Annotated in this window: 108 protein-coding genes and 1 riboswitch (1 of these 109 running past the window's edge); of the genes, 92 read left to right on the top strand and 16 right to left on the bottom strand. The window is 39.0% G+C overall.

Translation table 11 applies throughout. The features are described 5' to 3' along the window. From I588_RS19840 to I588_RS19905, 14 genes are all read left to right on the top strand, one after another. Nucleotides 1–1,278 (top strand): CapA family protein (locus I588_RS19840; protein ID WP_016250084.1); only part of this gene is annotated, 1,278 nt, incomplete at its 5' end. Between the two features lie 14 nt (nt 1,279–1,292). Then, nucleotides 1,293–3,104 carry a hypothetical protein gene (locus I588_RS19845; protein ID WP_016250085.1) on the top strand — a complete coding sequence of 604 codons (1,812 nt, stop codon included), beginning with the start codon at nt 1,293–1,295 and terminating at the stop codon, nt 3,102–3,104. Between the two features lie 81 nt (nt 3,105–3,185). Further along, complete coding sequence (locus tag I588_RS19850; RefSeq protein WP_248628234.1) at nt 3,186–5,390, top strand: Mur ligase family protein; 2,205 nt, start codon at nt 3,186–3,188, stop codon at nt 5,388–5,390. Further along, on the top strand, nt 5,383–6,840 hold the full coding sequence (locus I588_RS19855) for a D-alanyl-D-alanine carboxypeptidase family protein (RefSeq protein WP_010759105.1): 1,458 nt from the start codon (nt 5,383–5,385) through the stop codon (nt 6,838–6,840). Before I588_RS19850 ends, I588_RS19855 begins: the two co-directional genes overlap by 8 nt. Nucleotides 6,841–6,913: 73 nt before the next feature. Then, nucleotides 6,914–9,121, top strand: coding sequence for a Mur ligase family protein (locus tag I588_RS19860; protein WP_034694316.1), 2,208 nt, complete (start codon nt 6,914–6,916; stop codon nt 9,119–9,121). Next, on the top strand, nt 9,122–10,600 hold the full coding sequence (locus I588_RS19865; protein ID WP_010759103.1) for a D-alanyl-D-alanine carboxypeptidase family protein: 1,479 nt from the start codon (nt 9,122–9,124) through the stop codon (nt 10,598–10,600). Between the two features lie 31 nt (nt 10,601–10,631). Then, nucleotides 10,632–11,648 (top strand): D-alanine--D-alanine ligase family protein, encoded by a 1,017-nt coding sequence (locus I588_RS19870; protein WP_016250087.1) that lies wholly within the window; start codon nt 10,632–10,634, stop codon nt 11,646–11,648. A gap of 136 nt (nt 11,649–11,784) precedes the next feature. Beyond that, the gene (locus I588_RS19875; protein WP_010759100.1) at nt 11,785–13,215 is read left to right on the top strand and encodes a hypothetical protein; all 1,431 of its coding nucleotides are present in this window, start codon (nt 11,785–11,787) and stop codon (nt 13,213–13,215) included. A 126-nt stretch (nt 13,216–13,341) separates the two neighbouring features. Then, entirely contained in the window at nt 13,342–14,403 is a 1,062-nt protein-coding gene (locus tag I588_RS28080) for a CatB-related O-acetyltransferase (RefSeq protein WP_016250088.1), read from the top strand. Between the two features lie 33 nt (nt 14,404–14,436). After that, a complete protein-coding gene (locus tag I588_RS19885; protein ID WP_010759098.1) occupies nt 14,437–15,666 on the top strand; it encodes a hypothetical protein in 1,230 nt (409 codons plus the stop codon). A gap of 512 nt (nt 15,667–16,178) precedes the next feature. Continuing rightward, nucleotides 16,179–16,853 carry a hypothetical protein gene (locus tag I588_RS19890; RefSeq protein WP_010759097.1) on the top strand — a complete coding sequence of 225 codons (675 nt, stop codon included), beginning with the start codon at nt 16,179–16,181 and terminating at the stop codon, nt 16,851–16,853. 2 nt (nt 16,854–16,855) lie between these two features. Continuing rightward, nucleotides 16,856–18,457 carry a S8 family peptidase gene (locus I588_RS19895; RefSeq protein WP_010759096.1) on the top strand — a complete coding sequence of 534 codons (1,602 nt, stop codon included), beginning with the start codon at nt 16,856–16,858 and terminating at the stop codon, nt 18,455–18,457. Continuing rightward, a complete protein-coding gene (locus I588_RS19900) occupies nt 18,450–18,794 on the top strand; it encodes a hypothetical protein (protein WP_010759095.1) in 345 nt (114 codons plus the stop codon). The genes I588_RS19895 and I588_RS19900 overlap by 8 nt, the downstream gene beginning before the upstream one ends. Before the next feature lie 249 nt (nt 18,795–19,043). Next, nucleotides 19,044–19,472 carry an ankyrin repeat domain-containing protein gene (locus tag I588_RS19905; protein WP_010759094.1) on the top strand — a complete coding sequence of 143 codons (429 nt, stop codon included), beginning with the start codon at nt 19,044–19,046 and terminating at the stop codon, nt 19,470–19,472. A 258-nt stretch (nt 19,473–19,730) separates the two neighbouring features. Here the strand turns inward: I588_RS19905 and I588_RS19910 are convergent, their stop codons facing one another. After that, nucleotides 19,731–20,615 (bottom strand): LysR family transcriptional regulator, encoded by an 885-nt coding sequence (locus I588_RS19910; RefSeq protein WP_010759093.1) that lies wholly within the window; start codon nt 20,613–20,615, stop codon nt 19,731–19,733. Between the two features lie 251 nt (nt 20,616–20,866). On the opposite strand from I588_RS19910, the gene I588_RS19915 reads away from it, so the two are divergent. After that, nucleotides 20,867–22,609, top strand: a complete 1,743-nt coding sequence (locus I588_RS19915) for an ABC transporter ATP-binding protein (protein WP_010759092.1) — start codon at nt 20,867–20,869, stop codon at nt 22,607–22,609. A gap of 2 nt (nt 22,610–22,611) precedes the next feature. Continuing rightward, the gene (locus I588_RS19920) at nt 22,612–24,486 is read left to right on the top strand and encodes an ABC transporter ATP-binding protein (RefSeq protein WP_010759091.1); all 1,875 of its coding nucleotides are present in this window, start codon (nt 22,612–22,614) and stop codon (nt 24,484–24,486) included. Nucleotides 24,487–24,742: 256 nt separating this feature from the next. Here the strand turns inward: I588_RS19920 and I588_RS19925 are convergent, their stop codons facing one another. After that, the gene (locus I588_RS19925) at nt 24,743–24,943 is read right to left on the bottom strand and encodes a hypothetical protein (protein ID WP_010759090.1); all 201 of its coding nucleotides are present in this window, start codon (nt 24,941–24,943) and stop codon (nt 24,743–24,745) included. 303 nt (nt 24,944–25,246) lie between these two features. On the opposite strand from I588_RS19925, the gene I588_RS19930 reads away from it, so the two are divergent. The 31 genes from I588_RS19930 to I588_RS20080 all read left to right on the top strand — a co-directional run bounded on the left by I588_RS19930 (nt 25,247) and on the right by I588_RS20080 (nt 57,116). Beyond that, entirely contained in the window at nt 25,247–25,978 is a 732-nt protein-coding gene (locus tag I588_RS19930) for a DUF1266 domain-containing protein (protein ID WP_010759089.1), read from the top strand. Between the two features lie 313 nt (nt 25,979–26,291). Further along, nucleotides 26,292–26,666, top strand: coding sequence for a hypothetical protein (locus I588_RS19935; protein WP_010759088.1), 375 nt, complete (start codon nt 26,292–26,294; stop codon nt 26,664–26,666). A 56-nt stretch (nt 26,667–26,722) separates the two neighbouring features. Next, entirely contained in the window at nt 26,723–27,286 is a 564-nt protein-coding gene (locus I588_RS19940; protein WP_010759087.1) for a DUF2716 domain-containing protein, read from the top strand. Between the two features lie 284 nt (nt 27,287–27,570). Further along, the gene (locus I588_RS19945; protein WP_010759086.1) at nt 27,571–29,022 is read left to right on the top strand and encodes a M81 family metallopeptidase; all 1,452 of its coding nucleotides are present in this window, start codon (nt 27,571–27,573) and stop codon (nt 29,020–29,022) included. A gap of 19 nt (nt 29,023–29,041) precedes the next feature. Then, complete coding sequence (locus I588_RS19950) at nt 29,042–30,415, top strand: M24 family metallopeptidase (protein WP_010759085.1); 1,374 nt, start codon at nt 29,042–29,044, stop codon at nt 30,413–30,415. Between the two features lie 120 nt (nt 30,416–30,535). Then, nucleotides 30,536–31,324, top strand: a complete 789-nt coding sequence (locus tag I588_RS19955) for a MurR/RpiR family transcriptional regulator (protein ID WP_010759084.1) — start codon at nt 30,536–30,538, stop codon at nt 31,322–31,324. Nucleotides 31,325–31,433: 109 nt separating this feature from the next. Beyond that, nucleotides 31,434–32,885 (top strand): glycoside hydrolase family 1 protein, encoded by a 1,452-nt coding sequence (locus I588_RS19960; protein WP_010759083.1) that lies wholly within the window; start codon nt 31,434–31,436, stop codon nt 32,883–32,885. A gap of 62 nt (nt 32,886–32,947) precedes the next feature. Then, complete coding sequence (locus I588_RS19965; RefSeq protein ID WP_010759082.1) at nt 32,948–33,391, top strand: PTS sugar transporter subunit IIA; 444 nt, start codon at nt 32,948–32,950, stop codon at nt 33,389–33,391. Between the two features lie 12 nt (nt 33,392–33,403). Then, entirely contained in the window at nt 33,404–34,234 is an 831-nt protein-coding gene (locus I588_RS19970) for a PRD domain-containing protein (RefSeq protein ID WP_010759081.1), read from the top strand. 152 nt (nt 34,235–34,386) lie between these two features. Next, nucleotides 34,387–35,811, top strand: a complete 1,425-nt coding sequence (locus tag I588_RS19975; protein ID WP_010759080.1) for a PTS transporter subunit EIIC — start codon at nt 34,387–34,389, stop codon at nt 35,809–35,811. Between the two features lie 733 nt (nt 35,812–36,544). Next, nucleotides 36,545–37,453: a hypothetical protein gene (locus I588_RS19980; RefSeq protein ID WP_010759079.1), complete on the top strand. Its 909-nt coding sequence runs from the start codon at nt 36,545–36,547 to the stop codon at nt 37,451–37,453. 21 nt (nt 37,454–37,474) lie between these two features. Continuing rightward, the gene (locus I588_RS19985; protein WP_010759078.1) at nt 37,475–38,620 is read left to right on the top strand and encodes a hypothetical protein; all 1,146 of its coding nucleotides are present in this window, start codon (nt 37,475–37,477) and stop codon (nt 38,618–38,620) included. Between the two features lie 54 nt (nt 38,621–38,674). Then, nucleotides 38,675–39,130, top strand: coding sequence for a signal peptidase I (gene lepB / locus I588_RS19990; RefSeq protein ID WP_010759077.1), 456 nt, complete (start codon nt 38,675–38,677; stop codon nt 39,128–39,130). A gap of 2 nt (nt 39,131–39,132) precedes the next feature. Beyond that, a complete protein-coding gene (locus tag I588_RS19995) occupies nt 39,133–39,447 on the top strand; it encodes a hypothetical protein (protein WP_010759076.1) in 315 nt (104 codons plus the stop codon). Further along, nucleotides 39,437–40,510, top strand: a complete 1,074-nt coding sequence (locus I588_RS20000) for a glucosaminidase domain-containing protein (protein ID WP_010759075.1) — start codon at nt 39,437–39,439, stop codon at nt 40,508–40,510. The genes I588_RS19995 and I588_RS20000 overlap by 11 nt, the downstream gene beginning before the upstream one ends. 13 nt (nt 40,511–40,523) lie before the next feature. Further along, on the top strand, nt 40,524–41,459 hold the full coding sequence (locus I588_RS20005; RefSeq protein ID WP_010759074.1) for a signal peptidase I: 936 nt from the start codon (nt 40,524–40,526) through the stop codon (nt 41,457–41,459). A 59-nt stretch (nt 41,460–41,518) separates the two neighbouring features. Beyond that, nucleotides 41,519–42,835: a hypothetical protein gene (locus I588_RS20010; RefSeq protein ID WP_010759073.1), complete on the top strand. Its 1,317-nt coding sequence runs from the start codon at nt 41,519–41,521 to the stop codon at nt 42,833–42,835. Between the two features lie 41 nt (nt 42,836–42,876). Further along, complete coding sequence (locus I588_RS20015; protein WP_010759072.1) at nt 42,877–43,602, top strand: LPXTG cell wall anchor domain-containing protein; 726 nt, start codon at nt 42,877–42,879, stop codon at nt 43,600–43,602. Beyond that, complete coding sequence (locus tag I588_RS20020; RefSeq protein WP_010759071.1) at nt 43,599–44,444, top strand: hypothetical protein; 846 nt, start codon at nt 43,599–43,601, stop codon at nt 44,442–44,444. Before I588_RS20015 ends, I588_RS20020 begins: the two co-directional genes overlap by 4 nt. A gap of 11 nt (nt 44,445–44,455) precedes the next feature. Beyond that, on the top strand, nt 44,456–45,100 hold the full coding sequence (locus tag I588_RS20025) for a TasA family protein (protein ID WP_010759070.1): 645 nt from the start codon (nt 44,456–44,458) through the stop codon (nt 45,098–45,100). Between the two features lie 311 nt (nt 45,101–45,411). Beyond that, nucleotides 45,412–46,161 carry a recombinase family protein gene (locus tag I588_RS20030; protein ID WP_010759069.1) on the top strand — a complete coding sequence of 250 codons (750 nt, stop codon included), beginning with the start codon at nt 45,412–45,414 and terminating at the stop codon, nt 46,159–46,161. A gap of 5 nt (nt 46,162–46,166) precedes the next feature. After that, the gene (locus I588_RS20035) at nt 46,167–46,880 is read left to right on the top strand and encodes a helix-turn-helix domain-containing protein (protein WP_034694306.1); all 714 of its coding nucleotides are present in this window, start codon (nt 46,167–46,169) and stop codon (nt 46,878–46,880) included. 148 nt (nt 46,881–47,028) lie between these two features. Then, entirely contained in the window at nt 47,029–49,701 is a 2,673-nt protein-coding gene (locus I588_RS20040; protein ID WP_010759067.1) for a pectate lyase-like adhesive domain-containing protein, read from the top strand. 198 nt (nt 49,702–49,899) lie between these two features. Next, nucleotides 49,900–50,715: a leucine-rich repeat domain-containing protein gene (locus I588_RS20045; protein WP_010759066.1), complete on the top strand. Its 816-nt coding sequence runs from the start codon at nt 49,900–49,902 to the stop codon at nt 50,713–50,715. A gap of 702 nt (nt 50,716–51,417) precedes the next feature. Then, nucleotides 51,418–52,356: a sugar phosphate isomerase/epimerase family protein gene (locus I588_RS20050; RefSeq protein WP_010759065.1), complete on the top strand. Its 939-nt coding sequence runs from the start codon at nt 51,418–51,420 to the stop codon at nt 52,354–52,356. A gap of 17 nt (nt 52,357–52,373) precedes the next feature. Then, on the top strand, nt 52,374–53,744 hold the full coding sequence (locus I588_RS20055) for a PTS transporter subunit EIIC (RefSeq protein ID WP_010759064.1): 1,371 nt from the start codon (nt 52,374–52,376) through the stop codon (nt 53,742–53,744). A 15-nt stretch (nt 53,745–53,759) separates the two neighbouring features. Next, nucleotides 53,760–54,221: a PTS sugar transporter subunit IIA gene (locus tag I588_RS20060; RefSeq protein WP_010759063.1), complete on the top strand. Its 462-nt coding sequence runs from the start codon at nt 53,760–53,762 to the stop codon at nt 54,219–54,221. Between the two features lie 32 nt (nt 54,222–54,253). After that, nucleotides 54,254–54,907 carry a ribulose-phosphate 3-epimerase gene (rpe, locus tag I588_RS20065; protein ID WP_010759062.1) on the top strand — a complete coding sequence of 218 codons (654 nt, stop codon included), beginning with the start codon at nt 54,254–54,256 and terminating at the stop codon, nt 54,905–54,907. Beyond that, on the top strand, nt 54,904–55,344 hold the full coding sequence (gene rpiB / locus I588_RS20070; protein ID WP_010759061.1) for a ribose 5-phosphate isomerase B: 441 nt from the start codon (nt 54,904–54,906) through the stop codon (nt 55,342–55,344). The genes rpe and rpiB overlap by 4 nt, the downstream gene beginning before the upstream one ends. 175 nt (nt 55,345–55,519) lie before the next feature. Beyond that, nucleotides 55,520–56,260, top strand: coding sequence for a DeoR/GlpR family DNA-binding transcription regulator (locus I588_RS20075; protein WP_010759059.1), 741 nt, complete (start codon nt 55,520–55,522; stop codon nt 56,258–56,260). A 268-nt stretch (nt 56,261–56,528) separates the two neighbouring features. Next, nucleotides 56,529–57,116: a YcxB family protein gene (locus I588_RS20080; protein ID WP_010759058.1), complete on the top strand. Its 588-nt coding sequence runs from the start codon at nt 56,529–56,531 to the stop codon at nt 57,114–57,116. Nucleotides 57,117–57,131: 15 nt separating this feature from the next. Here I588_RS20080 and I588_RS20085 read toward each other — a convergent pair whose 3' ends face one another. Beyond that, nucleotides 57,132–57,389 (bottom strand): hypothetical protein, encoded by a 258-nt coding sequence (locus I588_RS20085; protein WP_010759057.1) that lies wholly within the window; start codon nt 57,387–57,389, stop codon nt 57,132–57,134. 284 nt (nt 57,390–57,673) lie between these two features. Between I588_RS20085 and I588_RS20090 the strand changes: the two genes are divergently transcribed. Both I588_RS20090 and I588_RS20095 read left to right on the top strand, forming a co-directional pair. Continuing rightward, entirely contained in the window at nt 57,674–58,549 is an 876-nt protein-coding gene (locus I588_RS20090) for an AraC family transcriptional regulator (protein ID WP_010759056.1), read from the top strand. Beyond that, nucleotides 58,542–58,955: a DUF3788 family protein gene (locus I588_RS20095; protein ID WP_010759055.1), complete on the top strand. Its 414-nt coding sequence runs from the start codon at nt 58,542–58,544 to the stop codon at nt 58,953–58,955. The genes I588_RS20090 and I588_RS20095 overlap by 8 nt, the downstream gene beginning before the upstream one ends. A gap of 179 nt (nt 58,956–59,134) precedes the next feature. Here the strand turns inward: I588_RS20095 and I588_RS20100 are convergent, their stop codons facing one another. After that, complete coding sequence (locus tag I588_RS20100) at nt 59,135–60,028, bottom strand: LysR family transcriptional regulator (RefSeq protein WP_010759054.1); 894 nt, start codon at nt 60,026–60,028, stop codon at nt 59,135–59,137. Between the two features lie 243 nt (nt 60,029–60,271). Here I588_RS20100 and I588_RS20105 point away from each other — a divergent pair, with 243 nt between their 5' ends. The 23 genes from I588_RS20105 (at nt 60,272) to I588_RS20220 (ending at nt 84,650) form a co-directional block, all read left to right on the top strand. After that, on the top strand, nt 60,272–61,447 hold the full coding sequence (locus I588_RS20105) for a Gfo/Idh/MocA family protein (RefSeq protein WP_010759053.1): 1,176 nt from the start codon (nt 60,272–60,274) through the stop codon (nt 61,445–61,447). Between the two features lie 20 nt (nt 61,448–61,467). Then, nucleotides 61,468–62,214 (top strand): type I 3-dehydroquinate dehydratase, encoded by a 747-nt coding sequence (gene aroD / locus I588_RS20110; RefSeq protein WP_010759052.1) that lies wholly within the window; start codon nt 61,468–61,470, stop codon nt 62,212–62,214. A 284-nt stretch (nt 62,215–62,498) separates the two neighbouring features. Beyond that, nucleotides 62,499–63,530, top strand: coding sequence for an N-acetyl-gamma-glutamyl-phosphate reductase (argC, locus tag I588_RS20115; RefSeq protein WP_010759051.1), 1,032 nt, complete (start codon nt 62,499–62,501; stop codon nt 63,528–63,530). A gap of 18 nt (nt 63,531–63,548) precedes the next feature. Beyond that, a complete protein-coding gene (gene argJ / locus I588_RS20120; RefSeq protein WP_010759050.1) occupies nt 63,549–64,742 on the top strand; it encodes a bifunctional ornithine acetyltransferase/N-acetylglutamate synthase in 1,194 nt (397 codons plus the stop codon). A 13-nt stretch (nt 64,743–64,755) separates the two neighbouring features. Next, nucleotides 64,756–65,505 carry an acetylglutamate kinase gene (gene argB, locus I588_RS20125; RefSeq protein ID WP_010759049.1) on the top strand — a complete coding sequence of 250 codons (750 nt, stop codon included), beginning with the start codon at nt 64,756–64,758 and terminating at the stop codon, nt 65,503–65,505. Then, complete coding sequence (gene argD / locus I588_RS20130) at nt 65,502–66,650, top strand: acetylornithine transaminase (protein ID WP_010759048.1); 1,149 nt, start codon at nt 65,502–65,504, stop codon at nt 66,648–66,650. The genes argB and argD overlap by 4 nt, the downstream gene beginning before the upstream one ends. A gap of 179 nt (nt 66,651–66,829) precedes the next feature. Next, nucleotides 66,830–67,432: a protein adenylyltransferase Fic gene (gene fic, locus I588_RS20135; RefSeq protein ID WP_010759047.1), complete on the top strand. Its 603-nt coding sequence runs from the start codon at nt 66,830–66,832 to the stop codon at nt 67,430–67,432. 409 nt (nt 67,433–67,841) lie between these two features. After that, nucleotides 67,842–68,423, top strand: coding sequence for a class I SAM-dependent methyltransferase (locus I588_RS20145; protein WP_281169993.1), 582 nt, complete (start codon nt 67,842–67,844; stop codon nt 68,421–68,423). A 108-nt stretch (nt 68,424–68,531) separates the two neighbouring features. Beyond that, nucleotides 68,532–69,305, top strand: coding sequence for a hypothetical protein (locus I588_RS20150; RefSeq protein WP_010759045.1), 774 nt, complete (start codon nt 68,532–68,534; stop codon nt 69,303–69,305). Nucleotides 69,306–69,617: 312 nt separating this feature from the next. Further along, complete coding sequence (locus I588_RS20155; RefSeq protein ID WP_010759044.1) at nt 69,618–70,316, top strand: CBS domain-containing protein; 699 nt, start codon at nt 69,618–69,620, stop codon at nt 70,314–70,316. Nucleotides 70,317–70,320: 4 nt separating this feature from the next. Continuing rightward, on the top strand, nt 70,321–70,785 hold the full coding sequence (lspA, locus tag I588_RS20160) for a signal peptidase II (RefSeq protein WP_010759043.1): 465 nt from the start codon (nt 70,321–70,323) through the stop codon (nt 70,783–70,785). Further along, the gene (locus tag I588_RS20165; RefSeq protein ID WP_010759042.1) at nt 70,775–71,683 is read left to right on the top strand and encodes an RluA family pseudouridine synthase; all 909 of its coding nucleotides are present in this window, start codon (nt 70,775–70,777) and stop codon (nt 71,681–71,683) included. The genes lspA and I588_RS20165 overlap by 11 nt, the downstream gene beginning before the upstream one ends. Nucleotides 71,684–71,896: 213 nt before the next feature. Continuing rightward, nucleotides 71,897–72,439, top strand: a complete 543-nt coding sequence (gene pyrR, locus I588_RS20170; protein WP_010759041.1) for a bifunctional pyr operon transcriptional regulator/uracil phosphoribosyltransferase PyrR — start codon at nt 71,897–71,899, stop codon at nt 72,437–72,439. Between the two features lie 6 nt (nt 72,440–72,445). After that, the gene (locus I588_RS20175; protein WP_010759040.1) at nt 72,446–73,717 is read left to right on the top strand and encodes a solute carrier family 23 protein; all 1,272 of its coding nucleotides are present in this window, start codon (nt 72,446–72,448) and stop codon (nt 73,715–73,717) included. A gap of 12 nt (nt 73,718–73,729) precedes the next feature. After that, nucleotides 73,730–74,656: an aspartate carbamoyltransferase catalytic subunit gene (locus I588_RS20180; protein WP_010759039.1), complete on the top strand. Its 927-nt coding sequence runs from the start codon at nt 73,730–73,732 to the stop codon at nt 74,654–74,656. A gap of 187 nt (nt 74,657–74,843) precedes the next feature. Continuing rightward, nucleotides 74,844–76,124 carry a dihydroorotase gene (locus tag I588_RS20185; RefSeq protein ID WP_010759038.1) on the top strand — a complete coding sequence of 427 codons (1,281 nt, stop codon included), beginning with the start codon at nt 74,844–74,846 and terminating at the stop codon, nt 76,122–76,124. Between the two features lie 4 nt (nt 76,125–76,128). Further along, a complete protein-coding gene (locus I588_RS20190; RefSeq protein ID WP_010759037.1) occupies nt 76,129–77,208 on the top strand; it encodes a carbamoyl phosphate synthase small subunit in 1,080 nt (359 codons plus the stop codon). Further along, a complete protein-coding gene (gene carB, locus I588_RS20195; protein ID WP_010759036.1) occupies nt 77,209–80,391 on the top strand; it encodes a carbamoyl-phosphate synthase large subunit in 3,183 nt (1,060 codons plus the stop codon). A gap of 91 nt (nt 80,392–80,482) precedes the next feature. Then, entirely contained in the window at nt 80,483–81,253 is a 771-nt protein-coding gene (locus I588_RS20200; RefSeq protein WP_010759035.1) for a dihydroorotate dehydrogenase electron transfer subunit, read from the top strand. Beyond that, a complete protein-coding gene (locus tag I588_RS20205; RefSeq protein ID WP_010759034.1) occupies nt 81,253–82,176 on the top strand; it encodes a dihydroorotate dehydrogenase in 924 nt (307 codons plus the stop codon). The genes I588_RS20200 and I588_RS20205 overlap by 1 nt, the downstream gene beginning before the upstream one ends. Further along, a complete protein-coding gene (gene pyrF, locus I588_RS20210) occupies nt 82,176–82,892 on the top strand; it encodes an orotidine-5'-phosphate decarboxylase (RefSeq protein WP_010759033.1) in 717 nt (238 codons plus the stop codon). Before I588_RS20205 ends, pyrF begins: the two co-directional genes overlap by 1 nt. Further along, complete coding sequence (gene pyrE / locus I588_RS20215; RefSeq protein ID WP_010759032.1) at nt 82,889–83,521, top strand: orotate phosphoribosyltransferase; 633 nt, start codon at nt 82,889–82,891, stop codon at nt 83,519–83,521. Before pyrF ends, pyrE begins: the two co-directional genes overlap by 4 nt. Nucleotides 83,522–83,633: 112 nt before the next feature. Then, nucleotides 83,634–84,650 (top strand): AI-2E family transporter, encoded by a 1,017-nt coding sequence (locus I588_RS20220; protein ID WP_010759031.1) that lies wholly within the window; start codon nt 83,634–83,636, stop codon nt 84,648–84,650. Here the strand turns inward: I588_RS20220 and efbA are convergent. Both efbA and I588_RS20230 read right to left on the bottom strand, forming a co-directional pair. Next, complete coding sequence (gene efbA / locus I588_RS20225; protein WP_010759030.1) at nt 84,647–86,350, bottom strand: fibronectin-binding protein EfbA; 1,704 nt, start codon at nt 86,348–86,350, stop codon at nt 84,647–84,649. The genes I588_RS20220 and efbA overlap by 4 nt on opposite strands. 80 nt (nt 86,351–86,430) lie before the next feature. Further along, nucleotides 86,431–88,098: a phosphoenolpyruvate carboxykinase (ATP) gene (locus tag I588_RS20230; protein WP_010759029.1), complete on the bottom strand. Its 1,668-nt coding sequence runs from the start codon at nt 88,096–88,098 to the stop codon at nt 86,431–86,433. A 160-nt stretch (nt 88,099–88,258) separates the two neighbouring features. Here I588_RS20230 and I588_RS20235 point away from each other — a divergent pair, with 160 nt between their 5' ends. From I588_RS20235 to I588_RS20300, 14 genes are all read left to right on the top strand, one after another. Next, nucleotides 88,259–88,834, top strand: coding sequence for a hypothetical protein (locus I588_RS20235; protein ID WP_010759028.1), 576 nt, complete (start codon nt 88,259–88,261; stop codon nt 88,832–88,834). A gap of 353 nt (nt 88,835–89,187) precedes the next feature. Continuing rightward, nucleotides 89,188–90,201 (top strand): tryptophan ABC transporter substrate-binding protein, encoded by a 1,014-nt coding sequence (gene trpX, locus I588_RS20240; protein WP_010759027.1) that lies wholly within the window; start codon nt 89,188–89,190, stop codon nt 90,199–90,201. Between the two features lie 3 nt (nt 90,202–90,204). Continuing rightward, nucleotides 90,205–91,083, top strand: a complete 879-nt coding sequence (locus tag I588_RS20245; RefSeq protein ID WP_010759026.1) for an ABC transporter permease — start codon at nt 90,205–90,207, stop codon at nt 91,081–91,083. A gap of 4 nt (nt 91,084–91,087) precedes the next feature. Further along, a complete protein-coding gene (locus tag I588_RS20250) occupies nt 91,088–91,870 on the top strand; it encodes an ABC transporter ATP-binding protein (protein ID WP_010759025.1) in 783 nt (260 codons plus the stop codon). Nucleotides 91,871–92,221: 351 nt separating this feature from the next. Further along, complete coding sequence (aroC, locus tag I588_RS20255) at nt 92,222–93,388, top strand: chorismate synthase (RefSeq protein WP_010759024.1); 1,167 nt, start codon at nt 92,222–92,224, stop codon at nt 93,386–93,388. A 14-nt stretch (nt 93,389–93,402) separates the two neighbouring features. After that, nucleotides 93,403–94,485 (top strand): prephenate dehydrogenase, encoded by a 1,083-nt coding sequence (locus I588_RS20260; protein WP_010759023.1) that lies wholly within the window; start codon nt 93,403–93,405, stop codon nt 94,483–94,485. Nucleotides 94,486–94,489: 4 nt separating this feature from the next. Next, nucleotides 94,490–95,773, top strand: coding sequence for a 3-phosphoshikimate 1-carboxyvinyltransferase (aroA, locus tag I588_RS20265; RefSeq protein ID WP_010759022.1), 1,284 nt, complete (start codon nt 94,490–94,492; stop codon nt 95,771–95,773). A gap of 2 nt (nt 95,774–95,775) precedes the next feature. After that, a complete protein-coding gene (locus I588_RS20270) occupies nt 95,776–96,276 on the top strand; it encodes a shikimate kinase (protein ID WP_010759021.1) in 501 nt (166 codons plus the stop codon). After that, a complete protein-coding gene (gene pheA, locus I588_RS20275) occupies nt 96,276–97,115 on the top strand; it encodes a prephenate dehydratase (RefSeq protein ID WP_010759020.1) in 840 nt (279 codons plus the stop codon). The genes I588_RS20270 and pheA overlap by 1 nt, the downstream gene beginning before the upstream one ends. Before the next feature lie 99 nt (nt 97,116–97,214). Then, the gene (locus I588_RS20280) at nt 97,215–98,387 is read left to right on the top strand and encodes an LCP family protein (RefSeq protein WP_010759019.1); all 1,173 of its coding nucleotides are present in this window, start codon (nt 97,215–97,217) and stop codon (nt 98,385–98,387) included. Between the two features lie 80 nt (nt 98,388–98,467). After that, the gene (locus tag I588_RS20285; RefSeq protein ID WP_010759018.1) at nt 98,468–99,316 is read left to right on the top strand and encodes a DegV family protein; all 849 of its coding nucleotides are present in this window, start codon (nt 98,468–98,470) and stop codon (nt 99,314–99,316) included. A gap of 117 nt (nt 99,317–99,433) precedes the next feature. Next, the gene (locus I588_RS20290; protein WP_010759017.1) at nt 99,434–99,913 is read left to right on the top strand and encodes a DUF6530 family protein; all 480 of its coding nucleotides are present in this window, start codon (nt 99,434–99,436) and stop codon (nt 99,911–99,913) included. 18 nt (nt 99,914–99,931) lie between these two features. Continuing rightward, nucleotides 99,932–102,175 carry an AAA family ATPase gene (locus I588_RS20295; RefSeq protein WP_010759016.1) on the top strand — a complete coding sequence of 748 codons (2,244 nt, stop codon included), beginning with the start codon at nt 99,932–99,934 and terminating at the stop codon, nt 102,173–102,175. Between the two features lie 83 nt (nt 102,176–102,258). Beyond that, complete coding sequence (locus tag I588_RS20300; RefSeq protein WP_010759015.1) at nt 102,259–102,771, top strand: type 1 glutamine amidotransferase domain-containing protein; 513 nt, start codon at nt 102,259–102,261, stop codon at nt 102,769–102,771. Between the two features lie 160 nt (nt 102,772–102,931). On the opposite strand, the gene I588_RS20305 is transcribed toward I588_RS20300, so the two are convergent. Genes I588_RS20305 through I588_RS20315 form a run of 3 tightly spaced genes read right to left on the bottom strand, consistent with a single transcriptional unit; the run spans nt 102,932 to nt 104,764 of the window. Then, on the bottom strand, nt 102,932–103,471 hold the full coding sequence (locus I588_RS20305; RefSeq protein WP_010759014.1) for a TIGR01440 family protein: 540 nt from the start codon (nt 103,469–103,471) through the stop codon (nt 102,932–102,934). Between the two features lie 16 nt (nt 103,472–103,487). Next, nucleotides 103,488–103,982, bottom strand: a complete 495-nt coding sequence (locus I588_RS20310) for an ECF transporter S component (protein ID WP_010759013.1) — start codon at nt 103,980–103,982, stop codon at nt 103,488–103,490. After that, on the bottom strand, nt 103,979–104,764 hold the full coding sequence (locus I588_RS20315) for a bifunctional hydroxymethylpyrimidine kinase/phosphomethylpyrimidine kinase (protein WP_010759012.1): 786 nt from the start codon (nt 104,762–104,764) through the stop codon (nt 103,979–103,981). Before I588_RS20315 ends, I588_RS20310 begins: the two co-directional genes overlap by 4 nt. A gap of 153 nt (nt 104,765–104,917) precedes the next feature. Here I588_RS20315 and I588_RS20320 point away from each other — a divergent pair, with 153 nt between their 5' ends. Next, a complete protein-coding gene (locus tag I588_RS20320) occupies nt 104,918–105,541 on the top strand; it encodes an NAD(P)H-binding protein (protein WP_010759011.1) in 624 nt (207 codons plus the stop codon). Nucleotides 105,542–105,578: 37 nt separating this feature from the next. Here I588_RS20320 and I588_RS20325 read toward each other — a convergent pair whose 3' ends face one another. Further along, nucleotides 105,579–106,034: a pyridoxamine 5'-phosphate oxidase family protein gene (locus tag I588_RS20325; protein ID WP_010759010.1), complete on the bottom strand. Its 456-nt coding sequence runs from the start codon at nt 106,032–106,034 to the stop codon at nt 105,579–105,581. After that, the gene (locus I588_RS20330; protein WP_010759009.1) at nt 106,034–106,633 is read right to left on the bottom strand and encodes an ECF transporter S component; all 600 of its coding nucleotides are present in this window, start codon (nt 106,631–106,633) and stop codon (nt 106,034–106,036) included. Before I588_RS20330 ends, I588_RS20325 begins: the two co-directional genes overlap by 1 nt. A 112-nt stretch (nt 106,634–106,745) precedes the next feature. Next, nucleotides 106,746–106,862, bottom strand: a riboswitch (FMN riboswitch). Nucleotides 106,863–107,027: 165 nt separating this feature from the next. On the opposite strand from I588_RS20330, the gene I588_RS20335 reads away from it, so the two are divergent. The 4 genes from I588_RS20335 to I588_RS20350 all read left to right on the top strand — a co-directional run bounded on the left by I588_RS20335 (nt 107,028) and on the right by I588_RS20350 (nt 109,252). Continuing rightward, nucleotides 107,028–107,651 carry an EMC3/TMCO1 family protein gene (locus I588_RS20335; RefSeq protein WP_139244016.1) on the top strand — a complete coding sequence of 208 codons (624 nt, stop codon included), beginning with the start codon at nt 107,028–107,030 and terminating at the stop codon, nt 107,649–107,651. Further along, on the top strand, nt 107,539–108,117 hold the full coding sequence (locus I588_RS20340; RefSeq protein ID WP_010759008.1) for a GrpB family protein: 579 nt from the start codon (nt 107,539–107,541) through the stop codon (nt 108,115–108,117). The genes I588_RS20335 and I588_RS20340 overlap by 113 nt, the downstream gene beginning before the upstream one ends. A gap of 243 nt (nt 108,118–108,360) precedes the next feature. Next, nucleotides 108,361–108,726, top strand: coding sequence for a DUF6483 family protein (locus I588_RS20345; protein ID WP_010759007.1), 366 nt, complete (start codon nt 108,361–108,363; stop codon nt 108,724–108,726). 25 nt (nt 108,727–108,751) lie between these two features. Then, nucleotides 108,752–109,252 (top strand): hypothetical protein, encoded by a 501-nt coding sequence (locus I588_RS20350; protein WP_010759006.1) that lies wholly within the window; start codon nt 108,752–108,754, stop codon nt 109,250–109,252. 707 nt (nt 109,253–109,959) lie between these two features. Here I588_RS20350 and I588_RS20355 read toward each other — a convergent pair. From I588_RS20355 to I588_RS20375, 5 genes are all read right to left on the bottom strand, one after another. Next, nucleotides 109,960–111,315: a hypothetical protein gene (locus I588_RS20355; RefSeq protein WP_010759005.1), complete on the bottom strand. Its 1,356-nt coding sequence runs from the start codon at nt 111,313–111,315 to the stop codon at nt 109,960–109,962. Then, nucleotides 111,308–111,880, bottom strand: coding sequence for an RNA polymerase sigma factor (locus tag I588_RS20360; protein ID WP_010759004.1), 573 nt, complete (start codon nt 111,878–111,880; stop codon nt 111,308–111,310). Before I588_RS20360 ends, I588_RS20355 begins: the two co-directional genes overlap by 8 nt. 120 nt (nt 111,881–112,000) lie before the next feature. Further along, nucleotides 112,001–112,633 (bottom strand): pentapeptide repeat-containing protein, encoded by a 633-nt coding sequence (locus I588_RS20365; protein WP_010759003.1) that lies wholly within the window; start codon nt 112,631–112,633, stop codon nt 112,001–112,003. Between the two features lie 337 nt (nt 112,634–112,970). Further along, a complete protein-coding gene (locus I588_RS20370; protein WP_010759002.1) occupies nt 112,971–113,402 on the bottom strand; it encodes a VOC family protein in 432 nt (143 codons plus the stop codon). A 16-nt stretch (nt 113,403–113,418) separates the two neighbouring features. Then, on the bottom strand, nt 113,419–114,129 hold the full coding sequence (locus tag I588_RS20375; protein ID WP_010759001.1) for a DUF2087 domain-containing protein: 711 nt from the start codon (nt 114,127–114,129) through the stop codon (nt 113,419–113,421). A gap of 147 nt (nt 114,130–114,276) precedes the next feature. Between I588_RS20375 and I588_RS20380 the strand changes: the two genes are divergently transcribed. Next, on the top strand, nt 114,277–115,343 hold the 5' portion of the coding sequence (locus I588_RS20380; RefSeq protein WP_010759000.1) for a cryptochrome/photolyase family protein. Its footprint extends 364 nt past the window's final position; the window shows 1,067 of its 1,431 coding nt (coding positions 1–1,067); the start codon lies at nt 114,277–114,279; the stop codon falls past the right edge of the window.

A 115,343-nucleotide genomic window follows, 5' to 3' on the forward strand; every position in this document is an offset into this window, starting at 1 on the left:
TTCACGGTAACGGAAAAGTCCTTTAAAGGAGAATTGTTAAAAGGAGCCTCTACCTTTTTCCAAGAAAAAAGAGCTGATTTTGGCTTGTTCTGGAATAAGAAAAATGGCTTTTTGATTGATGGAAATCAACTGTTGATAGTGCTAGATGCAGAAAATGAATTTGAACTAAATGAACAGTTTTATTGCTTATTAAATGACCAAGAAGAAACAAAGCATAAAGCAAATCAGGGGAAGGTATTTTCTAAGTCCAATGTCTCAGTCGCTATTGTTGGCGATACGTATATGGGTGAATGGTATGCCGCTCATCGAAAACGATTGGGACGCTGGGATCCAATCATAGATGAAGGGTATGACTATTCTTTTCGAGAAGTTGAATCGATGATAAACAATGCCGATTTTACGATCGCAAACCTAGAAGCAGTCTTAGTAAATGATCCTTCAGATTCTCCGTTAAAAAGAATAAAGAAATTTGTATTGGGAGGAGATAAAGAAGAGACAACAGCTGTATTGAAAAGACAGGGCATTGATTTAGTCACCTTAGCTACGAACCACATTGGCGATTTTGGGCAAGCGGGTGTTCAACAAACGGTTCAATCCTTGAAGGAAAAAAAGATCGCCTATATTGGCTCGGGTGAAACGGTTGAAGAAGCGAGTCAACCTTTCCGCTTGAAAACAAGGTCGCAGGAAGTCTTTATCTTTAATGCCTATTGGTACAAACGGTATCAATATCGCAGTACGAATACTTATGCTATTGGTGAAAATTTGGGTGCAGCGTGCATCTCTACTCACTTTTGCGAGAAAATCAAAGCCTTCAAAGCTGAGCATCCAAATGCCAAAATCGTTGTTATTGCCCATTGGGGAGTTGATTTCCGACCAATTCTTAACTATCAGAGAGCTAATGCGAAGCGTTTGGCTGATGCAGGAGCTGATTTGATTCTCGGACATGGTCCCCATGCCCTTCAGGCTGTGGGAAAGATTGATGCAACAGATATCTTTTATAGCCTTGGGAATTTTGTGTTTAACAGTGATGGTGAATACAAGGCACATCCGAAAGCTCTGCCTTATGGAGGCATTGTAACCTTGAACTTCAAAGGGAAATCCTTATATGCCGCCATGAAATTCATTGAAACCAATAATTTAAAAACTCAGTGGATTCCTAAAGAAGTCACCAGTGAGGAGTTCCAAGAAATCGTTCAGGCATTTGAGAAAGAGAAATTCCAAGAAAATGGCTGGGAAGTCAATGAATCAGAAAAAGAAATCACAAAGAAACTTTGGTAGGAAGGATTAAGCGGATGGAAACTTGGGCAGTAGTATGTGGTGCAGTTCGCGAAGAATTAGATCTTCGTTTAGCGATGAATAAGCTATTGGAATTACGGGAATCAGGAATCCTTGCAGGGATTATTATTAGTACTTGGGAGCAGGAATTTAATCGTTTTCCAGAATTACGAGCGCAATTAGAGCAAAATGAGGTAATAATCATTGAACAGCGACCATTAGAATCGCGAGTAACGATTGGTAGAACCAATTCGATTAATTATATGCGGCAGGCGCTGCAGTTTCAAGCAGCGTTAGATATTCTTCCTGAGGATTGCTTTGTTCTTAAAGCGAGAACGGATCGGTCGTTGCATCAAATTCTTCAGATTGAGCCGCATTTATTTGAAGAGCCGCAAAAGGTTGGCTTCTCAGCGGGAATGGTGCAACGATCCATGCCTCATATTTTTGAGTACAAGGTAACGGTTTTTAACGCCAGAATCCAACGAATCTTCAACTTTAGTGATTTTGTCTTTTGGGGGTATATAGGAGATGTTCGAAAGTTTATCAATTTCAATATTGCGGAAATGACCTTTAACCGTGATTTAGTTGCGAATACTCAATGGTTTCTTTATCCCTTTTCTGAGAATTTTCCGGTTATTCGAGATTATTTTAGAATGATTAACTTTCGCCCTTTAATTAATGGGATGAAAGAGTACTTTGAAGGGGAAGACTACGAAGAAACTTTTCCAGCGTTCTTCTATCGGGTATATGGTAGTTATCTGTTGATTCTTTCCTATTATTTTGAACTAGTGGATATGCGAAGAGATTTAGAATCGACTACCTATAAGTTCAAAGATGGGTTAGAGAATACGACCTACCATTTTTTGGAGTTGTTTAAAGGAGCAAAAGAAAAAGGTCTCGTACATTCCTCTTTAGGCTGTGTTTTACTGAACAATAAAGTGATCGAACAGGTGTTGAATCCGGTGGCTTGTACTGGAAATAGTTCGGATGAAATCTTTCATCAATTTGTACAACAAGAGACGCTGTTTCAAACGATTCAGGAAAATGAATATGAAGAATTAGCTGACTTTGAAAAGAAAAAGGGTTGGGGAATCCAACGTCATTGGTTAAGAAGAAACAATTGGCACGGTAAGCTAGAACAACAAATGCCGGACTACGACGAGAATGTATTGACGTATGTGTTCAATGGCTTAACCAAAAAGGAAAGCCAGCAACTGTTGGAAGAATTGAAAATGGTCGATCGAACAGATTTCTATTTGTATAGCTATTGGCTGAGTGTTGAAAAGCTCGGCTGGGAAGCGGTGGAACAAATGGTGATTCCACTTGCCCGAACGCAAAATCAAGAAGCGGTTTTAATGGTTTGTCGTGTACTGCGTGGGAACAAGATAAAGGATGCCAAAGTGATCGAGAGTCTTAGGCACCTGATTCGAGTAACCTATGGTGTAAGAAAACAGCGTGGCACGCTTAATATTAAAACCTGTCAGTTGATGATTGATTTACTCATGTATGAGCAACCAACAGAGGATAAACCTGGCTTTTACAGGAATACGGAGCTTTCTTTCATTTTGACTAACTATCTTGAAAAAGAGGAAGCTGAACGTATAAGAAAAGAAGCATTTACTAAAGCAGAGTTGGTGGCTTTTTTATATGAACTTTCCGATAGTTATCGAAAGAAAGGGCGCGGAACTCGAGCCTTAAGGTTATTGGAGTTAGCTACTGAATTGGACTTTGACAAAGAAGCGATGGAAAAAATGCTGCAGAGATATGTTAGTCGAAAGGCTGATAAAAACGCACTGCTAACCAGAAAGACACTAACATTGTTTTCGTAAATCTGAACCACATAGGACTAAAACGAGAGGGGAGTACGATTCTTTCATTTTTGAAATAATCGGATAAAATGCATGAAACAAATGGAAAAACTGTTATTTCAGCCAGCTAGACTAACCTTTACCCAAGAGAAAATAACCAGCAGAAGACCCAGTGGGACGAGGCTTTCACCTTGGGGAACGATTCATTTATTAACTTATTTAGTTATTTTGATTGATATAGAATCTGGTAAGCTTTCGCCTAATCAAGAAATTCGTTTTCCTGCAGAGGCTGAAAAAGAATATGGCGCGTTGCGTTCTACTCAAGGACGGATAGGTGAAGTACGTTTATTGCGAGATGTACTGAATCAAGCAGTGTCATTAAATGCACCAGACTGTATTGTGGCATTGTTTGAAGTTTATGGTGGAGAAAAGGGGCTTTTGCGCAGAATTAATCGTTATTGGAATGTCTCGAATTATTCCCGACAGATTCCAACCGGAAGAAAGAAAGACCCACAACGAAGCAATCTGTATGATTATTATAAAATTGGCAGCTATTTTTTGGATTTAAAAGAAGAAACGTTATCTCTTCTTGCAAATAAGGATCATGAGATTAACGGGAAAGTATACAAAGCTCAGTCTTCCTTCGACGGGAAGGGAGAGATTATTGCTAGTATTTTCTGGGGCACGAATCAAAGTGATTGTTTGATTTTTTACAAAAAAGAGGATCTAGTAACTTGTTCCTTGGTAATTAATGGGGAAAATGTAACGCATACTTCTGAGCTAGCCTTGAATCCATCGAATGAATTGGTTGAATCAGAGGTGAAGGTAAAGGATACAGGTACGTTTAAGGAATGTCTGGAGGCTAATTTCGAAGGGTACTTTTTAAATGAAGCGATCGCTGAAAATATTATTATAGATCATACCGTCTGCGATCAAAGCTCGATTGTGCGAGACAATTGGAAAAATGTCGCCTTCATTGCTTTTTCAGCAGAAAGCTACAAGGCGATGCTTTCAAAGAGCAAACGTGGCTTTCATGGCAATGAGTTGATTTCTAAATATAAGATCGAAGAAAATATCTCGGTGATTATTACTGACGAACCGATCCCGCACCTGAAGGATAAGATTCTGCAATTTATTGTCCCAAACAGCTTTACCTTCGCTTATGAATATGCTGCTTATCAAATGGAAACTTATCAAGGAAAATTTTGTGCGATTACAGGAAGTGCTGGGAAATCCTCTACGCGATTGATGCTGGCTCATTTACTCAGTGAAGCAGGAAAATCCTTTGGTAATTTTGGCAATGCCAATCTGCATTATTCTACCTTTAGTTTGTCCTTGGAAATTAGTAATCAATATGACTTTATACTCTTTGAAGCAGCTGTAGGAGCAATGAATCGCTTAGGATATGGCAATAATGCTTATATGTGGCAGTTGGATGTGGCTATCGTCAGCTCATTTGGCAGTGCCCATGCCATCAGTGGGATTGAAGGAAACTTGCGAGTGAAGAAACACCTTTTTCATGGGGTGAAAGAGAACGGTTATGTAGTACTCAATAAAGATATTGAAGCGCCTTATTTGGAAGTCTTCGTCCAAAAAGCCGAGTCTTTAAGCTTGAATATTTTATACAGCAGCTTGACGGATACAACCGCTGATTGCTATTTATTGGAAAAGAACGTATTGAAAGATAAAACAGAGGTCCGAGTGGCTTTTCGCGGAAGAGAAATCAGCTTCGCTTTATCAACGGATAGTGACGGCCAAATTCAAAATGCCATGAATTCTTTGTTGGCTATGGATGTGATGGGCCACAAGGTGGAAGATCACCTGCATTTATTTGAAACCTACCAGAGCTTTGAGCGAATACTGCGACCACTTGAATTAACCTTTGACTCCAATAAGGTAACGGTGATTGATGATACCCACAATAGCTCCGTTGAATCAATGATCAATGGCATTGAATTTTTTGCGGATAAAAAAACTTTTTATAAAGGAAAGAAATTATTGGTGTTGGGGGAGATTGCGGACTTAGGAAATGACGCCATCATGCATCACCAGCGACTCATTCCTTACATTAACAAAGCCCAACCAGATCATGTCATTCTATATGGCGAACCGTTCAAAGAATTATCTTTAGAGGTTGAGCAGGTAACGATATGCGAGACCAAAGAAGAGGCGGCTCAAAAGGTGATCGAAGAAAGCACGGAGGATTCGCTGGTCTTTGTCAAAGGCTCGCACGGTATTGGGTTCCACGATGTCATTGAAGTGTTAAAGAAACAAGCGGAAGGCAGTCAGGAGGTCAAGAATGGTTAATCAGGAGTGGACAGAAACAGAAAATATAGTTCCAAATTTGTTGAAAAATTCTTGGTGGACCGCGGGTATCCAGGAGTGGGAAGCAAGCTATGGAGAGGTAGAACTGACAGAAGATGGTTCTGGATTCATGAATCTATCGATGGATAGCTCGACCTCTTGTCAAGTAAATCAGCGAGTAGCTTTAAAACCCAAACATCGCTATTTCGTCATGTTCGATGTAAAGGTTACGCGCTACGTAAAGGGCTTGTTTGGGGTTCATTTCAATGGGAAATTCGAGGCAGGCAGTCCTTCAATGGGGCTGAGACGATTATCCAATGGCTACGAAACCATTACCGGTGTGTTGAAAACACCTGAAGCGTGGCGTCCGCAGTTAGTTTTTGCCGGAAGTATTCATCGTGCAGACGGAGCAGGAACGATTCGCCGTCTATCCCTGTTTGATTTAACTGAATTATATGGTGAAGGAAACGAACCGGAAGCCGATGAGTTTTACCAACTGCTGCCTAATAGACAGGACGAAAGTGGCTTGCATTTGTCCGTCCGAGAATCTTTTTCGACGTTAAGCTGTCAGCTGTACAAGCACCACTTCCAGAGTCCGGTCACAGATGAAGAAGCTTCAGCTATTTTTTTAGCAGAAATGCGAAAGAAAACACAGCTTTTAGGAATGGATAATACCACGTTAAAGAACATCAATGGTTTCTATGCGAAAGGACAGCTGACCACCTCAAGAGATTTGATAAAACTGGGACTACATGCGACTGGCTATGGAAATCTGCTTTCTATTTGGGGAAAGCAAGAACATACGGCAGCGATCTACGGCAGGAATGTACGGAAGGTCTCTCTCAAGTCAGCGATGACTGACGAAGCAGAAACTTCTTATACGATCCTAGGTGGAAAATTTGATGGTGTAGGGAATAAGACTCTTAATTCCCTAGCATTGTTAGCTGATAAGGAAGGCGAATTATATCTAGCTTCTGTAATGGGCGCATCCAGCGAGAAGGGACTGGCTGATCGTCATGAAGCGATAAAAGAATTGATCGACGCGGCGAAAAAGAAAAAAAAGACAGCCGCTTTACAATCTCCAGAAGGGTTCAAAGCAAAATCCGGGAGTATTCTTTTAATGCCTAAAGGGAATCCTCACTATTACACGTGTTCGCCACCCAAGTGCACGTATAGTGTTCATGAGACGGAACCTATTCCACCTGCTTCGCTAACTAAATTGATCAATGCCTTGGTGGTTTTGGATCATGTACAGAATTTGTATGAAACCTTTGAAGTTACGTCGTTTGATCTCTTGGGAGAAAGTGGTCCGAAGCTGGGTGAAGGAGATATCCTCAGTCACTTAGACGCGCTCCACTTTTTACTCTTGTCCAGTTCAAATACGGCTGCGAAGGCATTTTCTAGAGTTGTTGGACATAAAATTGTCCAATCGAGAGGGCGGATCACTCTCTAAACGAAATGATAAACACACAAACGCTTTTTAGATGAAGGAGCACGAGCAGCTAATGAGTTCAAGGTGTAACAAAATGCCGATGTTTAGACCAACCAACTTAACATTTACGAAAAACCAACTAACTAGCAAAAGGATAGACGGAAACCGTTGTGCTATTTTTGGGACCATGCATTTACTCTTGTATTATCAGATTTTAACGGATCTTCAAAACGAGGTTCTATCCCCAGAGCAGACGCTTCGTTTTTCTTCTGAAGCGGCTAAGGAATACGGAGCGATGCGTTCAACCAAGGGACAAGCGGGAGAAGTTCGATTGGTAACGGATGTGCTGAATCAAGCAATTTCTTTTAATGCACCAGATTGTATCGTAGCATTGTTTGAAGTGTATGGCGGTTGGGAAAACACGCAAAGAAAACTGAACCAGCTGGCAAGAACCTTAGGGATATCCAATCATTCAAGGGTTTCTCCCACTGGCAGGAAAGAAACAATTCAACTCAGTAATGTCTACGATTATTATAAAATTGGCGTGGCTTTTTTGAGTTTGGAGCGGAGAATGCATGCTTACGTGAAAAACAGAAGGCATACAATTCATGGGATTAGGTATGAGCCGCAAGGCGTGAACGAGGGAGAATGCATTGTTTCCAGTATTTATTGGGGGACAGACAGAAATAACTGCTTGCTCTTTTTAGATAAGGGTGAGGAGCTGGAAGGTTCATTAGTAATCAATGGGGAGACTCAGCAGAAAACCACTCAGCTGGCTCTAGGAATGGCTGAGGTAAAAGCTTATGAACCGCTGTTGGAAGCTAGCCAAGCAGCGTCATATGTAGACTGGCTGACCCAACGATTTGATGGGTATTTTCTAAATGAACAAATAGCCGCTGGGCTAGAGGTCGAGCATGTTTCGATGGATGAAAGCTATATTCGAAACAGTCATTGGGAGAAAGTCGCATTCATCGCTTTATCGGCTTCAAACTTTCGCTCGTTGGTTCCCAGTTCGAAGCGAACCTTTCATATGAATGAACAAGTGAAAAAGTCTCCACTGCTTGAGGCCATGTCTGTGATTATTACCGATAAACCGATCGAAGAATTAAAGGAGAAAATCCCTCAATACATTGTTCCTGACAGTCTGCTTTTTGCCTATCAGTATGCTTCTTATATGTCTGAAGCTTATCAAGGGAAATTTATCCCGATTACCGGCAGTGCCGGCAAGTCCTCCACTCGGTTGATGTTAAGTCATTTGTTAGAAAATACGGGGAAGATATTCGAGAATTATGGGAATGTGAATCTACATTATCCCACATTCGGATTGAGCTTAGAGATTAATTCTACCTATGACTTTGCTTTGTTTGAAGCAGCTGGGGCCACGATGAATGCTTTGTCTTATGGTAATAATGCCTATATTTGGCAAGCAAAGGTAGCGATCATTACCTCCTTTGGAACCGCTCATGCAGCTGATGGTATTGACCGTAATCTATTCGTGAAGAAGCAGCTTTTCTTTGGCGTGAAGGAAGGCGGATATGCCGTAATCAATGGAGATATCGAAGAAAACTATTTAACTCCTATCCTAGATATGGCAAAATCGCTCAATTTGACGATTCTTTTGTACAGCTTGAAACAGGAAAACGTGGCTTGCTTTGTTGAGGAAAAGAACGTTCTAAAAGACCGAACAGAGATCAGGCTTTCTTTAATGAACAAAGAAATCAGCTTTTCACTCAAGACGGATAGTGATGGGCAGATTCAAAATGCGATGGCGGCTTTGTTGGCGATAGAATGTCTTGGCTACCCAGCAGAGAAATATGCCGAAAAACTTTTTAATTTCCAAAGCTTTGATCGGATATTAAGACCGCTTGAACTCAAACTGGAGAATAAAAAGGTGACTGTGGTGGATGATACCCATAACAGTTCAATTGAGTCTGCCATTAACGGTATTCACTATTTTACAAAGAAGAAGCAGTTTTACAGTGGCACCTCACTGCTGGTACTAGGAGAAACAGCTGGATTAGGGGCTCAAACACAGGAGCAGCATCGACGACTAGAACCAGCGATCAATGCGTCTTCAGCGGACAAAATTATTTTTTATGGCGAGCCCTTCAAAGGCTTGGAAATTAAGAATGATCAGGTTGTACAATGTGAGACAAAAGATCAGGTGGTTCAGGAGATTAAGCAAGCGTTGACAGAAGATTCCTATGTGTTTGTCAAAGGCTCCCATGGTATCGGTTTTTACGAAGTGATCGATCAGCTGAAGCAAGAGGCTAATTTTATAAAAAAAGAGGAGTGTGAGTAGGTGGAGAATTTGGAAGGTCCACTAGATAATCAACAGACGAGTTCGGCCGTTTACGATTCGAACACGATTCCCAATCAGTTAAACAATTCATGGTGGACCAGTGGATTAGACAATTGGTCTGTCAATGCTGGTCAAGTCGCTATTGAAGAGGATGAACAGGGTTATCTTAATTTAACAATGGATACAACGACGTCCTCTCAAATCAAGCAAGTCGTATATTTGAAACCCAATCATTGTTACTTTGTAATGTTTGATGTTCAGGTTACACGGTATGTTAAAGGACTATTTGGCATACATTTTAATGGTAGGTTCACTTCAGGGAATTCAGATATGGGGCTGCGACGTCTGTCAAAAGGATATGAAACAATCACTGGTGTTTTAAAGACACCAAAAACTTGGGCTCACCCACAATTACTCTTCGTCGGAAGTATCCATGGAGCTGATGGTTCGGGAAGTATTCGACGGTTATCCTTGTTTGATTTGACTGATTTGTATGGTCAAAACAATGAACCGAATGCCAGTGAATTTTATCAAATAGTACCCCAGTCCTTAGATGAACAAGGGGGGCATCTATCTTTGAGAGAAGTCTTTACTAAGATAACGAAACGGATAGAAGAACCTTTGGCAACAGACGAAGAGGCACGGCAAGTGTTTTTAGATGAAATGCGGAAGAAAACCCAGATCTTGGGTATGGAGAATACGCAGCTAAAAAACGTAAATGGCTTCCATTTGAACGGCCATTTGTCTACTTCAAGAGACTTATTGAAGCTGTTGTTGCACGCAACGGGCTATAAAAAGTTATTAGCTATTTGGGGAAAGAAGGAACATAAAGCTTTTGTTCAAGGGAAAAAACCTCGAGAGATAGAAGTCACTGCGACGGTTCAAGACGAAGAATTGGAAAAGACCTATACGCTTTTAGGTGGAAAATCGGGGGCGCTTGCGACTAACGTTTTAAATTCGGTTGCATTGGTAGGAGATAAAAATGGGCGGATCTATTTAGCCGCTGTAATGGGGGCATCTGGGAAGACAGGTAAGACCGATCGTTACGAGGCAATGAAGTTGTTAGTAGATACAGCAAAACAGCGGGAAATAAATCCCGAGTACCAACCGACCAAACCTTATAAAGCCCGAGCTGGAAGTGTCATCGCTTTTCCAATGGGTGACCCGCATTTTTATACGTATTCTCCACCGAAATCATTATATAGTGTCAATGAAACGGAAAGTATTCCTCCTGCTTCGGTGACAAAATTGATCAATGCATTAGTTGTTCTTGATAATATCCACAACTTGCATGAGACTTTTGAAATCAAGCAAAGTGATATTTTGGGAGGCAGTGGTCCAGTCCTTTACGAGGGAGACATCATCAGCTTTTGGGATGCGTTTCACTTTTTATTTCTGCCAAGTGCCAATACTATTGCAAAGGCATTTTCTAGAGTGATCGGACATAAAATTATCCAAGCAAGAGGATATATTGAATAAAATATTGTATAGGAATAGGAGATAAGTGGGTATGAAGGTTGTTGTTTTAGCGGGTGGAAAGAGCAATGAACGTGAGGTTTCAATGACTTCAGGAAGTAAAATTGCCAATGCATTAATTTCAAGAGGCCATCAAGTCCTACTGATGGATTTATTGGAAGGTCTCTCAGATTGTGCGGATTTTGATACAGCTTATGAAAAATATCAGACGGATCACTATGACTATCAGGTTTCTAAGAAAGTTCCCAATTTTGAAGATTGTCCAAATAAAGAAATCGGAGATCATGTCTTAGAAATCTGCGGAGGTGCCGATATTACGTTCTTCGCTCTACATGGTGGTATTGGCGAAAACGGGAAGCTTCAGGCAATTTTTGATATCTATGGAATCAAGTATACTGGATCAGACTATCAAAGCAGTCTTTTGGCAATGGATAAACTAATTGCAAAAGAATTAATGCGATTCCATGAGATTCCGACGGCAGATTGGTCGGTGGTGTATGATGCAGAAAAGACTGATTCTATTCAGCTTCCAGCTGTAGTAAAACCCATTGATAGTGGTTCTAGCATTGGAGTTTCAATCGTTGAAGATGAACAAGCATTAAAAACAGCGATTGAAGAAGCAATCAAGTATTCGAATAATTCCAAGATTCTAATTGAAGAGAAAATTGTTGGACGAGAATTTTCAGTGGGTGTGTTAGGGGAACAAGTCCTGCCAGCTATTGAATTAATTCCTAAATCTGGGTTTTATGATTATCAAAATAAATATCAAAAAGGGCTGACAGAAGAAATTGTACCTGCAAAGATAGAGGATTATTTAGCAGAACAAATGGGACAATTGGCTTTGAAGACCCATAAAATGTTGGACTTATCTGTATGTTCCAGAACGGACTTCATTATTGATAAGTACAACAATTTGTTTGTAATTGAAGTCAATTCATTGCCAGGTATGACGCCAAACAGCTTGCTTCCACAAGAGGCGGAGGCGGTGGGCATCGAGTTTGAAGAATTATGCGAGACGATTGTTCAGGAGTCGCTGAAAAAATATGAGTAGGTAGATTTCGAATCATTGTAACTGTTCAAGTTACAGTAATAGTTAATCTGATTTCTTTTTCGTATATATTGTTTGTCCATCTGATGCAGAAGTATTTATGGTTGTTACTCATGTATTGAATTTGGAGGAGACCAAAATGAAAAAGGTAGGATTGTTGTTAGTTGGTTTATTGGCAATCGGATTATATGCAACGAATCAAGTGGTCGCAGAGAAAGATGAACATAATCAAGCAGCCGAATTTGTAGCAGCTGAAGAAAGTGATGGAGAAGCATCAGCTGAGCTGCAGGAAGGTAAACAGCAGCGAAGTGTCACACAAGCAGCCGATGTTCGTACGATTGATTTTCGGAAATTCCATATTGAAGTCACTGATGGTGCAGCAGATTCTGTTTCAGTACCTATTTCTAATTCAAAATTTACAGTCGGTTACGTTCATGATAACCGCGAAATAACCATTCATGAAGGCCTGACGAACGAAAAAGGTCAGATTCTTAACTTGCCGCCTAAAGATATTCCTTTCGGAGCAACGGCATTAAGAATACGTTTTACTTTAGGGAATGATAGTCGAGGCTATGTTCAAAATTACGACAAGAAACCCTATCGCTTCGTCTTTACTTTAGGCTTTAATGCGGCTAGTACAACCAATATTATCAATTTTACGAATACTAAAACTAGGTTTGGTAATACAGATGAAGAATCGTGGTTCTATAATTTCCAAGCATCGAGAATTAATCATTATTTCGATGAAGCCGTTCAAGAATACAGTCATGCGGTAGCGTTGGCGAATGAATTGCTTCCAGATACAGAACCGTTTGAGGTTGCACCAATCAACATTAATTTTCAGAAGGGGCAATATGTTGATAAAGGTAATGGCTTTAACCGGAATGGACATGATGGCAGTAAAATTGCGGATATTGTAATGGGTGATCGATCAAGTAAAACTTTTTCTACTCAATATTTGATGCATAATGTCATGCATGAGTGGACGCACTGGAATCTGTATCGTTATGCGAATGCACCAGGTGGATCGTATGTTAGTCATTATTCCTACAATGTAAACCCTAAGATTAGTTTCAAAGAAGGGTGGCCACTGATGATTGGAGATTTGTTTGCGCTAAATTATGATATGACAAAAGAAGATATACGTGTTCAGACGGATAAGTATAACGGTGTTAATCGACTTTTCGGAAAGTCCACCAACTATACAGTGAAACAGGTTTTATATGACTTAGTTGACACTGGTTCGAATGATGAAGAATTTAGCCTTTCCCAACGATACTTAGATGGAGAGATGTCAGATTTAGATATTCGTCGATTGAATCTTGGAATGCTTCATACCGTGATGGCTGAATCAAAAACAATTACTCTCCAAGAACTATTAACTGCAATAGAAAAGAAATATGTGCTTACCAAATCGGATAAAGAGAAGTTCGCGAAGTTGCTTGAAATCAATGGCTTATCAAGAGAAGGTGCATTTACGTTAGATAATGATGGAAATCCTTTGACTTCACCGCTTCAGGCAGTTGAGCCGTTAGCGAATGTTGAGGAAGATTGGGATGAGATGGAGTAAGAAGAAGCTACCAATCTTCTTCTTACTAGTTCAAAATTGGGAGAAATTTCAAGTATAAAAATCGATTTTACAAGTGAGTATGAGTGTTAGATTAATTGTAAAAATAAAATGAATGAGGAATGTACGATGCTAAAAGAGTATTTTCATCGCATCAATAACGGATATTTTAAGATGACCAGCAATGATCAATTGATTTCCAGTCAATTTCAGTTCCATTCATCTGGAATGATTTCAGGTTATAATAGTAATTTCAACGAGCATCATTGGGGGATAGAAGGGGATAAGCTCATCATATTTGATAGGAAGAATAACCCTTCCACAATTATCACTAATGTAGTAGTTGAAAACGGAAAGCTGGTAATGACTGGTAACTTTTACAATACTAAGGTTGTACAGAAGTTTGTAGAGCAACCGAACCTTGTTCCCAGAAAATTCCTGAAAACCCTAGTAGCTACAGAAAAGCTACTCGATTATTTCACAGAATCTAGGATTACTTTTGAGCGTTGGACAACAGGAAGACGATTCAAACCAGGGGATCGAATACTTGTGTCAAGTACACTCAATTTGGAGCCATATACTAGTTTTGATGTAGGGAACAAGCTCTGTGATATGGGAAGCTATACGTATTCGACGTCGAGTCTGCCAACTTACAGTAAAATAGGTCGTTACTGCAGCATCGCTCCGAATGTAACTATGATGGGATTTCAACATCCGACTGATCGGTTTACTACTTCGCATATTGTTTACGAAAGACATTATCCAGCGAAAAACGGTTATAAAGATTTAGGTGAACAAGCGAAGTTCAGACCTGCTCCAACAAAGCAAGGACCGCCTTCACTTGTTATTGGACATGATGTTTGGATCGGTGCAGACGTAACGATAAAGCAGGGGGTCAAGATAGGAAATGGGGCAGTGATTGCTTCACATGCTGTTGTAACCAAAGATGTCCCTGACTATGCAATAGTTGGTGGGGTACCAGCTAAGGTAATAAGATATCGATTTGACGAAATAACTATTCAACGATTACAAAAAAGTCAGTGGTGGGATTACAATGTTTTGGCTTTACCACTCTCAGGGAATGCAACACCTGCAGAATTTTTGGCTGCTTTTGAAGCATACAAAGGATTGTTGCCTAAGTTGGGAAATAAAAAGATAACCTTGGATGACTTGTTGAATAACTTAATATGATTTATTAATATTGTTTTACGAGGGGATGTATCTATGAAAAGAATAATTATGTTTGTTGGATTATTCATCTCTTTGTTTTCTTTCTCCACAGTTAGTTTTGCGATGGGAAATAATGAGATACAAATCGACAGTTTTAAACTTCATGTCCGCAAGGATGCTTCCTCACCAGCTGTTCCGATTAAAAACGCAAAAGTGAATATTTATGGAAGAAATACGACAACGAATGTAGGTTTTCTTTTAGGAACAGAAATTAGTGGTGAAAATGGAGAGGTTGAAAATTTATATTATCAAGCCTCGCAAGAATTTGATCAAATCAGTTTTCAGTATTTTTTTGGAAATGATGAAAGAGGATACATTATTCGTTTAACAGATATGAAATACAATGCGAACCATACAAGAAATATTCCTAATAATCGAAGGATTAATACAACAAGAGTCACATCAATCAGTGGTGAAAATGGAACAGCAGAATTTTATGTGGAGTTGACGAAGCTCAGTAATATCTATGATGACATTTATCGTGATCAGGAAAAAGCATTAGATGCAGCCTCTCCCTATATTGAAAACCGGCATGTTGAATTAAAGGAAATTGATTTAATTTATGATGCAGATTTGATTCAATCTGGGAATTCCTTCAATAGAAATGGAAAGGGTTCTATTACTAGGCCTGTAATTTGTATTAATACAATGACTGGTCAACAATGGGAATGGGACAAAACTAGTGCAGTTGCTCATGAATGGGCTCATTGGAATATGTATAGGGTTAATGAATTGCCAGGGAAATCCTATGAGTCGCATTCTTCATACAATATAACTCCTGAAACAAGTTATAAAGAAGGATGGGCACTTTTTCAAAGACATCGATACACTTGTGGCTTAGAAAATGAATTTATAAATGATACTCAAGTTCAAAGCGATCCTAATTTATTTGGTATCTCTACAAATTTCACTGTTAAGGGAGCTCTATATGATGTCTATGATGATAACTATGGACAATATGCAGGACTTGAAGACGATCCATTCGATATTTACACTCTTTTCGTCGATGGAGATCATACCCTAGAAGAAAGAGATTTGATTTCTGAAGGGATTTTGTACACGTTAATGGTTGACAGTCAGGCGAAAACCTTTGAGGAATTCTATCAATATCTATATACCAATTATGTTGATACGCATCCTGACGAAACAATGAAGCAAAATTTGATTCGTTCAATGGCGACTAACGGATTTGATGGAAATGGAAACTTTATTATTCGAAAATAAAAATTTTTAAATTCAATAGAATTTAAAAGGTAAAAGATTAGGTCTGTTTTTGCTCCTGCTTGTTTATAAATTTATGGTGAAAAGATGCCACCAAATTAACATACCTCCTGTTAGCCTTACATCATAAGCAGCAGGAGGTTTTTGAATTATGGATAGAATTGTCACCTTGAACTGAAATAGTTAAACCCTGTACATTAAAAAGTAGAAACGATCGATGTGCACTTGTTAAGGCCTTAGAGACTTTGAGCTAGAATATTTCAAATCAAATAAAAAATTTAGCTTCTTTATTAAGTACGGGCCAAAGTTGAAATTGCTTAGATATTTCGATTGATAAAAACTATAAATTATCTTGCACGTACATTATTATGTACAATCTATTACTGTGAAAATTGATTACAAACTGGGATTATGCTCCAAAGATGTCCTTTTTTTGCCTAAAAAGCGAACGTATATTCGTATATAATGTAATTAATAAGTGATCACTTGTTAATAAATTATAGGAGAATAAGCGTATGAAAATGAATCAAGTATCATCAGTATGGGATGAAGGTAATGCTAAGAGCATCAATGATAATTTTGAGGTAATTCAAGATAGAGAAGCCAAAATTGTTTCCGATATCCTATCAAAAAATGAAGACAGCAGCAAGCCGCAAATTAATGGTGTGAAACGTCCAGGAGGATCTGATTTCCGATACCTCAATAATTGTGGTATCAATTTTACCGCAAATACCAATGGCGCATTATATCGTACCTGGATTTATGCAGGTACGACAGCCGAAATGGGCGTTGGACTGGCAGTTCATCCAAATCCTAGTAAACCGGCAGAGGAAGAAGTGTGTTATAAGATCTTTTCGTTAAGACATGGCTGGAACCACGTGGAGTTGAATTTCCCCGTAGAAAAAGGAAAACGTTATACGTTGTTTAAACGAAGCGTGGAAAAAGACATTACTACTTTAGCAACTTTGATGACAGGTTGGAATACTCATCCGGATATCATGAATAACGGTCTCAAGTTTCATTGCGGTGCTGCACTAGTTGGCGGAACAATGACAAATTACAATGCCTTTTTCGAAATTGAATTGATTACCACTTTAGCTCAGCTATTCAGTTTGAGGGATGAAAAACTTTATGTAGGGAATACCCCTCCGCCAGAAGCTAGATACTGGTTTAAACCTTTGGAGGGATGAGCATGTATAAAGCATTAAGTAATACTTCAACAGGAGTAAAAGATTTTACACTCCTTGGTTTAAAAGAAAATGAAAATCTTTTAAAAGAGAGGAACATAACGCAAGGAAGCTTCACTCCTTCTAAGGCTACAGGTTCGAATTTCGCTGAGGTAATTAATTTATCGAAAACACGAATTAGAACTGAGGCATTGATCGAAGTGAAATCGCCGTTTGTTATCACTGCTCATTCTGATGAGTATCAGGTGGCAGCTGGACTGTTTGGAGCAGACGGATATCTAGGCTATAGTCAAGGATATAAGGATTGGGCCAAATCAATTGTTGTAAATAATCCTGCAGTTACATCTGTTCTTATTTGTATTAAGAAACTAACCAATGAGCCGATTACTAAGAAAGATTTTTTAGATAGCCAAACTAAGTTAGAGTTAGGGGCAACTTCAACAGAGTATAACCTTTCTATTGCTGATGATCCCAAGTACACTAATTTCAAATTTGTTGGAACATCCCATAAAGAATCTAATAAGGCAAGGGACTATTCATGGGAACTGATAGATCATGATTTGGAACAAACAACGCTAACCTATGCTCAAGCAAAGTTAAGGATAGATGACTATTGGGATAGAGGGATTACAGGAAAGGGAATTAAGATTGGAATTGTCGATAATGGAGTTTCCACCCACGATGCCTTGCCAATTGCTGGGGGTATTGCTTGTCAGGACTTGGGAGATCCCTATTATGTTAGCGAATGGTTTCATGGCACACATTGTTCAGGTATAGCTTTAGGAAGAAATCTGAAAAATGGTCAACCACCAGGAGTAGCTCCTGATGCGGAGATGCATGTTATCAGAATGTCTTATAATACTGCAAGGTACAAAACATTATCTATCATTGAGTCGATTGATTATGCAATTGAACATGGTATTGATATTTTATCGATGTCTGTAGGAATTCATGAAGATAGTTCTTGGGATTCAACGGATAAAACTAAGGTAACAGTTGGGTGTCCTAAGCATTTAAGAATCCCATTAAGAAATGCTTTTATTAAGGCACACGAGCACGGTGTAATTGTGGTAGTCGCAGGCGGGAATAATAATAACGGAAGCGGCGAAGAAGAAGAATTCATTGGGATCTTACAAAAAATGCCGAAAGCATTATCCATTGCTAATTTAAATTGCTTTGATCAGCGATTTGGTTCTTCAAGTGTGGGTCGCTGGATCGATGCTGCTAGTTATGGTACTTCAATTATGTCTGCGGCAGACAAACGTAATGATGTTGAAAATTCTTACGTTTTAGGAACTGGAACCTCAATGGCGACACCAAGTGTTTCTGGGATTATAGCTTTATATAAACAACTTTTTCCAAGATTAAGTGGGGAAGAACTTGTTAATAAAGTACTTGAAAACTGTGTGCAAGTCCCTAAATTAACCGCCCTTCAACAAGGTAAAGGTGTGCCACAACCGCCTGAAGAGCTTTATGAGTTACCAGTTAAAGCTGAGACTACTGGCAAGTTCCGTATTTATTCTAATTTTTGTTGGCAATATGCAGAATCCTTTTTCAAAGACGAAGCAGGTAAATGGAAAAAGATGGAGGTGAGAATGAATGGCTAATAGTTTAAATTTAACCGTAGTAAACGATATAACAGATATCGCTCAAGGTGATACTGCAAGTACCTTAGTATTAGAATTGCTAGATGAGAAAAAATTACGAATTCGATACCTGGATAAGCATCAAGCAACTGTCTATTTGGTAAATGATGGAGTAGTGAAGTACGAGCAGAAGTGTAAGATTTTTGATAGCCGCTTGGAAATCAATATTTCCGAAGTGTTAAAACCGTTGGACTATATCATTGAGGTTCATGTCGAAGTGGATGGGTTTAAATATATCTTTCCATCTGATGTCAATTACAAGCTGCGAATCAATGCATCGAATGTCGTAGAGGTGTAAGTATAAGCAACCGATTTTTTGCATAAGCGAAGTCGGTTGCTTGTTTTGGTTAATAGTACATTGATGAATAATCCCATACTCGTTGTCTGACATTATTGAAAAGACTTGAAATTTAGAGCCACCATTATCTTTTAAAGTCTACAGCCTCACTAATCTTTCTATTTTCTACTCTAGAATTACTGATATAATAGTAAAAAGTCGGAAAATCCACTGATAATCAGTCGAACAAACGTAAAGTGAGGAATAATCATGGGCTTATTTGATAAATTTAAAAAGAAAGCAACATCAAGACCAGCTACTGAACCTACCTCTGAACCTAAAAAGCAGAAACAAGCTGTTTCTTCAAGTAATAAACGAAAAACCTTACCTAAAAACTTTGACGATATGCTAAAAAATGAAAATATTGACATATTAAAGGCAGTGTTTGATAAATGTGAGTTGGATGCCTATGGTGGATATTATAAGCAAACTGCCTTGGCTTATACTGGTATACCGGATGAACTCACTTGTTGGTTGGTAGATCAAGGAGCGGATATTAACGCAAAGGATAGTTATGGAAATACACCTTTGCATCGGCAAAGTTCTGCTTGGCATAGCAATATACAATTGCTTATTGATCTGGGTGCTGATATAAAGGCAGTTAACAATCAGGGGGAAACGCCATTAAACAGTGCATAAAGAATGTATTAACTGGACTGAAAATGAGTTGTTAAAGTTACCATTGTCTAAAAGTGGTGTATTAGCCCATGTTCTAATCGGATTTCCATGAATTTTACACCATACAAGATAACATAGTAATAGTGAAATACCTAGACTAAGAAACCAAAGTGATGCAACACGTGCATGGATTTATAGTAAAGAAAAACAGAAAATTGAAGTCTAATAAAGCGGGTTTAGAGATTTTTATTTATCTCTAAACCCGCTTCATTTTTCCCATTAGCCTTGTTCATTAAAACTTTTTTTAGCAATTTCGATAAAGCTTTTTAATACATGATTGTCCTTTAAATTTTTGTAATAGAGACCAAATGATATAGGCGAGAGCCCTCTCACAGGGATATATTTCAAATCAGGTTCTCTAACAAATCCATTATCAGGAAATAATAAAAACCCGAATCCCGCTTTTGCAAGTGCAAAACTGCTCTCGACCCCAGCTCCTATAGTCACATCAGCCATCTCCTTTGACAAGGCTAGTTCACTTTGGTATTTGAAGATTGGCTGAGGAATGCTATGGGGTTCGCACAGTATTGTTTTCCCCGTTAATTCTGTCTGATCTAGAATTTTCTTTTCTGCAAACTCATGCTCCTCATTACAAATACATACTAAAGGACAGGAAACTAAATGAATATATTCTCCCTGTATACTATTTTTTAACGTATCTTTATAGCCAAACATAACTTGTAAACTCTCGTCATCCAATAAATTTGCCATATGTTTAAAGGGCATAAACTTAATTGATGCTTGTACTTTAGGAATGCTTTTGAGAAGTTCTTTTAGCAATATGGCAGTTAAGTCAACTTCAATTTGATTATGGCATCCAATTCCAAGAGAAATGGTCCGCTCGTCATCGGTTTCTTTAATCCTTCGCTTGATATTGTTGAAACTTCCGAGTATATTTTTTGCCTCTTCAATTAATTGTGTTCCTGCCTTGGTGAGTTGAACATCTCTGCTCGTTCGTAAAAAAAGTTTTACCCCTAATTCAGATTCTAAATTTTTAATTTGATTGCTGATTGCCGGTTGTGTTAATTGTATTCGTTCTGATGCTTTCGTGAAATTTAGATATTCAGCTACTGCTAAAAAACATTCTAGTTGAAAGGTATTCATATATCCCCCATTTATTCAAATGATTTATGTCTATCTATAAATTTTCTTTATTGATTATAGCATTTTTCTATTTCACATTCCATCAGAAAGTGATTATGATGAGGAAGTGAGTCTAATTGATTTCTGTCCTAATAACAAATTTTTTATTGTAATTAAGCTCGCAAGGATTCTTCTATCTGCGAAATAGTTCAATAAGAAAGTTGATGGGATTTGAAGTTTACAGATATACACACCTTTCAAGGAGGAATAGAATGAAAGCAATATTAAGTCAATTAAAGGAATACAAAAAAGATACAGTGCTCTGCCTAATCTGTGCTGCTCTTGAGGTGGTAATGGAGGTGTCAATTCCGATTATTGCCGCAATCATAATTGATCAAGGATTTGGTGAAAAGAATATTAACATTGTTTATAGCTATGGTGCTTTAATGGTCATCATTGCATTTTTAGGATTGTTTTTCGGCATACAAGCGGGACGATATGCTTCTAGTTCAGCAGCCGGTCTATCCTATAATTTACGAGAGGAAATTTACAAAAGAATTCAGACATTTGCCTTTTCTAATATTGATAAGTTTAGCACCGCGGGTCTGGTTACCAGAATGACAACCGATATAACCAATATTCAAAATGCTTTTATTGGTGGAATCCGACTAATAATCCGGTCACCATTAATGCTGATAGCTGGAATGGCGTTAAGTTTTTACATAAATCCAAAGATTGGATTTATCTTCTTAATCGGAATTTTATTCCTCTTCATTATTCTGTCCATAATTGTAAAAATTACCATTCCCACCTTTAGAAAAGTTTTTGCGGAATACGATGAAATCAATGCGAATGTTCAAGAAAACATTTCAGGCATTCGAGTTGTAAAGGCATATGTTCGTGAAGATTTTGAAAAAGAGAAGTTTTCTAAAGGAGTGACCATGCTCTTTAAGCTTTCCAAAAAAGCTGAAAGCTTACTTGCTTTAAATAATCCCTGTATGATGCTAGTTATTTATGCATGTATTATAGCGGTCTCGTGGTTTGGAGCGAACTATATAGTAGAGGGTGTAATGACAACTGGACAACTTTCTTCATTATTCACTTATATATCAATGATTATGACCTCCCTCATGATGCTTAGCATGGTTGTAGTAATGAGTTCTATGGCAACGGCAAGTATAAATCGAGTATCTTCCGTATTAAATGAAACCCCTGATATAAAAAATCCAGAAAACCCTGTGTATGCTATTGAAAATGGTCAAATTGATTTCACTAATGTTAGTTTTTCCTACAAAAATGATAGCGAGAAGTATGTTCTTAATACTATCAATATGCAAATTAAGTCAGGAGAAACCGTTGGTATTATTGGCGCGACAGGTAGTGGGAAAACGAGTCTTATTAATTTGATCAGTCGGTTATATGACGTTAGTAAAGGTACAGTAAAAGTTGGCGGTATAGATGTTAGAGACTATGACTTAGAAAGTCTTCGTAATCAAGTTTCGGTAGTCTTGCAAAAAAATGTTCTTTTTTCAGGCACAATTTTAGAGAATTTACGTTGGGGAAAAGAAGACAGCACATTAGAGGAATGTAAACAAGCAGCTAAGATTGCCTGTGCTGATGAATTTATTAACCAACTCAAAGATGGATACAATAGCTATATAGAACGTGGTGGCGCTAATTTTTCTGGTGGGCAACGTCAGCGACTGTGTATCGCTCGTGCTCTCTTGAAGAATCCGAAGGTGATAATATTTGATGATTCAACCAGCGCTGTAGATACAGCAACCGATGCGAAAATTAGAAATGAGTTGAAAAATGGCATTCCCAATACGACTAAAATTATCATTGCTCAAAGAATTACAAGTATACAAGATGCAGACCGAGTAGCAATTATGGACAAAGGACAAATCGTTGCGTTCGATAAGCCAGAATCATTACTCAAGTACAATGATATCTATAAAGAACTATACGATGCACAAATGAATAGCGGTGACTTCGATGAAATGGAGGTTAAATAGCAATGAGTAAAAAGAATAACATGCAAACAGCGAAAAATTTACTACGTGTCCTAAAATACATGATCAAGAATTACAAATTACTATTTTCGATCACAGTATTATGTATAATCTCATCTGCAGTTATTTCAATGTATGGAATGCTTTTCGTCCGAGATTTAATTGATATATATATCACCCCTTTACTTCAAGGGACACAAAATAGTTTTCAACCTCTCTTAGGAGCGCTAGTTAAACTGTCTTGTATCTTTGTATTGGGAATTCTTACAAATTATGCATACAATCTCATAACGGTAAGAATAAGTCAGGGAGCGATGAAAAAATTACGGAATGATCTGTTTGATAAAATGGAAAGTTTGCCGATTGAGTATTTTGATACCCATCCTCATGGGGATATAATGTCTGTTTACACCAATGACATAGATACATTACGACAATTAATGGGCCAAAGTATCCCTCAAATGATTAACGTAGTAGTTACAATAGTTGCAACTTTCATTTCTATGATGCTAATAAATATCCAATTAACAATTTTTACTTTGTTGATAGCGTTAATCATGGTTGTGGTGACTTCCATACTATCAAAAAAATCGAGTATTTATTTTAACAAGCAGCAAGAAAATATTGGTGCTCTCGATGGCTATATTGAAGAAATGCTCGATGGACAAAAAGTGGTTAAAATATTCAATCACGAAAATCAAGCGATCAATGACTTTCGAGAATACAATCACAGTTTAAGAGACAGTACAACTAAAGCAAATACCTTTGCCAATATCATGATGCCTATAAATGGAAATATCGGGAATTTAAGTTATATCATATGTATTATTGTGGGTGCGCTTTTGACTTTTTCCGGTTCACAAATTCTTACTATTGGTGATGTTATAGCGTTTATTGGTTTAAACAAGAGCTTTACACAGCCATTTATGCAAATTAGTCAACAAATGAATGCCATAATTATGGCAGCAGCTGGGTCGGTTCGTGTATTTGAGTTGATTGATGAAACACCAGAAATCGATAATGGATATGTCGAATTGGTTCCTGCTCAAATGGATTCTAAAGGTAATCTTGTAGAGAGTAATGAAAAAACAGGTGATTGGTTGTGGAAACATTATCATAAAGCGACTGATAGCATTACTTACACGGAGCTTAAAGGAAATATTGAATTTGAACACGTCGACTTTGGATATACTAAAACAAAGAAGATTTTACACGATATCAATTTGTACGCTAAACCAGGACAAAAACTTGCCTTTGTTGGTGCAACAGGTGCAGGTAAAACAACGATTACCAATTTGATTAATCGCTTCTACGATATACAGGGCGGAAAATTGAGATACGATGGCATAAACATTGAAAAAATAAAGAAATCAGCTCTGAGAAAAAGAATAGGTGTGGTACTTCAGGATACAAATCTTTTCACTGGAACAGTTTTAGATAATATCCGTTACGGTAATCCAGATGCCACAGACAAAGATTGTATTGAGGCCGCAAAGTTAGCCAACGCTGATGATTTTATTAATCTCTTACCTGAAGGATATAACACGATTCTTAAAAACAACGGTAGTAGTTTAAGTCAGGGACAAAGACAGCTTTTATCCATTGCGCGAGCTGCCGCTGCGAATGCACCCGTATTAATATTAGATGAAGCAACATCATCAATTGACTCACGAACTGAAAAAGCAATTCAAAGTGGTATGGATGCCCTAATGAAAGGAAGAACAACCTTTGTTATTGCTCACAGATTATCGACCATTAAAAATTCTGATTGTATTATGGTTATGGATAAAGGAAGAATTATCGAACGTGGAACGCATGAGGATTTAATCAATACCAAAGGACAGTACTATCGACTTTATACAGGTAACTTTGCTGAGTAAGTATTCCTAGAATAGTACCTTGTTGTAAGAAACAGGTGTAATGTTCAACTATACTATAAGCACACTTGAGTTTTGCAGACTCAAGTGTGCTTTTGTCAACTTTTAGATCCTCTATGGTTTGTGAAAATGACAAGCAACTGGTGTTACAGAAACTGTTTGGCGAGGACGGTGGAACGGTAGACAAACGGGCTTGTTTAATTTGATCTAAACCATATTTGCGTGAATAAGTAATCGTTAATATGATTTCGTATGACTACTATTTTTTATCGTTGTTAAAATCTTCAATATACGTCTCTACATAACCACATTCAGGACAAATTGCCACCTTAGAATTCCCTACTGACTGCACCTTATTCTTCTCAACGATTTTTACAATAATTTCATAGCCGCCACCATTAACCTTGCGAGCAAAATTATTCTCAATCATTTCTACATTACATCTGATGCATTTTCTCATAATGAAGCCCTCCTTGTTGGTATTAAAAGCAACTTTTGAACAATGCTAACTCTGATTAATTAAAGTATAGCATGATGAAGGGGAAGAGGAATAGTATTGAAAAATTAATACTCATCGTTACTCTATCATCTGCAGTCTGAAGCCAATACAATGACTATCGACTTCTATTTTTATCTCGAGACTCTATCCTATTTATGGTAAGATTATTTTTAACAGCCAATATAAATATCTAGCTTTTATCTGGTTTTAGTATGTCTAAAACCAATGATTTATCAGTGAAATAAAGTGAATGGAGGAGCGTTTTTGTTTAAAATTATTAAGGAATACATCATCGATCCGTTTAAAGAGGGCAGAGAAGAAGCTAAGCAGGAAGCTGAACAAGAAAAACAAGAGCAGGGTCAAAGAACCAGCGATGTTATAGCTGATCTAACTTATCCAGAAATGTTTGCTGCAAGTCTTGCGGCACCTTTTCGTGCAACAGTTTTTTTAGACTGGTTTAGTTTGTTCAAAAAGGAAGAGAATGATTCCGAGGAGCAACCGATTTTACATTTACTTTGTTTTGGAGCTATTGCTGATTTGAAGAAAGAAGATATTCGGAGCTTGAAAGTGCAACAAGAAACAAGTTTTACTATTACGTCTGGAGAAGAAGCATTAATTGTCGCCAAAGCTAATTTACAGGCTGCCGGTATTCAGTTATCTTCACTCCAAGCTGTCAGTGATTCTTCTGAAAATCTCCCCCAGCAGTTGAATCTTACGGCCTTGGAAATTGGCATAGCAGCAACTGTTTTAGTTTCTGCGGTGGATACTAATCTGCTTCAAAAAGATCAAGTGTTAGCAATTTTTGAAGAACTAATACCAAAAGTTCAAGGGAAATTCGAGAGCTGGGAAGACTATGGTACTCAGCTGTTGGACCAAGAAGCAATAGTGAAGTTTAATACTGGATTTAGTAGAAAACAACTTGAGAAAACGATGGAAAATCTCCTTTGTAAAAGCGATAGTCCTTGGCAATTTGTAAAATGGAATCTAAATTCATAGTAAATTATTATAATAAAAAAATGTCGTGGATGGTTTACCAGCCTTCGAAAGTTAGATGAAATCTAACCTTTGGAGCAATCGGTTTATCATCCTCGACTTTTTTGTAAGTGTACACTATTGCTGCGTATTCAACACACGTAACCTGTTCCATTTTTACAACAGGATTTTTTCTTAACTGTACAATTACATATGAAAAGACTGATATAATAGAAAAAATTGCTATCTTCAATGATAGTTAGACGAGTAGAAAAAGTATTAAAATCAATACCAAAAGAGTGGCAACTGCTGAAAAACAAAGGGAGTGATCAAACTGTTGGAGAATGACTTTACCTACAAACCTGCCGAAAAAGAATATCAAACTGAGCAAAAGGGCGTAGAAATCAGCATAGACGAATCGCTCATGGATCAGGAAACTGCTGCGTATGCAGTAAAAGTTCTAAATGCCTATTCTGAGAGATTAAGTCTTATTTGTGACGTGCTGTTAGAGGATGAGGGATTTACTATTTTTTTCGGAGATGTCAGTAAGAATAATATGCCGCAAAAGCTTCGCGAGCCTTCAATTCGAATTCTCGGTAAGAACGAAGGAATAATTAGTTATTGCAATCATGAGTACGACGACACTCACATTATTGATATTGAATTTTCTGGTGTTTTGGAAGATTTTACTAACGTTAGTATTGATGGATAGCAAAGAGGTTTATAAAGTAATATGCAAATCCCAAATTTTTTTAAAAGAAGGTTATCATGAAAAATCAGCAAGAATGGGATATCCTCTCAGATCAAATAGCAGATGAACTTTGGGAGATTGTTTACCAACGGTTTTCTTTCGATCCAGACTATGATGCAAAAGATTCTCGCTATACATTAACAGAGCCTTACGATCTTTACAGTTGTGAAGGGGTATTTGCTATAGCTGATTCTGATCCTAACTGGCGAAAAACGATTCAGAACATTTTTTGTACTTGCTTGAAAGATCAGGAATATATGTATGTCTTAGATTGGCAGCATACCTGTTACAAATATTTTCCGCAGGTAAAAACGCGTAAAGCCAAACCAACATTTATTGAGGATAAAAACTATTCCCATGGCGGATACTATGCGTACTTTCCAGAATTTTACCCCGATGGAGATTATTTTTTGTTCTTTTCTAAGGATTTATCCTGGGGGTATCTGACTGATCCATGGCGAAAGGAAATTTTCGTGTATGGGGAGCAGCTAAGAAAAGAAATCCAAAAGAAAGCTCAGTATCTTGGATTGGTGTTGATTGAGGCTAGTGAGGGGAATATGGATGAGAAAGAAAATATATAAATTTTTTTCAGAATTTTAATTAGCAAAAAGGAAGTGCTACGCTAACTTTCATGACAATGATTTCATAAATCATATTAAAATATCCTTTCATTTGCAAAAACTGCCGATGTATCTTGTAGATACGTGGGCTTTTTTTGTATAGGGATTTCGTTTAACAAAGACAGTAAATTATCCAATATCTTCGTCAATGTCCAGTTGGGTACAAATGGTTCAAAATATGAAGCATTTTAAAACTATGAACACTGTATACTTTGATAAAGGAATGCGACGAAGGATTGGAGAGGATGAAGGTGAAGGTTTTTGTATCAAAATTTGTACTAGAAGCAAATGAAAATATTCCTATGAAAAGTGATTTGGAAACGATGGATATTTGTTATGGTAGCGAATGTGTGAAAAGGATGCAAATTAGTGATCGATGTTTGAAAAGAGGAGTCAAGGCTATCCCGGGAATTTATGCGGATGGAGCTTCTAGCGGTGTAATGAAAAAGCAAGCTTTTATGTATATTGAGGATAAGATGATTTCAACCCTCAAGCAGCACTTACATGAAATAGACGGAATTTATCTGCATTTTCACGGGGCAAGCAAGGTAGAAGGAATTGGGTCAGGAGATCATTATCTGTTAATGAAGATTCGAGAAATTGTAGGACCTTATCTACCAATTGCAATTACTTGTGATCCTCATGGCAATTTGAATCAAGAGTATGTCGAGAATGCCACAATTATTAGAAGCTATCGAGAATCACCTCATACGGATATGAAGAAAACTATTGAGCTAGTTTTTGATAAGTTGATTGATCTGTTGAAAAATCGACGCTCAATTACACCAATATACCGCAAGCTTCCGTTGATTTTAGGTGGCGAGCAGAGTGTATCCAGTGACGAACCTGTCAGCAGCATTAATCAATACCTAGACGAGATTGAAAAAGATCCTCGTATCTTAAGTGTATCGTGGCATGTTGGCTATATCAGACATGATACACCAAATGCCGGCTGTGGTATTGTAGCCATTCCTAGTGATAATAAGTATCGCGAATATGCCGAAGCAGTGGTCGATGATTTGCAGGAATTCATTTGGACGAGAAGACATGAGTTTCGTTACACAGGAATCACTAAAGAACCTGAACAAGCCCTAGAAATGGTAGTCAAGTGTTCTGATAAACCAGTATTTTTGACTGATTCGGGAGACAATGTAACTTCAGGTGCTATGGGAGCCAATACATCCGTTTTGCAGCAAGTTCTAAATCTTGAAGATTCTAGGGGAAAAAGCTTTCTCTTTGCAGCCATACACGATAAGGAAGCCTTCAAAAGACTTGACCAGGTAACAATAGGAGAAACTGTCGAACTATCCTTAGGAATGGAAATTGATGAGCTATCCTCCAATGTTGATTTAAAAGTAAAAATTAAAGATAAAGGTAGACAGACTGGAACTAAAATATTTGGCGAAGTGGGTGATTTTGGTGGTTGTATTCTAGTTTCAGTGATTGATAAAGCAATTGATATTATTGTGACGGATACCAACCATCCCTTTGTGGAGCAACATCAATTTGAAGCAGCTGGTGCTAATTGGAACGACTATGACATCATTATAGTAAAAATTGGCTATGCTTTTCCTGAATTGAAAGAACATGGCAAGCTATGTGTGATGTCCTTAACCAAAGGAGCAACCCTGCAGGACACTTCTGCTTTACCTTTCAAATTGATCATGCGTCCGATGTTTCCTATTGATAACATTTAGAAAGAGAGTAGAAAATAGAATGATTAGATTAAAAGAAGTTTTACCACCAGAATTTGATAAAGACCTTACTCCAATTTTGTTAACGGATGAGACCATGGAGGAACGCAAAAACAAGCTATTAGCAAAAATGAAGCAACATAATTATGATACATTAATTATTTATGCAGATTTGGAACATGGCAGCAACTTTGAATATTTGGTTGGTTTTATTCCTCGATTTGAAGAGGCTTTATTGGTACTACACGCGAATGGTGAGGCTTTTGCTGTATTAGGCAATGAAAACTTAAATAAAGCAGGTAAAGCGAGAATTAAGGTAACAGCGATTCATTTGCCGCATTTATCTTTACCCAATCAACCAATGAATACAAAAGAAACGGTTGAAGAAATTTTGACTAAGTGTCGGTTTGCCGACAAACAACGGATTGGAATCGTTGGCTGGAAGAACTTTACGAATACAGCCGAAGACAATAAGCAACTATATGATCTTCCCCATTTTCTGTTAGAGGCAATTAAAAAGGTTGCAAGGAATAGTGAGCTTACTAATGCCACCAGTCTAATGATCGGTGAAGAGGGGATCCGAACAATTAATAATGTTAACGAGTTTGCTCACTATGAATTTGGCTCAGCTTTAGCAGGGACATGTATTCTAGAAGCAATGAATGAAGTGTCAGTTGGAAAAACTGAAATGGAAATAGCTGAAAAATTGGCTGCCAAAGGACAAAGGCACAGCGTTGTTACTATTATGGCAGCTGGTGAACGGTTCATTAAAGCTAATTTATATCCAAGCAACAATAAGATTAGCTTGGGAGATCCTATTTCAATGACTACTGGCTATAAAGGTGGCTTGGAAAGTCGCAGCGGTTTTGCGGTAAATCAAGCAAGTGAACTTCCTGCAGGGCAGGAGAATTATCTTGAAAAAATGGCAATACCCTACTTCAATGCCTTCAAAACTTGGCTGGAAACTGCGAAGATTGGTATAAAGGGAGAAAAATTGTATACAGCGATTGAGAGTGTCTTTCCAAAAGAAAATTATGGTTGGGAATTAAACCCAGGCCATCTTTGTGCTGATGAAGAGTGGCTTAGTTCCCCAATTTATCCAAATTCTCAAGAAGTTCTTAAGAGTGGTATGCTATTTCAAATAGATATTATACCTTCTATTCCCGGCTACAATGGAACTGGATGTGAGGGTGGTATATTTTTAGCTGATATAGAATTGCGTAACCAGATTCAAGAAAACTATCCTGAAGTATGGAAGCGAGTGGAAAAAAGAAGAACCTATCTGCAAGAAGTCCTAGGAATTCAACTAGCTGATGAAGTTTTACCAATGAGTGCAGCAACTGGATATTACCGCCCATTTTTGTTGAATCACAACAGCATACTTACCAATAAATAAAGACTTGTACAACCAGTTAAATTATTTTAGCTGGTTGTTTGCAATGCTCTATTTGACATTTTCTCACTATTCTCGTACTTTCCAAGTTGGTATAATTATGTTGTTAGGAGGAATAGTAAAATGAATATAAATAATCTGGGGTTGTTGAATTCATTAAGTTCTATTTTAAATGAGGGAATAAAGGATAGCGATTATGCCATTACTGTCTATTTAGTGAAGCAATTGGATCGTATTTCTGAACTATCTGTTAATGAGATTATGGATGAAACCTTTACTAGCAGGTCAGCGATTAGAAGATTTTGTAATCGCTTGGGATATCCGAATTTTAGTGATTTAAAGGAATCCATCACTAAGTTAATTTTCCCCAGTAATCTGCAATATCGTTCGCAGGATGATTTAATCAATCATCGTAAAAAACTGAATGACATGATTTTTAAAATGATCGAGGATATTGATAGTGTATTTACAGTCGAAATTGTTAATGAGTTAACAGAACTTTTAAATATGCATAAAGATGTTGTTCTATTGTGTGCAAATAATACAAGTGGTGATCTGATTCGATTTCAACAGGAACTAATTTATGCAAATAAGGAAATAAAAATTGTTTCTAATGCTTATACGAATAATGAAAATATTAAATCTCTGACTAATGATTCCTTGATTATTACGGTGTCGGCTTCAGGTAAATTTGCCGAAATTGCCAATGATTGGATTTCTGAGATCAAGGGAAAGAAGTTACTTATCACTGCTTCAAAGAACGAAATTTTTCAGCAAGTATACGACAATATTTTTTATATTAGTAGAGACAGCTTTACCAATGATTATTTAGGTGCTTATGGAAAATACGGTATTGCCTATATTTTTGATTTGATTTCAGCGAGTTATCTTTCAAAATATAAAAAAGAATAAGTTCGATCTGGAGTGGTTCAAAATGTGAACCACTCCATTTTTCTTTTGCCTATATAATAAAGACAGTTAATAAAAAGAAGGTAATACTATTCAGAGGGGAGACAAAAATATGAGAAAGTTTGATGATGTATTTAAAAATAAGGCCTTTCTTTGGGGCTCAGCAACAGCTGCGTATCAATGCGAAGGCGCTTGGGATGAGGATGGCAAAGGGTTAGGTGAATGGGATTATTTCAATCACCATAGTCCTTTAAACATTAATCAAGAAGATGGAGATACAGCCAGTGACTTCTATCACTTTTACAAAAAGGATATTGATATGATGGCTGAGGGGAAACAAAATACTTACCGCTTTTCAATTGCTTGGAGCCGGATAATACCAAATGGTTATGGTCAGGTAAACCAGGCAGGTATTGAATTTTATAATCAGGTGATTGATTATTGTTTGGAAAAAGATATCGAACCGAATATTACGTTGTTCCATTACGATCTACCTTTGGAAATAGCCAAAGAAGGTGGTTGGCTGAATGTTAAGATTACAGACTATTTTAACGAGTATGCAAAAATTTGTTTTGAAAACTTTGGTGACCGGGTAAAACTATGGGCAACGATTAATGAGCCAAGGTACTATGCTTACTGCACGAACGTAGTTGGTAATTATCCGCCAAACCGTAAATTAGACTTCCAATCCTATTTTCAATATCAGTACAATTTGATGTTGGCTAGCGCCAAGGCGATTCGTTCCTTCAGAGAAATGAAAATCGATGGAATTATTGGGATTGTTCATGACAACGGGAACGTTGAGGTTGATCCTGCAACGAAAGAGCCAGAGAATATATTTGAAGTGGCTGATTTCTTTTATAATCGTCTGATACTTTGTCCAACACTATTAGGTCAGCTGCCTAGCGAGTTGGATAAAATGATTCAGGTATTTGGTTTTACCTTGCTACGAGTTGAAAATGAAGCAGAATTGTTTAGTTACGGGAAAGGTGATTACTTGGGATTGAATTTATATAATCGTCAGTATGTAACCGATTGGCAGAAGGGGAGCTCCCAAGTATTTCATAATAATAAAGGAACTGGCAGTAACAACAAAGAAGGAATTCGAGTGGAAAATATTTTTGAATCGTCCTTTGATGAACAAGTTCGGCGAAATAAGTGGGGGCGTGAAGTGAATCCTCGAGTGATGTATACCGCCTTAAAAGAAATTCAAGATCGTTATGAGAATCCAATGATTATGATCACTGAAAATGGTCACGGTTGCTACGAGAAGCCTGATGCAAGTGGGCATGTAGAGGATGATGAACGGATTGAAGTATTTCAACAATTTTTATCTTACATGCAGGATGCAATCGATGAAGGCGTAAATGTTACCGGGTACTATCATTGGTCGACTATGGATCTCTATAGCTGGATCAATGGATATAAAAAGCGTTACGGTCTTGTTCGAGTTGATTTTGACAACCAGCTGGAACGAATTCCAAAGAAGAGCTATTTCTGGTACCGAGATTATATTATCAATCATTTAAGCCAAGGGGAAGAAAAGCTAGCAAAATCAAATTAGTAGTGTGAGGTGTTGGTCTGCCAGAAAGACAGGCGGACCAACACTTAAAAGGAGAAATGGGGATGACTGAATTATTTAGTGTCGGTTCTGGACGTCTAGTCAATTTAAGCGAAGTGGAGGATGAGGTATTTTCACAAAAGATGTTGGGAGATGGATATGGTCTACTCACTGATGATACTAAACTGTATAGCCCCGTATCAGGAACAGTAAGCATGGTTTATGATACTGGTCACGCGCTGGGGATTCAGGCAGAGGATGGCACGGAGATTCTTATTCATGTAGGGATCGATACCGTTGAGTTGGATCGTTCAGTTTTTGATCCCAAGGTTCGGCCTGGTGATAAGGTTGACCAAAAGACTGTTTTAACTGTAGTCAACTGGCAGAGGATCCAGGAAAATGGCTATGATGCTACAGTGTTAGTCGTTAGTTTAGGTAAACAAGTTGCTCGCTTAGCCTCAAGCGAATGGATTTCGCAAGGAGTCCCGGTTGTTAAAGTACTTCCGTAATGGAGGATTTCTATGATAATTAAAAAGATTTACAACAATAATGCAATTATGGTCGAGGATTACTTTGGTAATGAAGCTATATTAGTAGGCAAAGGTTTATCTTTTGGAAAACAAAAGGGCAGTCATCTTAATCCAAATTTAGCTGAAAAAAAGTTCGAGTTGAAAAAAGAGATTAATAATCGTTTCGAGGAGCTTGTGACCTCGATTCCTTTAGATTACATTTTATTAAGCGAAAAGATCATTTCTTATATTAAAGCTGAGAGTACAAAACAAATTGATGACTCAATCTATATAACATTAACTGATCATATCGTAACGATGATTGACCGAGTTCAAAAGGGAATCGACTTTGATTCGCTAATCTTAGTCAATGTAAAATCTCTTTATAAGGAGGAATATCAGATTGCTCTAGGTACAATTGATTTGCTGAATGAGTATTTAGATTTTACTATCGGTCGTGACGAAGCTAATTTCATTGCTTTGCATATCGTGAATGCAGAATCTGATTTTAATATGTTGCAAAATTATACGATCATTGAAATTATTAATGTGATTCGAGAAATTGTTGATCACTATTTTAGAATAGAACAGGAAGATAACTTGGCTTATGATCGATTTCTAACTCATTGTCGTTTTTTCGTGCAACAAATTGTCAACAGTAATTATGTTCGTAACGAAGCGCAGTCTAATAGTGCGATGCTACACACCATGAAACAAGCTTATCCAGACCAATACTGTTGTATTCAGGAAATCAGCCGTTTCTTAAAGCGAAAATATGGATATTTGACGAACCATGAAGAAGAGTTCTACCTGCTTATTCACGTTATCCGATTATCAAGTTAAAAAATGTATTCGCATACATTGGAGTGCGATATGATTGAAGGGAGTTGAAGATTCTTTTTTATCAAGGATGAATGCCGATAAAAATATTGGATGGTGACAGGATCGCTGGCCAAACCTCTTAATAAGAACAATATTCTAAGGAGGTCATAGACATGAAATTTAAAAAAATGTCAGAAGAAATTTTAAGTAACATGGGAGGAGTAGACAACATTACCCATGTGGAACATTGTGCAACGAGGCTACGAATACATTATAGAAATAAACAAGTAATTGATGAAGAAGCAATCAAAAAGATTGAAAATGTAGTAGGAATTGTTAGTAAAACTGGTCAGTTACAGGTAATAATCGGTCCAAGTGTTCATGAGGCTTACAAGGATTTTATGGATGTTTCGCAATTTGATACGAAACAACTAAATTCACAGTCTGATAAACAATTGCCTGAATCAGGTGATGAAAAAAAGAATTTCTTGTATTATGTAAATAAATTCGGCAATTTCAGTGCGGCGATCTTTATGCCAGTAGTTCCTGCCTTGATTGTTGGTGGGTTAATTTTAGCAATCAAGAATTTATTGGTAAATTACTTCAATGTACCCATGGAGAGTGGGACAGCCTTATTGATGACAGCAATTTTTAGTGCAGGTTTTTCCTTTTTACCTGTTTATCTTGGGTACACAACAGCGAAACGTTTAAAGATTGAACCAATCATGGGTGCCTTTTTAGGTTGTCTATTGGTTAGTCAAAACATTAGTGGTGCAACTGATTTAGATTTTTTAGGTATTTCTATCCCTAATATAGATTACAATGGAAGTATCTTACCTGTTATTATGGGAGTCTTTGTTATGTATTATGTTGACAGAGTGCTGGAAAAAGGAATACCTGAAACTATCAAATATTTCTTGAAGCCCTTGTTAACCATGATTATTGTGGTTCCGATTGTTTTGATTATATTAGGACCGTTAGGAACCAGATTAAGTGTTTATGCTGGAAGTGCGGTCATGTTCTTGATGGATACGATTGGTGGAATTGCTCTACCTTTTCTTTCAGCGCTTTATCCATATATGGTTATGCTTGGCTTTGATAAAGCTTTGTCACCAGTTGGCTTTGCAGCAATTGAATCACTTGGTTATGATCCAGTCTATGTGGTAATGGGTTTCATTTCCAATTTATGCATTGGAGGTACAGCGTTGGCAGTTGCTACTAGTATGAAAGATAGAGGAAAAAAGGGGATGACCTACTCTTTTGCTTTTACTGCACTTTGCGGGGTTACTGAACCAGCTTTCTATGGGGCCTTGATTACTAGACCAAAAGTATTAATTGGTACAGCTGCTGGGGCTGTTTCCGCCGGATTAGTGGCAGGTATTTTCGGACTTAAGAGCTATGTAATGGGATTTTGTCCAGGTCTATTGACAGCATTATTCTTCGTTGCACCAGATGGTACAGCAGGTAATATGATTTTGGCAGGTATTGTGGTATTGGTAGCAGTAGTAGTATCTTTTACCGTTACTAAAATTGTCATAGCTAAAACAGAGACATTTGAAGTTGTTGAGAAAAAAGAAACACCAGTAGAAAATATTTAAAGAGAATTATCTAAACCCTTTGAAAGATTCTAAGCGTTAAATCTTTCAAAGGGTTTTACTTGTCCGATGAAAAAGAAAATAATTAGAACCAGATATCCGCCACTAAGGCTTATCGAATCCTGTTTGAAATAGAAAAAATCCATTCAACAAACATTAGTAAGTCCTTTATTTTAAAAGATTATTAACATACTAGGATTAGCCAAAATTACAATAACAGTTCAGTTATTCTAAAACTAACACACCAAGTATATTCTCTTTTGAATCTAAGTCATCGCCTTTCCTGAATTTCACAGGGAGGCGGTGGCTTTTTATATCCCTTAATAAAAATAATGACGAAGATAGTAACTTGCTATTCTCTTGTTTTTTTTAGGGCGTTTAAAAAAATGAAAAATCACTCTTTTTTTTTAAGATAAAAGTAAAATAACGCTAGATTATCAGAAAAAAACTGTTTCGACAGAACCGGATCAATATTCACTCTTTTTCTAATAGGTGGATGCAAGATGTTTAGTATGTAAAGGCCGTATTTCAGGCTTTTTTACTTGGTTAGTTGGGAATAAACAAATCAAAGAAAGAAAATCTATTCATTAAAAGAAGTTCATATCATACAGGTTAAAAACAAAAGATTTTTTTATTGTTTAATTTTAGGAGGAGCAACTAAAAAAATGGAAATGATACTTTTTTAGATTAGTTATAAGATAAGAAGGTGAATAAGCGGAGTTAAGGAGGAAACTGCATGTTCGGATTTAGCAAGCAGAAAAGAGACACCTATCAAGAACCTCAACAAGATGATTATTATTACGATGAGTATGACAACGAAGGGTACGAAGATGAGTACGGCTATGATGCCTACCGTGACGATGAGTATGATCGACCTGCAGAAGCCTACGCAACTGAATACAATCGAAACGAACGAGGGTATCGACAACGTAGAGGCGCTGATTCAGAAGAACGCTACGATCAACGCCATGAAAATCGCTATGATTCCGGTGAACGAAAGGATTCTTCTTACAACATGGAAGAAGAACCATCTGTACAGCAGGATTCTATCCTTAAGCAGGAGGTCGAGCGCTTAGAAGAGACTGTATCACAGCTAAAGCATCAATTAGAAGTCAAACATACTGAAATGACTAATATGGCGACTAGCTTAACTGATAACGAACAAAAGCTGCAGGAGCAGCAAACCGAAAAAGATAATCAAATAAAACAGCTTCAGGAACAAAACGTTCATTTCGAAAAACAATTGAAACAATTAGATGAGCAAAATGAACAACTGAAGGTGCAAGTGCAAAGTAGTCAAAAAGAGCAGTCGGAAGAATTGGTTCAGGCTCATTTACAAATTAAAGAGTTGCAGAAAGCACAAACAGACAATGAAGAAATGAAAGCAGAGCTGGCAACAATTCTAATTGAAACTAAAAAGCAGGAACGTGCCATTTTAGAGCGTGCTGAATTTGAGGCAAAAGGGATTAGAAGTCAGGCTGAACAAGAAGCGCAGCAGGTAATTCATGATGCGTCTCTTGAGCTGCGCGTAATGAAGCAAGAAATCAGAAATTATCGCAAACGTCTAAGATCAGTGCAGGAAGAGACGACACAATTTTTTGTGCGCTTATTAGCGAATAGTGATGCATTGCTTGAAGATGAGTAGCAGAAGGGGTGAAGGTTGGTGATGCAAATCGAGAGTCAAGTAGCCCTATATCCTACTCCTGCTCCTAAAATGCAGGATGAATTAATTTCACTGCCAATTTTAGAAGAAATCGAAAAAACCTGTGAGTATCTTTATGCACCTTATGGGACATTGAGCAACGAACAGCGGGAAAAAATAAATCGACATTTTCAACAATTATTTCAATTTATGGACAGCAGCTATCATGTGGAGCTGTTGATAACAGCACAGGGGTTTAATTGGTCAGATTTTTGGCAGGCGATCCATCAGTTCTTTCCGCAATTTGCTTGGACTAGAATCCAAACGGAATCTCCAAAGTATGGGAGACAAGTGTACCGCATGGATTTTATTCCTTTGGTCTATCAAGAAAAAGGGTTTCCGTTTGCCATTCGTTTAGAAGATAGCTTGAGTCAACAGTTTGCACTTTCAGAAGCAGATGCACTGAAGCATGCAGAACAACTGCTGAAGGAGCTTTCTGAACAACAAATAGAAGAACCAGCTAATGAAAACAAGATTGCTGCTGCTGAGGATCAGGTCGAAACACAAGCACCAGAGACCGAAACGGCTATGAATCTTATTCAAGAAGAATCGGTTCGGCAGGAAAGCCAAAGCAAAGCTAGATTGAGGGCAGTTAATCAGAAGCTAGAAATGGTGATTGAAAAGCTGGAGCTTTCTATGCTGCACAGCGGTATTCAATATTTTGATGAGGGCTATGCCAAAGAGGAAAGTGACTGGGATAAACGACTAACGATTAGTCTACGGGAATATACCTATTTACTACAAAAAGCTCGTTTCTTGGAACAAATGTGGAATCTGAATGGTGAGCTGATTAATAAAACCGAGAAGATGACTGTCACAGGAAACAAGCTGGTATATGAACGAGATCAGGTGAAGCAGATAAAAGCAAATCTTTCCACCCGAGATATTCATTTTGTTTTGTATGAATGTCAGGTAATTGAATCGCGTGCGAAAGTTCATGCGAGACCTTGGTTCAGAAAACCCTATGTCAAACTGATGAAAATGGATTATGACAACCTGTTGAGTAAAGCTGCTTACTTTGATCTTTTGCAGGGTGAGAGCTCCATTCTTGAAAAATTTGTGAGAGAACATCAGGATCTATCAGCAAAAAAAGCTCAGGAGGTTGGCTGAGGCAAGCCACACCAGCACTCCATTCGTGGAGGTCTACCGACTAAGCTTTTTGGGTTGTTTATTATCAGTTATTTACTGTTTTTAGGTGCCTTTCGCTCCTATCAATGGTTCTATCCCAAGTACGTCGTAAATGGCGAGTCTATGTTCCCGACCTTTTGGGAAAAAGAGATTGTTCAAGTGAAAGCTCACCATGCGCCAAAACGGTTTGATGTCGTGGTGCTTCATCCACCCAATGATCCAAAAGCACTTTATCTGAAGCGGGTTGTCGGATTGCCTGGTGAGAGAGTTGATTTTGAAAAGGGTCAGCTATTTATCAATGGAAAAGAAACAGATGATCAGTTTGCTTCTGAAACTGATTCATTTTTGTGGGAGGACAATTACCTTCAACCAATTCCCGAGAAGTATTACTTCGTTCTTGGAGACAATCGAGCTGTCTCAAAGGATAGTCGAAGTTTTGGTTTAGTTTCGGAAAAACAATTTTTAGGAATTATCCATGAGGAGAACAAATAAACATGAAGACATTACAAGAAAAAATTGAATGGTATACCTTCTGGTACTGGGTTTATTGGCTCTTCTCCTTGGTTGTACTCTTAGGAGTCATTGTATTGGGAATCTTCTTCTATTTTACTGATTTTCAAGAGGTCGTTACGGTTAGCCAATTATTTTTACTTTTGTTGTTAATGATATTGGCTGTTTACTTACGAATGACAGCTTTGCACTATCATAGTGTTCTTTTAAAGCTTCAAGAGGCAGCGGCCAAACCTAGAAGACCAAAGGGACGTCCACGCCCACGTCCACAAGAAAGGCGGAACCCTAATGAAGGGTAAGCTATTACTTAGTAGTTTAGTTATTACTGGTTTTTTCATAGTAGGAACCCAAGCACAAGTCAAACAGCTGGTGTCAGCGGAAACAAATGAGGTAGCTTCAAGTATTCAGGAGGCGCCACTAAAAAGTACGGATACTTCCATTGTCACGAATGAAACAATAGCGGAAAGAAGTAAGGAATCGGAATCTTCTTCTATGGAAGAAACACGGAACAGTCAAACCCAAGAAACAACTCACCTGACAACAGAGTCTACTGTAAAAGAAGAAGCTGCATCGGTTACAGAAAAGCCGAAAGAAGCTGAAATGCCTAGTACGATTCAAACACCTCTTCCCCCAGCAAAGGTTGAGGAAAATTACCAGTTTTCAGTGACCAAAAATCAAACAACAGAAGAGTTTATCCAAACAATTGGAAAGGATGCTCAGGCCATTGCCTGGAATGAAGATCTATATGCTTCAGTCATGATTGCTCAAGCGATTTTAGAAACCGGCTCAGGCAACAGTCAATTAGCTCGGCCTCCGTATCACAATCTATTTGGAATAAAGGGTAGTTATCGTGGTAAGCAAGTGTCCTTCAATACCCAAGAAGATAAGGGGAGTGGGGAGCTCTACACCATTCAATCGGCCTTCCGACAATATCCTAGCTATAAGGAATCATTGGAGGATTATGCGGCTCTTTTGAAAAAGGGGCTTTCCGGCAATGCAGGTTTCTATCAAGGAACATGGAGGTCAGCGTCTGCGACCTATCAGGAGGCGGCTAAATCCTTAACCGGAAAATACGCAACGGATACTGCGTATGACAAGAAACTAATTGCTCTAATCGAAGCATATGATTTAACCACTTATGATCAAGACCCAGCGACAATTGCTGAAGCAGAGCAAGAACAACCTGCGGATGCTTCAAGCAACAGCGACAAATATTCAGAAGAAAAAAAGACAATCGAAGAATCCAGCAACAGTAGTGAACAAGAGCTGCATGTTAATCAAACAAAGCAGCCGGTGATCGTTGTTCCACCAGCTGCGCAGCGACCAGCTAAACAGCTGGCAGGGAATCGAATTGTTCAGTGAAAGAAGGGGAGATATGTCGAGACAACGAGAATATCGAGAGCGCGACTATGATTTTGACGAGCCGCCGTATCGTGAACGGCCCCCTTCTAATCGGCATCCACCAAGAAGGCGGGACTATTACGAAGAAGACTATGATGACAGGAGATCGTATCCACCTCAACGGCCGCCAAATCGGGCACACGAGAGGAACGATTACCGACGTCCTTCTCCATACCCACGAGGTGGTCCAGAACGTTATGGAGATCCTAGGCAGAATAGATATGAATACGGGCAGGAGCGTCTGTCACCACCTAGACCACGACCGCAACGACCTAGGCCAGCTCAACAAGGTGTACCTCCTTTGCAGGAGGCAAAGAAATCCACGAATCGAAAGATTTTCTTGTTCGTGTATAACTTGTTCTTTTACACCTTAACGATTGGTATTTTGCTGAGCTCCTTAATGTTTGCCTTTAGTGAGAAGTCGGATGCTGCCATTTTTGGCTATCGCTTCTATCAGGTCTTGACTAATTCAATGGCTCCGCAGCCGGATTCACCTTCACGAGGCTTCTATGCAGGAGATATCGTATTAGTGAAAATGACTGATGGCAGTAAGGTGAAAGAAGGCGATATCGTCACCTTCCAAGTTGGAGACGGAGATCGTTACCTAACCCATAGAATGGTGGAGCGTTTAACCGAATTGAACGGCCAAGAAGGAGATTACATTGTCACTAAAGGGGATGCCAACAACAGTAAGGATCCACCAATCCCTGCTGACAAAGTGTATGGCAAGGTGGCCTTTGTAATTCCAAGAATGGGTAGTGTTCTAAACTTTGTCCAGGAAAATCTATGGCTATGTATTGTCTGTGTCTTATCAACTTTCGGATTCTTCCTGGTTCTAAAAGCCTATTTTCTACAGCCAGAACCGGCTAGAAGACCCATGAAACAAAAGAAATATCCAAGAGGGGTATAACTGCTTGTTTATACAGGCATTTATATAAAAAGAAAAAGAAGTATAGGAGGAAAAAAGGAATGAAGAAGAGTAACAAAAAGAAAAAGCTGATGGCAGCTGCAGCAGCTCTAGCATTAATTGCAGCTATCTCAGGGACGTTTGCTTGGATTACTGCACAGGATCAACGGATTAACCGGGCAGAATCCGCAGCAGTAAACGACAACAGTGTAACGGTGAAGGAAACATGGGAACCAAAACCATTAGTACCAGGAACCGAAGCTACTAAAGAAGTTGCCGTATCTAACACAGGTACAGCGAGCGTATTTGTTCGCGTATCTTACGAAGAAGTATTGAAACATTTGGACAAATTGGGTGCTGAAAAGTACGATCCAAGTTCAGTAGCTGGCGTTAAATACAGCTATGTTGAGAATGATCCTGGATTGAACAAGCATATGCCGATTAACTTCAATGGGGAACAAACTTACAAAGACGGCTTTGTTGTAGTACCTGCCGCTCAAATTACTGGTTTAGCAACTCCTGCTGATGATAACGTGAAACTGTTGGTTAAAGGTGGAAAAACAGTTGATTCAGTTACTGGTAAAGAAAAAGTCAGCTATGAAGCTAAATTAATGCATGAATACTACACCGATCCTGTCAATGATGGAAAAAATCCTGGGGATGCTGACTATGATGCAAGCAAAAACAAATACCAAGCAATGCAATTTGACATTGCCGTTAACAATGAAAATGGTAGTCTTGCTGCTTCAGACTGGAGCTTCACAGTAAGTAATGTGAAATATGGTTACTACGAAAATGGTTATACAAACACTGCAGTCAACTGGGCAAAATCTTCTCTAGCTGATGAAGACGGCGCAACAACTGGCCGTTCTTTACTTGGTACAGACGGCGTTCGTTACAGTGTTGACTATGACTACACTTATAGTGGATTAGGTTATGCTGATGAAAATGCCCTTCCAGGAGTAACTCCAGCAGCAGTAGAAGATCAAATTCCAACTGCAGCAGGCAACAAAGGCGTTCAAGCAGACTTAAACGGCTTAGGCCAAAACCATATCCGTATCGGATATAGTGCTGACATGACAGATACAGCTGCTTTAGAAAACAACAAATGGGTTTACAACAAAGACGATGGTTGGTTCTACTACACTGTTCCAGTTAAATCTGGCGAAACAACCAATAACATTTTAGAAAAATTAGTCTTTGAAAGTTCAATGGGTACTGAATATACAAATGCTTCTTATGACTTAATTGTAAAAATGGAAGCTATTCAAGCCAGTGACGAAGCGTTAACTGACAAAGCAGGTTGGCAATTAGGTGATGGTTCAGCACCAACTGGTGATACTTTACTAATTGTGAACAAACTTAAAGCCGGCATCTAATTAATGATTACACCATGAAATGAAGGGAGAAGTGACAGAGGTTGAGAAAGCTTACAATAGCATTGAGCAGCATCCTGTGTTTCTGTTTTTTCTTTTGCGGTACGTATACCGTACACGCGGAAAAAGCACTTCCTCCCGGCATGGTGATCGGGGATTCTGATGGTATGTATGCAACCTCTGAGGGAGACTATTACGTAGATTTAGTAGATATTCTCCCCGGAGATGTGTACAAAAAAGAAATAACTATTCGTAGTTTAGATTTAGAAGAACCCTTTTCTTTAGGCATGCTGGTTGAAGAAATTGAGTCAAACGGATCAGTAGATTGGAAAAATCACATTACGGTGACCTTAACCTTAGATGGTGAACAACTCTACCAGGGTCCATTATTAGGTGAAGCTGGGCAAGATTGGAGCAAGGTCCCATTAGAACTAGGTGTCTGCAAATATGGTACGGATAAGCTGTTGACTGCTGAGTTTGCGGTAGATCCCCAATTAACTAATGAAAATTTACGGGAAGCCAGTACCTTGAAATTCTACTGGACATTTGTAGGAACAAAGGACCAGCCAACTGAACCCTCAGTATCTGAAGAGCCGAAACCTTCTAGTGACCGACCCGTTTTACCGAAAACAAAACCTACTGTTCAGCCGAATGGTAAGCGATTGCCCCAAACGGGTGAACACATTGTCTACAAATTTCTTTCTGGGTTATTACTCATATTGATTGCCCTATTTTTATGGAAAAAACGACGAGAGGAGGAGAAGGAATGAGTCAACGTGAAAAGCTTCGTCATTTACTTCGAGTTTTTTACAAAAGTAAAAGCTCTTTCGCCTTCTTTTCTCTTTTGTTGAGTTTACTTTTGGTGACAGGCAGCACCTACGCCTGGATTACTTCCAATGATGAACGGGTGAATCGCACCGAAGCTAACAAAAGACAGCTCTCAGCAAAAATTGATGGAAATCTCGAGATGGTCCAGCATTTTTCCCCTGGAACGAAAGAAGCAAAAGAAATCCGTGTAACAAATAACGGAGAAGTTCCAGCTATTGTTCGTTTATCACTAACCGAATCATTTGTCAGCTTTGAGACAGAGGTAGAAGACAATCATGGCAGCGGCAATGGAAATGGTAATCTAACTGCTTATGGTACTCCGGTTCTTCCAGCTATTCAATTGGGAGACACTAGTACATGGATTGTTGGCAAGACGTACGAAATAAGTGCGGATAAGCATTATAAAGCCAACCACGTACTAAAGGAATTACCTTATGTATATCAAGGTACTCGGCCAGAACCGATGCCCGCCATTCAATTAAACTTTACCAATGGAAAGGTTTTTGATCATACGAATCAACCATCTGGCACGGACTCTGCGTACTGGTATTACGAGAATGGCTTCTTTTATTATTCAGAAGTGCTCAAGCCAGGCGATAGTTCGACCAATTTAATGAACAGCGTGACGTTAGATCCGACTTACTTAAACCAATATAAAGGCGCGTTTTATAAATTGGTTCCCGCGATGGATGCCCATGATATTACCAATGAATTAATGACTGATTGGGGCATTCAACCCACTGATTTTGCTTATGGTATGTACCAAGACCAGCTATATAAATAAGGAGGAACACGATGAAACGGAAAAAACCATTAACTCGAAAGCTGAGTTATTTATTTGTTTCAATTATTCTCGTCCTCCTGTTGATTGGTGGCAGCTACTTTGTTTATGCGGCAATGACAGCAAAGGATTGTCGAGAAGCCGATTTTCAAATTGGTCAAGTTGAAACGAAGCTTGACGAAGATTTCGACGAGACAATTACTGAAATTCATCCAGATCAAAGCCGTACAAAGGAAGTAACCGTTAAAAATAATGGAACCATCAAACAATTTATTCGGGTAATGGTATTGCCGGAAGCACAGGCGGATGTTGCAGATGATCCAAATAGTAAACAAGCTTTGCCAATTACGGTCGGAACAGAGTTGATCGTTGAACAATTGAATACGACTGACTGGAAATATGGTGGGGATGGTTATTACTACTATATAAAAGAAGCAGTTGAACCGTTAAAAAATACTGAGCCGTTGTTTCATTCTATTAAGCTCGATCCTAACCTGAGTCCCAATTATCATCAGTCTGCTCTCACGATTCCAATTAAAGTAGAAGCAGTGAACTGTGCAGACAATGTGTATCGGGAGGCATGGTGGCAAGGAGCCGTTCCAACGGATCCAACACTGAAGGCAATTGATGACAATTTGAAGGATCTTGTAGAAAAGTAATGATGAAAAGGGACACAGGACTTATTCTGTATCCCTTTTTTAAAAAAATCATCGCAGGTGAATAGATAATCGGAAGAGTAAGAAGAGAAAGAGGCGCGAAGATCAGTGATTTATTTATTGTTACTGGTGTTAGGACTGGCGTTGGTTGTTCACAGCTATTTGATAATGTCTTTGCTAAAAAGTCAAAAGGAAATACAGCTGAGACTTAGACGATTATCCCGTCCGAAAGAACCGAGACGACCAGCTAAAAAGGCAGCATCACACTTAACAAAGGAAAAAAGGAAAATTTGAAATAAAAGGGGCAAGGAATCATGAATCTTGGCTATGCACGAGGCTATCAATTTAATCAACAGCTAGATCTGTTAGAGGATTATCCAGTAGAAGAACTCTTTTCTGATGGAAATCAGGAGGTTGAGGCACTCGATGCTCCTACTAGCGAGTTTCAGGCACTCTTAAAATTTGCCCAAGCTGGCGACCATTTAGTGATTACCTCTTGGGAAGTCATCTCACGAGATTATCGACAAATCTTAGCCTGCCTAGATCAATTAGAAGCGTTGGAAATGACGTTAGATGTGTTAACTCTCCCAAGGTTAACAATAGAGGAATGGCGTCAACTATTCCGCTGGTCTATACATAACGATCGCTTGTTGCACCCTACCTTATTTAAGTTGGGGAAAGAAAGAGAGCGCAGCAAGGCTGCCTACTCTTTATTCAGTAAAGAACCTGAAGCACGAAAACTATACCGTGAAATTATCTGGCTATTAGTTGAAAAACAAACGATTCGTCAGGTTGCACGTCAAAAGCGAGTACCGTTGGAGACTGTTTATCGGATCCAGCAAAACGTAAAGCAGATTCAATTAGCAATAGTTCTGGTACTATGCTTTTTACTAGCAATCTTTAGTATCAAATTGGCAGAAGCCTATTTTGATCAATTATGGATTCAAGTAGTCATCTGTATCGTGGTGACACTGATTATTATTTGGAATGTACTGCTGGATACCGAAGCCGAAGAACCAGCAGCAAAAAGAAAAAATTTCGCAGAAGAAAATAAGAAAAGGTGATGTTTATGCAGCATGCATTGATTTTGACAAAAAGTACAGTATCCGAAGAAGGACTAATTGAAAAGCTAAGACGATTAAACTATGAAACCTTATGTTCAAGTGATTTGCTTTACCATTTACAAAAGTATACCTCGTCTTCATTCTTCTCCTATTTTCATTGGGTATTTTTAAGTGAAACCCTTTGTAACGATGAGGTTGACCATGTCCTGAACCAATTAAAGGATCAACCAGTCTTCCTAGTGCGGATGGTAGAAAGGGCAATGGATGAAGAAGAAATGGTTCGTTTAGAAGAGCAAGGAATGTCTGGCAGTCTCGAAAAGAATGCCTCCTTTGAAGAAATTCGAGAAAAATTACATGGTCTTCAAAAGGAAATCCGTAACAAACAACAAGACACAAATAAGATGGCCGTTTTTGAGAGCATTGAAAAAGAAGGACTAAGACCACTAATCAGCAGATTATCTAAGACAGAGAAAAGGCTGTTTGACAACCTGTTAAATGCCTATTCAAAGGGGACTGTTCTTTCACGAACTGAATTGTGTGAACGATTATGGTCAGACGGCGGAACCTCTTCAAATATGAGTCAACTCTCCTGCCTAATTAACAAGCTGAAACGAAAGCTGGAAGAAGGCGGTATTACCGGTGAAACTATTGTTACCCTGTGGGGAAGAGGCTATAAATTGAGCAGTGAATTTTCCGAATTTTGGATTCAGCATACGTAATAGGACTAATTATTTCAACAATGTTTAAGTGCCAATAAGAGTAACAAATGAGGAACTCTCCACTGTTTTTTTGCACGGTAAAGTAGGATTGAAAGGGATGATCTAAAAAATGAAAATGAAATTCAGGTATAAAATAGGAGCACTTATCTTGGCAATAACAGTAGCAGGTACCCTCTTCTTATTCGGCGCAAAGCCTGCAGAACAACCTCAAAATGTTAAGGCAATGTCTAATAACATTTCTGGTGATATGACCTTTGAAGAGCACAAAAAACTATTTGAAGATTCCTATCTAGCAGCAAATGATGCATACAATGCCAAGCACGGCTTTGACCCATTGAGTGGAAAGGTGGTAACTGTTGATACGTACAGTTCAACCACATCCAGTGCCAACCAGTGGGGATATGGATTTGTAGAAGCTTATGAGGATGAAGATGTTACGAAGATCATTATGTTAAATGATATTAGTTCACCGATAACTACTTCCGGAAACAGCATTGGTAATCGGCAAAGCTCCATAGAGATTGATGGAGGCGGGTTCAAACTTTTACTTTATCACAGAAACCTTTCTATTGCTGAGCCAGCAAGTGGAACTCAGTCAGTTTTCCACATGCATGATTTGACCGCAGCCCAATCAAATGAATACTCTGGGACCGGTGGATCAGAAGCTGCTAATCGAAAAGCCCTTATTAGAGGGGATGGTGGTATCCATGGTGATGGAGACGTTTCTAAAAATTGGTATTTTAGATTTGGAAATGTTTTTACAGATTATGATGCCTCCAAATACGAGGGAGAAAACAAAGATTATTCCACTTTTGTGGGACGTTGGGCCCGGATTAATCAGTCTGAAGTGACTATGTATGGTTATAATATATTGGTTACAGGTTCAGAAAACTTTTATACGGGTAGTATAGTTGTTGAGGATAATACGGTTTGGAAAGGAACTAATTGTGGAGAGAATTATTCTGTTGTGTGGTTCACTACAAGACAACTTGACGGGGCAACTGGAATAAGTGGTGAATTTACTATAGGGAAAAATGCATTTGTTTATTTAAGAAATACTACAGATGGAGCTAACTATCCAGCAATTTATGCTCATTATTCAACAATTACTGTAGGTGAAGAATCATTCTTTAATGTAAATATGAAAGGTAGAGCAATTTCAAATTTTGATAATACCCCAGCTGGTGGTAAAAACCGTTATACCACTAAACAATTCATAGCTAAAGAAAACTCGCACGTAAATTTGTTGTCTAGAGGTACAGGTTCTGTAGTCAAACTAGACTATTCTAATAATGATATTACGTCTGATATGCAATTCAAAACTGCAAAGAATTCTGAAGTCTTTATTTATGGTAATACCAATGCCGGTATTGTTTCAATGACTGGTAGCGGTGCTCTATTTGAATTAGATTCTCCAAAATTGTTTGAAATTCGAAATTCTAGAGAAGCTACAGTTTCAAGCAGGTCTTTTCTAGATATTAAGGCAGGAAACACATTTACAATTAAGGATAGTGATATCAACCTCTGGAAAAACGATAATTTGACGGAGGCATCAAATTTAGTTTATGAAAAAGTCGGATATCTTACAGCTGATGGTCCGACAATAACCTCTGACAATGAGGATTTGCAAAATAATTTTACAAGTAATGGGTTCCGTAGAATTAATGGATTGAACATCCCTCCAGAAGTAATCTGGGATCATCTAACAGATGCTGAAAAAAGTTATCAAGCAAGAGTCAGTTTGGGTCTAATTCCTACTGGAGAGTTTGATAATAATGGGATGCCGATTATGATAGATGCTTGGGCATCAACCGGACAAGCAGTAGTTTCTTTCAAGGATACGTATGGGAATACACATTCTCCTCTAGCTATTGAAAGTGATGGCTATGCTAAATATACGGATACTGAGTTTCAGAAAGCAACTCTTGACATGGAAGGAACTGCTACACGAGGGGTTAGCTGGGTTGGTGACATTGGTAAAACAACTGTTATTGACGTAACCCCACCAACACCAATAAATCTAACTAAAGGAAAAATTACAACGACCGATAAATCATTGAGTGCTACTGGTGTAGAGCCAAATGCAAAGGTCTATCTATCAGTGAATGATGGTTCATTAACAGAAGCTGGAACTGCAAATGCTGCCGGAGAATGGTCGTATCAGCTAGGATCAACTTTCGAGAAGGATACGAAGGTTCAGATCTATTTAGAAGACAATGCAGCCGACTACCCAGCTGATTTTGACAGCACAGGCTTGGAGTCTACTCATATAGCTTCAGGCAACCGTAACCCTAAAACCGATGTAACCTATAAGGATACTACGTTTAAGGCTGCAACTACTTATATTGTTGAACAAGCAACTGTTAAGCTGCATATTCGTCAAATGGTTGTTGGGTCAGCTGCTGATAAGGAAGTACTAACTATACCAACTGAGGGATACCTGACCATCGAAAACACAGATACGATTAAGTACAATGCTCATTTTGCTAGTGGCTATGAATTAACCGATGCAGCAGACAATGATCAAGTGGAGTTCAAATCAATGGTTTTTGAGCTTGTTGATGCTGATAACTATAGCTTGCTTAAACTAAAACCGATCATTCCAGCTTATTATCAAAACTATGGATATATAGTTACTGACACGGAGGAGAAGCCGTCAATCAATACTCATACTATTCAACCAGGTTATTATGAGTATGATTTTAACGATGGAGTTTATGAAAAATGGGTAACGCTATACATTCAGCCGAATCAAACAGATATAAAACCTTATAGTTGGGACTATAAGCTAAATGATATTGGGAAAATTAAAATTCCTTAGTCTAATTCTTTATTCACTTAGCAATTTGGATAGAAATTGCGTTAAGTAAGTCAACATATGCCCCTATTCAAATAGGGTATATGTTGTTCTAGTTGTTTTAATATGTCCAAGAAACTAAATCGTCTTTTTTCTGGTTAAGAGTAAAGTCGGTTTAGTTTTCTTTAACATATAAAATAATTTATTTAGGAGGAATGAAAGATGAAAATGAAAGGGTTTTCTAAGGTTGCTTTGTTGGTTGTTGTATTAATAGGATGCAGTGTTTTAGGAGTTAAGCTATCAGTTGCTAATGAGAAGAAGGTTTATATTTTTGATGATCAGCTTAGAGAGGTAATGGTTTGGGAGGCTTCAAAGGAAACTGGTGAAACAATTGAGGATGAATTACCTACAGTAAGACAATTGGAAGAGATTCAAGAAGTTAGCTTCATGGATGTAACTTCTATAGAGGGGTTACAATATGCTAAAAATACAAAATTGTTAACAATTACGAATGATGATTATTCAGAAACAAAACGTACTATAACGGATCTACGACCAATAGGGGAATTGACCCAATTAGAGAGTATTATGTGTTACAGTTTTTTAACGAAGGAGGAACCTGAGCAAGATATTTCGTATATGAAGAATCTGAATGAGTTGAAATCCCTTCACCTGAGTAACTTTCCAGTATTAGATATCACTCCACTTTCGGGGTTAAAAAATTTGGAGTATTTGGTGGTAAATCAAGCTTATCCAGTATCAATTGATTCTATAGCAGTCAATTCAGCCGATCGTTCCTGTGTTATGGAGCAACCTGTTAAGTATTCTACTCAATTTGATAATGCTGTTAAAACGATTGAATGTAAAGATGAAAAGGGAAATGAGTTTCCTGATGTACATGTAGAAACTGATGGAAGAAAAGTCAGCATTACGAACATTCCAACAGATATGAATGAACTATTTTTGCAATTTCATGGATATACCGAAAAATCAATTAATGCTGATTTTATAGTCAAAATCCCAATTTTCTGGTATTAATTTCTTGTAGTGATTAAAAAAAGCTAGATAAGAATAAAGTATATTCTGATTCCATTAGGACCAATCGGGAAAATATCTGCTTTATACTATGCAGACCTCTTGAGAAACTTCTAGAATCATTATAAAAAAAGTCGATTACTTACTGAATTTCTAATTGATGAGATTAAAACGATTCATTCAAGCATTAAACATATTTTATTAAGCGGTAGAAAACGTTGATTATATACGATTTCTACCGCTTTTTAAGTAATACACCAATAAGAGGTACATTTACTCCTAAAGAGGAAAATGACCTTCCACTCATTACTTACTGAATCATCACCCTCAAATTTATCGAATAATTTGAGGGTTTTTAAATTGACTACTGACGATAAATCGCTAGTCTCTACTTAATTACACGCCTCCATATTCCGCTATCCTTATTTTTTTTCTTCCTTAATCGCAATCAATCATGCCCCTTTCTAAAAATAGAATTTTCAATTTTTTTCGAGTTTAATCAAAAAATGGCATCAACAAAATAAGCTGAATTTCGCTATAGTAGCTATTTCAACTTGAAGCTCTTTGTTCTGTGTATACACTTTACGGTGGTCTCCCTCTTGGAAAAAATTGAAATAATATGAATAAAAATGGAAATATATGATTGTAAGTGGTTGTGGTTTGTGGTATGCTCTACATGTAAAGAAAAGACAGGAGGAAAAACAAATGAAATTAGCAACAAGAATCAACTCATTTTTACCAATATATGAGCATGACTTAGAGAAGGTCTTCAAATCATTCAACGAACTAGGGCTTGGCTATGTCGACTTGAATTATCCGGAGCATGTTGAAGGGTTGAATGCTCAGGCTATGAAGAGCTTACTTGAAGACAATCAATTGAAGCTTAATGGAGTAGCACTAAGATTTAGAAATGAATTTATCAATGGTGAGTTGGGAAATGCAGATGCTGAAGTCGCAGGACATGCATTGGAATTGTGCAAAGAAGCGGCAGATTATTGTCGTGAAGCTGGAGGAAGGGTCGTTACCATTTGGTTGGGATTTGATGGGTTTGATTACAGCTTCCAAATCAATTATCAAAAAGTTTGGAATCAAATTCGTAATGCTTTTATTGAAATTGCCGACTATGCTCCTGATTTGCAAATTAGTATTGAATACAAGCCGTTTCAACCAAGAGCGTATGCTTTCATCGATAGCATGGGTGTGACGGGAATGATGCTTAATGAAATTGATCGTAAGAATGTTGGTGTGACGCTTGATTATTGCCATATGTTGATGAAGCATGAGAATCCTGCATTTGCGGCAGATATTTTTGGTGGGCAAGGCAAGCTTTATGGAGTTCATCTGAATGATGGGTACGGCTTAAATGATGACGGTCTAATGATTGGATCAGCGACTCCTTTCAAAACGTTAGAGTTTCTATATTATGTGAAAAAACACAATTTTGATGGAGTTATCTATTTTGATACGTTCCCAATCATCGAACATGCTTCAAAGGAATGTGAGCAGAACATGAAGATGATTCACTTGTTTGATCAACTGATTGACACTGTAGGATTGGATCACATTCAATCAATTATTGATCAAAACGATGCAGTTGCAGCTAGTGAGTTAATGGCGTCATTTTTCTCAGCTTCAGTAAAATAAAATAAGGGGTGGAAAAAATGGATTATAAAGCAATGGCGAAAAGCATACTAGAAAATATTGGTGGTCCTGAAAATGTTGCCAACATGACCCACTGTGCAACCCGGTTACGCTTAACCTTGAAGGACACTTCAAAGGCTGATGATCAGGCCGTCGAGAATATCGACGGTGTGATCAACGTAATTAATAAAGCTGGACAATACCAGCTATTAATCGGAACGGAAGTTGGCAAGCTGTACGATGAATTTGAGCCGTTAGTTAAGGGTGAAGGAAATGTTGAGCGTACCGATACTAAAGAAGCATCCGGAAGTATCATTAGTAATATCTTTTCAGCTGTCTCAGCAATTTTCGCTCCAATTTTACCAGCGTTAGCTGGTTCAGGTATTTTACGAGGATTATTAATCTTATGTGTTCAGCTAGGTTTGATTAGTGAAGACAGTGGAACTTATTCTATTATATTTGTTGCATCAATGAGTGTTTTTTACTTCTTGCCAGTATTGCTAGCGTTTACTTCAGCGCGACGTTTTGGTGCTAGTCCATATATTTCTGCGCTGATTGGGGCTGCTTTGATTAATCCGGATTTTATTGGGTTAATGGGAAATGCTGGAAATGGTGCAACGACGGAATTCTTTGGTATTCCAGTCGTCTTAATGAACTATAACTCAACAGTGGTACCCATTATTCTTTCGATCTGGGCCTTTTCTTATCTGTATAAATTCTTAGATGCAAAAGTTCCAGAGACATTGAAGCTGGTAGTAATTCCGTTGGTTTCATTAGCTGTGATGGTTCCTTTAACTGTGATTGTAATTGGTCCAGTTGGTGTTTACAGTGGAGAAGCGGTGGCTAATGTTGTGAACTGGTTAATTGAACGAAGCAGTGTTCTAACAGGCGTACTAGTTGGTGGAGGCTGGAGTATCTTGGTAAGTCTAGGAATCCATTGGGCAGTGAATCCTATTATGATCAACAATGTCTCTACCTATGGTTTTGACTATATTGTACCGTTTACCTTCGCTTGTAACTTTGCAGTAATTGGTACGACAATCGGTGTTTACTTTAAAGCCAAGGATAAAAGATTGCGTAGTTTTGCATTGACTGGTTTAGTAACAATTGCTTTGTCTGCAATTATTGAAGCAACACTGTTTGGATTATTAGTAAAAAACAAGAAATTATTCTTAGCTCAAATTATTGGCGGTGCAGTTGGCGGAGCTTACCTGGGCTTGATGAAGGTTGTAACGAACGCCTTTGTTTTTGGTAGTGTGACAACATTTCCTGCCTTTGTAGGAGAAAAATCCTCAAACTTTATCCAAGCGATGATTGGTCTGTTGATTTCCATGGTAGTATCCGCAGTATTGGCCTTCATCTTTACCAATAAGGATGAAAAATTAGCATAGAAAGCAGGAGTATCTATGGGGTTATTCAATAAAAAAACAACCATTTATTCACCAGCCAAAGGATTAGTCAAATCCATCGAAAAAGTGAATGATGAAATGTTCGCCACAAAAGCTTTGGGAGACGGCTTTGCTGTCGAACCAACCGAAGAATTAATTGTATCACCGATTGAGGGAACAGTAGTCTCTGTGTTTCCCACTAAGCATGCCATCTCTTTAAAAACTAAGCAGGGGCTGGAGGTTTTACTTCATATTGGTATTGATACGGTGGAATTAGGCGGTGCTGGATTTACGATTAAAATCAGTGAAGGTGATCAGGTAAGCGAAGAAACAGTATTAGCTGAAGTAGATTTCAGCCTTTTAGCCGCAAAAGGAAAAGAAACAGATGTTATGGTGATTTTTACTAATTTGGATAAAAAAAGTTTCGTTTTTGAGGAAGGCCAGGCTCTTGCCGGACAAGAAATTGGAACAATCAAATAGCCAGTGAAAGAGGGATTAATTTGGAAAACATAATGATCTGTCCTTCTATGATGTGCGCAGATTTTTCTAACTTGAAACAAGAAGTAGAAGCTTTGACAGCTGCAGGGATCGATATTTTCCATCTGGACGTTATGGATGGCCGCTTTGTCCCTAACTTCGGGATGGGTCTGCAGGACATTGAGACTATTCGTGAACTGACAAGTCAATTAGTCGATGTTCATCTAATGATTGATAATCCAGGAGAGTATGTTGAAAAATTTGCGGATATGGGGATGGATATTATTTACTTTCATCCCGAGGCGGATAGCCATCCAGCGCGAACAATCGACAAGATTAGAAGAAAACAGAAGAAGGTTGGCCTAGCCCTTAATCCTGGTACCAGTATTGCAATGGTGGAAGAATTATTACCTTTGGTTGATTACGTTCTGGTGATGACAGTGAATCCAGGATTTGCTGGTCAAACTTATTTGGACTATGTAAACAGAAAAATAAAGCGTTTGGTCAATTTGAAGTGTAATTATGAGTATCAAGTGATTATAGATGGGGCTGTTTCACCACAAAAGATTAAAGCATTATCCAAGCTTGGCGTAGATGGATTTGTTCTCGGAACATCTGCTCTATTCGGAAAAGAAACTTCTTATAAAGAACTGGTATCGAAGTATAAACAAAGGATGGAGAACGAATGAAACTAGCGATTGGTTGTGACCATGTCGGTTGGGAATTAAAACCAGCTATCATAGAATTTTTAGAAGAAATGGGGCACTCTGTGCAGGATTTTGGGACAACAAGTGATTTGCGCGTGGATTATCCTAAATATGCCCAAGCTGTTTCTGAAGCTGTGGTGTCAAAAGAGTGCGATTTAGGTATTCTAATTTGTGGTACCGGTGTAGGGATCTCGATTGCAGCAAACAAAATAGCGGGAATTCGAGCAGTTGTTTGCAGCGACCCCTATAGTGCAAAACTCTCAAGAGAGCACAACAACACAAACATATTAGCCTTTGGATCACGTGTGATTGGTTCAGAATTAGCTAAAATGATTACTAAAGAATGGCTTGAGGCTGCCTATGAAGGCGGCCGACACCAAAAAAGAGTCGAACAAATTGCCGCAATTGAAAAGCTATAATTGGGGAAGGGATGCATTGCGCATTCCTTTTTTGTATGGAGAAATTCGCTATTTGGTTTGTAAAAATATGAGATTGGCTTAAAAATACCATGGAAAATGATCAGAACAGGAAAAGTATGATATAATTTGAAAAAAAGTGAGTTTCCAACCACTGCTCACATCGATGGAGGTCACTATGATACCTTATGAAAGACAAGAAAAAATATTAGAAACACTTAACTCAGAAGAAATTATAAAAATTGAAAAGTTACAGGAGATTTTACCTGGAGTATCCATCTCAACACTGAGAAGAGACTTGAAGGAATTGGAAAAAGCCGGAAGAGTAGAGATGCTTGCCGGAGGGGCCGTAAAAATTTGCTCAACAACTTCTGAAATACCAATTGCGACAAAAACCACATTGTTTTCCAAGGAAAAAGAGAAGATTGCTGAGCTAGCAGCTGGCTTTATCCATGAAGGGGATGTCATTTATTTGGATTCAGGATCAACCTGTACAGCCTTGTTAAATAAAATTCTCAACATGAAAATCACAATCATTACGACAAATACCAGTATTTTCAATATTCAGCAGGAAACACAGGCTGAAATTGTACTTCTTGGTGGAAGATATAACCCTGTAATTTCATCATTAAATGGGCCGCTGACTGATGCCAATATTCAGACATTCAATTTCCAAAAGGCCTTTTTAGGCGCTAATGGAATCGATGCTAAAAAAGGGGTTAGTACGCCTAATTTAGTTGAAGCAAACAAAAAGCAGCAAATTCTAAGCAATTCGAAAACAGCTTATCTCTTATGCGATAGTTCGAAATACAATAAAGTTGCTGCTGTTAAAGCATTTAGTACGGACGAGGTGATCATCATCTCTGATGCAAATGATGAAAAAATTGGTGAGATCACCGAGATTATTTATCCTAAGTAAGAGGGAAAACCTCAATAAGCTGGTCAATTTTATGACTGATAAAGGGCCAATTTTTTTAGCCCTTTAAGGATTAGAGAAGGAGTATAGGTAAAGACAACCTATACTCCTTTTTCATCTGGAAAAAACTAGTTAAACGAACGGGTTACTAATTTTTAACGATCAATATCTCAGCCTCATTTATTTTATGAAATACTTCGACACGATTGTAAAACCTATAAAACCCAACTATTATAAAAGTAACAAAATGATTATTGGGAGTGGGTATGGGATGATTGAGGTATTAAGCGAGTTAACACAAGCTGAATGGTTAGGATTCAATGAAAAGTATTTTAAGTACACTTCGAAAAGTAAAAGAAGAAGGGCGTTGATCCTGTTGGTTGTTTATGCGTTTTTAGTAATTATTTATGGGGTTAATTTGTTCACCACATTTGATTTTTACATAAACGTGTTCCCAGTGTCGTTGCCAGTTGCAGAAATATTGTCGATATTGGCAGATAAAATTTTATTGACCTTTATTTTTTGCGTGTTTCTTTGCTATGAATTGTTCCAGCTCTACATTTACTATAGTAAAAACTATTTCGGCAAAAGGCTGAGTAAACAATTAAAAGAACAAGATTTCGAGAATAGTCGAGTTTGTCTGACAGATGAATCGATTGCAAGTTATTCTGATTATATTGACTTAAGGCTGAGTTGGAAACGAATTACCCAAATTATCCACACCGATGAGCTAATTGTGTTGTTTGGGACAAGTCCTCAATGTATTGTGATGACTAAGAAATCGTTGACGGAGGAAGAACTGCAAGCAGTAGAATTGAAACTAGAGAGTAGTTTTTCAGGATCAGTCATAACGTTATAAACCACAGTAGTTACCTTAAACTAGAAAAGTGAAGTAAATAATAATAAATGGTAGGGAGAAAACGATGATTTGCAGGAAAAAATTTTCTGGTAAGTTCGATTTGTATTGTGCATTTGCTCGCATCCGGTCGCCAGAAGACAACGTTCCTGAGAGCGCAATCCCGAAAAGCAATGTGCCAAAGCCAATGTACTTCAGTGCCGTTAGAAAGTTAAATAGACACAGAAGGATTGCCACTACCGTACCAGCAACAAAAACGAGTCCGTACTTTTTCATCGCCACCCACTCCTTTGCTCTTCTTTCTACCTTAATTATACCATAGGTGTTTTTGGAAAAAGGAGCTTCTGCAGTTAGATTGTGAAGTGTTTCCTAAGTAGGTTTTAAACTTAAATTTAGATGCAGTTAACACAATAATTATATTATGTTAACTAAGAGTTTTCTATTCCTATCCAAACAAAAAACGTAAACCAACCTCGCAAATTATTATGCAAGATGAGAGGACAAAACTTTTGCAGCATCGTATAGTATTAAGTATATAGATACTGCTGGAGGGGATATAAATGGATTGGATAGACAAAATGAATGCAGCAATCAGCTATATCGAAGAAAATATTACAAATAGTTTGAACACTGCCGATATTGCTAAAATAGTAGATTGTTCTGCTTATCATTTTCAGCGAATGTTTGCTTATATGACGGGAACACCTTTATCGGAATATATTCGACGCAGGAAAATGTCTTTAGCAGTGATGGATTTAAAAGATGATGACATGAAAATTATCGATATAGCGTTGAAATACGGCTATCAATCACCCACCGCATTTACTCGTGCATTTAAAAGTGTCCATGGCATAGCTCCTTCGCTTGTTAAATTAGATGGAGTATCGGCAAAATCATATCCGCCTCTTAGCTTTCAAATGGTTATAAAGGGAGTAGAAAGTCTGGACTTTAGGATTGAGAAAAAGGAAGCTTTTCGAGTTGGGGGTATTTCCATTCCCCTTTATGGTGACTTTGCCGAGATGGCTGAGCCGGTGGAACAGGTTTGGAGAATTGCCGAGAGCAATGGAACAATCCAGAAGCTGAAGGAATTAGGAGAAGAATCACCTGGATTACTTGAAGTAATGATGCCAGATGAAACTATTGAAAGCTGGCGCTATATGATTTCGATCGCTGCCGATGCACCTTTAGATGAATCCTTAGAGGAATATATCGTTGATGCTTATACTTGGGCGATTTTCTCGTATGAAGGAAAATCGCTTGAAGAAACACAAAAAATGGGCGAGCGTGTGATTTCTGAGTGGCTGCCAACCAGCGGCTATGAATATGACAATGGCCCAGATATTTCCGTTCATGCCAAAGATGGACCAGCAGGCACTATTCTTGAGTATTGGCTGCCAGTTAAAAAAGGAAAAGCGAGGGGAAAGCACAATGATTAATTTCAAAAAAGATCGAACGATCGAACCAACAGATGTAAATCTGAGTTTGTTTTTAGGAGATAGTTTTTCTGCATATAAAACACTACGAAACAAGCTGTCAGATTTCGATGTCGATTTGGAGTGGCGCTTTTATAAGGATGGTGGTTGGCTAGCCAAGGTTACGCGAAAAAGGAAAACCATTTTTTGGGGAGAGCCACAGGACGGACATTTCAACGTTGCTTTTCATTTCAATGAAAGAACTAAACAGGGCGTTTTCGAGCTGGATATAGCCGATGAACTGAAACAAAGCTTTTTAGAAGCAGCTGCTAACGGAGGGAAATTAACCACACTTAAAATTGCGCTCTATAGTGAAAATGATTTAGCAGATATCTACCAATTGATCGATTATAAAAAGAAGGCAAAGTAGGGTGATTGCAAAAAAATTCGGAAATAGACTAACGATAATTGTATTATGTAAACACGTTTGAGTTTCATCATTTTTAGGTATTTAATGATATCAGAAGGTAACCTGCACTTTTTAACTATATAATAGAAGAAAATCACCTGCTAGAGAATTGTTTGTTCATCCTAGCAGGTGATTTTTGATTAAAAGGGCAGGTCTAGCGACAGCTTAAACTCTTTTTCCTTCAAAAAGGTTTCAAAGGCTTTGGCTCCAGCTGGCAATTGAATGTCCTTTTTCTTAGCTAAATAGACTGGTCGATACACGGGTGTTTCTAAGGGAAGCACCGTAATGTCATGAAACTTCATCAAATTGTTGTAAGGCAAGATAGCAGCCCCTAAATTGATAGAAACCAATCCGGCCAATGCCTGATCTTCCTCCACTCGACAAGCAATGTTTAAAGGCAGCTTTTCTTTGCGGAATAAGTTATCGATAAAATAGGTCTTATCCAGACAGAGAATCATCGGAATTTCAGATAATTCTGCAATCGAGACCTTTTTCTTCTTCGCATAAGGATGCGAATTAGCTACGATTGCTACCAAAGGCTGATCTAATAAATGGAAAAACTCGATTTCCGGTTCGTTTCTTAAATAGGAACAAATTGAAAAGTCGCAGATTTCTTTTTTGGCATTCTCAATCAGTCGTGGTGTATTTCCCTGCCAGAATTTGAATTTGTACTTGGCTCGTTCAGGATCACTGCGGAATTGCTTTAACAGCTCAGGAATAATCTCAGGGCCCAAGGTAAAAATAAAGCCTAGATCAATACTGCCAAAATAAGGATCCACAATATCTTGAATCGTATCCGCCCCCAGCTTAATCTCATCCAAGCCTTTTCTAACCTTTTCGTAATAGATTTTGCCCATCTTAGTCAGGCGAATATTTCGCCCAACCGGCTTGAACAGGGCAACACCCAAATTATCTTCCATACGCCGAATCATTCGACTAAGCGAAGGCTGGGCAATCCCTAATTCATCGGCAGCCTTTCCGTAGTGCTCCACTTCAGCCAGACGACAGAAGGCTTCTAAATTATGTAAGTTCATGACTAGCTCCTTTTCTATTATTCTGAGTCAGTACTTTAAAAGAATTTATCAGTATTCATTTTTGTTATGTATTTACTCAACTATTTTTAGGTGTTCAATAGTAGTGTGAAACCTCTCTACTGAATTATAACATGATTGTTATGAATATCAATCTCAATTGAGATTGTTTTCACAATCGAAAATTCTTATAGTATTTAATAGAAAGAAAACGTTTTAGAAAACGTAAATTGGAGGAATCAATACATGAAAAAAGTGACAATTGCTTTGATCGGCGCTGGATTTGCTGGGAATTTCCATACAAATTCCTACAACAAGGTGAGCGGTGTGGATTTACGAATCAAGTATGTTTATGACAACGACCAGGAACGTGCACAACAGCTATGTGACAAATGGGACATCATTGAAGAAGTAGCTGCCAGCTACCAGCAAGTGCTGGAAGACCCTGAAGTGGATGTGGTGGATATTATCACACCACCAGTTACTCACTTAGGCTTGGCTTATGAAGCATTGGATGCTAATAAACACGTGATCTGCGAAAAGCCCTTAACAGGTTATTTTGGCGAAGAGGGTGACGAAGAGCCAATTGGTTTAAAAGTGCCTAAGGCGAAAATGTATGAAAGTCTACTTAAAAATATTGACGAATGCCGTAAGAAATTTGAAGCATCAGATCGGTTATTTATGTATGCTGAAAACTATGTGTACTCACCAAATATCTTACGTTCAGCTGAAATGATTGAAGCTAAAAAGAGCAAAATTATGTACATGAAGGGTGAGGAAAGCATTCGTTCGTCCACTTCACCAGCTTCTGCTTACTGGTCACTAGCGGGCGGCGGTTCATTAATTCGACTTGGCAGCCATCCAATTGGCGGTATGTTGTTCTTAAAGCAAATTGAAGCAAAAGCTCGTGGTGAAGAAATTGGTGTACAAAGTGTGGTGGCTGAAACTGGCCGTTTGGCTCCAAGCTTGAATGAACATGATAAACGCTATTTCCCAGCGAAATCTATCGATACTGAAGATTTTGCGACAGTCATCATTACCTTTACAGATGGCACGAAAGCTATCTCAATTTCTAACGACAACACATTAGGTGGTGTGAAGAATTACGTGGAGGTTTATACTAACGACAGTGCTTTGGTGAACAATATTACACCAGCGGATAACCTATCGACTTACTTCTTGGACCAAGATGATTTAGACGATGTCTACATTTCTGAACAGCTGCAGGACAAAACAGGCTGGAACAAAGTCTTTGTTGCGGAAGAAACGTTGCGAGGATATTTGGCCCAATTTCAAGATTTTGCCGAATGTGTGGCAGAAAATCGCCAACCACTATCCGGTTTGGACCTTGCTTATGATACAATAAAAATTATCTATGCGGCTTATCTGTCAGCAGAAGAAGGACGCAGGGTAGATTTTTAAGAAAGAAGTGATAACTTAAGATGGAAACTGTAACTGTTGAAAATGTAACCTTAGGTGAAGGACTGCCGAAAGTAATCGTTCCTTTAGTAGGAAAGACGCGGGAAGAAATTTTGCAAGAAGCCGAAATCGCTGTAGCCAGCAACTGTGATATCATTGAATGGCGAATTGATCACTTTGAAGAAATTACTGATTTTGCGAAAGCAGCAGAATTTGTGAAAGAAGTGAAAGCGGCTGTGAAAATGCCTTTATTGGTTACCTTCCGTACAGCAAAAGAAGGCGGCGTTTGTCCGATGGATGACGCACAATACTTCGAAATGTATAACGCATTCCTGGAGCAAGGCAGCTTTGATTTATTGGACGTTGAATTGTTTATGCCAGAAGCTGAAGTGGCAGAATTAGTGAAAGCAGCTCATGATAAAGGCGTAAAAATCGTGATGTGCAACCACGACTTTGACAAAACACCGCCAAAAGAAGAAATCATCACTCGACTACGTGCTATGCAAGACAAAGGCGCAGACATTTGCAAGATTGCGGTAATGCCGCAAACTACTCATGATGTGATTGTTCTATTGGATGCTACACAAGAAATGTATCATAATTATGCAAAACAACCACTAATCACAATGTCTATGGGCAAACTAGGTGTTGTCAGCCGTATTTCTGGTGCAACATTCGGCTCAGCAGCAACCTTTGGAGCAGCGAAAAAAGCTTCAGCACCAGGACAAGTTTCAGTTGGCGAACTACGCACGATTTTAGAAACATTATAGGAAGTATTAAGATCAGGTGAGCGATTGCCTGGTCTTTTTTTGATGAATCGCCTTTTCAGACTTGTTTGCTGCTTCAGTGCTGAATGAATTTGAAAAGGCTTTTTTGTGTATAAATGAATAAAATTGTGCATATCGAGGGTTTAATAGTGGAATAGTGAATAAATTTGCGCAATTTGGTGAAAAAGTTTATAAAAAAGCATTGACTTATTCATGTTAGAATTCTATAATCATAAACTATACAACTACTAATTGCATTTTTATGCAATTTGATCGGAGGGTTTTGAGTGAAAGTATCAATTATCGGTGTGACTGGCTACAGCGGATTAGAATTACTGCGTTTATTGAATAATCATCCAGCTGTAGAAATTGTTTCAATCCACAGTCATTCACAAAACGGGGAAGCGATCGATCGACGATTCCCACATTTGAAACATCTGATCGAATTGCCTTTAGAAGAAGTCGATCCTGAGAAAATTATGGCCCAGGCAGATTTAGTATTTTTCGCGGCTCCATCTGGGGTAGCCAAAGATCAAGCACTACCTTTTATCGAAAAACAGTTTCCAGTGATTGATTTATCTGGCGACTATCGTTTGAAAAATCCAGCGCAGTATGAAAAATGGTACGGCAAATCCAGCGCACCTGTTTCAGCCTTAGAACAGGCAACTTACGGCTTGGCTGATTTCCAACTGCCGAAGGATTTGAAGCTGATTGCTAACCCTGGCTGTTACGCCACTGCAGCAATCTTATCCGTTGCTCCATTAGTGAAGCAGCAGCTGATTGAAAAGAACTCGATTATCTTTGATGGTAAGTCAGGCTTATCAGGTGCAGGCAAGAAGCTTTCTGAAGCAGCTCATTATACTGAAGCGAACGACAACATGTCGGTTTACAAATTGAATCAGCACCAGCATATTCCAGAAATTGTCCAACAGCTGCAGGCATGGGATGCTGAAATTCCAGCGGTTCAGTTTTCGACAGCTTTGATTCCAGTGACTCGTGGAATTTTGATGACCACCTATTGTAAAGCTAAAGCTGGTGTTACTGGCAGCGAAGTTCGCGAAGCTTTTGAAGCAGAGTATGGCAATAAACCATTTATTCGCCTGCAGGAGGGCCAAGATTTCCCTTGCATCAAGCAAGTGGTAGGCTCCAACTACTGTGACATTGGCATGGCTTATAATGAAGCAACTCAGACGATAACGGTAATTAGCGTAATTGACAACCTAGTCAAAGGCGCAGCCGGCCAAGCAATTCAAAACTTGAACTTACTAATGAATCTACCGGAAACGACTGGCTTAGAGCTGGTACCTGTTTATCCGTAACAACAAAGGAGAAGACTTATGAATATAATTGATGGAACAATCGCCAGTCCGAAAGGCTTTCAGGCCACTGGCTTACACTGTGGATTAAAGAAAAACAAATTAGACTTAGGAGTAATTTACTCTGAAAAAGCTGCGAAGGCCGCAGCAGTTTACACCACCAACCAAGTGAAGGCAGCACCAATTTATGTAACAAAAGAAGCAATGCAGGAACCAACGATTCAAGCCGTAGTCGTTAACTCAGGCTACGCCAATGCTTGCACTGGTGAAATCGGCTTAGTTCATGCAAAACAAATGCAACAGGCCACAGCGGATCACTTAGGTGTTACAGCTGATAAAGTAGCCGTTGCTTCCACTGGAGTTATTGGTAAGATTATGCCAATCGAATTGGTGGAGCAAGGCATTCAAAAGGTGGATATGGACGATTGCGAGCCTTACCACTTCCATGAAGCAATTATGACAACTGATACCACCACCAAAGAAATAGTGGTGCAGGACAAAATTAACGGCGAGACTGTAACGATTGCTGGAACGGCTAAAGGATCAGGTATGATCCATCCGAACATGGCAACCATGCTGGCTTTCATTACGACGGATGCCGAAATTTCACAAGAGCTGCTACAGGAATTGTTAAGTGAAAAGACTGAAACGACCTTTAACCAAATTACAGTCGATGGCGATACGTCAACTAACGACATGGTGTTAGTTTTAGCTAACGGGCTTGCAGGCAACACTGAAATTGAAAAGGACACAGAAGGCTATGATAAGTTCGTAGCGATGTTCCAGCTAGTAAGTGAAACCTTGGCCCAAATGATCGCCAAAGACGGCGAGGGAGCTACCAAGCTGATTGAGGTACAGGTAGAAGGCGCAACTGACGAGTTGGCTGCCCGGATGATCGCCAAAAAGATCGTTGGCTCAATGTTAGTAAAGACTGCGATGTTTGGAGAAGATCCTAACTGGGGCAGAATCATCTGTGCTATCGGTTATTCAGAAACAAAGATTGATCCCGAGAAGGTCGATATGTGGATCGGCAGTGTACAGGTACTGAAAAACAGCCAACCACAAACCTTTGACGAAGATGCGATTAAACAAATTTTAGAACAAGACAAGATTGTTATTGCTGTTGATATGAATTTAGGAAACGCAAAAGGTGCCGCTTGGGGCTGTGACTTAACCTACAAATACGTTGAAGTCAATGCGTTATACCATACGTAAGGGGAGTAAAGACATGGGAAAAATCGTAGTGAAAATTGGCGGCGTCGCCAGTGATAATTTAACCGAAGAATTTTTTGAAACATTAGCAGATTGGCAAGCAGCCGGCAAAGAAATCGTGATCGTTCACGGTGGCGGTTATTACATCACCGAAATGATGGAAAAACTAAATGTTCCAGTAACGATCGCTAACGGACTGCGTGTAACCTCTGCGCAAGCACTAAAAATCACTCAAATGGTGTTAATTGGCCAAGTTCAGCCTGCCATCACCACGGTTTTCCAGCAAAATGGTTTCTCAGCTGTTGGGCTGCATGCTTCTTGCGGCCAGCTGATTCAAGGAACTTTTATCGACAAAGACAACTTGGGCTATGTTGGCACCATTACCAATATCGGTACCGGCATGATTAACGACGTATTAGCGAAAAATCATGTGCCAATCATCGCTCCTCTTGGCTTAACTGAAGAAGGTGAATGGTTAAATATCAATGCCGACACAGCGGCCTGCAAAATCGCAGAAGCTTTAGACGCAGAAGCTTTGTACCTAATCACTGACGTACCTGGCGTAAAATGTGAAGGCGAATGGTTGGAGCATTTAACGACTGACGATGTTGAACAATTAAAAGACCAAGAAGTAATTACAGGCGGCATGATTCCTAAGCTGGACAGTGCTACATCCGCATTGACCAAAGGCGTAAAGGAAGTCTTCATTACTAACAGTATCGCAAAATGCGGCACAAAGATCACGAAAGCGAAGGTGTTTGCATGACTCATCTATTTCCTAATTACAAAAGAGAACCCATTGATCTAGTCAGAGGCTTCGGCAATTATGTCGAAGACCAAACGGGTAAAGAATATTTAGATTTCACCAGCGGAATTGGGGTAAACAGCTTAGGCCATCAGCACCCCAAGCTAATTCGAGCTCTAGAAAAACAAATGCACTTAATTTGGCATACTTCCAATCTATACTCCAGCAAGCTGCAGGAAGACGTAGCCAAGAAATTAGCCAACAACAAAAATTACCTGGCCTTCTTCTGCAACAGCGGAACCGAAGCCAACGAAGCAGCTATCAAGTTAGCCCGGAAAGCCACCGGACGTTCAAAAATTATCAGCTTCCAGCAATCATTCCATGGACGTACCTATGGCGCACTTAGCGCCACCGGCCAAGAAGCGCTGCATGAAGGGTTTGCTCCAATTTTACCCGATTTCCAATACGTACCTTTTAACGAAATTGGACCATTGAAGAAACTTGTCGATCAAGATACCGCAGCCGTCATGATCGAATTAATCCAAGGCGAAGGCGGCGTACTACCAGCCGAGGTCTCATTCGTCCAACAAGTCGCAGAGCTTTGTAAAGAACAAGGCACTTTGTTAATCGTCGATGAGATTCAAACAGGAATCGGCCGTACTGGTAACTTGTACGCCTACGAAGGCTATGGCATCGAGCCAGACATCTTCACCTTAGCCAAAGCTCTCGGCAACGGCATCCCAGTCGGCGCCATGTTAGGCAAAAAAGAATTAAAAGACGCCTTCGGACCAGGTTCTCACGGCACAACCTTCGGCGGAAACAAATTAGCTTTACGAGTTGCAGTAGCAGTATTGGATATTATTAACGATCCCAACTTCCTAGACAAAGTAAAACAAAAAGGCGATTACGCCTTGAAATCCTTAAGCAGCTTGAAAGACTCAAGCGATAAGGTACTAGATGTCCGCGGCCAAGGTTTAATGATCGGTGTTCAGCTGAAAGATCAAGATACCTTAAATGCTACTGTTACGAATTTACAGAAAAAAGGTTTATTAGTATTGAAAGCCGGCAACAACACACTACGCCTATTGCCACCTCTAACGATTGAACAGGATGAGTTAGAGAAGGGGATTGGGATGATTAAGGTGGAGTTGTTAGATAATAAGTAAGTATGAGAGCTCGGAATACCGGAGGGTGTTTCGGGTTTTTTAATTGGTTGATGAATGGCAGAAAATTCGACTCATTAATAGATGATTTAAGTTAGTATGGTTTTTACATAGCATATTTAAAATGGTAACATTAGGTTAATACAAAACGGTTGACGCTTTCTGTACTAAGGAGAATTTCGATGTTAGAAAATAAGTTGGACATTACAGATCAAATCGAACTGGCTAAAGCTGAAGAAAAGATCAGTAAACAAAAAGCTAAGCAACTATTTGAATCTGGAAAAATCAATGAATTAGAAGTAGGAACCTTTCAAGGATTAGCAGAAATTCATAAATATCTTTTTGACGATATTTACTATTTTGCTGGGAACGTGCGAGACGTTAATATTGCCAAAAGAAATTTCAGCTTTACTCCTGTAATGTATCTAAAAACAGCCTTAGAGCACATTGATAAAATGCCTCAGACTAACTATGAAGAAATCATTGCCAAATATGTAGAGATGAATGCTGCTCATCCTTTTCTCGAAGGTAACGGTAGAACTGTGAGAATCTGGCTAGATTTAATCTTGAAGAAAGAGCTTGAAAAGGTTATGGACTGGAGTCAGGTCGATAAAGAAGCCTATCTTTCTGCCATGGAACGTAGTCCGGTAAATGATTTGGAGATCAGATTTTTGTTGAAGGATGCGCTGACAGATAAAGTTGATGATCGTGATGTGTTTATGAAGGGTATAGATACTAGCTATTTCTATGAAGGGTATATGGAGTATAGGATTGAAGAGTTGTAGGCTTAATTGTGGTCAGCATAGAAATACAAAACTTTCGTCAAATCGCGATATCAAGATAAGTATAAGAAAATATACTCAGATTCAAGTAATTATTCTATAAATCGCTGCTTATTTTTATAATAGGCAACGATTTATTTTTGTTTGCTATTATAATTAAACGTAAAGAATTTAACGGAGGAAATCTCATGAACTCTAAAAATATATACGATAGCAACAGATCTGCATGAAATGAAGCATTAAATTATCATCAAAAAGCTAGGGGTAATTCTTTGCAAAAAGGATTCCAATATTCTAATTTCACGACTTTCGATAGGGACTGCGATGCTGTACTGTTAGAAAAACTAGATGAAATTGATTTGACCGATAAAGTGATTGGTCAGCTACCTTGTAATAACGGAAGAGAGTTATTATCTCTAATGAAACTCGGAGCCAAAAAGCGGTCGGTTTTGACATCTTAGACAATGCAATTCAAGAAGCAAAACAACTAGCAGAAATAGCTAAAATAGACGCTACATTTGAAAGAACTAATATTTTAAATATAAATGATTTATACAACAATTACTTCGATTTCATTTATATATCAGAAGGCTCACTTCAGTGGTTTCCAGATTTGAATGAGTATTTTGCAGTCGTTAGCCGCTTGTTGAAAAAGGGTGGGCAACTATTAATTTTTGAAATGCATCCAATTGCTTATATATTTGAGGTCGATTTTGATGCAAAAAGGCCCGATTTTGATTTGTTAGTCCCATATTTCGAAAAAGGACCTTATCATTATAAGGACGGTCTAGATTATATTGGCGGTGTTGAGTATGAATTTAAAGAAGGTTATTGGTTCATGCACAAGCTGTCGGACATTTTGAAAGCCCTTATAAAAAATGGACTGAGTTTGGAGGATATCGAGGAGTACAATTTGGAGACGGCTAATAATGGATCTACGAAGGTTTTGGATAAATTTCCGTTGAGTTATATGGTTTTAAGTATAAATAATTAAATAGTTAAGTACGTATTGAATTTTAGTAATCTCAACGGCATAGTTTATATAATTAATTGTGTTTACCATTTAAGACAGACATAAGAAGTGGAAAGAAGGTAGATTTTAATGATAGAACCTATTCTAACTTTAAGCAGTGCATTAATTACATTGATCACAACAATTGTAGGTATATTAATAGAAAAGAAAAAAATTGAGAATGACAACAGTCCATCAAATACTCAAGATCAAAATTTTAGTGATATTAGCACAAAGGGAGATAATTCTTTTATAAATATTACTGCAACACAAGTACAATCATCAGTGGTAGTTAAAGGTCATCAAGAGTTTAAGATTAGAGAGGAAGAATTTAAAGATAATCTTAGTAGATTGAGAGGATACAACAAATTTGTATGGGTAATTTTCCCGATTATGGTTCTCCTATTAACATATATGGAAAAAATCCCTTCGTATGAAATTGCATGGTTAATTTGTGTTATCACGATCAATTCCTTCTCCATCTCACTTTTTTTTAGATATCTATATCATAGATACGTAAAAGGACTAAAGGATAGAGGTTATGAACAAGATATAATTAGCAAATTTATAAGAAAGATTGAATACTTACTCTTTCCTTTGCTACTATTTTTTATATCTGCAAGAAGCATTGCTTTTTCTATTACTAGAACCCCATATGAAATGAGCATGCCAAGAACTTTTATCTTTGTCTTTTTTCTGTACTTACTTTCATTTTATACAGAAAATTTGATGTTTCAATTTGTTGTAGGAAAGAATATTTGGAAGATTCCATTTTTCTTAAAAAAACTTTTGATAACAATAGTAATTTTTTTGTCTATGATTTATTTGCGAGACATTTTTAATTGGTTTGTTATTAGTATGTAAAGTTGAGTAATGTCTAATTTATTTGTGATAGTTAAATATTTTTTTAATATAATCCATAGAAGTGAAGGAAATTATTAATGGGAGACATTAAGTAAATAGAATTAAGTTTAGTAACTCACTTATACTAGCAGAATGATTCGAATTCATATCATTCTAAAATACTGTAATGATTTTAACATATATCATTATATAGTTTTGCGTAATCGAACTGAAACAATTCTACTCCCCCCCGCCGAGTTTTTCGTCGTTCTCACTTCCTTTATCCTTCCTTTTTTACTATACTGTGAATAGTAACGAAAAAGGAGCACATGCATGGGCGAGAGAGCTGATATTTTTCTTAGTACATTTAATCGTATTGAAAAAGAATTGAAGAATCAATTGAATAATCCTTCGAATATGGGCTTTAGTGAGATGGTTCGTCGTTTGTCGAAACGTAAGGGAACGTTAGTTGGAGATAATGAGAATGATTTGCTGCAGCTGGCGCAGCTGCGCAATGCGATTGTGCATGATCAGATTGCAGATGATTTTGTAATTGCAGAGCCAAATGATTGGGCGGTTCAGCGGATAGCAGAGATTGAAGAGGCTCTGGTTCGGCCGAAAAAGGTTTTGCCGCGGTTTGGCAAAAATGTTACGGGCTTTGAACAGGATTTTCCGTTGCGGAGAATTATGGAGATTGTGGCTGAGAAGCGCTTTTCCCAGTTTCCGGTTTATCATCGGGGTCAGTTTAAGGGTTTAGTGACTTTGCGGACGATTGGTTTGTTCTTTGCTCAAGCTAGCTTAGCAGGTCCAGTGAATCTGGAAGGAAAAAAGGCCGAGGATTTGCTGCAGACAAATGGGAAGAGTACGAATTTTCATTTTGTTTCTGCTGATACGAAGGTTGCTGAGGTTGAGGAAATGTTCCGCAGCCAGACGACTTTGGAAGCAGTTTTGATCACAAAAGATGGCGATCCGAATGGCAACTTGGTAGGGATTGTTCGACCAAGGGATATTTATGCGCAGAAAGAGGAGTAGTCTATTGTTAGCTGTATATTTATTGTTGAGCGCTGTAATTATTGGCCTCGATCAATGGTTCAAGTTTTGGATTGTCGGCAATTTTAATTTGGGTGATGTGCAACAGGTTATTCCGAATGTTTTGTCATTAACCTACATTCATAATACTGGAGGAGCCTTTAGTTTGTTAGAAGGGCAGCGGGTTTTCTTCATTATTATTACAGTGGTAGCTGTAGCTGCTGGGATTTATTATTTAGCCAAGCATTTGCAGGAAAGCAAATGGCTGACGATTGGTATCAGCTTATTCTTGGCTGGAGCAGTGGGGAATTTTATTGATCGCCTGCGTTTAGGTTATGTAGTAGACATGTTTCAGCTGGATTTCATCAACTTTCCGATCTTCAATATTGCGGATATGGCATTGGTGGTTGGTGTCGCGATGATATTTATTTACATTCTATTAGATGAGAGAGAAAAAAAGCATGGAAAATGAAATTGAAGTAATTATACATGAAGAGAGTGGCCGGATTGACAAAGTGCTCAATGAACGGCTGAAAGATTATTCTCGTTCTCAGATTCAGCAATGGATCAAGGATGGACAGGTTTCGGTAGCTGAGCAACCGATTAAGGCCAATTACAAAGTGAGTAAAGGAGATCAGATTTTGATCCGTATTCCTGAGCCTGAAGAATTGGAGCTTTTGCCGGAGGACTTGCAGCTGGATATTGTTTATGAGGATGAGGATGTAGTGGTGGTAAATAAACCCCAGGGCATGGTGGTTCATCCATCGGCTGGGCATTCCCATGGAACGTTAGTTAACGGTCTATTACATCAAATTAAAAATTTATCTACTATTAATGATGTAGTTCGTCCAGGGATTGTTCATCGGATTGACAAGGACACTTCTGGCTTATTAATGGTAGCGAAAAATGATCAAGCTCATGAAGCTTTGGCAAAACAGCTGAAGGACAAAACGTCGTTAAGAAAATACGTAGCCTTGGTTCATGGAGAAATTTCTCATGAAAAAGGTCGGATTGAAGCACCAATCGGTCGTTCAAAGGTAGATCGGAAAATGCAGGCAGTAATTGAAGGCGGCAAGGAAGCCGTCACACATTTCGAAGTGCTGGAACGCTTTACGGACTTTACTTTGATCGAATTGCAATTGGAAACGGGGCGAACGCACCAAATCCGGGTACACATGCAATACATTGGTTATCCAGTAGCTGGTGATCCGTTATATGGACCGAAGAAAACCTTAAAGGGCAACGGACAGTTTTTACATGCGAAGCTATTAGGCTTTACTCATCCGAAAACGGGAGAGAGCTTAGTCTTCGAAGCACCGCTGCCGGAAATTTTTCAAAAAACTTTGCAGCAACTGCGAGAAAAAGATTGATTTCTTAGAAAAAGAACGGTATAGTATTCCCAGTGAGAAAAATTGAATAGAAGATCCTTTAAGAGTAGTCCCGTGAGGCTAAGAAGGGTGGAGATAGAAGCTTGAACTAAGTGCGCTTAGGAACAACTCTATCATTTTTGACGAAGTCGATTACGATCCTCCTACCTGCATGCGGGTAGGAGTTTTTTTATGGAAAAAAGAGGAGGAGACAAGATGTACAAAAAAGAAGTTGTCGATGAGGTAACGATGAAACGAGCGTTAACCCGTATCACCTATGAAATTATTGAACGCAACAAAGGAGTTCAAGATATTGTTTTAGTAGGTATCAAAACTCGAGGAATCTTTATTGCTCAGCGAATTGCTGAACGGTTGAAACAATTAGAACATATTGAAATTCCGGTGGGCGAGCTGGATATTACTCTTTATCGCGATGATGTGAAGAAACAGGAAACAGCTGAACCTGAGCTGCATTCTTCAGACATTCCTTTTGAAATCGCAGGAAAAGAAGTGATCTTGGTGGATGATGTATTGTTCACTGGACGGACAATTCGCGCAGCACTGGATGCAGTGATGGATTATGGGCGGCCAAATCGAATTTCATTAGCCGTTTTAGTGGATCGTGGACATCGGGAGTTACCGATTCGTGCGGATTATGTTGGGAAAAACATTCCAACTGCACTAACTGAAGAAATCATTGTTGAAATGGAAGAATTGGACGGACAAGATCGCATCTTGATCCAAAAGGAAGAGGCGTAAAGACAAATGCATGAGTTTCACAACGACGATGTGGTATTAGACATCAAGGATCGTCCTAGTGCAGGACATTGGGTAGGGTTAAGTATTCAACATCTGTTTACGATGTTTGGCGCAACAGTGCTGGTTCCGATTATGGTGGGAATCAATCCAAGTATTGCGCTGGTCAGTTCAGGGCTGGGAACGTTGGTATATCTAACAGTTACAAAGGGAAAAATTCCGGCTTACCTAGGCAGCAGCTTTGCCTTCATTGCAGCGATGCAGTTACTGATGAAATCTGACGGGTATCCGGCGGTCGCGCAAGGAGCTATGACTTGCGGATTAGTTTACCTGATCGTCTCCTTCTTGATTCGCAAGATCGGGTCGGCCTGGCTGGATAAAATTTTACCGCCAATTGTTGTGGGACCAGTTGTCATGGTTATCGGTTTGGGGTTAGCAGGTAATGCGGCTACCAACGCCATGTACAACAACGACGTTTACGACTTTAAATATGTATTGGTTGCTTTAATTACCTTAGGACTAACGATTTTCTTCAACATGTTTTTCTCTGGCTTTCTAGGATTGATTCCAATCCTGCTGGGAATTGTTTGCGGCTATATCACCGCAATGCTGTTTGGGATTATCGATTATCAACCGATTATTGACGCACACTGGTTTGCGCTTCCGGCTTTTGATGTACCATTTGCAACTTATCAGCCGAAGCTTTACCTGAATGCTATAACTACCATGGCTCCGATTGCATTTGTGACTATGACAGAGCACATTGGACACTTGATGGTACTGAATAAACTAACTAAACGTAATTTCTTCGAAGATCCTGGCTTGGACCGCACATTAATGGGTGACGGCTTTGCACAAATTGTCGCTGGACTTGTGGGAGGTCCTCCGGTAACCAGCTATGGCGAAAACATCGGCGTACTGGCAATTACCCGCGTGCACAGTGTGTATGTAATCGGCGGTGCAGCAATCTTCGCTATCGCATTAGGCTTTGTTGGCAAGCTGAGCGCCTTAATCTTAAGCATTCCTGGGCCGGTTATCTCAGGTATCAGCTTCATCCTCTTCGGAGTGATTGCGGCCAGCGGCTTAAAGATTCTAATTGAAAACCAAATCAATTTTGACCGGAAAAAGAACCTGTTGATTGCTTCTACCATCTTGGTAATCGGCATCGGCGGTTTGGTTTTCCAAGCAGGCACCTTTACTTTATCTTCAATGGCTCTAGCAACTGTGTTGGGCATTTTACTGAATTTGATTTTACCTGAAAAGGCACGCAGCGAAAAATAAGGAGGAAGAATCATGATCATCCAATCTGAAAAAATTAGTTTGAAGCATTTGTTGACAGTCGAAGCTTTATCCGATCAGGAAGTTATGGGACTTATTAAACGAGGACAGCAATTTAAAAATGGGGCGCAATGGTCACCAGAGAAGCCTCAGTACTTTGCAGCTAACTTGTTTTTTGAGAACAGCACCCGAACCCATAAGAGTTTTGAAGTTGCTGAAAAGAAAATGGGCTTGGATGTCATTGATTTTGACTCACGAACCAGCTCCGTGCAAAAGGGCGAAACACTATACGATACAGTGCTGACTATGTCAGCCATCGGCGTAGATGTCTGTGTCATCCGACATGGTGATGAAAATTATTACGATGAATTGATCCAAAGCCGAACCGTTCACTGCTCGATCATTAATGGCGGAGATGGCAGTGGACAGCATCCAACACAATGTTTGCTGGATCTAATGACTATTTATGAAGAGTTCGGCTATTTTGAAGGCTTGAAGGTTGCCATTGTTGGCGATATTACGCATTCACGGGTAGCTAAATCCAATATGCAAATGCTGAATCGTTTGCGCTCAGAGGTGTACTTCTCAGGACCAGAGCAGTGGTACGATAAGAGCTTTGATGTTTATGGCGAATATCGTCCGCTGGATGAACTGGTAGAAATGGTTGATGTAGTGATGCTGCTGCGTGTACAGCACGAACGTCACGACGGCAACGAAAGCTTCTCTAAAGAAGGCTACCATCAAGAGTACGGTTTAACGATTGAACGAGCAAAACGAATGAAGGAAAAAGCGATTATCATGCATCCGGCGCCAGTCAACCGTGATGTGGAAATTGCTGACTCATTAGTAGAAAGCTATCAGTCACGAATTGTTGAGCAAATGAGCAACGGCGTGTTCGTACGGATGGCGATCTTAGAAGCGATTTTGAATGGTGTAGCTTAGGAAGATTCTTTTAAATAAAATTAGGCTGCCAGTCCAACTTTTCACAGTTTGCAAGGATCAACACGAAAACTAAAACGAACTGTTAAACAGGAAACGAACAGTATAGTTGGATGGTATACGGCGTGAAAATCGAACTAATTTTTCGGAGAAAAATTAATTCATTAAAAAGAACAAGGAGAGATGGATTATGAAGGTATTAATTAAAAACGGTAAGATTGCTGGTAAAGGTAATCAATTAATAGATGCAGATGTTTGGTTGGAAGATGGAATTATCGCAGGAATCGGCAAGTCTTTTGCAGACTTAGACTTTGATGAGGTTTATGATGCAAAGGGGCAACTAGTAACACCTGGTTTAGTAGATGTCCATGTGCATTTAAGAGAACCAGGCTTCACCTACAAAGAAACCATCAAAACCGGCAGCCAAGCAGCAGCTCGCGGCGGATTTACAACCGTTTGTGCAATGCCAAATCTTGATCCTACTCCAGATACAGTTGAAAAATTTAACCAAGTTCTTGATATCATTAAACGTGATGCAGTGGTAAAAGTGCTGCAATACGCACCGATCACTGAGAACCTGCGCAGCGATGTACTAACAGATCAAGCTGGACTGAAAGCAGCAGGTGCATTTGCCTTCACTAACGATGGCGTTGGTGTGCAAACAGCTGGAACGATGTACTTAGCAATGCAGGAAGCAGCAAAACAAGGTATGGCTTTGGTCGCTCATACAGAAGATGATTCACTACTATTCGGTGGAGTAATGCATAAAGGAAAAGTCAGTGAAAAGCTTGGCTTGCCAGGGATTATGAGCGCAACAGAATCTTCACAAATCGCTCGTGACGTGATTTTGGCTGAAGAAACGGGTGCTCACTACCATGTTTGTCACGTATCAACTAAAGAAAGTGTCCGGGTAATTCGTGATGCTAAGCGTGCAGGCGTTCATGTGACGGCTGAGGTTTCTCCACACCACTTGATTCTGATGGATGAAGATATTCCTGAAGATAACGGCTTTTGGAAAATGAACCCGCCATTACGCGGCAAAGAAGATCGCGATGACCTAATCGAAGGATTGCTGGATGGCACCATCGATTGTATCGCTACGGACCATGCCCCTCATGGTTTGGAAGAAAAAGATCAAACCTTCTTGAAGGCGCCATTTGGGATTGTGGGCAGTGAGACAGCTTTCCAATTAATCTATACCCACTTTGTGGAAACTGGCCGCTTTACTTTAGAACAAGTCATCGACTGGATGGCAGTGAAACCAGCAGCGATTTTCGGCTTAAACGCTGGAACCTTGACTATCGGCGCACCAGCTGATATCGCGGTATTCGATTTGGAAACAGAAGAAAAAATTGATGATCAGCAATTTGCTTCAATGGGTGTAAATACACCATTCGTAGGCTGGCCTGTTAAAGGCAATACGATGTTCACTTTTGTGGATGGCAAACTGGTGTATAACAAGGAGGATTAATAAGTTGAAGAGACTGCTAATTTTAGAAGACGGTACGGTATTTGAAGGAGAAGCTTTTGGTGCTGACGCTAATGTGTTTGGTGAAATTGTGTTTACTACTAGTATGACTGGTTACCAAGAAACCATTACGGACCAAAGCTTTAACGGACAAATCATTACCTTTACCTATCCAATGGTTGGAAACTACGGAATTAACCGTGACGACTATGAATCTATTGCGCCAACTTGTAAAGGAGTGGTTGTGAAGGAGCACGCGCGTCGTGCCAGCAACTGGCGTAATCAAATGACCTTAGATGAATTTTTGAAACGCAAAGGCATTCCGGGAATTGCAGGAATTGATACGCGGGCTTTAACGAAAAAGCTGCGCAATCACGGAACTATGAAGGCCAGCCTTGTAGACGCGGGTGATCAACTGCATCATGCTTTCGATCAATTGAAGGCGACAGTGTTGCCAACCAATCAAGTACATCAAGTCTCTACCGTGACGCCTTATCCAAGTCCTGGTGTTGGCCGCAACGTAGTGGTTATCGATTTTGGTTTAAAACACAGCATTTTAAGAGAGTTATCTCGCCGCGAGTGCAACTTGACGGTTATGCCTTACAATACTGATGCAAAAACGATTTTGGATTTGGCTCCAGACGGTGTAATGCTGACGAATGGACCCGGAGATCCCAAAGATGTGCCAGAAGCGATTGAGATGATTCAAAAAATTCAGGGCAAAGTACCGATTTTCGGTATTTGTCTAGGACACCAATTGTTCTCATTAGCCAATGGAGCCGATACGTACAAAATGAAATTCGGTCACCGCGGCTTAAATCACCCCGTACGGGAAATTGCGACAGGAAGGATTGACTTTACTTCGCAAAACCACGGCTTTGCGGTGGATGAAGCGACAATTGATTCAACAAAATTAATGGTGACGCATGTGGAAGTGAATGACGGCACGATTGAAGGGGTAAGACATCGTCATTATCCAGCCTTCAGTGTGCAGTTCCACCCGGATGCAGCACCTGGACCACATGATGCACTGCATTTATTCGATGAATTTATGGAAATGATGGATGCATGGAAGGAGCAAGCATAAATGCCAAAACGCACAGATATTAAGAAAATTATGGTTATCGGTTCTGGACCGATTGTCATTGGACAAGCAGCCGAGTTTGACTATGCCGGCACGCAAGCTTGCTTAGCTTTAAAAGAAGAGGGCTATGAAGTTGTTTTAGTAAACTCTAACCCTGCAACTATCATGACGGATAAGGAAGTAGCTGATTCAGTTTACATCGAACCGATTACTTTAGAATTCGTATCACGGATTTTGCGCAAGGAATTGCCGGATGCAATTTTGCCAACGTTAGGTGGGCAGACTGGACTAAACATGGCGATGGAGCTAGCTTCTTCTGGCATTTTAGACGAGTTAAATATTGAATTATTAGGTACTAAGCTCTCAGCCATTGACCAAGCGGAAGACCGTGACTTATTCAAACAATTAATGGAAGAGCTAAATCAGCCGATTCCTGAATCGGAGATTGTCAATACTGTAGAAGAAGCAGTTGCTTTTGCGAACACCATCGGCTACCCAATCATCGTTCGTCCAGCCTTTACCTTAGGCGGAACCGGCGGCGGAATGTGCGACAACGAAGACGAGCTGCGAGTAATTGCGGAAAACGGCTTGAAGCTGTCACCAGTAACGCAATGTTTAATTGAAAAATCAATTGCCGGCTATAAGGAAATCGAATACGAAGTAATGCGCGATTCAGCTGACAATGCAATTGTGGTATGTAATATGGAAAACTTTGACCCAGTGGGCATCCATACTGGTGACTCAATCGTGTTTGCTCCAAGTCAAACGATGTCAGATTATGAATATCAAATGCTGCGGGATGCGTCATTATCCATCATTCGCGCTTTGAAAATTGAAGGCGGCTGTAACGTTCAGTTGGCTTTAGATCCTCACAGCTTTAACTATTATGTGATCGAAGTAAATCCTCGGGTTTCGCGTTCTTCTGCTCTAGCAAGTAAAGCAACCGGTTATCCAATTGCTAAATTGGCAGCGAAAATTGCGGTCGGTTTAACCTTAGATGAAATGAAGAATCCAGTTACTGGTACAACCTATGCTGAATTTGAACCAGCTTTAGACTACGTGGTGGCTAAAATTCCTCGCTGGCCTTTTGATAAATTCGAATCAGGCGAACGAGTATTAGGTACTCAAATGAAGGCTACTGGTGAAGTTATGGCAATCGGCCGTAATATCGAAGAGTCTTTATTAAAGGCTGTTCGCTCACTGGAAATCGGTACGTATCATGTCGAAATTGCTGAATTCAGCGAAGTTACGGATGAATTACTAACTGAAAAAATTGTTAAAGCTCAAGATGACCGCTTGTTCTACTTGGCAGAAGCCTTGCGCCGCGGCTACAGCATTGAAGAATTAAGTGAATTAACTAAGATTGATTTGTTCTTCTTAGATAAATTACTGCACATTGTCGAGCTGGAAAATGAATTGGCTCAGCAGGTGAAGGATACGGATGTACTGAAGAAAGCCAAGCAAAATGGTTTTTCTGACAAAAAAATCGCTGCATTGTGGTCAATGACTGAAAAAGAAGTCAGCGACTTTAGACATGAAGCGAAAATCTTACCAGTTTATAAAATGGTGGATACCTGTGCCGCCGAGTTTGAATCACAAACACCTTACTTCTACAGTACGTATGAATTTGAAAACGAAAGTGTTCGTTCAGAAAAGGAATCAGTTTTAGTCTTAGGTTCTGGTCCAATTCGTATCGGACAAGGGGTCGAGTTCGACTATGCGACTGTTCACTCGGTGAAGGCTATTCAATCTGCCGGCTATGAAGCGATTATTATGAACAGTAATCCAGAAACGGTATCGACGGACTTCTCAGTTTCTGATAAGCTTTATTTTGAGCCATTAACTTTGGAAGATGTAATGAACGTCATTGAGCTGGAGCAGCCAATCGGTGTCATTGTCCAATTTGGTGGACAAACGGCGATTAACTTGGCTGAGCCTTTGGTTAAAAATGGTGTGAAAATCTTAGGAACCAGCATTGAAGATTTGGACCGGGCAGAAGACCGTGACCAATTCGAGCAAGTACTGAAAAAATTAGGGATTCCACAACCCGTTGGCGATACAGCTACCAGCAGTGAAGAGGCAGTCATTATTGCAGATAGAATTGGTTATCCAGTGTTAGTACGTCCAAGCTATGTATTAGGTGGACGGGCAATGGAAATTGTTGAGAACCAGGTAGATTTAGAAGACTATATGGCCAATGCTGTGAAAGCTTCACCAGAGCATCCAGTTTTAGTTGACCGCTACATGGTAGGAAAAGAATGTGAAGTAGACGCGATTTGTGATGGCAAAACAGTGCTGATTCCGGGAATCATGGAGCATATCGAACGTGCTGGGGTTCACTCAGGCGACTCGATGGCTGTGTATCCGCCACAAACTTTCTCACCAGAAATTGTTGCGACTATTGAAGATTACACTCGCAAGCTGGCTTTGGGCATGAACTGCATCGGCATGATGAACATTCAATTTGTCATCCATGAAGAGCAAGTATATGTTATTGAAGTGAACCCACGGGCGAGCCGAACAGTCCCATTCTTAAGTAAAATTACTAACATTCCAATGGCGCAAATTGCGACTAAAGCGATTTTAGGCAATAGCCTGGAAGAGTTAGGCTACCAAGATGGTCTGTATCCTGAAAGCAAGCTGGTTCATGTGAAGGCACCAGTCTTCAGCTTTACTAAATTGCAAAAGGTCGATACTTACTTAGGACCTGAAATGAAATCAACCGGTGAAGTAATGGGCTCAGACCGCAGTCTAGAAAAAGCCTTGTACAAAGCATTTGAAGCTGCTGGTTTGCACCTGCCGGATTACGGCGCTGTGTTGTTCACAGTCGCTGACGAGCACAAGGAAGAAGCGTTAGACTTAGCACAACGCTTTACTGATGTAGGCTACAGTTTGATTGCTACAGCCGGTACTGCTAAATATCTGGCGGAAAACGGCTTGAATGCCAAGGTTATTGCGAAAATTTCCGAATCCTCTGAGGACAACGTAGTAGAAATGATCCGCCGCGGTGAAGCACAGGTGGTCATCAATACAATGGATAAAAATCGTCAAAATACTTCAGAAGACGGCTTTATCATTCGTCGCGAAGCTGTTGAACATGGTGTGCCATTGTTCACCTCATTAGATACAGCAAATGCTATTTTGCGAGTGATGGAATCACGGGTGTTCTCAATTCACGAAATTTAAAGCAGACAGGTTTGTCTGATAAAACGAATCATTCATTGATTTCCGGCTTCGCAAGCTAGGGTTTGCGAAGCCTTTCTTAAAGGAGGCCATTATGAAACAAGAAATGATGACAATTGTTCGTCAGCAGCAGTTAGCACCACGCATTCACGAAATGGTATTAACCGGTGAGCTGGTGAAGCAAATGAAAAGACCCGGCCAGTTTATCCATATTCGGGTACCACGGGCGGATTTGTTGCTGCGTCGTCCAATTAGTATCAACCAAATTGATCAGGACCAAGCAACCTGCACGATTATTTATCGGATTGAAGGAGACGGCACGAAGGTTTTTGCGGAGCTTGAGGCGGGCGACCAGTTGGATGTCATGGGTCCTTTAGGAAACGGCTTTGATCTATCAGACTTAGGACAAGGGGATAAAGCCTTTATCGTTGGTGGTGGAATTGGTGTTCCTCCGTTGTATGAATTGTCGAAGCAGCTAAAGAATAAAGGGGTAGAAGTTATTCACTTTTTGGGCTTTGCTTCAAAAGAGCATGTCTACTATGATGAAGAGTTTCTAGCTTTAGGAGATACCCGCTTTTCAACTGATGACGGCAGCTTTGGCATACAAGGAAATGTTGGTAATTTATTACTGGCTGCCGAAGAAAAACCAACTGTTGTTTTCGCCTGCGGAAACAATGGTCTGTTGAAAACAGTAGAGCAGCTTTACGGTGAAGTCGAGAATGTTCAATTGTCGCTGGAGTCACGGATGGCCTGCGGTATGGGGGCTTGTTATGCCTGTGTTTGTCATGTGGCGGATGATCCAAGCAAAAGTGTCAAGGTCTGTGATGACGGACCAGTGTTCCAAGCAGGGGAGGTTATCATTTAATGAATCCATTAGCTGTGAAATTACCAGGCTTAGACTTGAAAAATCCGATTATGCCAGCCAGCGGCTGCTTTGGCTTTGGCAAGGAATATGCCGATTATTACGATTTAAATCAGCTGGGGTCAATTATGATCAAAGCAACAACACCGCAATCTCGCTATGGGAATGAAACTCCGCGGGTGGCAGAAACTCCAAGTGGGATGCTGAATGCTATCGGTTTACAGAACCCGGGCCTAGATACTGTGATGACAGAAATCCTGCCTTCTTTAGAAAAATTTGATCAGCTGCCAATTATTGCCAATGTGGCTGGTGCTTGTGAAGAGGACTATATTGAGGTGTGCGCAAAAATCGGTGATGCACCGAATGTAAAAGCTATTGAATTAAATATTTCATGTCCAAATGTTAAGCATGGCGGGATCGCCTTTGGAACTGATCCAGAGGTCGCTTACCGGTTGACCAAGGCAGTTAAAGAAGTTGCTAGTGTACCAGTTTATGTAAAATTAAGTCCAAATGTGACGGACATCGTACCAATTGCTAAAGCAATCGATGAAGGCGGAGCAGACGGATTCACAATGATCAACACATTATTGGGAATGCGAATTGATTTGAAAACACGTCAACCAATCTTAGCTAACCAGACAGGCGGGCTTTCAGGTCCTGCGATTAAACCGGTAGCGATTCGCTTGATTCATCAAGTAGCAGGTGTCAGTGACCTGCCAATTATTGGAATGGGCGGCGTACAAACGGTAGATGATGTATTGGAAATGTTTATGGCAGGTGCCAGTGCAGTTGCGGTAGGCACTGCCAATTTCACCGATCCATATATTTGTCCTAAGCTAATTGATGCTCTGCCAGCAAGAATGGCAGAACTTGGCATTGATTCGCTGGAGGAATTACGCAAGGAAGTCAAGGAGGCCAGAAGATAATGGAAAAACGACCAGTTATTGCACTGGATTTCTCTTCTAAGGAAGCAATCAAAACCTTTTTAGCCCAGTTTCCTGCAGAGGAAAAATTATTTGTTAAAATCGGCATGGAGCTTTTTTATCAAGAGGGTCCGAGTATTGTCCATGAGCTGACTGCTGATGGTCATGACGTTTTCCTGGATTTGAAGCTTCACGATATTCCTAACACAGTCAAAAAAGCGATGAAGGGTCTAGCAAAATTAGGTGTTCGTATGACCAACGTTCATGCGGCTGGTGGAGTAGAAATGATGAAAGCAGCCAAAGAAGGCCTAACGGAAGGAACCGCTGAAGGAAAGGCAGTACCGGATTTAATTGCCGTAACTCAGTTAACTTCAACCAGCGAAGAGCAAATGCATCGAGATCAATTGATTCAAGTGCCATTGAAGGAAAGTGTTGTACATTATGCAAAGTGTGCGCAAGAAGCTGGGTTAGATGGAGTAGTCTGTTCTGCGTTGGAAGTAGAAATGATCCACAATGCAACTAGTGATGACTTTATCTGTTTAACACCAGGCATTCGGCCTAAAGGTGCCAGTGTAGGTGACCAAAAACGGATAATGGACCCGCAACAGGCACGGAAAATCGGTTCAAATTATATTGTTGTAGGTCGTCCGATTACGCAATCGGAAACACCATACGAAAGCTATCTTCAAATCAAAAAAGAATGGAACGGTGAAGAATGAGAACAGTTGCAGAGAATATCGCAAAAGATTTATTAAAAATTGAAGCAGTCTTTTTAAGTCCAGATGAGCCTTTCACGTGGGCTAGCGGAATTAAATCACCGATTTATTGTGACAACCGGATTACAATGAGCTATCCAGAAGTTCGTCGCGAAATCGCCAAAGGGTTGGCAGAAGAAATCAAAGCCAACTACCCAGATGTCGAAGTAATTGCTGGAACAGCCACTGCGGGCATTCCTCATGCTGCCTGGGTAGCAGAATTGTTGGATTTGCCAATGGTTTATATCCGCAGCAAAGCCAAAGATCATGGCAAGGGCAACCAAATTGAAGGCCGCATCACAGAAGGCCAAAAAATGGTAGTTATCGAAGATTTAATCTCGACTGGCGGCAGCGTGCTGGAAGCAGCTGAAGCAGCGAAAAGAGAAGGTGCTGATGTATTAGGAGTGGCAGCTATCTTTACCTATGAATTAGATAAAGGCGTTGAGAAATTCAAAGCAGCTGATATGCCATTACTAACTTTGACCAACTATTCCACTTTGATTGAGATCGCTTTGCAAGAAAAGTATATTAATGAACAACAGCTGACCCTATTGAAAGAATGGCGTAAAGATCCAGAGAACTGGTTAAGCTAAAAAATAGAGCTCCTCACATAAATGGTGGGGAGTTTTTGTGTGCCTTCTTGGTGCTTTTATAAAGCTTAAAAAGGGCTTTAATGGTATATTAAAAAGCAGTGGAGGGATGCATATGTATCAAAAATTTATTGAAAATATCCGGCTGCGTCGCTTTGTTGTCTTGGCAGTCCTCATTTTAGTGATTTATCTATCTCGTTCATTTATTACGATTGCGTTATTGACCTTTATTTTTACTTACTTATCATTAAAAATTATGAAATTGCTGCATCACTACTTGAAATTGCCTCATGCAGCAGCCACGATCCTTCTGTACTTAGTGGCGATTTTTCTTTTGTACTTGCTGTTTTCAAAATATGCGACAATTTTAGCTCAGCAAGCAATTCAAACGTATAATTCATTGCTGCACTTTTATCGTCATGCAGAATTTGATTCGACAGGAGTCACCAACTATTTATCCAATTATTTTGAAACGCACAATTGGCAGGATAAATTAGAAAGCGGAGCAGGTATCATTTTTCAACAGCTGCAAAATGTGGGTCGAATCGCGGTATCTTTCTTCTTGTCGTTTTTATTGAGTTTTTTCTTTATGATCGAGAAGGAACGAACCTTTCAGTTTTCGAGACACTTTTTGAGTAGTGATTATGCTTGGTTTTTCCAGGATGTCTATTATTTTGCCAAAATTTTTGCGGAAACCTTTGGAGTGGTGTTGGAGGTTCAGCTGGTGATTGCTCTAGTAAATACCGCGATTACCACCGCTGGCCTAGCACTGATCGGCTTTGGTCAGCTGCCTTCATTGGCAATCATGATTTTCATATTGAGCTTAATTCCGGTAGCTGGGGTGATTATTTCCTTTATCCCGCTAACACTAATTGCTTACTCAATCAATGGTCTGCAGACAGTTGTTTATGTTTTGCTGCTGGTATTGGCGGTGCACATGGTAGAATCCTATATTCTAAATCCTAAGTTGATGTCCAGTCGTACCAAGCTGCCAATTTTTTATACGTTCGTTATTTTATTACTAAGTGAACGATTTTTGGGAGTCTGGGGATTGATCGTGGGGATTCCAATCTTTACCTTCTTTTTAGAAGTTATTCATGTGCAAATCAAAAAAGAGCCGAGGAAAAATTAATTTCCTGGGCTCTTTTTTAGTGTCTCGATTGTTTGTTCTTCTGGAGTGACATACAGCGTTTTTTGGTTTTCATAGATCACAAAACCTGGTTTGGCGCCGTTAGGTTTGTGAACATGCTTGACTGCGACATAATCAACCGGTACCTGAGCGGAGTGTCTGAACTTGGAAAAGTACGCCGCCAATTCAGCAGCCTCCAGCAAGGTTTCTTCACTGGGGTTATCGTCTTTTATAATAACGTGAGAGCCTGGGATATTTTTAGCGTGGAGCCAAATATCGGTCTTGCGAGCTTTTTTCAAGGTCAATTGATCATTCTGCAGGTTATTTTTACCCACTAAAATTTGTGTACCGTCGCTGGCGTAAAAGACTTCTGGTTGAGAAGGTGCCTGCTTACGATTTTTCTTGCTTTTCTTCTTTTTCAGATAACCGCTGGCGACTAATTCTTCTTTGATTACTTCAATATCCATCGGACCAGCAATTTCTAATTGTGACAGAATTGATTCCAAGTAGGCTAATTCTTCCTTGGCTTCATCAATTTGCTTGTAAATCAGCTTCACAGCATTTTTCAGCTTTTGATAGCGCTGGAAGTATTTTTGAGCATTTTGATTGGGTGTCAAGGCTGGATTCAAGCGAATTTTAATCAGTTTGTCTTCTTCATAATAATTTGGCAGCTGGACTTCTTCAGCGCCTCTTGGTACTTGAGTCATGAAGGTTGTCAGCAGCTCACCATCGCGGCGGAATTCCTCAGCGTTTTCGGAATCCTTCAAGGTTTTTTGACGTTTTTCTAATTTAGTCTGATTTCGCTTAATTTCATTTTCCACCCGTTTGATTAATTCATTGCCTAGCTGCTTCACACGGTCTTTTTCAGCTTTTTCACCATAGAAGGCGTCCAACAATAGACTAAGGGTAGGGTAGCTTACAGGCTCAGCAAAGGTTACAAACTGCAGCGGAGCAAAAAATTCTTTGTCGTTTTTTATCCCTAGAGTTGGTTGCAGTTGATCTGTTATAGCTTGCCAGAAGCTTTGCCAAACGGCCATCTTCTCATTGGGCTGATTGTTTAAGCGATAGGCTAATTCATCTGCCGTGTCACGACCTAAGCCTTGGAATTGCTGCTGTAAATATTTACCCGTCAATTCATCAGCGGTAGAAAGTATATGGAAAAGTCTTTCTTTAGTAACAGTAAAAGGATTTTGCTGATCCTGCTTAGGCGGTGCGATGTACTCACTGCCTGGCAAAATTGAGCGGTAGGTATTTTGTGAGTGCCCAACGTGCTTAATGGCATCTAAAATTTTTCCAGTTTGGCTGTTTAATAAAACAATCGTCGAATGACGGCCCATCAGTTCAACAATTAACGCAATATCCTGCAGGTCACCTAATTCATTGCGCTTTGTAAAGGTGAAGTGAATCACTCGGTCATTTTCGATTTGTTGAATATCTTCTAAAATGGCTCCTTCTAAATGCTTTCTCAGCATCATCACAAAATTAGGTGGAGTATCTGGATTTTGATAAGCAATTTCTGTCAGCTGAATACGGGCATAGCTGGGATGCGCTGAAAGCAGCAGGCGATGATTCTTGCCTTGTGAGCGGATTACTAGAACCACTTCGTTTTCATAGGGTTGGTGAATTTTTGAGATACGTCCGCTTAGCAGCACCCCTCGTAGTTCATTCACCATTGCATGGGTAAAAACTCCGTCGAATGACATCTTTTTCCCTCGTTTCTTTTCGTAGTGTCTCTATTATAACGAAAAAAACGTCAGTGACCAATAAAGGTCACTGACAAATTTTAGTTGGCAAGTGTTTCTTTATAAGTTGCCAATTCTTCCAGCAATATAATCAGCTGTTTTTCAGTATCATTTGGCAAACGATCATACCCGTTATTAATGGTCTTTCTTCTTTGAATGAAGGATAACCGTGTTTCAAAACGTTCGATCAGCTTTTGGATATATTCAGCATCTTCAAACGGAGGAATATGTCCGTCGATTGGCAAATAGGATAATCCTTTCAATGGACCGAATGTTTCGAATTTCGCAGTATCTTCGACAATTTTTTCAATGGAAGAAAGGGTATGCTGCGGCGTAACATCATTTCCTTCAAAGACTCCTGTATTCAGCAGGTAACAATCAGTCTGCTGTTTTTGGAACAATTCCAAGAAGTCTTGATAGTCCTCAGCCAATGGATAGCTCCGGAACGGGTTGGCAAAGGGTTCAATCACTAGCTGATCTGCTTTGGCATTGACAATGTTTTCAGCTGATGAACGTTTAGTAGCTAAAGTAACTCCGAAAACGGCCGCTAAACAAGGATCATTTACTTTAATCACAGGCGGTAAGCTGTCATCTTTCATAATCCAGAAGATACCATCAATCTTTTCGTCCAGATGATCTACCCGGTTCTCAGTCGCAAAACGGCTCTTAATACTACGGCCGTTACCGTTACGAATGTCTTCGGTCACCAATACTTTGTCGCCATTTTCGTTTAAAGTAACCCCGACGTTTTGGGCAGTAACTACGTAGCTAAGCTCTTCGCTATTGCTAGTATAATCTTGAGTTTTATCAAAATAGGAAGGTTCAAGAGCAGTGGTTGAGCCCTTTTCTTTAGAGATAACAAAAGCATCGTCATGGACTACTTTTATATCGTATTTGCCTTGGTGCTTAGCCAAGGTGATAGTTGATTTACCGGAACCTGATAAGCCAAAGGCAGCCATTGTATAATTTCGATTACCTGTGCAATATTGCTTCATGCCACCATGGCAGGCGATAAAGCCGTTCCGGTGAGCAGTTGCCCATGCGAGGGTCAAAGTCGCTTTTTTTAGCTCGCCAAAATAGCGTAAGCCCAAAACTGCTGTACAATTATGACGAGAATCTACTACAACTAAGCCATTTGGGAAATCAGGGTGTTTCCAATCAGGATCGGCTAATAAATAGATATCTCCTTCAGGAATAGGCGTTGAATTATCATAGAAGCCTAGTGAATCCTGTGTAATTTGGAAGTTTAATAAATACGTATATAAATTAGCGGCATATTCCTTAGGCAGCATCAAGTGTGCCTGCATAGAAAATTCTTGATCCAGCCCTACATAGACATTTCCTTTATAGCACTCCTTTGCACCAATCTGAAAGACTGCTTCACGCAAAATTTTGTCATAATAAGCTTGGTCTATATCAGAATGGCCGATGATTCGACGAGCCGCTGCGGTTCTACCGACAATTTCGCCATCGTTAGAAACGAGTACTTTTGCATCAGAGGGTAATTCCAGCTCCTCTGTATACTTGACAGGCAAATCGGTTACGATGACATCAGGGGCATTTTTGGCTAGCTGATAAGCCTCAGATAAGGAAGTAACAGTGGTGACATTGTTGCCGTAAAAAGCGGTTTCAATAATCGTTCTGGTGCTTGAAAAGATCGGATTTCCAATGGTGATATCGGTCTGTTTAAAATGCTGAATGCTACTCATGTGGCGTCCTCCTCTACAAAATCTATAATATTATAATAGCATTAAAAACATTCCTGCACAAACGATAAAAAAACAAAGTTACTCGAAGTCATTCAATAAAATAGAATAAGCTAGTCAAGACTTTGAGAAACGATTATAATAAAATGCAGGAGGGAAGCAAATGAAGAATTTCTGGGTAACAGTGAAGGATAGGTTAACTGCTGGGTGGCAGTTGTTTCTTCAGGCTGTATCTGAAAACGAGAAGAAATCATTGACGATAGCAGCAAGCTTGGTCATTTTTTCAATTGTTTTTTCGGTGAGTGTGGGTTATGCCCAAAAAAGTATACGCAAGGACGAATTAAATACCTTGGTAAACCAACAGATTCAATCAAAGCATATCACTCCTTTTGCGTATGAAGAAGGTGATGCAGCCATCAAAGAGAGCCAAGCAATATCGGTGATGTTTGCTCAGCCACATGGGGATTCGTTAGAGAATGTATTAACGATTTTAGACAATCCCAAGCAAGAAGAAGAGCTAAACCGGACTTTTTACTATTATCCATTGGTTTATAACAGTAGTAAAATTGCAGAGGTTTATAACATAGATCCAACTAAAGTCACCTTTATTTTTTTTCAAAAGGGTCAAGAAAAAAATCGCTTTGTAGTGGAGGATTTGAAGGATTTAAATAAGGAATTTGTTCCCGAGTTAAACCGTTTGCCGATGTGGCGTTTAAAAGATCAAAATGAGAATAACTAAAATAATTTCATCTTTTTTTAATAAATAGCATTGACAGCTCTCTGATTTTTCGATAGACTATTGTCAATATCAAAGAAGGAGTGACATTCATGATGAATACAAACTTATCCGTTCAATTGAATAGCTGGCAAAACTGGCGTAGATAAGTTGTGTTTATGAATTCACTTCATAGATACAACGTTTAGACTATCTCTAAATTGTGTATCTATGCGCTGGTACTTTTTGTGTCGTTTCCCGCATAGAGCAATCTATGCGGTTTTTGTCTGTTTAGGCAACTGCCGCCATTTGTGGAGGTAGTTGCCTTTTTCGTATTTAAAAATAGACATTTACTTAAAAAATTGGGGGAATTATTTATGAAAAACAAAGGGATTATCGGATCAATCATTGCATTAGCCGTGGTACTAATCGGAGTATTTGCTTACCAAATGGGTTCAAGACAAAACAATACAGAAGCTGGCCAGAAGGAAGAAATGAAGACAGTCGGCATTCTGCAATTTATCAGTCATCCTTCGTTGGATCAAATATCCGATGGTGTAATAGAAGGATTAAAGCAAGAGGGTTATGAAGATGGTAAAAATATCAACATTGAGTTTTTAAACGGTCAAGGTGATCAAAGTAAGCTAAACACAATGACTCAGCAATTATTAAATAAAAATTCAGATGTGTTAGTGGGCGTTGCAACACCAGCTGCAAAAGCTTTGGCGAATGGGACTTCTGACATTCCAGTAATCATGGGTGCCATTAGTGATCCAATTGGTTCTGGTTTAGTAGACAGCTTGGAAAAACCTGGCGGGAATGTTACTGGTGTAAATAACTTGGCACCAGTTGGTCAGCAATTCGAATTAATCAAAGCCTTGTTCCCAGAAGCAAAGAAAATTGCTTTATTATACTCTTCTTCTGAAGAAAACTCACAATCACAAATTGATAAGGCAGAAGAAATGGCCAAAAAAGAAGGCTACGAAGCGACTCGTTATGCGGTATCTTCAAGTAATGAAATCGCACAATTAGCCCAATCTGCGGCTGCAGAGAATGATTTTATCTACGTACCACAAGATAATATTATCGCAAATGCATTTCAAACAGTTATCAATGAATCTGATAAAACGAAAACACCCGTTTTTGTATCTGTAGACAATATGGTAAATGAAGGAGGAATTGCTACCATCGGGCAAAATCAGTTCGACTTAGGCGTTGAAACAGGTAAAATGGCAGCTGATGTTTTAAATGGCAATACAGATGCTGGTAATACACCAGTTAACGTAATCGACTATGGTGAGATGATTATTAACGAGAAGAAAGCTGCCGAATTAGGTATTACCATTCCAGAGGATATTAAAAAAGAAGCGAAATTAGTTGAAGGAGAATAGAAAATGGTCATTTCAGCAATTGGACAAGGTTTTTTATGGGGGATTTTAGGTTTAGGTATTTTCATGACCTATCGCATTCTAAATTTCCCTGATATGACAACTGAAGGTTCTTTTCCTTTAGGAGGAGCCGTATGTGTAACAGCAATCACGCAGGGAATTCATCCTTTGCTAGCAACACTTTTAGGTATTTTGGCCGGCATGTGTGCAGGTTTTGTTACCGGTATGCTTTATACTAAAGGAAAAATTCCAGTGATTTTGGCAGGAATCCTAGTTATGTCAGGTTTAAACTCAGTGATGCTGTTTATCATGCAGACACCAAACTTGTCATTGCTGGGCAAACCAAAGATTCAAGACTTTTTCACTCGTTTAAACTTGCCTGATCACTATGATATTGTCATTTTAGGATTGATAGCAGTCAGTTTAATTATTGCTTTGCTGCTGTTCTTCTTTTTCACTGACTTTGGCCAAGCGTACATTGCGACTGGTGATAATGAAAACATGGCACGTTCAATTGGGATTAATACAGATCGCATGAAAGTTATTGGTCTGACCTTATCTAATGGTGTGATAGCTTTATCAGGAGCTTTAATTGCTCAAAATGATGGCTATGCTGATATCGGCAAAGGGATCGGTGTAATTGTAATCGGCTTAGCTTCAATTATTATTGGGGAAGTATTGTATGGCGAATTGTCCTTTGGTGAACGGTTAATCGCAGTTGTTTTAGGAAGTGTCATTTATCAATTATTAATCCTGCTAATTATTAAACTAGGACTGGATACAACTTATTTGAAAATCTTCTCATCGATCATTTTGGCAATCTGCCTAATGATTCCACGCTTGAAAGAAGCGCTAAACTTAAAAACAGGATTAGAAAAGGAGTAAGCAGATGGAGGCATTACAAATTAAACAAGCAACCAAAACCATTCGCAATGGTATCAACGACAAACGCCAAATTCTGCGCTCCGTTGATTTAACCATTCAACCAGGAGAATTTGTGACCGTTTTAGGCGGAAATGGTGCTGGAAAAAGTACTTTGTTCAACAGTATTTCGGGAACGATGATGCTGGATAGCGGAACTGTTTCGGTTATGGGCAACGATTTAACCAAGCTGCCAGAAGAAAAAAGAGCCAATTACATTTCTCGCGTGTTTCAAGATCCTAAAATGGGAACGGCTCCTCGTTTAACGGTAGCTGAAAATTTAGGCTTAGCGGAAAAGCGCGGCCAAAAACGTGCGCTGCGGCCTCGGGGCTTATCACAAAAACGAGAGGCCTATCATCAATTGTGCAGCCAAGTTGGCAACGGCTTAGAAAATCATTTAGATACACCAACAGGATTTTTATCTGGCGGTCAACGCCAGGCGTTAAGTTTGCTAATGGCAACCTTAACCAAACCAGATTTGCTATTATTAGATGAACACACTGCAGCTTTAGATCCTAAAACAGCAAAACAATTAATGAAGGTAACTGATCAGAAAATCAAAGAAGAACAACTCACTTGTTTAATGGTTACTCACAAAATGGAGGATGCCCTAAACTATGGTGACCGAGTAATTGTGATGCAAAAGGGTCGAATCGTCAAAGACTTAAAGGGTGAGGAAAAAGCTAAGCTTTCCTTGACTGATTTGTTCTTATTTTTTGAGGAAGAGGAAGCGGCAGAGGAAAATAGCTAAGGTCTGATGAACTAAAAGTTCAAAAAAAGCATTGACAAGTAAATTAAAGAAATTTATACTTAGTGCAATCAGAAATCAGTTTGGAGCGATGATCATGCAAACAACTAGACATCCACAACTGAATAATTCTTACTTTAGCTATTTTAGATAGGTTTGTATTCATGAATTCATGGATGCAAACAATGCACGTTTGTATCTATGATGGCTGAAGAACTTTAAATTGACTTTAAAGCCATGTAGATGATTCATCTATAATGGCTTTTTTCTTTTAGTAGACCCATTGTAGATGTATTGCCTACAAGCGGGTCTTTTTTGTCGATTGAAATTCAGGTTTAGAAAGAGGAATGAAGGATGCGTTATTTAACAGCAGGAGAATCACACGGGCCACAATTAACAGCAATTATTGAAGGAGTACCAGCAGGAATAGCGGTATCTTTGGATGAAATTAATCAGGAGTTGGCTAGACGACAAGGCGGCTATGGCCGCGGTGGCAGAATGAAAATCGAAAAGGACCAGGTTCAGATTACCTCTGGCATTCGCCATGGGAAAACTTTGGGCTCTCCCATTACCATGATCGTCGAAAACCGTGACTGGAAAAACTGGCAAACCGTCATGTCAGTAGAAGAAGTTGCAGAAAAGGATACTCAATTACGCAAAGTAACTAAACCTCGTCCGGGACACGCTGATTTAGTAGGTGGAATGAAATACCAGCATCGAGATTTACGAAACATCTTAGAACGCTCTTCTGCTAGAGAAACAACGATGCGGGTTGCAGTTGGCGGCTTAGCCAAGCAGATTTTAAAAGCGTTAGGCATTGAAATCGCCAGCCACGTTGTAAATTTAGGTGGTATTGAAGCCAAAGTCCCTGAAGAAATCAGTGTTAAGGAAATTCAGCAGGCTGCTGCGGCTTCTGAGGTAAACATGGTAGATCCTTCGATTGAAGAAGCAGTAAAAACCAAAATTGATGAAACGAAAAAAGCTGGCAATACTATCGGTGGCGTAGTAGAAGTCCGTTTAGAAAATGTTCCCGCTGGTTTAGGCAGCTACGTTCAATGGGATCGCAAGCTTGATGGTAAAATTGCTCAAGCAATTGTTAGTATCAATGCCTTTAAAGGTGTTGAGTTTGGCGTAGGCTTCCAAGCAGCAAATTTACCTGGCTCTGAAGTAATGGACGAAATTACTTGGCAAGAGGGGCAAGGCTACCAACGCAAATCAAATCATTTAGGCGGATTCGAAGGCGGCATGACCAATGGTGAACAGATTATTGTCAGGGGAGTTATGAAGCCTATCCCTACATTATACAAACCACTAATGAGTGTTGATATTGATACAAAAGAACCTTATAAAGCAAGTGTGGAACGTTCTGACAGTACAGCAGTACCAGCAGCAGCTATTGTAGCAGAAAATGTAGTAGCCACGGTTATTGCTACTGAAATTCTGGAGCAGTTTCATTCAGATAATATCGCAGATCTAGTTCAAAATGTAGATGAGATGCGCAAACAGCATTTAGCATTTTAGGAAGGTTGTCTCAAATGGAGAAGAAAGTTTTTGTCGTAGGTTTAGGTCTAATTGGTGCTTCCTTATGCCGAGCTATTAAGCAGCCTGACATTAAACTGTACGGTTGGGATTTTCAAGAAGAAAGCTGTCAGATTGCAAAAACAACAGGTATTGTAGATGAGGTAGCTAAGGGATTATCCTCAGCGGTAGAGATGGACATTATCATCTTGGCGGTACCAGTCAGCGTTTCAATGGACTATTTGCAAAGCTTAGCAGAGCTTCCATTAAAAAAAGATGCGATTGTTACCGATGTAGGCAGTACAAAATCGGCTGTCGTTCAATTAGCCAAAACACTCCCCTTTACTTTTGTAGGGGGACACCCGATGTCAGGGTCACATAAATCGGGGGTTAAGGCAGCAAATCCTAATCTCTTTGAAGAAGCTTATTACATTTTGACGCCAACTGGGGAGCAACAAACGGCTGTAGAAGAATTGATTGAGCTTTTAACGCCAACAAGAGCTAAATTTGTAGTTTTAGATCCTGAAAGCCATGATGAGATGGTAGGGGTGTTAAGTCACCTGCCTCACATTGTTGCTTCAGGATTAATGCAAATGAGTGATCAGCTGGCGACCACCTATCCGAGGGCAAACCAACTAGCAGCAGGCGGATTCCGTGATATTACCCGGATCGCCTCTTCCGATCCTAAAATGTGGACGGATATATTGTTGACGAATCGTAAAATATTGCTGAAGCTAATGGATGATTGGCAGCAAGAAATGGACGAAATTAAGCAGCAATTGCAAAGGAATGACAGGCAGGCAATTTATCAATTCTTTGCTCAGGCGAAGGAAACCCGCGATCATCTTCCGCAAAAGGATCGAGGTGCGATTCCAGCCTTTTACGATTTATTAGTAGATATTCCAGATATTGCTGGAGCAGTTGCTCAAGTAACAACCGTTTTGAGCCAGCATAAAATTTCAATTATCAACTTGAAAATTCAAGAAACACGAGAAGATATTTTTGGAGTTTTAGAACTATCTTTTAAAAATAAAGCAGATTTATTAGCAGGCAAAGCGTTTGTGGAAGCAGAAAAATTTAGTTGTCGGATAAGGAGTTAATACCATGCGTTTAATGTCAAAGTCAAAAGGTCTAACAGGTGAATTAATTGTTCCAGCAGATAAGTCGATTTCCCATCGTAGCGTGATGTTTGGAGCAATCAGTCATGGAAATACAACGATCCATAATTTTTTAAAGGCTGAGGATTGTTTGAGTACTGTCGCTGTTTTTAAAAAGTTAGGCGTTTTAATAGAAGAAAAAGATGGTGTGTTAACCGTCCACGGGAAGGGATTTGAAGGCTTAAAACAGCCAACTGAAGTACTCGATGCAGGAAATTCAGGAACTACGATGCGTCTCGTGCTGGGGATTTTAGCTGGTCAGCCCTTTAACTCAACGATCCAAGGGGACAGCTCTTTAAACAAACGTCCAATGGAACGAGTAATGGGACCACTTCGTCAAATGGGGGCCGTACTAGCTGGCAACCAAGAAACAGAGTATCCGCCTATTACAGTAGAAGGCGGCACGTTGCGAGCGATTGACTATCAAATGCCAATTGCCAGTGCACAGGTCAAGTCCGCGATTTTGTTTGCAGCACTACAGGCTGAAGGTGAAACAACTGTAATTGAAAAAGAATGTTCACGCAACCACACAGAACAAATGATTCGTCAGTTTGGCGGCAATATCACGGTTAACGACAAAGAAATTCGACTTCCTGGTAAGCAGCAATTAACGGGACAAGAGGTTCATGTACCTGGGGACATTTCATCGGCAGCTTTTTTCTTAGTTGCCGCATTGTTAGCAGCAAATAGTTCATTATGCTTGAAAAAAGTTGGCGTTAATCCTACTCGTACAGGAATATTGGATGTTCTGGCACAAATGGGGGCCAAGATTACTCGTACAAATGAGGATCAAAAAAACCAAGCAGCTGATTTACTGGTGGAGACTAGTTCATTAAACGCTTGTGAGATCAGTGGAGAAATTATTCCTCGTTTAATTGATGAATTGCCAATTCTTGCCTTAGCAGCAACTCAAGCAGAAGGTACGACAATTATTAAGGATGCTCAGGAATTAAAAGTCAAAGAAACTAACCGCATCGATGCAACAGCAGATGAATTAAATAAAATGGGGGCCAACATTGAACCGACGGAGGACGGCATGATTATTCACGGTCCGACTCCTTTACACGGAGCAGCGGTTGACAGCCATGGTGATCATCGCATCGGAATGATGCTGCAAATTGCTGCATTATTAACTGAGGAAGACGTTGAGTTAACTAATCCAGAAGCAATTAATATTTCTTATCCAGACTTTTTCAAGGATTTAGATCAATTAATAAAGGAGCGAGTGTAATAATGGAATCAATTGTGTTGATTGGGTTTATGGGAGCAGGCAAAACAACAATAAGTAGAGAACTGGCAGAAACACTAAATTATCAGCGAGTAGATATGGACGATGTGCTGGTAGATCGTATTGGTCCGATTAATGTGTATTTTGAAGAGCATGGGGAGCCGTCATTTCGTGAGCACGAGACCAATTTATTAAAGGAAGCTGTTCAGCAATCTTCAGTAATTGCAACAGGAGGCGGCGTCATTTTACAAAAAGAAAACCAAAAAATCTTGTCAGACAAAATGGTCGTCTACTTGAAAACTGATCCAGATGTTTTAGTTGAGCGTATTCGCAATGACCGAGAAAATATTCGACCAAATGCTGCCAACAAAAACGATGGTGAAATTAAGCATCTATTCTTTTCTCGAGAAAAGTTGTATGAAAAGCTGGCGAAGGTGACAGTTGATACTTCTCATCGTACCCCACAGGAGATTGTTGCTGAGATTATGGAAAAGGTCGGTCTGTAATGGATATTGGTTATTTGGGCCCAAAAGGTTCGTTTACTCATTCAGCTGCCTGCAGCTACTTTTCCAGCGGGAATTTGATTAGCTATGCTTCTTTAGTCCAGTTGATCGATGCTCGCATGAACAAACAGATTGATTATGCTATGGTGCCAGTAGAAAATACGATTGAGGGCTCGGTTTTGCCGACGATTGATGGCATTTATCAAACCCTGCCAACAATTCAAGGGGAACTAGTGCTGCCAATTGCCCAACAGCTGATGGTGCATAAAAATCACCAAGATCACTGGCAGAAGGCTACTTTAATCTGTAGCCATCCCCAGGCCTTGGCACAATCACAGGTTTTCATACGTGATCATATGCCTCATGCGGAGATTGAACAAATGGCTTCGACCACTTTAGGGGCTAAAAAGGTTGCTGATCAACCTGAAGAAATTTATGCAGCAATTGGTCCCAAAATGGCTGCTAAAGAGTACGATTTAGTTATTGTGGAAGAAAATATTCAATCCGTCGCCAACAATGAAACACGTTTTTGGCTGTTAGGAGATGAGCCCATTGCTGCTGACTTGATTTTTGTTCAGCAAAAGGCTACTTTAATTGTCGATTTACCGATGGACCGTCCCGGAGCGTTGTATCATTTGTTGGAAATTTTTGCTAAAGCGAAAATAAATTTAACAAAGATTGAATCACGACCACAAAAAACACGTTTAGGTGACTACTTCTTCATCATTGATTTAGAGGTGCCAGAAGATGTGAGCATACTAGAAAGTGCTTTGAAACAATTGGACGGACAGTCCTTCCCCTTTAATTTAATAGGAAACTATCCAACCTATCGAAAACCTTAGCACTACGTTAAGGTTTTCTTATTTTTGTGAGTATAATAAGACAAGAAAGCATTCATTTGCTATTTTTATACTATCATCATCGAATGAAGAGGTGGACGAATGAGTCGAGTGGATCGTTACAAAAAAATCCATGAAGAAAGTAAGAAATCTGAACGTAATGCTTCACTGGTTCGTCGTGAGCGTAAAAAGTCTGAAAGTGAAAAAAAACCTACGCCACCGATAGAGCCAAGTGTTACCCAAACTACCTATGAAGAACCGAAGGAAACCAATTATTCAGAAGCAAAAACGAAACCTAAACGAAAGCTTCCTACATTAAAAATACCACGCTTTAAACGAAAATCAAAAAGGCCGGATGTTTACCCGACTGGCAAGAAGCCAAAGAAAAAACGTAGTGTAAAACGGATTATTCTTAGTATCATTGCTATATTATTGCTTTATTCTGTGGTAAGCTTCGCAGTTGGAAATGTAATGGCACGATTTGATTCCTCAATTCCTAAAGTAGAAACACAGGAGTTTAATGGAGTAGAATCAGCAGATGGGACTAAGAATATCTTACTTTTAGGCAGTGACACGCGAGACAACGTGACTGGTCGGGCTGATTCCATGATGATTTTGCAGGTGGACGGTAAAGGCAAGACGAAGCTGGTTTCCTTCATGCGAGATATGTATGTGAACATTCCGGGAGTCGGCGAGAATAAGCTGAACGCTGCTTATGCATACGGAGGTGCTGATTTAGTACGTCAAACCTTGAAAGAGAATTTTGGTGTGGATTGCCGTTATTATGCGATGGTTGATTTCCAATCCTTTGAAAAGGGGATTGACGCGATGTTCCCACGAGGCGTACCAATTGAAGCGGAGAAGGATATGAGTTCTTATATCGATGAACCAATTTCTAAAGGCTTCCAACGGATGAACGGTCACACGTTGTTAAATTATGCGCGCTTTCGAATGGATGAAGAAGGTGACTTTGGTCGTGTGAGACGGCAGCAGCAAGTCATTCAAACCGTTTTTGGTCAGCTGAAGAATCCGTTAGTTTTATTGCGGGGACCTTATGCAGCTGGAAAGATTTTCGGTTACCTGTCTACAGATATGGGAAATGGCTTCTTATTAGCTAATTCATTTAATTTTGCTAAGACAGCGATGGGGATTGAACGATTAACCTTGCCAGTGGAAGGTTCTTGGTCTTACGGAGACACCTACAATGCGGGGAGTGTTTTGTATGTCGACTTTGCTCAAAATGCCCAAGCAGTTCAATCATTTTTAGCAAAATAACAGATTTTAGATTCCATTGACCTCTAGAGTATGCTATATTTTATTTATTGCAAATTTTCAAGTGAAACGAGGAAATCATCATGAAATTAGCGATCGTGACAGATAGCTCTGCCTATCTAAATGAACGCATTAAAGATCATAAGGATTTATTTATCATTCCTATTCCTGTTGTAATTGATGGCCAGCCTTTTGAAGAAGGGGTAAACATTCAAGAAGATGAATTTTATCGTTTATTAAATCAAAGCCAAGAATTCCCAACAACCTCACAACCGGTTTTAGGTGAAGTAATTTCCTTATACCAAGATATTCAAGCTAAGGGTTATGACACAATTTTAAGTATTCATCTTTCAGAAGGTATTTCGGGTTTTGTCCGAACCTTGCATACGATCAAAGACGAACTGAAGGGCTTAACCATCGTTCCTTACGACTCAACCATTACCAGTGTTCCAATGGGATATATGGTAGAAAAAGCGTTGGAACTGAAGGATCAGGGAAATAATTTGGACGAAATCATTGCTGGAGTAGACCGCATCAGGGATACCACCAATGCCTACATTATTGTAGATGATTTAAACAATTTAGTCCGTGGTGGGCGTTTAACTAATGGTGCAGCAATTATTGGTGGTTTATTAAAGATCAAACCGGTTTTAACCTTTACAGATGGCAAGATTGTATTATACGAAAAAATTCGTTCGCTAAAGAAAGCCTTGCAGCGAACTGAGGAAATTATTGGCCAGCATCGGCAGGATTCTGCTGAAGAATTACGTTTGTATGTTATTCATGCCAATAATTTAGAATTGGCTCAAGTAGAGTACGATAAATTAAAGCAGCAATATCCTGATGCAGTTATCGAAATTGGCAGCTTTGGTCCAGTAATTGGTACCCATTTAGGTGATAAGGCTGTTGCTCTAGGCGTTGCCGGTATGTAATCAGAGACCATTGAGAATTTTTTGTTCTCAACGGTCTTTTTTGTTTGTAAAATTATAGGTAGTTCGCTATGCTTTAGTTGTTTAGTAATTTACTAATTTAGTAAAGGAGTAAAAAAGATGAAAATTCCAACAAATTTGAAACACAAGCCAGTCTTCTTAGTAGAGGATTATGATAAAATTGATGGTTACAATGCCTGGGAAAGCGATGCAAAGGGGTTAACCTTAGGCTTGGCTCAATGGAATGATCGTGGTAAGGTCGATATTTCGGGCAAGGTGTGGCGTCATACTGGCGAGAAATGGTCTCGCCAATCAGAAGAGCTGCCAATTACCCGGATTTTAGATATGGCGATTTTGGTTGCACAATCAAGTCTGTACTTGCAGGACGCTTATCGCTACGAAAAATTCTATAATCCAGAAGATCCTACTGTTGATATCATCGGTCTGCAAGGCGGCCGCATGACGGTAAAGGTCGACACTGAAAATCCTAAAATCGATGAGGATATTATCCTATTTAATGATACGATGAATAAAAATGGTGATTTAATGGCGGAACGCTACCGAACCTTGAAGCGTCTGCTGACCGAATTAGGTTATTAAAGAAAGGTGTGACATTATATGACGGAAACAACTCCTTATGCAGTTACGAAAGGCCGTCATTTCTCCAAGGTAGAACAGCAGATGATTTGGCGTAAGCCGGCTAGTCACCAGACTAGTGAAGAAGAGCTGCGTATTGCTTCTGAGATTAAATTAAACTGGGAAGATCCCGAAATGAAGGTAATGAATGTTCTATTAGAAGGCGATGCTGGCTCAGGGAAAACGCAGCTAGCTCGTGCATTGTCGGCAGATCTCCAGTTACCCTATACTAAAGTCACTTGCTTTGCTGATATGGATAAAACAGATGTTTTTGGGGCTTTACTTCCAGTTGTGACTGCAGACGATGAAACAGATAATGAATTGCTGGAGGCTATCTATCAGGCTGATTGTTTAGAAGGTGTATTGGAGTTGATTGTTCGCCATTACTCCATTAGCCAAGAAAAAGCACGTGAAAAGTTTGCTGAATTAATTCAACGGGTCACTGATGAGGCGGATAATCGTCCAATCCAATACAAGTTTTATCCTTCTGAAATTGTTCGAGCTATTGAAAAAGGCTATTTATTGGAAATCCAAGAGCCGACCGTTATTCGTGATGCGTCGGTTTTAGTCGCTTTAAACTCTGCGCTGGAAAACAATGGAATTTTGAACATTCCTACAGGGATTATTCGACGTCACCCTGATTGTGTGGTTATTATTACCACCAATCGAAACTACCAAGGAAATCGTCCTTTAAACGAATCTTTGCGAGACCGAGTGCAGCATGCTGAAAAAATGGATCTTCCTTCTATAGAAGTTATGATGGAGCGTGCGCAGGCAAAGACCGGTTTTGACGATAGTCGCTATCTAGAAATCATGGCTAAGATTATTCGCTTATTAGATGAAACTGCCAAAGCCAATGCCATTAAAGGTGTTGCTGGTATGCGATCTTACTTCTTTTGGGTGAATAGCTTAAAGCAAGGGCAAAATCCCTTGGAAAGTATTTTTCCAAAGGTCTTGTACAAACTAACTACTGATGAAAATGAGCTTTCAATATTGTCCAACGCTCTTGATGACAGCGGACTATTAGTTGAGCTGCAGCAGATTAAAAGTAAAGCGATTATTTATGAAAACAAAGGTCGGGTAATCAGTGCTGATGAAGCTGATGAACGAAATATTACTCAAGATGCTGAGCATGCGACACTAATAGGAGAGCCTACAGAAGAACCTGCTAATGAAACTGAGTCAGAACAAGCAATGGATTCAATAAAAGAAGAGCCGGCAACGGATCCTGCTATGATAGAAGAAGCTCCGGATACCAAACACAATGCTTCCGATGGAGAGAGCGAAAAAGCAGTATTGTCAGAAGAGGATAAGCTCGGATCTAATCTATCCTTAGACGAAATGGCTGAATGGGATAAGCAGCAGCGAAAAGAATTAAATCGAGAAACTCGAGCTGTTTTAAAGGAGACCATTCACGCCAAGGAAGGTACCATAGTTCATCGGCCTAAACTTACCACTAAAGCTATTGATCAAGGCAAGGAGTTAACTAAAATTGTCCTGCCAGAGGTTGAAAGCTTAAGCAGGGTGATTAATGATCTTTTAGATAAAGAAGAAAGTGCCGATTATTCTAGCGGCAAATATTACGGAAGCCGCTTCAATCCATCACGAGTCGCTTATGGTGATCTTCGCAATTTTGATAAGAAAAATCCACCTACAGAACAGCCTTCACTGGCTTTAGCGGTACGGGTAGATGAATCAGGGTCAATGGTTCGAGAAGATCGTATAGAAAAGGCCAAACAAGCAGCCCTTGCCTTAGGTTTATTTGCTGAGAAAATAAATATTCCTTTCACCTTGTATGGGGATTCTGCTGATGTCAGTCAACGGGAAAAAACATCATTGTTCTCATATAAGGAATTTAATGATCCGTATGATTTTCTAGCTGCCAAGATAGCCACGATGAAGCCACGACAAAACAATCGTGATGGTGTTCCGCTGCGATTGTTAGCTGAGAAGTTGAGTAATGAGACGGCAGATACAAAACTTTTATTGAATATTAGCGACGGACAACCCAAAGCATTACCAGATTACACAGCGAAAAAAGCCCAAGAAGATATTCAGCAGGTTCTTGCTGATTACGAAAGAAAAGGAATTATTTTTATCGCATGTGCAATTGGTGAAGATAAACTAGCTATTAAATCAATTTACGGTGAAGACCGCTTTGTAGATATTAGTGATTTATCCACTATGCCGCAACAACTCTTGCAATTAATTAGTCGATTTGTTTAACTATTTTTCTGCAAACAGATTATTTGTAATCTTTTTCTTTCTTCGTTAGGCTGTAACTAAGCTACAAGAAAGGAAGATACCCCATGACAAAGAAAATTGCAGTAATTGTTACTGATCTAGTGGAAGATGTCGAGTTAACTTCCCCGAAAGAAGCTTTAGAAAAAGACGGGAATGAAGTCGTGCTGATTGAAAAGGAAGCAGGCAAAGAAATCACTGGAAAACAAGGTAATACATTTACGATTGATACCAGTATTGATGATGTAAAGCCTGAAGACTTTGACGCTTTGCTAATCCCAGGTGGTTTTTCACCGGATCAATTGCGAGCGGATCAACGCTTCGTAGATTTTGTTGCACACTTCTTGGAAAATGATCGTCCATTGTTTGCTATTTGCCATGCGCCACAGTTGTTTATTCAAACGGGTCTAACAGAAGGCCGCACAATGACAGCGTATGATACTGTTCGACCTGATATTGCTTATGCAGGTGCAAATGTAAAAGATGAAGAAGTAGTGGTAGACAATAAGCTGGTAACTAGTCGTAATCCAGATGATATTCCAGCCTTTAACGAGAAAATTATTGAAATTCTTCATGCGTAATGATCTAGAGGTTGTGATGTTTGACGTCACAGCTTCTTTTTTACATTGAGCGAATAAGATAATTGACTTCTGAAAATAGATTTTCTCTGCAATAATAAAAAGGTTATTAACCAAAATCATTAAAAAAACGCCTCTCAAAAATTTTCGAGAGACGTTTTTTCTAGTAGCTTGCTCTAGGACCACCAATATATTTTGCTCGACTTCTTAAGGCTGTTACGTGGGCTCCGCCTAGTTCTTTGATAGAAGGTCGGACGGGGACTTGAACGTGTTTAACGTGCATACCAATAGAGGTATCACCAATATCAACACCTGCTTGAGCAACAATGTGTTCCACCTCGACTGGGTCTGTGAATTGCTCAAAAGCAGCAACAGAACAAGAACCCCCGGCATGTAACACAGGCTTCACATTAACAATCTCCCAATCTTTTTTCTCAGCAAGTTCCCGTTCAACGACTAAGGCCCGATTAATATGCTCACAGCCTTGAACTGCCAAATAAATACCCTTGGGGTCCAGAATTTCTTTCAAGGTTTCGATAACCCATTCGCCGACCTCTTTACTCGAGCTCTTACCGATCATACCGCCGACAATTTCGCTAGTAGTACAACCTAATACAAATACATTTCCTGATTTTAACTCGGCTTCGTTTAAAACATCTTGAACAATGGTCGTTAGCGTTTCTTTTAATTCTGCTTTTTCCATATCTGAAAACTTCCTTCTATTTAAATTGTAATCGATGAACGATGCGGTGCAATGCTTGGTAAAGTGGAAGCGTAACAGCAATACCGAAAAGATTTTGAACCAAATTAGTTGGCAATGAAGCAAAACCTGCTGGCCAACTGTAAAGCAATGCGGTAGCAAATGCGTACCCAACAATCATAAATAAACTAGCCAGTGAAAAGCCCAAAATCATTCCACCACGAGAGGAAACCTTTTGATAGATTGCTCCTAAAATAAATCCTTGCAGGCCATGAATGACTATTGAAAAAAAGGCCCATTCAGGATAACCAGAAATTAAATCAATCAAGCCGCCACTTAAAGCTCCCACAGCTAATCCGCCAGCAGGACCAAACAATAAGGCTGAGGTATATATACCTGCTTCACAGAGAGTTACAAAGCCCTTTGTTGCTGGAACCGGAATAATAAACATGATTGAGAGTGTGACTGTTAAGGCTACCATCATTGCTAATGTAGTTAATGTTTTTACTTTCATTTCTTATCCTCCTTAAACCAAACATTTCCATCGCCATTTTTCAGCACAACCCCATGTTGAATGGCCTGATAAACAAATTTTTTACTCCGGTGAATAGCTTCAACTGGCGATTGTCCTAGCACTAAGTTGGAAGCAATTGCCGAAGCGAAACTACAGCCTGCGCCATTAATCGTTTTCGCGGTCAGCTTTGGTTTACTGAATTGTTTAAACTGATGGCCATCATAATAAAGATCCAGCGCTGTTTTTCCAGCTAAACGTTGTCCACCCTTAATTACCACTGTAGTATTGCCCTGCTGCTGAATAATTTTTGCAGCCTGTTGCATTGAGGTCTCGTCAGTAATAACCAGATCGCTTAATAATTCGGCTTCTTTCAAATTGGGCGTGACAATAGTAGCTAATGGAAATAATTCCTGCATCAACAAATCCCGATAACGTTTCTGATAAACCTCGGTTGTTTCTTTGAAAGCCAATACCGGATCCAGAACGATTGGTACATTTTGCTTCTGTAAAAATTGTTTGATTACTGGAATTGAATCTGGGTGATGGATTAGTCCAATTTTAATGCCGTCCAAATCCACTCCTGATTGAATAGTTTGCAGCTGCTGATCCAAAAGTTCTGGTGAAAGATCTTGGATAATAAATTCTTCGTTTTCAACAATAGCTATACATGTAATGGCTGTTAGACCAAATAATCGATACTGTTCAAAGGTTTTTAAGTCTGCTTGCAGACCACCGCCGCCCAATGTATCTGATCCTGCTATGGTTAAGATAGTTTTTGTCATAACAACCTCCTTATGTTTTCTTATTATAAACATTGTTATAAAAAACAAAACAGCCAATTGGTTGTTTTGTTACTCATCCAATTTAAGAAGTGTAATCATTTGTGAGAATTAGCGGAATCGGTTAGGATTGAGAAAAAGAAGGAGGAATCGCAAATGAAAGTATTTGTTGCCGGAGCAACTGGCAGAGTTGCGCAACAGTTAATTGATCGCTTAGTAGAAAAGGGTCACTTTGTTTATGCTGGAGCAAGAAGAGAAAATGAAATTCCTGAAAGTGATCAAGTAAAACCAGTTCATTTAGATTTACATGAAGATGTAGCTGATTTGGCAAAAACTTTAGGTGATGCAGAAGCTGTTTATTTTGTGGCAGGCTCACGAGGTAAGGATTTGCTGCAAACAGATTTATATGGCTCAGTAAAATTAATGCAAGCAGCCGAACAAGAAGGAATTGGACGATACATTCAATTAAGTTCATTGTTTGCTTTAGTTCCAGAAAACTGGAGCGACAGTATTTTGGAATACAATATAGCTAAATATTTTTCTGATTCTTGGTTAATCAATAATACTGATTTAGATTATACAATTATTCAACCTGGTTCCTTAAAAGAAGAAAAAGGTAGTGGAAAAATTACTACGACCATTGAAAAACGCAGTGAAAACTCCATCGAGAATGTCGCAACTGTTCTATCGGAAGTTTTGGAACGTCCAAATACTTATCAAAAAGTTATTCTGATGGGTGATGGTGATACGCCAATTGACGAAGCACTTGCGGCTATCTAAAAAAATGCAGCACACAGATTGAGTGTGCTGCATTTTTCTAATCATAATATTGAATTTCTGCTTGTTGTTGATCAAAGTCTATGAGTAATTGAAATCCTTTCTCCTGCTCATCTTGATCCCAAATCTCGACGAAACGAGGGAGAATTTCAATTAGAATTTCGGTGTCCTTGTGAGGGTAGGCGTTGTAGCTTTTCTCCCAATATTTTTGGTATAACTGATGGAAAACTTGTCCAGGTTCTTCAGCTACTAAACCATGATTTACAGCTTTCCCTTCAATTTGTACTCCCCAATAACAAATCGCTACATTAGGATTTTCGATCAATTGTTTTGTTTTTCGAAAATTTTTATCTGTTTTGAAGAGTAGACGACCTTCATGAATAATCACACTAACATTCCTTACAGTAACATGATCATTCAAACTAGTAGCTAAGGCCATAATTTTTTTCTTGCCAAGCTTCTTATAAAATTGTTCTAAAGCTGTTTGAAATTCCATCAGCTAAACTCCCGTCTTAAGAAAATTGCTCGCAAGCGATCCATTGATAGATAGACGATACTGGAGCATACCCCAAATTTTATTAAATTAAAGGGAACGATACCGATAATTACTAATTTCCCAACACTATCTACAAACGGGTTTACCGCTTGAGTCATTGCGATAATGGCGTCCATTGATAAACCGTAAAGTGTTGCGTAAAAAGGAATAATGAAGTAGATATTTGATAGACAAGCTACTACGATCGCAGAAATTGTTCCTGCCAGCATCCCCAAAAATGCTTGCTGCTTAGTGTTAGACCGTTGATAAAAGAACCATGATGGTAAAATGAAACTGGCGCTTAAAAGAAAATTCTGAATTTCCCCTGTGAACATAGAAGAGGTTCCTACTGTAGCTAACTTGATTAATAGTTTAATCAAGACAATCATTAAGCCAGAGACCGGCCCTAACAGAAACGTTCCAATCAGCTCTGGAACACCTGCCAGATCAAAGTCCATAAATGGCGGCATGAAGGGCAATGGGAATTTGAACATCATGAGTAAATAAGCAATAGCACCTAAAATAGCAGTTAATACGAGTTTTCTTGCAGTGAATTTCATCTTGTCACACCTTTCTTAAACATAAAAAAGAACCTTACAACAAATTCGCAAGGCACAGCAAAGTAGAAAAAAGGTGCTCAAATAGACCAAGGAAAGGTCACTAAACACGCCTATTTTTCTTCTTCCATCCAGACTGTACTGTCGGTCTCAGAATTGCACTGAGTCAACCTAAAAAGGCTCGCGGACTATCACCGCCGGTCGGGAATTTAACCCTGCCCTGAAGAACTATTGTGTCTATTTTCACATATCAAATCTGAAATTGCAAGCGTTTTTTAATTTTTTTCTTAGCAATCTATCGACTTTTTCTCATTAAAGACTAAAAAAAGTAGGCAGAGATATGATAAACTAGACGAAGTAACATTGAAGCAGAAAACTATTTTATCTATGAAATGTGGTGAATACCATCATAAAGAAATCAAAAGCAATCAACTATTACATAAAACAAAAAGGACTAACCAAGGATCAGGCAGAATATCGTTGGCAGAAAACACATCGCCAGTACGAGGAGCTTGAGGCCTTGTTTTTATCCATTTACGCCGATACAACTGTCACTTTTGAAGAAAAACCAGAAAAGCTTAAGGCGTTAACGATTTATCAATGGATTAGTTTTGCCTTAATTTTTGTTGTGCCTTTTGTACTCGTAGCAACTTCTAAAGGGGAACGTACCGAATTATTTTACGTGGTGGTCTTCATCTTGCTGGTATCCAATTTATGGATAGCTGCTGCGATTAATCAGAAAAAAACTGAAGAGCTGCAAAACCAAAAGGCAGAGGCCCTGATGCGAAACAATCAAGAAGTCATTGATAAATTACGTAGAATTCAACATTTGGAAAGAGCCATGTATTACCAAAAACCGGAATTGCTATTGGCTTTGCATAAATTGAAACCTGAAGAGGTGAAACAAGATGAAGAAGAAGCTTACAGAGATGAGTCTGGAGGAACTTTGGCAGCTGTTTCCCATCGAATTGAGCAGCTCAAAAGCCGAGTGGCAAACTTATTATCAAGAAATCGAAAGTAAGCTGAAGGATTGGATTCCAGAAGAAAACCTTCTAAGGATTTCTCACATTGGCAGCACAGCGATAAAAGAGATAAAAGCCAAGAACATTGTAGATGTTTTGGTAGAGCTGGCACCTAATACTAATCTTCAATCCGTAGCAAGTAGGTTAGAGCAACAAGATTGTCTTATCATGTCAACAACGGAAAAACGAATTTCTTTAAATCTCGGCTATACACCACAAGGATTCGCTGAAAAGGTTTATCATATCCATCTACGTTATGTTGGAGACAATGATGAATTATATTTTCGTGATTATTTAAACCAATTCCCAGATACAGCTCACGAATATGAACAATTAAAAGAAGCTCTAGCTGTTGCGTATCGGAATGATCGAAATCGATATACTGATGAGAAAGGAGCTTTTATCAAGCAGGTTACTACAAAAGCCAAAAAGCTTTATGGAGTAAAATATAATAATCAAACATAAATAGCGGTCGACTGCTTAAACAGAAAGATCATTAGGTAGTATCAAAAGAATTAGAAACTGGCTGCAAAGTAGAAAATCCTTTTGATACTTTTGCTAAGACTAAAAATCGGATTATGGCTGACTGATGAGATAGATCAGCTTTTTCTTTAGACTCGTCTAACAAGAGGAGTCTTTTTGTTGTATGGTTATTGTTAGGAGAATGAGAAATAGGGTGTTAGAATTAAAAAAGAAGGAGGAAGAACGATGCAAGAGGATTGGTTAATGCGTCAATTGCAAATTGTACCTAAACAATTGCCGACGATAAAACAAACCAATAATGACCCGTTAATTGAAGTGGAAGATTCGCTAACTGGTGAGAAGCGGTCGGTTTCCTTAACGCAATATATGCATGAAAATGTTTTATTAAGAAATATTTGCGAAGCTGAGGATGTATTTTTTGCCCATCTTCATCTTTTAACAAGTCATCAAATTACATCCATTTCTTCCTGGTTTTATCGAAAGCTGGCAAACATCTCTGAAACTGAACTCCTTCAAGCGAATTTCTCGGTAGAGGAAATTCGTCAAGGACAAGATGAAATCCAACGACTTTTGAGTCAGCGAGATAACTGATAAATTTAATAAGTGTGGTGGAAGTATGTCAGATTTAGCAACAGATATCATGCAATGGCTGGAACATTCTGCAGCCCAAAAAAGAAACAGCAAACAGTTAGCTTATTATGATCAACTTTGGCAAGACTTAATCCTTGAGATTCAGCGAATCGAAGGGTGCGAAGCTCCAATGGACTATGAAGCGGATTTTGCTCGAATGGCTCAGTATTCAGGACCTCTTTATCGAGTTCATCACCAATTTGAACCTGAGCATCCTTTTGGTATAGTAGAGTCAGCTTCCTTTGTTTCTTGGACTAAGCAAAAAAAGTTCGCTGAGTATTCTTGGCTTGAAAAAGGGAAAGAAATATTGTTTATTGAAGGGAAGGCCGAATTTCCTGAAATAGGGATTGACTTAGCAGGAATAAAAAATTGGGCCAATAAGTATGAACACCCTTTAGCCTTTAACAAATGTGAAGCAGAACAAGAGGTTGTGTTCCCATTAAAGCTAGAACACATTGTTCATATGGAGATTAGATTGATAGCCTAAGACAAATTGTCTAGGCTGTTTTTTTTAGTAAAAAAGTTAAATGTCTAAGGGAAGAGGGAAGCCTCTGTTTAAACTAATCTTTTAGATTACGTAACTAGGTAATGAAACCAGAATCATTCAGTAATAAGGGTGGATACTGAATTGACTAAAAGACATTTAATCGTTCAATAGTAACCTAAAGTGATTTCTTTCACAATCATAATGAAAATTTTAGTTTATCCGGCTAATTGATAGTAAAATTTCCTGCATTAGTGATTTACTCAAAGTTATGATTGCTTTTAAGTTTCAATGCAGTTTGTTTTACGTTCTGTTTAACAACTAATCATGGCTGATAAAAAAGTTATAAGAAATTCGAATTGAAGTCGATAAAACAAATAGGCAAAAGATTCTCGATAAAAGTAGTTTTTTTGGACAAAGTTACAGTAAAAAGACTGATGATATAAAACTATGAAATTGAATAGAAATCATGAATAATGAGTTTTTGATGATTCGTCCATAGATATCTAAACACCAAAATCTCTTATATAACTTTGTTTAATGTATATTATGTAAACTAAAATAAAAATTTGTACAAACTTACGTATCCTTAGCAAAATCCCTGTATCATCAGCATTCGCATCGTTATATTCTCTAAAGCTACCAAATTATGATGATTTTCAAAAAATCTAAAGAGCTTTTAAGTAAAATAAGCTCTTTAGATTCTTCTCTTAGTCTAACTTCAACTGCTGATCATTAATCTTAACAGCTTCCAAAGTATCTACATTAATCAAACCAAATTGCCATTCATAGGAATCGTCTTTTTCCTGATATTCTACAGTTAGTTTCTTGGTTGTACCATCCTTTAACACAATTTCAATTGGTGCACCGTTTAATGATCCCGTATGTTCAAAACTAATGGAAATTGGTGATAATCGAATATTTTTTAATTGAATTTTTTGTTCGTTAACAGTTACAGTCTGATTTGGTAAATTCTTTGCCGGCAGTTCTTTTGGTTCCTGCAGCTGAATTGGCCAGTTTCCTTTTTGATACGTATCTGATACAAATCCTTCAACATATAAATCATAGTCAGCCAATTCTTTTTCACTTATTTCGAATATACGTTCGTAATAATCAGAACGTCCAGTTTCATTGCTATGAGTTCCTGCATCAACGCTATAGGAAGCGATTTCTTTTAGGGTATTTCCTGTATTTCGATTTTTTAAGTTAATAAAGGTTGCTGAACCGACTGTATTGATTTCTTTTATTTGTAAATGCAGCAACCCATCTTTGACACCTATCGCAGTTATTTCTGCATATTTTCCTAGTTTTAAAGGATCTTTTGAAGGTGTTAGATAAGTTTTTGATAGTTTTTCAAAGTCTAAGGATAAACGTTCTAATTCTTTTGGGTCTGCACCTCCACCATAACCTTCAGTGGCAGAACGATTCTCCCATTTATTAGACAGAGGAATTTCCTGCCAGGGAACAGAATAAGTTTCTTGAAAATCTTTTCTATGGCTAGTAAAACTTTCTAATACATAACCGGGCTTTATTTTCTTCTCCCATTCAACTGCTTGAGTAATAAGTGTAGCGGTTTTAGTTGTGTTATCGTAGTCAACAACACGGCTGTTTCCTCCGTTGAGCATTCTCCAGCTTTCAATTTGAGTATCTTCAGCTAGTCGATCGCCAGTCAAATCGGTCAGCTGTGCAACAAAATAAGTCGTATTTCCGTCTTTAAAAGAACCAACTGCTTTCAAACGGATTCCTTGATCCTCCACTTCTTGATCCAATCGGTCTGAGTTAGCCAGCAGCACCTCAATTTCAGACCCGAAATGTTTTTGGTAAATCAGGCGCAATTCATCACGGAATGTAAAGGCCGTCAACAATAGGATACTAGCAGCTGCCACAGCAATTATCGCCATTTTTCTATAAGAAAGTTTTTTTGTTGGTTTTGCTAGTTTTTTAGTATGAAATTGTTTTTTGATAGTTTCGGTATTTTTTTCTGTTAATGGTAGTTCTGAATACTCTAAAAATAGATCCAGCTGTTCATCAGTTAAGTATTCGAAAGGATGTTTTTTCTTATTCACAACTATTCACCTCGTTAATGAAATCTTGATATTCCAGAAATTCATGCAGTTTTTTCTTTCCTCGATACAAGCGATTGTCTACTTCTTTGCTGGATAAACCTAACTGCTTTTGAATCTCGCTAGGCTTCATTTCATAAAAAAAGCGCATAATTAAAATTCTACGGGTCGGTTCTTCCAGCTTCATCACTGCATCATACAAATCCTGCCACGCAATATCTTCGTCCTTTTGTGCTGTTTCTGATAAATAGAGTTCGTTAACTTCACCAATATCTTCGTGCTGATGCCGGCTTTTTCCTTTCAATTTGTTGAGGGCTAAACTCTTTGTCATAATAACTAGATAACTTTTTAAACTGCCTTTTTTAGGTTTGTATTTTTCTGGCTGCTGCCAAAGACGTAAAAATACATCACTAATCACTTCTTCTATATCCATTTGCTGATTGGAATTTTTAACAGTTAATATGGTTGCTGCCACCGCCCATAACAATTTGCTGTATTGATCAATAAGCTGATCAAAAAACTGTTCATCGCCAGCAAGTAATTTAGTTTTCACTTCCTCATCTGTCATAGCTACCCTCCCTTTCACTAACAATACAACCGAAATATGTGAAATTCCTCAGACAGCATGAAAAAAACGCTCACTAAACAAAAATGTTTTAGGAACGTTTTTTTGAATAAGATGAGATGGCTAGTCAACAATTTTGATCCCTAATCCGGCTGCAATGATCAACGCCTGTTCTTGATTGACAATTAAATCCTTCAATCGATCCTGCGAGAGCATGATTCGTTCAAATTCGTTGCTAGAAAAATCTAAGCCAGTCATTCTGACATTCATCCAGTTGCTGTTAGTTAACTCATTATGTTCAATAAACAAATGCTTCCAAGTAATCTCGAAAAACTCACTATCGTTTAGCTGACAATGATCAAACTGAACATTTTTTAGATTAGTCCCACTAAATGAAGCAAAATTGGCAATGCAATTGCTGAAGCGACAATCTCTCAAATAACTTTCAGCGAAATTGGTTCCCGTCAGCTTACATTGATCAAAGACTACTTGATGGAAGCTGCCTCCAATCCAGTCAAGATTAGACAAGTCACATTTTTCAAAGATGACGTTGTTGCATTCAACACGCTCTAACCGAGTACGTTGCATAGTAATCTTCTTTAGCTTTGAACCACGAATCATCAAGTTTCGGGCAGTCAAATAGCTGTAGTCCATTTCATTAATATCGATTCCTTCAAAGGTAGCTTCATCTTCTAAATAGAAATCATTTGTAAAATGGTTAGGTAAAATAGGGTGTGCCGGTCGGTTCTTTTTCATGCAAGCTCTCCTTTTATTAATCTGAGTGAACCTGAGCTGCTAGAACAAGTGTCAGGAGGTTTGATAGAACGATCCTTTGTTAGTGCTTGAACACTTTCATTCAAAATCCGACTTCTCCAGTTGCCGTTTTAGCTTCACTCAATTTTTTTACATGCTCGTGATTAGTATATCAGTTCCAGTTATTCGCTAAAATCTTTTTCTATATAATCAATGCATTAGCAGTATCTTTCTGACTAACTATTTCGTGATTTACTTCAGTATAAATTGTCGCAAACAAGTCGCCTTCAATTATTTGCCTAACATTCATCTAACACACTAGGACTGCTTACTCCTTTCATTAGCCTTCTTCATAATAGAAAACTTCTAAACGAATGCCATTAGGATCTTCGAAAAAGACAGCGTAATAATTGGGAGCAATTTTGTCATAATAGCGCGCTTCATTATGCAATATTGTTACGTCAAGCTGGCTGAGCTCTTCATAAAAATCATCAATTGCTTGTTTTGATTCAGCAGCGAAAGCAAAATGTTGAATAGCTTTTGGTGTTCTCACATCGATGTGCTGATTTTTCAACTCCGTTTTCGGAGAGCAAATTGCGAAATCCAAATCTTCATGCATATACTCAACCACTGACATGTCCATATGCGGTAAATCACCTTTGTATTTGTGAGTAATATCCCATCCAAGAATTGTAAACAGTTGATCATAAAACCTTTCAGATACTGCTATGTCTTCAACTGTAATATGTAAATGATGAAAACGATAGGTCATCGCCAACTCCCCTTTCTTAATCAACTACCCAATAACTTTGGCCATCCTTGGTTCGATTCATAAAACCATATTCAATTAAATAGCGTCTTAAAGTGACAAAGTCCTCGTTAACCAGCTGCAATATTTCATTCACCGCTGCTTCTGAATAATTTTTACTTGTATCGAATCGTTCGACAATTTTTGTTAAGACGATCACCTTGCGTTTTTCCTTACTAGGTAACGACGTTAAACGGCCTTCTTCGGTAAAATAAGTAGCCAAGACCTTATTGCGTTCTTCTGGAGTAATGTGGTAACGTTCATCAATCATTCGTGCTCCCCGATGAGGCGGGATAAACGGCTCTTCGTTAAGCAAGCTCATAATACTAAGAAAAACTTTGGCTTGCTTTTCTTTTTCCCGTAATTTAAAACGATGATTTCTGACCGTAGAAGTCGAAATGCCCATTCGTTGCGCGATTACTGAATCGCTTAGCTTACGAGCGAAAAGCTCTAAAATCTCTTGTTGAATCTCACTTAGTCCGCTGATTTCTTTGCGTTGAGCGATTAACGAGCCTAATGCTCCAGCATGCTCAGTATTTAAATGATGAATCATAGCTCGTTGTGCTACTGCTTGTTTATCATCAATCGGATAGATGTACCCCTCCTCGTATTGCTGCTTGCAATATAAACAACTGAATATTCCGGCTTGATAACGATAACCGTTTTGGTAATCCTCGATAGTTTCATCCATTATTCCTGGCTCCATTCTAATTCATCTATCTATAGACTAACATATTATTATTTTGTTTACAAATAGATAAACATATCGGTGGATAAGCATTTGTTTATCGCGATTTTAGATTGTATGTCATACTAAAGAAAAGAAAGAGGTGATCAGATGACTTCTGTAATGTGGTTTCGTCGCGATTTACGTTTAGAGGATAACACTGCGTTGTATCATGCTTTCGAAGATTCGGATGAGGTTGTCTTGCTTTTTCAAGTGAATCCCCAGCAGTTTTTAAAAGATAGCACAAATCATCAAGCTTTTTTTGCTAGTGTTGCTCATTTTCAGCTATCGGTAAATAAACAGCTGCATTTGCAAATTTTATATGGTGATCTAGCAGAAAGCTTTAATAAACTTAAGAAGACTTTGAAAGACTGGGATCGGATTTATTTTAATTATGATGAGCGTGGCTTTGGCGCAGAGCGTGACCATAAGATGCGCGCGTTTTTTAAAGAAAATAAGATTATCGTACATGATTATTTAGACCATCACCTACATGGCGCTAAAGAAATTAGAAATCAAAGTGGTGATTCCTACAAAGTATTTACCCCTTACTATAATCAATGGAAGCAATTGTCTAAACCAACACCTATAAAAGTGAATTTAAAAGCTGAAAAGGTATTAAAAGATCCATTGTTTCCAGAAGATGAGGAAAAATTTGCTGAATTATGCGAGGCTCTCCCAGACGAACCTCTTTATAAATTGGGAACAAGCGCTGCGAAAGAGCAATTAGAGCATTTTATTTTAGAAGATGTCATGGATTATACGAAAGCGCGGGATATTCCTGCACAAGATCGAACGAGTCGCCTCTCCCCTTATTTACGAACTGGAGAACTTTCGATTCGAACGGTTTGGCAAAAACTGCAGGAAACTGAAGATAGTGAAGGAAAGCGAACCTTTGAAAAAGAGCTATGCTGGCGTGACTTTTATAATATGATTTATGCTGCTAATCCCAAACAAAAGCAGCAGCCAATTCAAGCAAATTTTCAGTTTGTTCAATGGAATGACGATGCCGATTCTCTTAAGAAATGGCAGCAAGGACAAACCGGTTATCCGATTGTTGATGCGGCCATGCGTCAGTTAAATCAAACAGGTTGGATGCACAACCGTTTAAGAATGATTGTGGCTTCTTTTCTGACGAAGGACTTGCTGATTGATTGGCGAAAGGGAGAAAAATACTT

The organism is Enterococcus pallens ATCC BAA-351, from assembly GCF_000407485.1.
GTDB lineage: Bacteria > Bacillota > Bacilli > Lactobacillales > Enterococcaceae > Enterococcus_A > Enterococcus_A pallens.

What these genes read in the sequence shown, in the direction of transcription:
- I588_RS20360 (WP_010759004.1), bottom strand. Translation starts at nt 111,880, where the DNA reads ATGACAGATGAGGAAGTGAAAACTAAATTACTTGCTGGCGATGAACAG.
- I588_RS19980 (WP_010759079.1), top strand. Translation starts at nt 36,545, where the DNA reads ATGTTCGGATTTAGCAAGCAGAAAAGAGACACCTATCAAGAACCTCAA.
- I588_RS19900 (WP_010759095.1), top strand. Translation starts at nt 18,450, where the DNA reads ATGGCTAATAGTTTAAATTTAACCGTAGTAAACGATATAACAGATATC.
- I588_RS20080 (WP_010759058.1), top strand. Translation starts at nt 56,529, where the DNA reads ATGATTGAGGTATTAAGCGAGTTAACACAAGCTGAATGGTTAGGATTC.
- I588_RS19890 (WP_010759097.1), top strand. Translation starts at nt 16,179, where the DNA reads ATGAAAATGAATCAAGTATCATCAGTATGGGATGAAGGTAATGCTAAG.
- I588_RS19915 (WP_010759092.1), top strand. Translation starts at nt 20,867, where the DNA reads ATGAAAGCAATATTAAGTCAATTAAAGGAATACAAAAAAGATACAGTG.
- I588_RS19965 (WP_010759082.1), top strand. Translation starts at nt 32,948, where the DNA reads ATGACTGAATTATTTAGTGTCGGTTCTGGACGTCTAGTCAATTTAAGC.
- I588_RS20005 (WP_010759074.1), top strand. Translation starts at nt 40,524, where the DNA reads ATGTCGAGACAACGAGAATATCGAGAGCGCGACTATGATTTTGACGAG.
- I588_RS20205 (WP_010759034.1), top strand. Translation starts at nt 81,253, where the DNA reads ATGAATCCATTAGCTGTGAAATTACCAGGCTTAGACTTGAAAAATCCG.
- rpe (WP_010759062.1), top strand. Translation starts at nt 54,254, where the DNA reads ATGATCTGTCCTTCTATGATGTGCGCAGATTTTTCTAACTTGAAACAA.
- I588_RS20300 (WP_010759015.1), top strand. Translation starts at nt 102,259, where the DNA reads ATGACAAAGAAAATTGCAGTAATTGTTACTGATCTAGTGGAAGATGTC.
- I588_RS19955 (WP_010759084.1), top strand. Translation starts at nt 30,536, where the DNA reads ATGAATATAAATAATCTGGGGTTGTTGAATTCATTAAGTTCTATTTTA.
- I588_RS20180 (WP_010759039.1), top strand. Translation starts at nt 73,730, where the DNA reads ATGATCATCCAATCTGAAAAAATTAGTTTGAAGCATTTGTTGACAGTC.
- I588_RS20365 (WP_010759003.1), bottom strand. Translation starts at nt 112,633, where the DNA reads ATGAAAAAGAACCGACCGGCACACCCTATTTTACCTAACCATTTTACA.
- I588_RS19905 (WP_010759094.1), top strand. Translation starts at nt 19,044, where the DNA reads ATGGGCTTATTTGATAAATTTAAAAAGAAAGCAACATCAAGACCAGCT.
- carB (WP_010759036.1), top strand. Translation starts at nt 77,209, where the DNA reads ATGCCAAAACGCACAGATATTAAGAAAATTATGGTTATCGGTTCTGGA.
- argB (WP_010759049.1), top strand. Translation starts at nt 64,756, where the DNA reads ATGGGAAAAATCGTAGTGAAAATTGGCGGCGTCGCCAGTGATAATTTA.
- I588_RS20085 (WP_010759057.1), bottom strand. Translation starts at nt 57,389, where the DNA reads ATGAAAAAGTACGGACTCGTTTTTGTTGCTGGTACGGTAGTGGCAATC.
- I588_RS20280 (WP_010759019.1), top strand. Translation starts at nt 97,215, where the DNA reads ATGAGTCGAGTGGATCGTTACAAAAAAATCCATGAAGAAAGTAAGAAA.
- I588_RS19940 (WP_010759087.1), top strand. Translation starts at nt 26,723, where the DNA reads ATGAAAAATCAGCAAGAATGGGATATCCTCTCAGATCAAATAGCAGAT.
- I588_RS20350 (WP_010759006.1), top strand. Translation starts at nt 108,752, where the DNA reads ATGTCAGATTTAGCAACAGATATCATGCAATGGCTGGAACATTCTGCA.
- I588_RS20235 (WP_010759028.1), top strand. Translation starts at nt 88,259, where the DNA reads ATGAAGAATTTCTGGGTAACAGTGAAGGATAGGTTAACTGCTGGGTGG.
- efbA (WP_010759030.1), bottom strand. Translation starts at nt 86,350, where the DNA reads ATGTCATTCGACGGAGTTTTTACCCATGCAATGGTGAATGAACTACGA.
- I588_RS20030 (WP_010759069.1), top strand. Translation starts at nt 45,412, where the DNA reads ATGAATCTTGGCTATGCACGAGGCTATCAATTTAATCAACAGCTAGAT.
- pyrR (WP_010759041.1), top strand. Translation starts at nt 71,897, where the DNA reads ATGTACAAAAAAGAAGTTGTCGATGAGGTAACGATGAAACGAGCGTTA.
- aroD (WP_010759052.1), top strand. Translation starts at nt 61,468, where the DNA reads ATGGAAACTGTAACTGTTGAAAATGTAACCTTAGGTGAAGGACTGCCG.
- I588_RS20315 (WP_010759012.1), bottom strand. Translation starts at nt 104,764, where the DNA reads ATGACAAAAACTATCTTAACCATAGCAGGATCAGATACATTGGGCGGC.
- I588_RS20285 (WP_010759018.1), top strand. Translation starts at nt 98,468, where the DNA reads ATGAAATTAGCGATCGTGACAGATAGCTCTGCCTATCTAAATGAACGC.
- I588_RS20175 (WP_010759040.1), top strand. Translation starts at nt 72,446, where the DNA reads ATGCATGAGTTTCACAACGACGATGTGGTATTAGACATCAAGGATCGT.
- trpX (WP_010759027.1), top strand. Translation starts at nt 89,188, where the DNA reads ATGAAAAACAAAGGGATTATCGGATCAATCATTGCATTAGCCGTGGTA.
- I588_RS20310 (WP_010759013.1), bottom strand. Translation starts at nt 103,982, where the DNA reads ATGAAAGTAAAAACATTAACTACATTAGCAATGATGGTAGCCTTAACA.
- I588_RS19855 (WP_010759105.1), top strand. Translation starts at nt 5,383, where the DNA reads ATGGTTAATCAGGAGTGGACAGAAACAGAAAATATAGTTCCAAATTTG.
- pyrF (WP_010759033.1), top strand. Translation starts at nt 82,176, where the DNA reads ATGGAAAAACGACCAGTTATTGCACTGGATTTCTCTTCTAAGGAAGCA.
- I588_RS20345 (WP_010759007.1), top strand. Translation starts at nt 108,361, where the DNA reads ATGCAAGAGGATTGGTTAATGCGTCAATTGCAAATTGTACCTAAACAA.
- rpiB (WP_010759061.1), top strand. Translation starts at nt 54,904, where the DNA reads ATGAAACTAGCGATTGGTTGTGACCATGTCGGTTGGGAATTAAAACCA.
- I588_RS20245 (WP_010759026.1), top strand. Translation starts at nt 90,205, where the DNA reads ATGGTCATTTCAGCAATTGGACAAGGTTTTTTATGGGGGATTTTAGGT.
- I588_RS20050 (WP_010759065.1), top strand. Translation starts at nt 51,418, where the DNA reads ATGAAATTAGCAACAAGAATCAACTCATTTTTACCAATATATGAGCAT.
- I588_RS19995 (WP_010759076.1), top strand. Translation starts at nt 39,133, where the DNA reads ATGAAGACATTACAAGAAAAAATTGAATGGTATACCTTCTGGTACTGG.
- I588_RS20295 (WP_010759016.1), top strand. Translation starts at nt 99,932, where the DNA reads ATGACGGAAACAACTCCTTATGCAGTTACGAAAGGCCGTCATTTCTCC.
- I588_RS20305 (WP_010759014.1), bottom strand. Translation starts at nt 103,471, where the DNA reads ATGGAAAAAGCAGAATTAAAAGAAACGCTAACGACCATTGTTCAAGAT.
- I588_RS20025 (WP_010759070.1), top strand. Translation starts at nt 44,456, where the DNA reads ATGAAACGGAAAAAACCATTAACTCGAAAGCTGAGTTATTTATTTGTT.
- aroC (WP_010759024.1), top strand. Translation starts at nt 92,222, where the DNA reads ATGCGTTATTTAACAGCAGGAGAATCACACGGGCCACAATTAACAGCA.
- I588_RS20340 (WP_010759008.1), top strand. Translation starts at nt 107,539, where the DNA reads ATGAAGAAGAAGCTTACAGAGATGAGTCTGGAGGAACTTTGGCAGCTG.
- I588_RS20000 (WP_010759075.1), top strand. Translation starts at nt 39,437, where the DNA reads ATGAAGGGTAAGCTATTACTTAGTAGTTTAGTTATTACTGGTTTTTTC.
- I588_RS20325 (WP_010759010.1), bottom strand. Translation starts at nt 106,034, where the DNA reads ATGGAATTTCAAACAGCTTTAGAACAATTTTATAAGAAGCTTGGCAAG.
- I588_RS20100 (WP_010759054.1), bottom strand. Translation starts at nt 60,028, where the DNA reads ATGAACTTACATAATTTAGAAGCCTTCTGTCGTCTGGCTGAAGTGGAG.
- I588_RS19985 (WP_010759078.1), top strand. Translation starts at nt 37,475, where the DNA reads ATGCAAATCGAGAGTCAAGTAGCCCTATATCCTACTCCTGCTCCTAAA.
- I588_RS20290 (WP_010759017.1), top strand. Translation starts at nt 99,434, where the DNA reads ATGAAAATTCCAACAAATTTGAAACACAAGCCAGTCTTCTTAGTAGAG.
- I588_RS19895 (WP_010759096.1), top strand. Translation starts at nt 16,856, where the DNA reads ATGTATAAAGCATTAAGTAATACTTCAACAGGAGTAAAAGATTTTACA.
- pyrE (WP_010759032.1), top strand. Translation starts at nt 82,889, where the DNA reads ATGAGAACAGTTGCAGAGAATATCGCAAAAGATTTATTAAAAATTGAA.
- I588_RS20060 (WP_010759063.1), top strand. Translation starts at nt 53,760, where the DNA reads ATGGGGTTATTCAATAAAAAAACAACCATTTATTCACCAGCCAAAGGA.
- I588_RS20370 (WP_010759002.1), bottom strand. Translation starts at nt 113,402, where the DNA reads ATGACCTATCGTTTTCATCATTTACATATTACAGTTGAAGACATAGCA.
- I588_RS19850 (WP_248628234.1), top strand. Translation starts at nt 3,186, where the DNA reads ATGGAAAAACTGTTATTTCAGCCAGCTAGACTAACCTTTACCCAAGAG.
- I588_RS20185 (WP_010759038.1), top strand. Translation starts at nt 74,844, where the DNA reads ATGAAGGTATTAATTAAAAACGGTAAGATTGCTGGTAAAGGTAATCAA.
- I588_RS20035 (WP_034694306.1), top strand. Translation starts at nt 46,167, where the DNA reads ATGCAGCATGCATTGATTTTGACAAAAAGTACAGTATCCGAAGAAGGA.
- I588_RS20250 (WP_010759025.1), top strand. Translation starts at nt 91,088, where the DNA reads ATGGAGGCATTACAAATTAAACAAGCAACCAAAACCATTCGCAATGGT.
- I588_RS19920 (WP_010759091.1), top strand. Translation starts at nt 22,612, where the DNA reads ATGAGTAAAAAGAATAACATGCAAACAGCGAAAAATTTACTACGTGTC.
- I588_RS19870 (WP_016250087.1), top strand. Translation starts at nt 10,632, where the DNA reads ATGAAGGTTGTTGTTTTAGCGGGTGGAAAGAGCAATGAACGTGAGGTT.
- I588_RS19910 (WP_010759093.1), bottom strand. Translation starts at nt 20,615, where the DNA reads ATGAATACCTTTCAACTAGAATGTTTTTTAGCAGTAGCTGAATATCTA.
- I588_RS20200 (WP_010759035.1), top strand. Translation starts at nt 80,483, where the DNA reads ATGAAACAAGAAATGATGACAATTGTTCGTCAGCAGCAGTTAGCACCA.
- I588_RS20320 (WP_010759011.1), top strand. Translation starts at nt 104,918, where the DNA reads ATGAAAGTATTTGTTGCCGGAGCAACTGGCAGAGTTGCGCAACAGTTA.
- I588_RS20150 (WP_010759045.1), top strand. Translation starts at nt 68,532, where the DNA reads ATGATAGAACCTATTCTAACTTTAAGCAGTGCATTAATTACATTGATC.
- I588_RS20260 (WP_010759023.1), top strand. Translation starts at nt 93,403, where the DNA reads ATGGAGAAGAAAGTTTTTGTCGTAGGTTTAGGTCTAATTGGTGCTTCC.
- pheA (WP_010759020.1), top strand. Translation starts at nt 96,276, where the DNA reads ATGGATATTGGTTATTTGGGCCCAAAAGGTTCGTTTACTCATTCAGCT.
- I588_RS20090 (WP_010759056.1), top strand. Translation starts at nt 57,674, where the DNA reads ATGGATTGGATAGACAAAATGAATGCAGCAATCAGCTATATCGAAGAA.
- I588_RS20105 (WP_010759053.1), top strand. Translation starts at nt 60,272, where the DNA reads ATGAAAAAAGTGACAATTGCTTTGATCGGCGCTGGATTTGCTGGGAAT.
- I588_RS20270 (WP_010759021.1), top strand. Translation starts at nt 95,776, where the DNA reads ATGGAATCAATTGTGTTGATTGGGTTTATGGGAGCAGGCAAAACAACA.
- I588_RS20375 (WP_010759001.1), bottom strand. Translation starts at nt 114,129, where the DNA reads ATGGATGAAACTATCGAGGATTACCAAAACGGTTATCGTTATCAAGCC.
- I588_RS19860 (WP_034694316.1), top strand. Translation starts at nt 6,914, where the DNA reads ATGCCGATGTTTAGACCAACCAACTTAACATTTACGAAAAACCAACTA.
- argJ (WP_010759050.1), top strand. Translation starts at nt 63,549, where the DNA reads ATGAATATAATTGATGGAACAATCGCCAGTCCGAAAGGCTTTCAGGCC.
- I588_RS19975 (WP_010759080.1), top strand. Translation starts at nt 34,387, where the DNA reads ATGAAATTTAAAAAAATGTCAGAAGAAATTTTAAGTAACATGGGAGGA.
- aroA (WP_010759022.1), top strand. Translation starts at nt 94,490, where the DNA reads ATGCGTTTAATGTCAAAGTCAAAAGGTCTAACAGGTGAATTAATTGTT.
- I588_RS19845 (WP_016250085.1), top strand. Translation starts at nt 1,293, where the DNA reads ATGGAAACTTGGGCAGTAGTATGTGGTGCAGTTCGCGAAGAATTAGAT.
- I588_RS20045 (WP_010759066.1), top strand. Translation starts at nt 49,900, where the DNA reads ATGAAAATGAAAGGGTTTTCTAAGGTTGCTTTGTTGGTTGTTGTATTA.
- I588_RS20075 (WP_010759059.1), top strand. Translation starts at nt 55,520, where the DNA reads ATGATACCTTATGAAAGACAAGAAAAAATATTAGAAACACTTAACTCA.
- I588_RS20010 (WP_010759073.1), top strand. Translation starts at nt 41,519, where the DNA reads ATGAAGAAGAGTAACAAAAAGAAAAAGCTGATGGCAGCTGCAGCAGCT.
- I588_RS20230 (WP_010759029.1), bottom strand. Translation starts at nt 88,098, where the DNA reads ATGAGTAGCATTCAGCATTTTAAACAGACCGATATCACCATTGGAAAT.
- I588_RS28080 (WP_016250088.1), top strand. Translation starts at nt 13,342, where the DNA reads ATGCTAAAAGAGTATTTTCATCGCATCAATAACGGATATTTTAAGATG.
- I588_RS19885 (WP_010759098.1), top strand. Translation starts at nt 14,437, where the DNA reads ATGAAAAGAATAATTATGTTTGTTGGATTATTCATCTCTTTGTTTTCT.
- I588_RS20055 (WP_010759064.1), top strand. Translation starts at nt 52,374, where the DNA reads ATGGATTATAAAGCAATGGCGAAAAGCATACTAGAAAATATTGGTGGT.
- I588_RS19950 (WP_010759085.1), top strand. Translation starts at nt 29,042, where the DNA reads ATGATTAGATTAAAAGAAGTTTTACCACCAGAATTTGATAAAGACCTT.
- I588_RS20330 (WP_010759009.1), bottom strand. Translation starts at nt 106,633, where the DNA reads ATGAAATTCACTGCAAGAAAACTCGTATTAACTGCTATTTTAGGTGCT.
- I588_RS20095 (WP_010759055.1), top strand. Translation starts at nt 58,542, where the DNA reads ATGATTAATTTCAAAAAAGATCGAACGATCGAACCAACAGATGTAAAT.
- I588_RS20165 (WP_010759042.1), top strand. Translation starts at nt 70,775, where the DNA reads ATGGAAAATGAAATTGAAGTAATTATACATGAAGAGAGTGGCCGGATT.
- I588_RS19875 (WP_010759100.1), top strand. Translation starts at nt 11,785, where the DNA reads ATGAAAAAGGTAGGATTGTTGTTAGTTGGTTTATTGGCAATCGGATTA.
- I588_RS19925 (WP_010759090.1), bottom strand. Translation starts at nt 24,943, where the DNA reads ATGAGAAAATGCATCAGATGTAATGTAGAAATGATTGAGAATAATTTT.
- argD (WP_010759048.1), top strand. Translation starts at nt 65,502, where the DNA reads ATGACTCATCTATTTCCTAATTACAAAAGAGAACCCATTGATCTAGTC.
- I588_RS19945 (WP_010759086.1), top strand. Translation starts at nt 27,571, where the DNA reads ATGAAGGTGAAGGTTTTTGTATCAAAATTTGTACTAGAAGCAAATGAA.
- I588_RS19970 (WP_010759081.1), top strand. Translation starts at nt 33,404, where the DNA reads ATGATAATTAAAAAGATTTACAACAATAATGCAATTATGGTCGAGGAT.
- I588_RS20155 (WP_010759044.1), top strand. Translation starts at nt 69,618, where the DNA reads ATGGGCGAGAGAGCTGATATTTTTCTTAGTACATTTAATCGTATTGAA.
- I588_RS19960 (WP_010759083.1), top strand. Translation starts at nt 31,434, where the DNA reads ATGAGAAAGTTTGATGATGTATTTAAAAATAAGGCCTTTCTTTGGGGC.
- I588_RS20220 (WP_010759031.1), top strand. Translation starts at nt 83,634, where the DNA reads ATGTATCAAAAATTTATTGAAAATATCCGGCTGCGTCGCTTTGTTGTC.
- I588_RS20020 (WP_010759071.1), top strand. Translation starts at nt 43,599, where the DNA reads ATGAGTCAACGTGAAAAGCTTCGTCATTTACTTCGAGTTTTTTACAAA.
- fic (WP_010759047.1), top strand. Translation starts at nt 66,830, where the DNA reads ATGTTAGAAAATAAGTTGGACATTACAGATCAAATCGAACTGGCTAAA.